Origin of the sequence: Actinoplanes sp. NPDC051470 (assembly GCF_040682035.1) — a bacterium.
In the GTDB taxonomy this organism is placed as follows: domain Bacteria; phylum Actinomycetota; class Actinomycetes; order Mycobacteriales; family Micromonosporaceae; genus Actinoplanes.
The window spans coordinates 169,157-284,499 of sequence record NZ_JBFBAA010000007.1 but is presented as its reverse complement, the minus strand read 5'-3'; the positions used below and the strand labels follow the sequence as shown (position 1 = coordinate 284,499).

At 70.4% G+C, this 115,343-nt stretch carries 93 protein-coding genes (2 of these 93 running past the window's edge); 35 read left to right on the top strand and 58 right to left on the bottom strand.

The genetic code is table 11. From position 1 onward, the window contains the following. Nucleotides 1-53 carry the 3' portion of a hypothetical protein gene (locus AB0M54_RS15815; protein ID WP_364471756.1) on the top strand. The gene continues 115 nt to the left of window position 1, outside the view, so 53 of the gene's 168 nt are visible here — the last part of the coding sequence; its start codon lies beyond the left edge, outside the window; it ends in the stop codon at nucleotides 51-53. Nucleotides 54-529: 476 nt separating this feature from the next. Next, the gene (locus AB0M54_RS15810) at nucleotides 530-4,546 is read left to right on the top strand and encodes a type IIL restriction-modification enzyme MmeI (RefSeq protein ID WP_364471753.1); all 4,017 of its coding nucleotides are present in this window, start codon (nucleotides 530-532) and stop codon (nucleotides 4,544-4,546) included. On the opposite strand, the gene AB0M54_RS15805 is transcribed toward AB0M54_RS15810, so the two are convergent. The 11 genes from AB0M54_RS15805 to AB0M54_RS15755 all read right to left on the bottom strand — a co-directional run bounded on the left by AB0M54_RS15805 (nucleotide 4,532) and on the right by AB0M54_RS15755 (nucleotide 27,168). Then, on the bottom strand, nucleotides 4,532-6,661 hold the full coding sequence (locus tag AB0M54_RS15805) for a DUF262 domain-containing HNH endonuclease family protein (RefSeq protein ID WP_364471750.1): 2,130 nt from the start codon (nucleotides 6,659-6,661) through the stop codon (nucleotides 4,532-4,534). The genes AB0M54_RS15810 and AB0M54_RS15805 overlap by 15 nt on opposite strands. A gap of 75 nt (nucleotides 6,662-6,736) precedes the next feature. Then, the gene (locus AB0M54_RS15800; protein WP_364471746.1) at nucleotides 6,737-7,114 is read right to left on the bottom strand and encodes a hypothetical protein; all 378 of its coding nucleotides are present in this window, start codon (nucleotides 7,112-7,114) and stop codon (nucleotides 6,737-6,739) included. Next, nucleotides 7,111-9,270 (bottom strand): UvrD-helicase domain-containing protein, encoded by a 2,160-nt coding sequence (locus tag AB0M54_RS15795; protein ID WP_364471743.1) that lies wholly within the window; start codon nucleotides 9,268-9,270, stop codon nucleotides 7,111-7,113. Before AB0M54_RS15795 ends, AB0M54_RS15800 begins: the two co-directional genes overlap by 4 nt. Continuing rightward, the gene (locus AB0M54_RS15790; RefSeq protein ID WP_364471740.1) at nucleotides 9,267-11,207 is read right to left on the bottom strand and encodes a serine/threonine-protein kinase; all 1,941 of its coding nucleotides are present in this window, start codon (nucleotides 11,205-11,207) and stop codon (nucleotides 9,267-9,269) included. The genes AB0M54_RS15795 and AB0M54_RS15790 overlap by 4 nt, the downstream gene beginning before the upstream one ends. 14 nt (nucleotides 11,208-11,221) lie before the next feature. Then, the gene (drmC, locus tag AB0M54_RS15785; RefSeq protein ID WP_364471737.1) at nucleotides 11,222-11,989 is read right to left on the bottom strand and encodes a DISARM system phospholipase D-like protein DrmC; all 768 of its coding nucleotides are present in this window, start codon (nucleotides 11,987-11,989) and stop codon (nucleotides 11,222-11,224) included. Next, nucleotides 11,986-13,878, bottom strand: coding sequence for a DUF1998 domain-containing protein (locus tag AB0M54_RS15780; RefSeq protein ID WP_364471734.1), 1,893 nt, complete (start codon nucleotides 13,876-13,878; stop codon nucleotides 11,986-11,988). Before AB0M54_RS15780 ends, drmC begins: the two co-directional genes overlap by 4 nt. After that, entirely contained in the window at nucleotides 13,878-17,738 is a 3,861-nt protein-coding gene (drmA, locus tag AB0M54_RS15775) for a DISARM system helicase DrmA (RefSeq protein ID WP_364471731.1), read from the bottom strand. The genes AB0M54_RS15780 and drmA overlap by 1 nt, the downstream gene beginning before the upstream one ends. Beyond that, nucleotides 17,735-18,088 carry a hypothetical protein gene (locus AB0M54_RS15770; protein WP_364471728.1) on the bottom strand — a complete coding sequence of 118 codons (354 nt, stop codon included), beginning with the start codon at nucleotides 18,086-18,088 and terminating at the stop codon, nucleotides 17,735-17,737. Before AB0M54_RS15770 ends, drmA begins: the two co-directional genes overlap by 4 nt. Next, nucleotides 18,088-21,627, bottom strand: a complete 3,540-nt coding sequence (locus AB0M54_RS15765; RefSeq protein ID WP_364471725.1) for a type IIL restriction-modification enzyme MmeI — start codon at nucleotides 21,625-21,627, stop codon at nucleotides 18,088-18,090. The genes AB0M54_RS15770 and AB0M54_RS15765 overlap by 1 nt, the downstream gene beginning before the upstream one ends. Nucleotides 21,628-22,088: 461 nt before the next feature. After that, a complete protein-coding gene (gene drmD, locus AB0M54_RS15760) occupies nucleotides 22,089-25,229 on the bottom strand; it encodes a DISARM system SNF2-like helicase DrmD (protein ID WP_364471722.1) in 3,141 nt (1,046 codons plus the stop codon). 82 nt (nucleotides 25,230-25,311) lie between these two features. Further along, nucleotides 25,312-27,168 (bottom strand): N-6 DNA methylase, encoded by a 1,857-nt coding sequence (locus tag AB0M54_RS15755; RefSeq protein WP_364471719.1) that lies wholly within the window; start codon nucleotides 27,166-27,168, stop codon nucleotides 25,312-25,314. Nucleotides 27,169-27,430: 262 nt separating this feature from the next. Here AB0M54_RS15755 and AB0M54_RS15750 point away from each other — a divergent pair, with 262 nt between their 5' ends. Genes AB0M54_RS15750 through AB0M54_RS15740 form a run of 3 tightly spaced genes read left to right on the top strand, consistent with a single transcriptional unit; the run spans nucleotide 27,431 to nucleotide 34,405 of the window. Then, complete coding sequence (locus AB0M54_RS15750) at nucleotides 27,431-28,495, top strand: hypothetical protein (RefSeq protein ID WP_364471716.1); 1,065 nt, start codon at nucleotides 27,431-27,433, stop codon at nucleotides 28,493-28,495. Beyond that, nucleotides 28,492-31,824 (top strand): transposase, encoded by a 3,333-nt coding sequence (locus AB0M54_RS15745; protein ID WP_364471713.1) that lies wholly within the window; start codon nucleotides 28,492-28,494, stop codon nucleotides 31,822-31,824. Before AB0M54_RS15750 ends, AB0M54_RS15745 begins: the two co-directional genes overlap by 4 nt. A 1-nt stretch (nucleotide 31,825) precedes the next feature. Continuing rightward, nucleotides 31,826-34,405: a DUF3962 domain-containing protein gene (locus tag AB0M54_RS15740; protein ID WP_364471710.1), complete on the top strand. Its 2,580-nt coding sequence runs from the start codon at nucleotides 31,826-31,828 to the stop codon at nucleotides 34,403-34,405. Nucleotides 34,406-34,437: 32 nt separating this feature from the next. Here the strand turns inward: AB0M54_RS15740 and AB0M54_RS15735 are convergent, their stop codons facing one another. From AB0M54_RS15735 to AB0M54_RS15720, 4 genes are all read right to left on the bottom strand, one after another. Next, nucleotides 34,438-35,259, bottom strand: a complete 822-nt coding sequence (locus AB0M54_RS15735) for a DUF2637 domain-containing protein (protein WP_364471707.1) — start codon at nucleotides 35,257-35,259, stop codon at nucleotides 34,438-34,440. Further along, nucleotides 35,145-35,582: a hypothetical protein gene (locus tag AB0M54_RS15730; protein WP_364471704.1), complete on the bottom strand. Its 438-nt coding sequence runs from the start codon at nucleotides 35,580-35,582 to the stop codon at nucleotides 35,145-35,147. Before AB0M54_RS15730 ends, AB0M54_RS15735 begins: the two co-directional genes overlap by 115 nt. A 335-nt stretch (nucleotides 35,583-35,917) precedes the next feature. Then, nucleotides 35,918-36,100 carry a hypothetical protein gene (locus AB0M54_RS15725; RefSeq protein ID WP_364471701.1) on the bottom strand — a complete coding sequence of 61 codons (183 nt, stop codon included), beginning with the start codon at nucleotides 36,098-36,100 and terminating at the stop codon, nucleotides 35,918-35,920. Between the two features lie 13 nt (nucleotides 36,101-36,113). Further along, entirely contained in the window at nucleotides 36,114-36,809 is a 696-nt protein-coding gene (locus AB0M54_RS15720) for a hypothetical protein (protein WP_364471698.1), read from the bottom strand. A 166-nt stretch (nucleotides 36,810-36,975) separates the two neighbouring features. Here AB0M54_RS15720 and AB0M54_RS15715 point away from each other — a divergent pair, with 166 nt between their 5' ends. From AB0M54_RS15715 to AB0M54_RS15705, 3 genes are all read left to right on the top strand, one after another. Next, complete coding sequence (locus AB0M54_RS15715; protein ID WP_364471696.1) at nucleotides 36,976-37,206, top strand: hypothetical protein; 231 nt, start codon at nucleotides 36,976-36,978, stop codon at nucleotides 37,204-37,206. A 509-nt stretch (nucleotides 37,207-37,715) separates the two neighbouring features. Next, the gene (locus AB0M54_RS15710; RefSeq protein ID WP_364471693.1) at nucleotides 37,716-37,883 is read left to right on the top strand and encodes a hypothetical protein; all 168 of its coding nucleotides are present in this window, start codon (nucleotides 37,716-37,718) and stop codon (nucleotides 37,881-37,883) included. 29 nt (nucleotides 37,884-37,912) lie between these two features. Beyond that, a complete protein-coding gene (locus AB0M54_RS15705) occupies nucleotides 37,913-38,074 on the top strand; it encodes a hypothetical protein (RefSeq protein ID WP_364471690.1) in 162 nt (53 codons plus the stop codon). Between the two features lie 133 nt (nucleotides 38,075-38,207). Here AB0M54_RS15705 and AB0M54_RS15700 read toward each other — a convergent pair whose 3' ends face one another. Beyond that, nucleotides 38,208-38,339: a hypothetical protein gene (locus tag AB0M54_RS15700; protein WP_364471687.1), complete on the bottom strand. Its 132-nt coding sequence runs from the start codon at nucleotides 38,337-38,339 to the stop codon at nucleotides 38,208-38,210. A gap of 158 nt (nucleotides 38,340-38,497) precedes the next feature. Between AB0M54_RS15700 and AB0M54_RS15695 the strand changes: the two genes are divergently transcribed. The 3 genes from AB0M54_RS15695 (at nucleotide 38,498) to AB0M54_RS15685 (ending at nucleotide 42,597) form a co-directional block, all read left to right on the top strand. After that, nucleotides 38,498-41,041: a tetratricopeptide repeat protein gene (locus AB0M54_RS15695; protein WP_364471684.1), complete on the top strand. Its 2,544-nt coding sequence runs from the start codon at nucleotides 38,498-38,500 to the stop codon at nucleotides 41,039-41,041. An 882-nt stretch (nucleotides 41,042-41,923) separates the two neighbouring features. Beyond that, nucleotides 41,924-42,208: a type II toxin-antitoxin system Phd/YefM family antitoxin gene (locus tag AB0M54_RS15690; RefSeq protein ID WP_364471681.1), complete on the top strand. Its 285-nt coding sequence runs from the start codon at nucleotides 41,924-41,926 to the stop codon at nucleotides 42,206-42,208. Beyond that, the gene (locus tag AB0M54_RS15685) at nucleotides 42,205-42,597 is read left to right on the top strand and encodes a type II toxin-antitoxin system VapC family toxin (RefSeq protein WP_364320797.1); all 393 of its coding nucleotides are present in this window, start codon (nucleotides 42,205-42,207) and stop codon (nucleotides 42,595-42,597) included. Before AB0M54_RS15690 ends, AB0M54_RS15685 begins: the two co-directional genes overlap by 4 nt. A gap of 151 nt (nucleotides 42,598-42,748) precedes the next feature. Here AB0M54_RS15685 and AB0M54_RS15680 read toward each other — a convergent pair whose 3' ends face one another. The 3 genes from AB0M54_RS15680 to AB0M54_RS15670 all read right to left on the bottom strand — a co-directional run bounded on the left by AB0M54_RS15680 (nucleotide 42,749) and on the right by AB0M54_RS15670 (nucleotide 45,376). After that, nucleotides 42,749-43,489 carry a VOC family protein gene (locus tag AB0M54_RS15680; protein WP_364471678.1) on the bottom strand — a complete coding sequence of 247 codons (741 nt, stop codon included), beginning with the start codon at nucleotides 43,487-43,489 and terminating at the stop codon, nucleotides 42,749-42,751. A 9-nt stretch (nucleotides 43,490-43,498) separates the two neighbouring features. Then, nucleotides 43,499-44,116 carry a response regulator transcription factor gene (locus AB0M54_RS15675; protein ID WP_364471831.1) on the bottom strand — a complete coding sequence of 206 codons (618 nt, stop codon included), beginning with the start codon at nucleotides 44,114-44,116 and terminating at the stop codon, nucleotides 43,499-43,501. 66 nt (nucleotides 44,117-44,182) lie between these two features. Next, entirely contained in the window at nucleotides 44,183-45,376 is a 1,194-nt protein-coding gene (locus AB0M54_RS15670; protein WP_364320806.1) for an ATP-binding protein, read from the bottom strand. 207 nt (nucleotides 45,377-45,583) lie between these two features. On the opposite strand from AB0M54_RS15670, the gene AB0M54_RS15665 reads away from it, so the two are divergent. Genes AB0M54_RS15665 through AB0M54_RS15655 form a run of 3 tightly spaced genes read left to right on the top strand, consistent with a single transcriptional unit; the run spans nucleotide 45,584 to nucleotide 47,933 of the window. Further along, a complete protein-coding gene (locus tag AB0M54_RS15665; protein WP_364471675.1) occupies nucleotides 45,584-45,919 on the top strand; it encodes a hypothetical protein in 336 nt (111 codons plus the stop codon). 35 nt (nucleotides 45,920-45,954) lie between these two features. Next, the gene (locus tag AB0M54_RS15660) at nucleotides 45,955-46,455 is read left to right on the top strand and encodes a hypothetical protein (RefSeq protein WP_364321291.1); all 501 of its coding nucleotides are present in this window, start codon (nucleotides 45,955-45,957) and stop codon (nucleotides 46,453-46,455) included. A 26-nt stretch (nucleotides 46,456-46,481) separates the two neighbouring features. Continuing rightward, complete coding sequence (locus tag AB0M54_RS15655) at nucleotides 46,482-47,933, top strand: SPFH domain-containing protein (RefSeq protein ID WP_364320812.1); 1,452 nt, start codon at nucleotides 46,482-46,484, stop codon at nucleotides 47,931-47,933. Between the two features lies 1 nt (nucleotide 47,934). On the opposite strand, the gene AB0M54_RS15650 is transcribed toward AB0M54_RS15655, so the two are convergent. Both AB0M54_RS15650 and AB0M54_RS15645 read right to left on the bottom strand, forming a co-directional pair. Next, entirely contained in the window at nucleotides 47,935-48,990 is a 1,056-nt protein-coding gene (locus AB0M54_RS15650; protein ID WP_364471672.1) for a DUF2293 domain-containing protein, read from the bottom strand. A 19-nt stretch (nucleotides 48,991-49,009) separates the two neighbouring features. Beyond that, entirely contained in the window at nucleotides 49,010-50,542 is a 1,533-nt protein-coding gene (locus AB0M54_RS15645; protein ID WP_364471669.1) for an amidohydrolase family protein, read from the bottom strand. Nucleotides 50,543-50,701: 159 nt separating this feature from the next. Here AB0M54_RS15645 and AB0M54_RS15640 point away from each other — a divergent pair, with 159 nt between their 5' ends. Beyond that, nucleotides 50,702-51,094, top strand: a complete 393-nt coding sequence (locus AB0M54_RS15640; RefSeq protein ID WP_364320821.1) for a DUF427 domain-containing protein — start codon at nucleotides 50,702-50,704, stop codon at nucleotides 51,092-51,094. A gap of 13 nt (nucleotides 51,095-51,107) precedes the next feature. Here the strand turns inward: AB0M54_RS15640 and AB0M54_RS15635 are convergent, their stop codons facing one another. Both AB0M54_RS15635 and AB0M54_RS15630 read right to left on the bottom strand, forming a co-directional pair. Then, nucleotides 51,108-52,328, bottom strand: coding sequence for a GAF domain-containing SpoIIE family protein phosphatase (locus tag AB0M54_RS15635; protein WP_364471667.1), 1,221 nt, complete (start codon nucleotides 52,326-52,328; stop codon nucleotides 51,108-51,110). A 101-nt stretch (nucleotides 52,329-52,429) separates the two neighbouring features. After that, entirely contained in the window at nucleotides 52,430-52,975 is a 546-nt protein-coding gene (locus tag AB0M54_RS15630; protein WP_364471664.1) for a YbhB/YbcL family Raf kinase inhibitor-like protein, read from the bottom strand. Between the two features lie 368 nt (nucleotides 52,976-53,343). Between AB0M54_RS15630 and AB0M54_RS15625 the strand changes: the two genes are divergently transcribed. Continuing rightward, a complete protein-coding gene (locus AB0M54_RS15625) occupies nucleotides 53,344-55,611 on the top strand; it encodes a catalase (protein WP_364471661.1) in 2,268 nt (755 codons plus the stop codon). A gap of 15 nt (nucleotides 55,612-55,626) precedes the next feature. Here the strand turns inward: AB0M54_RS15625 and AB0M54_RS15620 are convergent, their stop codons facing one another. Further along, a complete protein-coding gene (locus tag AB0M54_RS15620) occupies nucleotides 55,627-57,564 on the bottom strand; it encodes a serine/threonine-protein kinase (RefSeq protein WP_364471658.1) in 1,938 nt (645 codons plus the stop codon). An 82-nt stretch (nucleotides 57,565-57,646) separates the two neighbouring features. Here AB0M54_RS15620 and AB0M54_RS15615 point away from each other — a divergent pair, with 82 nt between their 5' ends. Next, entirely contained in the window at nucleotides 57,647-58,519 is an 873-nt protein-coding gene (locus AB0M54_RS15615) for an alpha/beta hydrolase (protein WP_364471655.1), read from the top strand. A 140-nt stretch (nucleotides 58,520-58,659) separates the two neighbouring features. Here the strand turns inward: AB0M54_RS15615 and AB0M54_RS15610 are convergent, their stop codons facing one another. Next, on the bottom strand, nucleotides 58,660-59,985 hold the full coding sequence (locus AB0M54_RS15610; protein WP_364320839.1) for a serine/threonine-protein kinase: 1,326 nt from the start codon (nucleotides 59,983-59,985) through the stop codon (nucleotides 58,660-58,662). Nucleotides 59,986-60,047: 62 nt separating this feature from the next. Here AB0M54_RS15610 and AB0M54_RS15605 point away from each other — a divergent pair, with 62 nt between their 5' ends. Continuing rightward, on the top strand, nucleotides 60,048-60,596 hold the full coding sequence (locus tag AB0M54_RS15605; protein WP_364320841.1) for an RNA polymerase sigma factor: 549 nt from the start codon (nucleotides 60,048-60,050) through the stop codon (nucleotides 60,594-60,596). 10 nt (nucleotides 60,597-60,606) lie between these two features. On the opposite strand, the gene AB0M54_RS15600 is transcribed toward AB0M54_RS15605, so the two are convergent. Continuing rightward, nucleotides 60,607-63,147 carry a glycosyltransferase gene (locus tag AB0M54_RS15600; protein ID WP_364471652.1) on the bottom strand — a complete coding sequence of 847 codons (2,541 nt, stop codon included), beginning with the start codon at nucleotides 63,145-63,147 and terminating at the stop codon, nucleotides 60,607-60,609. A gap of 128 nt (nucleotides 63,148-63,275) precedes the next feature. On the opposite strand from AB0M54_RS15600, the gene AB0M54_RS15595 reads away from it, so the two are divergent. Together AB0M54_RS15595 and AB0M54_RS15590 are read left to right on the top strand one after the other, a co-directional pair. After that, nucleotides 63,276-64,280 carry an alpha/beta hydrolase gene (locus AB0M54_RS15595; RefSeq protein ID WP_364471649.1) on the top strand — a complete coding sequence of 335 codons (1,005 nt, stop codon included), beginning with the start codon at nucleotides 63,276-63,278 and terminating at the stop codon, nucleotides 64,278-64,280. A gap of 14 nt (nucleotides 64,281-64,294) precedes the next feature. Further along, nucleotides 64,295-65,422 (top strand): Fic family protein, encoded by a 1,128-nt coding sequence (locus AB0M54_RS15590; protein ID WP_364471646.1) that lies wholly within the window; start codon nucleotides 64,295-64,297, stop codon nucleotides 65,420-65,422. A 76-nt stretch (nucleotides 65,423-65,498) separates the two neighbouring features. On the opposite strand, the gene AB0M54_RS15585 is transcribed toward AB0M54_RS15590, so the two are convergent. The 3 genes from AB0M54_RS15585 to AB0M54_RS15575 all read right to left on the bottom strand — a co-directional run bounded on the left by AB0M54_RS15585 (nucleotide 65,499) and on the right by AB0M54_RS15575 (nucleotide 70,005). Beyond that, on the bottom strand, nucleotides 65,499-66,554 hold the full coding sequence (locus tag AB0M54_RS15585) for a glycoside hydrolase family 43 protein (protein ID WP_364471643.1): 1,056 nt from the start codon (nucleotides 66,552-66,554) through the stop codon (nucleotides 65,499-65,501). 86 nt (nucleotides 66,555-66,640) lie between these two features. Continuing rightward, on the bottom strand, nucleotides 66,641-68,542 hold the full coding sequence (locus AB0M54_RS15580) for a GGDEF domain-containing protein (RefSeq protein ID WP_364471640.1): 1,902 nt from the start codon (nucleotides 68,540-68,542) through the stop codon (nucleotides 66,641-66,643). 41 nt (nucleotides 68,543-68,583) lie between these two features. Continuing rightward, on the bottom strand, nucleotides 68,584-70,005 hold the full coding sequence (locus AB0M54_RS15575) for an alpha/beta hydrolase (RefSeq protein WP_364471637.1): 1,422 nt from the start codon (nucleotides 70,003-70,005) through the stop codon (nucleotides 68,584-68,586). Between the two features lie 101 nt (nucleotides 70,006-70,106). Here AB0M54_RS15575 and AB0M54_RS15570 point away from each other — a divergent pair, with 101 nt between their 5' ends. Genes AB0M54_RS15570 through AB0M54_RS15550 form a run of 5 tightly spaced genes read left to right on the top strand, consistent with a single transcriptional unit; the run spans nucleotide 70,107 to nucleotide 76,481 of the window. Further along, nucleotides 70,107-71,126 carry an arabinan endo-1,5-alpha-L-arabinosidase gene (locus AB0M54_RS15570; protein ID WP_364471634.1) on the top strand — a complete coding sequence of 340 codons (1,020 nt, stop codon included), beginning with the start codon at nucleotides 70,107-70,109 and terminating at the stop codon, nucleotides 71,124-71,126. A 3-nt stretch (nucleotides 71,127-71,129) separates the two neighbouring features. Then, nucleotides 71,130-71,774: a 4a-hydroxytetrahydrobiopterin dehydratase gene (locus AB0M54_RS15565; RefSeq protein ID WP_364320866.1), complete on the top strand. Its 645-nt coding sequence runs from the start codon at nucleotides 71,130-71,132 to the stop codon at nucleotides 71,772-71,774. Nucleotides 71,775-71,831: 57 nt separating this feature from the next. Then, nucleotides 71,832-73,286 carry a D-glucuronyl C5-epimerase family protein gene (locus tag AB0M54_RS15560; RefSeq protein WP_364471631.1) on the top strand — a complete coding sequence of 485 codons (1,455 nt, stop codon included), beginning with the start codon at nucleotides 71,832-71,834 and terminating at the stop codon, nucleotides 73,284-73,286. Nucleotides 73,287-73,331: 45 nt separating this feature from the next. Beyond that, complete coding sequence (locus AB0M54_RS15555; protein WP_364320872.1) at nucleotides 73,332-74,957, top strand: glycosyltransferase family 4 protein; 1,626 nt, start codon at nucleotides 73,332-73,334, stop codon at nucleotides 74,955-74,957. Continuing rightward, nucleotides 74,958-76,481 (top strand): glycosyltransferase family 4 protein, encoded by a 1,524-nt coding sequence (locus AB0M54_RS15550; protein WP_364471628.1) that lies wholly within the window; start codon nucleotides 74,958-74,960, stop codon nucleotides 76,479-76,481. Between the two features lie 184 nt (nucleotides 76,482-76,665). On the opposite strand, the gene AB0M54_RS15545 is transcribed toward AB0M54_RS15550, so the two are convergent. From AB0M54_RS15545 to AB0M54_RS15535, 3 genes are all read right to left on the bottom strand, one after another. Continuing rightward, on the bottom strand, nucleotides 76,666-78,738 hold the full coding sequence (locus tag AB0M54_RS15545) for a glycosyltransferase family 1 protein (protein ID WP_364471625.1): 2,073 nt from the start codon (nucleotides 78,736-78,738) through the stop codon (nucleotides 76,666-76,668). After that, complete coding sequence (locus AB0M54_RS15540) at nucleotides 78,735-80,093, bottom strand: glycosyl transferase (protein ID WP_364320881.1); 1,359 nt, start codon at nucleotides 80,091-80,093, stop codon at nucleotides 78,735-78,737. The genes AB0M54_RS15545 and AB0M54_RS15540 overlap by 4 nt, the downstream gene beginning before the upstream one ends. A gap of 67 nt (nucleotides 80,094-80,160) precedes the next feature. Further along, nucleotides 80,161-80,604 (bottom strand): SRPBCC family protein, encoded by a 444-nt coding sequence (locus AB0M54_RS15535; protein ID WP_364320884.1) that lies wholly within the window; start codon nucleotides 80,602-80,604, stop codon nucleotides 80,161-80,163. 68 nt (nucleotides 80,605-80,672) lie between these two features. Here AB0M54_RS15535 and AB0M54_RS15530 point away from each other — a divergent pair, with 68 nt between their 5' ends. After that, nucleotides 80,673-82,718 (top strand): methyl-accepting chemotaxis protein, encoded by a 2,046-nt coding sequence (locus AB0M54_RS15530; RefSeq protein WP_364320887.1) that lies wholly within the window; start codon nucleotides 80,673-80,675, stop codon nucleotides 82,716-82,718. Here the strand turns inward: AB0M54_RS15530 and AB0M54_RS15525 are convergent. The 4 genes from AB0M54_RS15525 to AB0M54_RS15510 all read right to left on the bottom strand — a co-directional run bounded on the left by AB0M54_RS15525 (nucleotide 82,675) and on the right by AB0M54_RS15510 (nucleotide 84,662). After that, entirely contained in the window at nucleotides 82,675-82,824 is a 150-nt protein-coding gene (locus AB0M54_RS15525; protein WP_364320890.1) for a spore photoproduct lyase family protein, read from the bottom strand. The genes AB0M54_RS15530 and AB0M54_RS15525 overlap by 44 nt on opposite strands. Nucleotides 82,825-82,902: 78 nt before the next feature. Then, entirely contained in the window at nucleotides 82,903-83,262 is a 360-nt protein-coding gene (locus tag AB0M54_RS15520) for a hypothetical protein (RefSeq protein WP_364471623.1), read from the bottom strand. A gap of 573 nt (nucleotides 83,263-83,835) precedes the next feature. Continuing rightward, complete coding sequence (locus tag AB0M54_RS15515; RefSeq protein ID WP_364471620.1) at nucleotides 83,836-84,234, bottom strand: DUF2809 domain-containing protein; 399 nt, start codon at nucleotides 84,232-84,234, stop codon at nucleotides 83,836-83,838. Then, nucleotides 84,219-84,662, bottom strand: coding sequence for a protein phosphatase (locus AB0M54_RS15510; RefSeq protein ID WP_364471617.1), 444 nt, complete (start codon nucleotides 84,660-84,662; stop codon nucleotides 84,219-84,221). The genes AB0M54_RS15515 and AB0M54_RS15510 overlap by 16 nt, the downstream gene beginning before the upstream one ends. A gap of 181 nt (nucleotides 84,663-84,843) precedes the next feature. Between AB0M54_RS15510 and AB0M54_RS15505 the strand changes: the two genes are divergently transcribed. After that, on the top strand, nucleotides 84,844-85,164 hold the full coding sequence (locus tag AB0M54_RS15505; protein WP_364471828.1) for a nuclear transport factor 2 family protein: 321 nt from the start codon (nucleotides 84,844-84,846) through the stop codon (nucleotides 85,162-85,164). A gap of 4 nt (nucleotides 85,165-85,168) precedes the next feature. Here AB0M54_RS15505 and AB0M54_RS15500 read toward each other — a convergent pair whose 3' ends face one another. After that, nucleotides 85,169-86,164, bottom strand: coding sequence for a stage II sporulation protein M (locus AB0M54_RS15500; protein WP_364320907.1), 996 nt, complete (start codon nucleotides 86,162-86,164; stop codon nucleotides 85,169-85,171). Between the two features lie 36 nt (nucleotides 86,165-86,200). Between AB0M54_RS15500 and AB0M54_RS15495 the strand changes: the two genes are divergently transcribed. Further along, on the top strand, nucleotides 86,201-87,109 hold the full coding sequence (locus AB0M54_RS15495; RefSeq protein ID WP_364320910.1) for an RDD family protein: 909 nt from the start codon (nucleotides 86,201-86,203) through the stop codon (nucleotides 87,107-87,109). Here the strand turns inward: AB0M54_RS15495 and argS are convergent. After that, on the bottom strand, nucleotides 87,059-88,696 hold the full coding sequence (gene argS / locus AB0M54_RS15490; protein ID WP_364320913.1) for an arginine--tRNA ligase: 1,638 nt from the start codon (nucleotides 88,694-88,696) through the stop codon (nucleotides 87,059-87,061). The two genes, AB0M54_RS15495 and argS, sit on opposite strands and share 51 nt — an antisense overlap. Before the next feature lie 199 nt (nucleotides 88,697-88,895). On the opposite strand from argS, the gene AB0M54_RS15485 reads away from it, so the two are divergent. Beyond that, entirely contained in the window at nucleotides 88,896-89,774 is an 879-nt protein-coding gene (locus AB0M54_RS15485) for a thioredoxin domain-containing protein (protein WP_364320916.1), read from the top strand. Nucleotides 89,775-89,855: 81 nt separating this feature from the next. Here the strand turns inward: AB0M54_RS15485 and AB0M54_RS15480 are convergent, their stop codons facing one another. The 7 genes from AB0M54_RS15480 to AB0M54_RS15450 form a co-directional block, all read right to left on the bottom strand. Further along, on the bottom strand, nucleotides 89,856-90,059 hold the full coding sequence (locus tag AB0M54_RS15480; RefSeq protein WP_364320919.1) for a hypothetical protein: 204 nt from the start codon (nucleotides 90,057-90,059) through the stop codon (nucleotides 89,856-89,858). A gap of 141 nt (nucleotides 90,060-90,200) precedes the next feature. After that, nucleotides 90,201-92,174: a DUF4157 domain-containing protein gene (locus tag AB0M54_RS15475; protein WP_364471614.1), complete on the bottom strand. Its 1,974-nt coding sequence runs from the start codon at nucleotides 92,172-92,174 to the stop codon at nucleotides 90,201-90,203. Between the two features lie 78 nt (nucleotides 92,175-92,252). Further along, nucleotides 92,253-93,572, bottom strand: a complete 1,320-nt coding sequence (locus AB0M54_RS15470; RefSeq protein WP_364471611.1) for a DUF58 domain-containing protein — start codon at nucleotides 93,570-93,572, stop codon at nucleotides 92,253-92,255. Continuing rightward, nucleotides 93,572-94,522, bottom strand: coding sequence for a MoxR family ATPase (locus AB0M54_RS15465; protein WP_364320928.1), 951 nt, complete (start codon nucleotides 94,520-94,522; stop codon nucleotides 93,572-93,574). The genes AB0M54_RS15470 and AB0M54_RS15465 overlap by 1 nt, the downstream gene beginning before the upstream one ends. Next, entirely contained in the window at nucleotides 94,519-95,805 is a 1,287-nt protein-coding gene (locus tag AB0M54_RS15460) for a DUF4350 domain-containing protein (RefSeq protein WP_364320931.1), read from the bottom strand. Before AB0M54_RS15460 ends, AB0M54_RS15465 begins: the two co-directional genes overlap by 4 nt. Further along, nucleotides 95,802-96,362: a DUF4129 domain-containing protein gene (locus AB0M54_RS15455; RefSeq protein WP_364471608.1), complete on the bottom strand. Its 561-nt coding sequence runs from the start codon at nucleotides 96,360-96,362 to the stop codon at nucleotides 95,802-95,804. Before AB0M54_RS15455 ends, AB0M54_RS15460 begins: the two co-directional genes overlap by 4 nt. Beyond that, on the bottom strand, nucleotides 96,359-97,186 hold the full coding sequence (locus AB0M54_RS15450; protein WP_364320936.1) for a hypothetical protein: 828 nt from the start codon (nucleotides 97,184-97,186) through the stop codon (nucleotides 96,359-96,361). The genes AB0M54_RS15455 and AB0M54_RS15450 overlap by 4 nt, the downstream gene beginning before the upstream one ends. Nucleotides 97,187-97,292: 106 nt before the next feature. On the opposite strand from AB0M54_RS15450, the gene AB0M54_RS15445 reads away from it, so the two are divergent. Next, a complete protein-coding gene (locus AB0M54_RS15445) occupies nucleotides 97,293-99,035 on the top strand; it encodes a 5'-nucleotidase C-terminal domain-containing protein (protein ID WP_364471825.1) in 1,743 nt (580 codons plus the stop codon). A 74-nt stretch (nucleotides 99,036-99,109) separates the two neighbouring features. Here AB0M54_RS15445 and AB0M54_RS15440 read toward each other — a convergent pair whose 3' ends face one another. From AB0M54_RS15440 to AB0M54_RS15410, 7 genes are all read right to left on the bottom strand, one after another. Further along, a complete protein-coding gene (locus AB0M54_RS15440; RefSeq protein WP_364471605.1) occupies nucleotides 99,110-99,745 on the bottom strand; it encodes a hypothetical protein in 636 nt (211 codons plus the stop codon). Nucleotides 99,746-99,828: 83 nt separating this feature from the next. After that, nucleotides 99,829-101,109: a signal peptidase I gene (locus tag AB0M54_RS15435; RefSeq protein WP_364471602.1), complete on the bottom strand. Its 1,281-nt coding sequence runs from the start codon at nucleotides 101,107-101,109 to the stop codon at nucleotides 99,829-99,831. Between the two features lie 127 nt (nucleotides 101,110-101,236). Beyond that, nucleotides 101,237-101,710, bottom strand: a complete 474-nt coding sequence (locus tag AB0M54_RS15430; RefSeq protein WP_364471599.1) for a hypothetical protein — start codon at nucleotides 101,708-101,710, stop codon at nucleotides 101,237-101,239. Nucleotides 101,711-101,768: 58 nt separating this feature from the next. Further along, nucleotides 101,769-102,614 (bottom strand): MerR family transcriptional regulator, encoded by an 846-nt coding sequence (locus AB0M54_RS15425; RefSeq protein WP_364320948.1) that lies wholly within the window; start codon nucleotides 102,612-102,614, stop codon nucleotides 101,769-101,771. A 3-nt stretch (nucleotides 102,615-102,617) separates the two neighbouring features. Further along, nucleotides 102,618-104,039 (bottom strand): serine/threonine-protein kinase, encoded by a 1,422-nt coding sequence (locus tag AB0M54_RS15420; protein WP_364471596.1) that lies wholly within the window; start codon nucleotides 104,037-104,039, stop codon nucleotides 102,618-102,620. 70 nt (nucleotides 104,040-104,109) lie between these two features. Further along, nucleotides 104,110-104,688: a YdeI/OmpD-associated family protein gene (locus tag AB0M54_RS15415; protein ID WP_364320954.1), complete on the bottom strand. Its 579-nt coding sequence runs from the start codon at nucleotides 104,686-104,688 to the stop codon at nucleotides 104,110-104,112. Between the two features lie 54 nt (nucleotides 104,689-104,742). Then, nucleotides 104,743-105,327: a hypothetical protein gene (locus tag AB0M54_RS15410; protein WP_364320956.1), complete on the bottom strand. Its 585-nt coding sequence runs from the start codon at nucleotides 105,325-105,327 to the stop codon at nucleotides 104,743-104,745. Nucleotides 105,328-105,664: 337 nt separating this feature from the next. Between AB0M54_RS15410 and AB0M54_RS15405 the strand changes: the two genes are divergently transcribed. Both AB0M54_RS15405 and AB0M54_RS15400 read left to right on the top strand, forming a co-directional pair. Beyond that, nucleotides 105,665-106,021 carry an STAS domain-containing protein gene (locus tag AB0M54_RS15405; protein ID WP_364320959.1) on the top strand — a complete coding sequence of 119 codons (357 nt, stop codon included), beginning with the start codon at nucleotides 105,665-105,667 and terminating at the stop codon, nucleotides 106,019-106,021. 107 nt (nucleotides 106,022-106,128) lie between these two features. Then, on the top strand, nucleotides 106,129-106,899 hold the full coding sequence (locus AB0M54_RS15400; RefSeq protein WP_364320961.1) for a serine/threonine-protein kinase: 771 nt from the start codon (nucleotides 106,129-106,131) through the stop codon (nucleotides 106,897-106,899). Here AB0M54_RS15400 and AB0M54_RS15395 read toward each other — a convergent pair. Continuing rightward, the gene (locus AB0M54_RS15395) at nucleotides 106,896-107,648 is read right to left on the bottom strand and encodes a PIG-L deacetylase family protein (protein ID WP_364471593.1); all 753 of its coding nucleotides are present in this window, start codon (nucleotides 107,646-107,648) and stop codon (nucleotides 106,896-106,898) included. The two genes, AB0M54_RS15400 and AB0M54_RS15395, sit on opposite strands and share 4 nt — an antisense overlap. A 20-nt stretch (nucleotides 107,649-107,668) precedes the next feature. Here AB0M54_RS15395 and AB0M54_RS15390 point away from each other — a divergent pair, with 20 nt between their 5' ends. Then, nucleotides 107,669-108,544 (top strand): alpha/beta hydrolase, encoded by an 876-nt coding sequence (locus AB0M54_RS15390; protein WP_364320967.1) that lies wholly within the window; start codon nucleotides 107,669-107,671, stop codon nucleotides 108,542-108,544. On the opposite strand, the gene AB0M54_RS15385 is transcribed toward AB0M54_RS15390, so the two are convergent. From AB0M54_RS15385 to AB0M54_RS15375, 3 genes are all read right to left on the bottom strand, one after another. Then, nucleotides 108,519-109,358, bottom strand: a complete 840-nt coding sequence (locus AB0M54_RS15385; RefSeq protein ID WP_364471590.1) for a 5'/3'-nucleotidase SurE — start codon at nucleotides 109,356-109,358, stop codon at nucleotides 108,519-108,521. The two genes, AB0M54_RS15390 and AB0M54_RS15385, sit on opposite strands and share 26 nt — an antisense overlap. Nucleotides 109,359-109,424: 66 nt before the next feature. After that, on the bottom strand, nucleotides 109,425-109,733 hold the full coding sequence (locus AB0M54_RS15380) for a hypothetical protein (protein ID WP_364471588.1): 309 nt from the start codon (nucleotides 109,731-109,733) through the stop codon (nucleotides 109,425-109,427). Between the two features lie 62 nt (nucleotides 109,734-109,795). Next, nucleotides 109,796-110,713: a cation diffusion facilitator family transporter gene (locus AB0M54_RS15375; RefSeq protein WP_364471585.1), complete on the bottom strand. Its 918-nt coding sequence runs from the start codon at nucleotides 110,711-110,713 to the stop codon at nucleotides 109,796-109,798. A gap of 165 nt (nucleotides 110,714-110,878) precedes the next feature. On the opposite strand from AB0M54_RS15375, the gene AB0M54_RS15370 reads away from it, so the two are divergent. Next, nucleotides 110,879-111,769, top strand: a complete 891-nt coding sequence (locus AB0M54_RS15370) for a superoxide dismutase (RefSeq protein WP_364320978.1) — start codon at nucleotides 110,879-110,881, stop codon at nucleotides 111,767-111,769. Here AB0M54_RS15370 and AB0M54_RS15365 read toward each other — a convergent pair. Together AB0M54_RS15365 and AB0M54_RS15360 are read right to left on the bottom strand one after the other, a co-directional pair. Next, nucleotides 111,747-113,885 (bottom strand): AAA family ATPase, encoded by a 2,139-nt coding sequence (locus AB0M54_RS15365; protein WP_364471582.1) that lies wholly within the window; start codon nucleotides 113,883-113,885, stop codon nucleotides 111,747-111,749. The genes AB0M54_RS15370 and AB0M54_RS15365 overlap by 23 nt on opposite strands. 108 nt (nucleotides 113,886-113,993) lie before the next feature. Beyond that, nucleotides 113,994-114,935 (bottom strand): alpha/beta hydrolase, encoded by a 942-nt coding sequence (locus AB0M54_RS15360; RefSeq protein WP_364471579.1) that lies wholly within the window; start codon nucleotides 114,933-114,935, stop codon nucleotides 113,994-113,996. A gap of 148 nt (nucleotides 114,936-115,083) precedes the next feature. On the opposite strand from AB0M54_RS15360, the gene AB0M54_RS15355 reads away from it, so the two are divergent. Then, on the top strand, nucleotides 115,084-115,343 hold the 5' portion of the coding sequence (locus AB0M54_RS15355; RefSeq protein ID WP_364320987.1) for a carbonic anhydrase. 370 nt of this gene lie beyond the right edge of the window; only the first 260 of its 630 coding nucleotides appear in the window; it begins with the start codon at nucleotides 115,084-115,086; its stop codon lies beyond the right edge, outside the window.

Here is a 115,343-nt window from a genome sequence, read left to right as displayed (position 1 = left end):
GGGCCTGGCTGCCGTTTCTCGCCCGAACCGTCTATCCCGATGTCGTGGCGTAGAACCAGCCGCACAAATATGTGGCCGTACTCGCTGTGCATCCCGACGAGCAACACTGCTGCCTCGGCAGTGCCCTTCTTGTCCACCACCACGCTGACACCTTGATGCCGCCAGCACGCCGGCCCACCTCGAAGCCACCGGCCCGGAACCGGCGCCTGTACGCCCGGCATGGCTGTCGACCTCAGTGGATCTTCCATCTTGCCAGCGGGCCGTTTCTCTAGCCAATGTGGCGGCCACCGTCAGCCCGATTGGGGCCGTGCGTGCCGGATCGGACGGGCTGACTTGCGACTTGGCCTTGTGGATGGTGGTCGATCTAAGGCACTATCCCGTTAGCGACATCGCTAAGAGTCATCGTGGATGTGCAATTAGTAATGTCGATGTTCGGCGTGCGGTGTTGCCTGTTGTCTGATGACGGCCGCGAACCGTCGAAGGCATCTGCATCCCTCATGCCGGTTTTAATCAGGCGAGGGGTCCGCCCATGAGCCGCAACATGCGCACGCGTAAGGATTCCGGCGAGGATCACCAGGATTGGCTTGCGCTGGTCGGCATCTCGGGGCCGTTTCTCGCACTTCCGGTGCTGAACAGGGTGTGGCCGACTCTCGAAGCAGTCGATCCAGTGTGGTGGCCGAAGATGAAGGCCGCTCGGATAGGCGGCGACCACCACCCCGGCCCATGGGTCGAGTTCCTGTTGCGAGGGTTCTGCGGCTGGGGCGAGCAGCTCCGCACCAATGGACTCGACCATCTCCGCATCGACGTTCCCGAGCACGGTACGTCAGTCGAGCCGGACTTCGTGCTGGTTGAGCCGGGGACTGCCGCACCCCAGCTGCTGGGGATGATGCTGACTCCGGGCCAGCATCCAGGTACGCGGCCGAAGAACGATGCGTGGCCCGCGACGCCGGTGGATCGGATGGCTCGACTGTGCCGACAGCACCATGTGACGCTCGGTTTGGTTACCGACGGCCGCTGGTTTGCCCTGGTAGCAGCACCGCCACAGTCGGTCACTTCGACGGCGATCTTTGATACGGCGACCTGGCCGGAGGTTTCCGAACGCCCGGTAGTTCGGGCGTTCTACTCGCTCTTGGAACGTCGGCGATTCTTCGGGGTGCCCGACGGTGACCGGCTGCCGGAGCTGCTGCGGGAAAGCCTGCAACGGCAGGCCGAGGTCACGGGTGTCCTCGGTGCGCAGGTCCGTCGAGCGGTGGAAATGCTGGTCCGCGCCATGAGCTGGCACGACCTGCAGGCTCTCGAGCAGAATCGCCCCGGCCTCGCCGCTGCTCGAAGCCACGATGTGTACCGCGCGGCGGTCACGATGGTCATCCGGGTGGTTTTCCTCCTCTATGCCGAGGAACGCCGGCTACTCCCAGCGGACAACGATCTATACGCCGCCTCCTACTCGGTCCGGCACCTGGCTGAACGCTTGGAGCTCCGCAGTCAAGAGGCCAGCGAGCAGGACCTCGAACACTCCCGGAGCGCATGGCTGCAACTGCTTGCCCTCAGTGAGGCGATCCATTCGGGAGTGACTCATGACCGACTCGTGCTGCCGACGTACGACGGGCCGATGTTCGATCCGGCTACGCATCCGTGGCTGGCGGACGTTTGGATCGACGACCGCACCGTGCTTCATCTGCTGAAGGCAATCCGATACGTCATGCTCGGCCGCGAGCTGCGTCGGCTGTCCTTCCGGGCGCTCGGCGTCGAGCAGATCGGACACGTCTACGAGTCGCTGTTGGCGTACGACGCTCGACGTTCCGCCGAGATAATGCTTGGCATCGAGTGGGGCCAAGGAACGGCGACGGAGGTCCCCTTGGCCGACCTGGAGCGCCATGATCGATCGGGGGGTACCTCGCTGGAACGAGCTGAGACGCTCATCAGTCTGTTCGGCAAGAAGACCGATACATCGTCCAGGAGTCTTGCACGCCGGCTGACTGTGTCGGAGGAGGCCCGCGCTGAGTCGACCTCACTTCTCTACGCTGCGGCAGGCGGTGACCGCGAACTTACCGCCCGAATAATTCCTTACTTGGGCATTCTGCGCCGGGATCTACGCGGCCTACCGCTCGTCATTGCGCCCGGTGCCCTTTACATGACCGCGTCGCAAGATCGCGCGAACACCGGCGCGCACTACACTCCTCCGGGCTTTGCCAGCGAAGTGGTGGACGGTGCTCTGAGCGACTTGGCGTACCAGCCGGGTCCTCGGGAAACATCCGGCCGATCGCGCTGGCGGGTACGGCCCAGCGCGGAGCTGCTCGATCTACGCATCGCCGACATCGCGGTCGGTTCAGGAGCGTTCCTCGTCGCGGCGTGCCGCTATCTCGCGCAACGCTTGGTGGAAGCGTGGGCAGAGGAAGGCGACCGAACGGCAGTCAAACTAGTGGATGCCGCTCGCCGCGACGGGCCACCTGACGATGTGGAGGCAGACCCGCTGACCGTCCGGGCCCGCCGCATGATCATCGAGCGTTGCCTGTTCGGGGCCGACATCAACCCGATGGCTACCGAGATCGCCCGTTTGAGCCTGTGGTTGATCGCGATGGATCCGGCGAAGCCGTTCAATTTCCTGGACCACCACATCGTGGTGGGCGACTCGATGATCGGCATTCACGCGCTGGGTCAGCTCAGGGAACTGCACTTCGACGAATCCGCCGGTCGGCGACTGCGCGGGAGATGGCTGGGGGATCCCAGTCGTGGCGTTCGGGACATGGTCGCCGACCTGGTCAAAACACGCCGGGAGCTGGCAGCGCAACCTGACGACAGCCTGGCGAGCGTGATGGAGAAGTCTGGAAAGTGGCGGGGGGTTCTCTCCCGGACCAGCTCTGCCACTTTGATCGCTGACCTGATCTCCGGAGCCATGCTCAAGAACGCGGGTCGGCCGGAGCATGAGATGGACGAGGACGTGGTCGCTGTCGCGGAGCTGGCCCGCAGAATCACGGCGGACATTCCCGGCGCGGTCGACCAGGCCCGGGAGTTGGCGGATCGCTGGCTCTCGGTTGATCTACCGGACGGCGGGGCGCCGCGGGTGCCGCTGCACTGGCCGCTCGTCTTCGCCGACATCTTCGACAAGGGCGGCTTCGACGGTGTCGTCGGCAACCAGCCCTATCTCGGCGGCCAGGGACTGACCGGTGCGCTCGGTCGACGGTACCGCGAACTCCTGGTGCGCTGGTCGGGCGGCGGGGTACGGGGCAGCGCCGACCTGGTCGCCTATTTCGTGATGCGCAGCCATGACTTGGTGAACACCGACGGCGTCACTGGGCTGATCGCCACCAACACGCTGTGGCAGGGCGACAGCCGCCAGGTCAGTCTTGATCGCCTCACCGACCAGGGAGTCACCATCCGCCGGGCCACCAAGAGTCGCCAGTGGCCCACTTCGTCGGCGAGTCTCCAGGTCTGCATGGTGAACACCGATCGGCGCCTGCCTGCTTCGGACACCGTGATCGAGCTGGACGGATCCCGGGTACCCGGGATCACGCCGTCACTCGACGTCCGCTCGCGGGTGACTGGATCCGCACACCGTCTCGCCGCCAACTCCGGCCTGTCGTTCATCGGTTCCTACGTTTTGGGGCTGGGGTTCACGATGTCTCCGGAGGAGGGACTGGCGCTGATCGAGAAGGACGAGCGTAACCGCGAGGTGCTCTTTCCCTATCTCAACGGTCAGGACCTGAACAGCCGCCCGGACTGCTCCGGCAGCCGGTACGTCATAAACTTCCACGACTGGTCCGAAGACCGAGCCCGCACCTACCCCGACTGCTACGACCAGGTCGTCCGCCTGGTCAAACCCGAACGCGACCGCAACAACCGCAAGGTGCGCCGAGAACGTTGGTGGCAGTTCGCCGAACAGGCACCCAACCTCTACAGGACGATCGTAGGGCTGGACCGGGTGGTCGTGATCACGCGGGTCAGCAAGACGGTGATGCCGGTGATGGTGCCGACCGGGCAGGTCATCAGCGAGATGGTTGTTGTGTTCGCGTCGGAGGACACGGCCCTGCTGGCGTTGCTCTCCAGTTCGCCGCACTACTGGTGGGCCGTTACCCGTGCATCGTCGATGAGAGGGGATCTGCGTTATACCTCGTCCGATGTGTTCGAGACCCTCGCCCGGCCGGAGCTGACCGCCGAGCTGCGGCGGCTCGGCGATCGTCTGGATACGTTGCGGCGGGAGATGATGCTCGCTCGGCACGCGGGACTGACCGGGACGTACAACATGGTGCACGACAAGGGTTGTCACGACGAGGACGTTGCCGAACTCCGCGATATTCACGCGGACATCGACCGTGCGGTGATAAGTGCCTACGGCTGGGCTGACCTGGCGTTGGACCACGACTTCCACGACACCCGCCAAGGGATGCGATACACCGTCGGCCCGGCTGCGCGACAGGAGATTCTCGACCGGCTGTTGGAGCTCAACCAGGCCAGACACGCCGAAGACCGCCGTCGCGCGGCTGAGCGGCTTCCGCGCCAGCTCAGGCTGGGCGAAGGATCGGAGATACCAACCTCATCGACGCCGTAGAACAAGCCTTTCCGCAGTGAGGTTCACCCCAGTCGCCTTGAAGCCAGCGGCTGCAATGGACTTCCCCAGCGAGTTCGTAGGCGAGTACCAATACGGCGGGTGCCGACGTGCAGACGCCGTCAGCGGAGATCCGAGTACGTCTTCCAAGTCATCGAAGGTAATCGGAAGCTCGTCGACGGTCTGGGCGAGCAGCCACTGGGTGAGCGGCTGGTACTTGCCGTCCGCGGAGGGCTCGTCGCCGGACGGCATTGGGTCCTGCTGGGCTGGTACGAGCGCTGGTGCGAGGTCGCGCGGCGCAGGCCAAATCTCCAGCACCATCTGGGTGAGTTCAGCCGTACGAGCCCGCACGAGGTCATGATCCCATCCCGTCACGGCACCGTGGATCAGGTCGGCGTTGAGCTTCAGAGTGCTGTGCTTGGCCAGCTCGGTGCGTTTGCCGGTCGAGCCTAGGCCGCGCTCGACGGCCTGTTCATCAGTCCAGGGCCGGTTGGACAGCGCCGGGTTGAGCCGGTTGGTGACCAGCGTCAGATTCCCCAGCGTGTGCAGGAGACTGTCACGTTCGGCGGCATCGCTTTCCGTGGCGATGTCGGCCGACCAGTGCTCGCGCCACGCCTGCGGCAGGATGTGCTCCACGGTCAGTCCGCGTGGGCAGGAAGCCTCCTCGCTCTTGCTGGTCCGGCGGTGGTCTTCGACAGCCTCCAGCACCATGCGCAGCCGTGCCCGCAGCAGCGCCTTGTAAATCGGCTCGGTCTCCAGGGCCGCCCGGACGACTTCGTCGGCGGGCCACACCCGGGAATCGGCGGTCTGGGCGGCCAGGTACTCCTCGACCACGTCACCGGCATGGGCCGGTCCGGCGGCGCTCAGCTCCCGCAATAGGTCCAGCACCAGCCGGTTGATGTCCTTGGCGGTGAGCCGGCACAACACACGCCGCACCAGCCAACTCTCGAAGCTCGCCAGCGCCTTGTCCCGCTGCTGGGCCGGCAAGTCCTTTTCGGACCACTGCAGCAACCACAGCAGCAGGGGCGTGACAACCGCTGAGTCCAAAGCCTGCAGCGCCCGGTAGCGGAACCGGCCCACGGCTGAATCGGCCGGCCAGCTGTCGAGGGTGGCAAAGGTCTTCGCCCCCGCCGCGAGGTCGGCCAACAGCGGCTCGATCTCCAGCTTGCCGGTGAGCACCTCGTCCCGGAACGCGGTGAAGATGCGGTCGGCCTGTATCTCCTTGCGGAACCGGGCGACCATCCAGTGGTTGACGAAGATGTCGACGCGTGGCACGTACTGCCGGCCGCGGGCAACCCGCGCCCGCCAGTAGTCGCCGTCGAGCTCCTGCCAACGCGTTCGATATAGGGCGACGACGTCGGAGCCGTGTGCTCCGGCGAGCTGGAACACGAAATTCTTGATCAGGTCGGCGGCCAGCAGCGGCGCCCCGCGATGGTTGAGCGTCTCGAAGATGACCTGAGCGTTGTCGCCCGGCTCCAGATCGATCACGACGAGCTTGAGATGGTCGCGCAGGGTCTGCGCGAGCGTCCTGATTCTTGCCACCGAGTCAGCCGGACCGTCCGGCGCTGTCGCCCAGGTTTCGATCTCCCGGACGAAGAACGCGTGGGCCTGCGCGATCCGGCTGGCAATCAGCTCTGGTGGCACTTCTTGGTCGTCGTTCATCGCCGCTTCGAATGCGGCCTGGTCACGATCCGTCGGCCAGACCTTGAAGATCTCCCAGCTCAGTTGGGCTATCTCGGGGTTGTTCTGGACCAGTGCCCGCAAGGCCTGCGCGTCCCTCGGCGAGCCATGCTGCTGAGCGACCCATTGTGCGGCGTCGAGCAGCAGCTGAAGGGTGGTCAGGCGTTGCTGCCCGTCGATGACGTTCCGCACCGCGATATAGCCGGTCGGCACGAGTGGCTGATCGAGCACGATGGCGCCGAGGAAGTGCGGCGAGACCTGCGGGCCCAGGTAACCGACCGGAGCGGTCAGTATGTTCTCCACGACCGTGCGAACGTCGGCCCACAGCGGTGCCCACTGCAACTCCATGTCCCACACGTACGGACGCTGGAACAGCGGAATCACGTAGCGGATGTCATAGCCGAAGATCTCAGCGGGGCTCCGGGTGAACGCCTGCACGGAGGGTTCCTTTCCTATCTACGCTGGTGAGCCAAGAGTTCCATCGCGCGCGACCGACGTTCAACGTAGCGTCGGCTACCCGTCCTCCTCGACCCAGCCGGGTGGCGTTGCCGTCGCGGTCCGCAGCTTCGCGTCTACCGGAAATTCGTGCAGGATCAGCCGGGTCCGAGCCTTCTCGCGCTCGTCGGCCGTGAACAGCGGCTCGAACCACGGCAGAAGCGCAGCGAACTCGACACTGTCCACCAACCGCCCAAGCGTGTAAAGCCGCTGGAACCCGTACGAGGTGTGTCGCGGGCTGGCCAGTAGCCGCTTCGTGGCCTGCACCGCGTCGCCAGCAGTCTGGACCATCTCGAGGAACTGGGTAGGGTTGTAGCCCAGTTTCCGCAGCGGTGGGATTCCTTCGTGGATGTAGGCGTTGAAGTGGTTGGTGAGCTGCTTCATGTCGTGGCTCATGGGCGCTCCGGAGTTCCGGCCTGGATCTGGCGATCGGTGAGGAACGGGCTGGGTGAACCGTGCCAGAAGATCGCCAGCTCGTCACGGGCCCGGGTGGCAGCCACGAACAACAGAGACCGGTCCCGCTGCCGCTCGCGCTGGAATCTCTTCGGGTCGCTGTCCCGGTAGCGATTGATCATGTGACGCGGCACGAAGCCGTCCGTCACCCCAGCGATGATCACCTTTTGGTATTCGAGGCCCTTGAATCGGTGCATGGTGCCGACGTGCACACCGTCGGCCCGCTTCGGGCCGTCCGGACCGATCTCGACCGTGGCGATGCCGTCGGCGGTCAGCCGCGTGATCACCTCGTTGGCCAGCTCCCGGGTCGGCAGGCTGACCGCTACGGAGCCGTCCTGCGGCATACTCCAGTCGGCCAACTGCTCCGCGATGAGGTTAAGTTCCGCCGCCCAATCTGAGGCACCGTAGAAGCGAGGCCGCGCCCCGCGCAGCAGGGAGCGGTAGCCGGCCAGGTCCTCGGAACCGCCGTCGAGGTCGTCGTAAACCTCCCCGCTCATGATCTCCAGGGCAGCGGCGAGAATCTGCCGGGTGGTGCGGTAGCTCAGGGTCAGCCGTGACGACCGGCCCCGGATGTTGATGCCAAGGCTGCCCAGGGTGACCTGGTTGTCGTAGATGCGCTGGTGGGTGTCGCCGGTGAGGAACATGTCGTCGGAGCCGGCCGGGACCATGGCGCGCAGCATCCGCCAGTGCGCGGCGCTCAGGTCCTGAGCCTCGTCCACCACGACGTGCTGGTAACGGAACTCTCCGGCTGCGGCCTGCGCGCCTTGTAGGGCGGCGGCCCGCACCGCGACCTGCCGCCACGTGGTCAGGTCTTGGGCGGTGAGCCAGCGGGTGAACCGTTCGGCCAGCTCCCATACCTGGTTGCGTTCCACCCGGTTGAGGTTTCGCCCGCGGTAAGGCCGACGCGCCCGGGAGTAGTCGGCCCGGGTGGACAGCGCCTGCCCGAGGATGACCTGCTCCCACTCCGCGGCCAGGAAGTCGGCGTCCCATTCGGTCTCGGGGACCTCGGCGGCCAGAAATTTCCGCCACAGCTGCGGGGCCTGGTTGTCGTCGACCTTGCGTTTGGGTGCGGCCGGGTCGCCTTCTGCGACCACCCGGGCGGCTACCCGATCGATGTTGACCACGTCGACGCGGGCGAGGACCTTTTCGCCCGCCAGGGCCACCAGACGGGTACGCAGATCGGCCGCCAGATTGCGGTTGAAGGTGGTCAGCAGGACCGCCTTGTCGTCGCCCGGGGCCAGGTTCTCGACCAGATGAGCGACCCGGTGCAACGCCACGATCGTCTTGCCGGTACCAGGGCCGCCGCCGACTCGGGCCGGGCCGCTGTAGCGGCGTTCCACCAGTCGCCGCTGCGTCGGGTGCAGGAAGATCTGCCACCGTTCGAACGACTCGGCCAGCATGAAGTTGAGCGCCTCGTCATCGGTGGTCACCGGCGTCGCGGGTCGCCGTACCGCAGCTTCGAAGTCGTCGATGTCGACCACCTCGGTCGCCTGAACCGGCTGCGTCACCTGTTCCAGCACCTCCTGTTCGGACTTGCCGTCGAACAGGGCGAAGAGCACGTCAACCGTCAGCTGCGGTGCCCGATCGACCAATTCGAGTAGTTCGTCTTCGCTGGTCAGTTGCCGGATCAGGGGGAGGAGCGGCTCGGCGACGCCTAGCTCGACCAGTTGTGCGTCGGTGTGGGCGGCGAACAGCGCCGTCTGCTCCGGCTGATCGGCGAGTGCTCGGCCGACGATGCTGTCGCCGACCGGTTGCGTGTCGATCGGGTGCAGGTCCATCACCTCGATGCCGCCGGTGATTCGGTTGATCCGGTACGCGTACCGGTCCAGGTCGGCGTAGACGGCGCTGCGATGCTCCACGCCGACCAGCAGGTAGTCCCGTTCCCCGATGTGCAGCATCAGTGCCCGCAAGTCCCGCTTGACGCGGGCCGCCATCAATCGGGTGTCGCCTCGGAGTGATTTGAGGTCGAGTCCCGGTTGGTCGGGGTTGGCGCGGAACTTGTGCATGAACTCGTAGACCGCGCCGATGTCCGTCCGGGACAGCTTCATGATCTCTTTCTCGGCGCGTTCCAGGACCTGGAGCTTCACCACCGCAGTCATTCGGTGATCCGTTCCGCCAGGCCGTCCGCAGTCCAGCGGGCGGCGGTACGTGCGTCCCAGCCGCAAGCCGCGTATGCACGGTCTCGGCGGCTTGTTTCCGGATCGTCGGGCGGATCTGCCCACAGGATGGCGATTCGTGCGTCTGGCCAGGCGACCTCGGCCGGCCATCCCTCGTCACCCAGTTCGTAGCCGACCACCGGTACGGGCAGTCCGCGAGCTGCCAACGGCCGGAGCAACCGCCTGATCTCGGGATCGTCGGCGTGGTGCAGGACCACGGACCATGCGTCGTCGACCGGTGCGGCCAGGCCATACGCCGGGTCGGTTGACCCCGCATCATCGGCGATCAGGCCGACCGAGGTGAGCAGGCCGGCAACCTCCGAGGGGTCTGGCCCTGCCGTACCGGGCAACCGGCGCAGATCGTCGAGCAGGCTGGTCAGGGTCTGCTGGGCTTCGGCCCGGCGGCCGGCCCCAAGCAGCAGCAGGCCGATCTGCTTGCGGAGCTCAAGGGTCCGCGGATCGTCGTCGCCGGCCGCTGCCCGCTGGTCGGCGAGCAATTCACCCAGATGCCGCAACGCATCCGGGGTGCGGCCGATCAACGCGTAGCAGGTCGCCTCCTTGAGTCTGCAGTCGTAGCGCAGCTCGGCCCAGGCCGAGCCGGCGAGATCCGGGGCGAATGCCCGGTACAGCGGAGCAGCCTGCCGGTAGTCGCCGCCGTCGAACAAGGCCGCCGCGAGGTCGTGGCGGGCCCGGAGCACGTCCGCGTCGGTGGCGCCGAAAGTCGCTTCTGCGCGGCGGGTGACTTCGCCGAGCGCATCTGCCGCCTGCTTGAAGCGGGACTGCCGGACCAGTTTCTCCGCTTCTTCGTGTGCTTTGCGGAGTAGTGCGCGCAGCATCGCCGCCTGCGGGCCGGCCGCTGAGGCGGCCCGGTCCACCGGCGGAGGCTTCAGCCTTGCTGAGGGCTCGGTGGGCGGCGTGCTCGGCCCGGCGTCCCGAGCGGCTGCTTCGGCACGGTGGGTGAAGACCCGGCTGACCACGGAGGCGTACTGCCGGACCGGGCTGGTTTTCGCCGGGTCGTGCAGGACACCGGCGATCGGGCCGAGGTCTTGGGCGAGGGGCAGCAGGCGCTGGTAGACCGCCTCGGCGCTGCTCGGGCGGTCTTCCGGCCTCTTCGCCAGCAGTTCGAGGACGAGGGTTTCCAGCGCTTCGGGGATGTCCGCGCGCAGTGTGCGCAGCGCCGGCGGTGACTCCTTGACCTGCTTGAGCATCACGGAGATCGACGTGGATCCGCTGAACACGGGCTCGCCGGTGAGCATCTCGTGGATGGTGCAGCCCAGGGCGTACAGGTCGGTCGCCGGTTCGGCCAGGTTGGCCTCGACCTGCTCAGGTGCCATGTAGTGCGGGCTGCCGACCGGCTGGTTGGTCATGGTGATCCGGGAGAACGCGGCCAGGGTCGGGGCGACGGCGAGCCCGAAGTCGAGCACCTTGACGCAGCCGTCCGGCTCGAGCATGAGGTTGCTCGGCTTGAGGTCGCGGTGGATCAGCGACTCGCCATGTGCCGCGACCAGAACGGCGCAGACCTGCGCGGCGACGGCGGCCGTCCACCCGATCGGCAGCGGCCCCTGCTCGGAGATCAGGTGGGCGATGCTGATGCCGGGCACCCGCTGCATGACCAGGAACGGCCAGCCGTGCTCGTCGGTGCCACCGTCGTACACCGCGGGAACCCCGGGATGCTGGAGACGAGCAGTGATCCGGGACTCGCGGACGAAGCGCCGGATCTGCTCCGGCTCCGGGGCGCCGCCGCTGGGCGTCCGGATGAACTTCACCGCGATCTCCCGGTCCAGTTTGGTGTCGCGGCCCAGCCAGACTTCGCCCATCCCACCGCGGGCGAGTGGGCTGTCCAATTCGTAGCGTCCGTCGCCGAGCTTGCGGACCGGCACGACCCCTCCCCGCGTCAGCTTGCCAGCCGGGCGAGCACCCCACGGCTGCACAGCTCCGCGATGTGCTCGGCGGCGCGCTGCGGCGCGGTCCCGCCCCGGACCAGCAGTCCCGCCTCCATGTTCCGGTCGGCTCCGGACTGGGTGAGGTTCGCGCTGGACACGAACAGGACCGCACGGTCAGCGACCGCTGTCTTCGCGTGCATTCTTGCGTACTCTTCGGTGCGCTTGTCGATCGGCCAATGCCAGATTTGAAGGCCGATCAGGCCCGCGAACGCTGCCGCCGGCTCCTTTCCGGCGAGTGCGCCAGCAGCGCCTTGCAGAGTCTCCACCACCGCCGTGACGGCGACGCCACGGTCGAGCGCGGCCTGTAATGCCGCCGTGAGCGGCGGATGCTCCCGTGCCGAGTACGTCATCAGCAGTAGCTCGTGCTTCGCCGCGCCGACCAGTCCGACGAGTACCTGGGCGGTGGAACGCACCGGCACCGGATGGGTCTTCGGGCCACTCCACACGGATTCGACCTGCACCGAAGCCGCCCCCTGCTGCCGCCCGGCCGCGAGCCCGCGCAGATAGGCTGCTGCCTGCTCGGGCGGCACGCCGTCGGACTGGCGGGCCGCCAGCAGCGGTGTGGCCGCCTCGGTGAAACCCGGCAGCGGCACCGCCTGCACCGCGACCTCGTCAGGCGAGCTGGCCTCGAGGCGGTCGGCGAGTTGCCGCAGGTGCACCGGACTGATCCGGTGCGCCGCCGCCTCGGCTGCCGTTTCGAACCTCGGATACCAGGTCACGGCAGGGTGGGGAAGAGCGCCAGGTTGGGGTTGTCGATCGGCACGATGAAGCGCCGGTCGAGGAATCGGTTGCCGCGCTCGCACGTCGTCTCAGAGACGAAGAGGCAGACGTGGCAGGCCGCGCCGTGCAGGAACTCTTCCGGCTCGTGCGGCAGCCGCTCGGCGCAGAGCGGATCGGACGAGCAGTGCCGGGCGTCGACCAGCGCTCGCCGGGTGATCCGGACCAACTCGTCCGGCTCGGCCAGGGACACGAGTCCGCCGAGGGTGCCCTCGGCGTCGGGAACGGCCGTGTAGATCAGGATGCCGGCGCGCTGCGGGTCGTCTTCGGTGGTGGAATAGATGCGTTCCGACAGGCTCGCTGAGCTGTACCCGCATTCCAGGGCGATGGTGCGGATGAGCAGATGGGAAAGGGTGTGCAGGGCGTAGTAGCGGGCGCCGGGCCAGTTGCGCATCTCGTCGAAGGGCCCGGAGATCCGGCCCGAGTAGCGGCTCCGGCGGAACCTGGCGTACGCGTCTCGATGCTCCTCCATCGCCGCGGTGCCGTGTACGGCCCGCTCCCAATCGCTCAGCAGGCCCTCGGGCAGGCGCAGGAAGATGCCCTCACCGCGAACCTCGCTGGCCGGCACCCAGCTCGGCGTGCCCCGGGATAGCGGCGCGCGCTTCACCAGTTCGGGGTCGGTGGGGTCGGGGGCGTCCAGCCGGGTGAAGCCGACCAGGGCGCGCACCTCCCGCAACCGCTCGGCCTGGATGACGTCGGCGTAGATCTCCTTCAGCTGGCCGGGCACGCCGTTCGGGTCGCGGAACAGGGTGAAGTCGTCGTTCGGCCGGGGCAGATCGGCGCTGGCGAAGATTTGCCATTCGGCGGTGTACAGGTCCGGGTAGCTCTTGGTGTCGCCGGCCTCGGCGGGTTTGGCGCGGAAGCGCTCCACCGCCTTCCAGACCTGGTCGTCGGTCCACCTCTCGAAATCCCGCATGGCCGGGGCATTCTGTCGCGCCCACGGCAGCATGGCCTGACCCGGCAAGCCCTCGAAGGTCGACCAGTGCTGCTCCACCTTCGCGTGCAATTCGCCCTCCCCGGTGCGGGGCACGGCGAGCGCCGACAGGGTCTGCGCGAACCACTGGTTGGACGCGCCGACGATCAGCAGTTTCGGCTCCTCCGGGCATCCCTTCTGCTCGAAATCGCCGAGGTGTGCTCGGCGACCCCGGCAGCGGGGGAGCTTGTCCGCACCGCGGCCGAGCACCTCGCGCATGTTGCGCCGGGAGGTACACGCCACGCATTTGATCTCGACGTTGGCGCCTAGGTTGCCGCCCCGGTCGTCCATCCGCAGCTTCGGGTGGCTGGCGTTGGGACAGGCGCCGCCCTGGTGCACGTAGTGCACGTAGGGGAAGTCGTCGAGATGACCGGCCGTGCACGCGAGCACGAACCGGGCCGCGACCGCCATCGGCCGGCGCCCGGACTTCTTGCGCGGGCACGTGGTGTGGAAGAAGCGGGCCTCGTGCGGCTTGCGCGCCTTGGTGTTCTCGAAACCGAAGACCCCAGCCTCGATCGGCGCCAACTCGTCGCAGGCGGTGCATCGAAGCCACCCGGGGAACGGCGTGATCGGCACGCCCACTTTGGAGGCAGGGCTGTTGGGCACGTCCGCGCCCTCCATCCACGGTGCCGGTCGCAGCTCCTTGATCGAGTCATGGCCGAGCAGCTTGCGGGTCGCGGCGAGCAGACGTGGTTCGGCGATCGGCTCCCAGTCCGGCACCGCGCTGTAGTTCCAGTCGTCCAGACCCCGCACCAGCACCGACATGTTGGGCAGGTCGACGACGGCGCCGACGCCGGTGGTGTACATGAGGTGGCTGGGCCGCACCGAACCGACCCGCCGGAAGTGCTTGCCCGCCATCAGTTCGCCTTCCCGGCCAGCGTCGATTCGCCCATCTCGTCGCCGGCCGGCCGGTCGTCGTCGTTCGGCCCGCTGTCGTCCGGGCCGCTGTCGGGCGGCGGGCCGAAGGACCACTCCGGCGCGTTGTAGAGCGGATCGAAGAGCTTCTCACCGGCCGGAACGATCAGATTGACCTCGTTCTCGGTCTCCCGCATGGACATGCCGACGGTCAGATCGGTCCACCGCTCACTGCCGGCCATCGTGAGCAGACCGGTCAACTGCTGCTGCTTGTAGGTGCCGTCCTCATAGCCGAGCCGCACCGCTCCGGTCTTGCGCGCCTCCCACAGATCACGGATCACATTGATGCGTTCCACCAGGTAATCCCGGCCTCGGGTGCCGCCGACCGTCTCAGCGCGAGTCTTCATCCGGTCGATGACAGCGGCGACCTCCGGACCGTAGAGCGGAACGTCGTACGCGTCGGTGTTGCGAGAGAAACGTTCAACGATGTTGCGCACGGCCGCGACAAACGTCGCGGTGGTCCCTCGGTCCAGCGCCCGCCGGGTGTAAGGGGTGACCGACAGTGCTTCGACCTGCCGGTAGAACGTGGCGTGGTAGTACTCGAAGTCCTCGTAGTGGGCGAGGTCCCGTGGCCGCGTCCAGTTGTAGAGCGTGATCACCAAGCCGGGCCGGGCGGGGTCGCGGCCGACCCGCGACGATGCCTGGATGTACTCGGCCGTGTTCTTCGGCTGCCCGGTCACCACCATCAGCCCGAACCGCGACACGTCCACCCCGACCTGCAGCATCGAGGTGGCCAGCACCGTGTCGATCGGGATCTGCCCGTCGTTCTGACGCTGGTAGAAATGGCCGGTGACCGGGTGCAGGTTCAGTTTCGGATGGGAGCCGGTCCGGGCCTTCATGGCCTCCCTCATGTCATCGAGGACGGCGCGGTTGCGCGCCGACGTGTCGATTTCCGGGGCGAAGCCGATTTCCAGGCGTTTCAGCACTTCGCTGATGTCGCCGGACGAGATGCGCGAGGTCAGCTCCTGGACGTTGAGCATCTGCACACCGGTCAGCCGATCGGAGAGACCCTTGCGGCGGCCGTGTGACCGCACCCGGTTGGCGATCTGGTCGTCCAGGATGCGCCGCATTCCGGCCAGCTCACGGGTCGAGCTGAAGTAGCCGACGGTGGTCATGTAAGGGTCGGCCGGCTTGCCGCACCTGTCGAACAGCGTCTGCCCGCCGAGCAGCAGGATCTCCGCGACGCGGATCTGGGCGGACTTCATCCGTACGCCGTGAGCGCACACACCGAGGTAACGACGGCCCGGGTTATCCCGGCTGACCGGCACCTGCCTGCTGAAGAACGTGTCGGTGATGTCGAGCACCGGCGGGGGGAACACGGCCAGGTCCCGGCCGAAGACGCCGAGCACCTGCTCCCGGGCGCGCTTGGTGGTCGCGGTGGAGGCGACGATCTTCGGCCCGGCCTCGCCACCACCGGGCAGCGACCAAGTGCACAGCTGATCCACGGCCGACTCGAAGAGTCCGACCACGGTTCCGAGCGCACCGGAGATCAGATGCATCTCGTCCTGAATGATCAGGTCCGGTGGGCGCAGCCGGATGACGGGTTGGCTGACCACCGCCTCCAGGCTGCCCTTCATGTTGTGCCGGGATCCGCAGCCGACGCGACCGTCGAGGTCGTCGTGCCGGTAACCGTGCCGCGGGCAGCGCTCCCGGACCCGGCCGAAGAGCAGCCCGGCGAAGCCCCGCCAGGGCAACTGCGCGAACTTGTCGACGGTCGCGATGACCAGGCTGGGGGCGTACCGGTAGATCTCCTCGTCGACGGTGAGGATCGGCAGGCCCTCGCGGGAGACGGTCTTGGCGAACGGGCAGGCGTCCGCCCCTTCCGCCTCGGGGCAGTAGAGGTAGATCCGCCGCTCGTCCGCCTTCGGTTCGAGGTCACGCTGCGCCTGCAGCTTCGAGCCGCACCACGGGCAGCTCAACGTCTGCAAAACGTTGGTGCGCTTGCCGTCGCCGGCCTCGCGCGCCTCGGCGATCTGCTCGGCCGCCTGCTCGAACCAGTTCGGCGAGACACTACTGCCCACCCACAGCCCGATCCGGAACGGCTCGGCACCCCACGTCTGCTCGTCGCCGCGCCGCAGCACCTCGGCCGCGCACACCAGGGTGGCGGCCCGCTGGAACTGTTGCGCGGTGAGCAGCCGCAGCGTGTAGCGCATCAGCACGGCGACGCCGGCCGCACCGCTGCGAGCTTCCGTCCCGGAGCCGACGACACCCTGCAGCCGCCGGATCGCGAACGTGAACGCAGTCAACCCCAGGTACGCCTCCGTCTTGCCGCCACCGGTCGGGAAGAACAGTAGGTCGACCGTCGCGCTGGCGCTCGCGGACCGCTCGTCGTGGGCCGGATCAGTGATCGCCGGCAGGTTGAGCATGACGAACGCGAGCTGGAAGGGACGCCAGGAGGCTGCCGCGGCGCCCTTCTTCTGCACGGCTGCGCTGGCTTCCGCGTACGTGCATGACCGTTCCTCGCGGAGCCGGGCGATCTCGCTGTGCCGGCGCTGATCCGCCATGGCCTTGTTGGCGAAGCGGAACGCCCGCAGCGCCTCGCCGTGCCGTGCCTGGCGCGGGTCGGTGAGCAACGTAATGCCGGCCCGGATCCGCCCCGCGGCCTTCTTCGCCGTCTCGATCGCTTCCAGCGCCGCCGGGCGCAGTTCCTCCGGAAGCTCGGGGATCTTCTCCGCCTCGTCCGTCAGCCAGGCGGAGTAGCCGTCGGCAAGCGGAGCCAGACCTTCGGCGAGTGTGGCGATTCCGGCGGTGGCGAGGGCGTCCATGGACAGCTCGACGCCGGCGAGCCCGCTGCCCTCGCCTACCTCGGCCACGGTGGCCGGCACGTTGTACACCGGCAGCCACGTGGTCTCCAGCCGGTGCGCGCAGCGCTCCCCATCCCGGACCGACGGGTGCACGGCGACGTTGCGCCCGGACGCGTAGCGGCGCTGCGCCTGGTAGAGAAGCCGCAGGTGCGTCTCCTCCAGATCGGCAACCGAGCCGTGCGTACCATCGAGCGGGTCGTTGATCGGCAGAAAGACAGCGGCGTCGCCGTCCAGGGCCGTCACGGTCAACCCGGCCTGGAACAACCAGCTGGTGTCCTTGTTGCTCTCGGCGTCCACCTGCGCGTTGATCAGTGCGAGCTGGACGACCCGGCGTCCCGCACGCAGCCGCACATCCACGGCTAACTGCACGCCGGGGGCGTAGATGTCGGGCCCGGTCAGCGGAATCCGGTACGTGTCGTCCTCGTCGAGCCGCACCTCCCGGGCGAACAACACCGGCTTCCGGTACCAGACGCGCGACGGCTTGCCCTTGTCGTCCTCGGTCTCGCGTAGGTCGTATCGACCCCAATCAGCCCGCACCGTGAGGACGTCGACGTCGCCGGGCACCGCAAACGACAGACCCATCGACGAGGCCCACATCCGGCCCAGCTTCTGCGGTGACACGATCTCGGGGAGTTCCCCGTCGCTGCCATCGCCCTGCACGGGCGCGTCCACCTCGGCCACCTCGGCGGCATCACCGGTGCTTGTCATCTTGTCGCGCTGCTTCGGGCCGAGCATGCCGACGAGGTAACGCTCGCGCGGCCCCATCGCCCGCGGCGCGAACTCCTCCTCCTCGCCGTCCCACGGACCGAGCAAATCACGCCGGACCAGCGTCTCCAGCTCGTCACGCACCTGAAAGGACGAGGCGCCCGCGAAGTCCTGGGGCAGATCAAGATCTCCGACGGGTACGGCCGGCTGCTGCGTCGGGTCGCCGGTCAGTGCCAGCGCCTGCTGCTCGCCCTTGGGATGCGGAAACAGACCCTCCGCGTCCGGAGTCATCATCGAGTCTTCCCCCGTGGGCCGATGTGAGTGCGGCAGCAGTCGAGGGCGTCGGTGCGGAGTTGCTGCCAGGAACGGTTACTGCCATTCGGACGATCGACGCAGCCCAACGTCACCGCTTGAGCGAACACATCTGGGGCGTCGGACTCGCGATAGCGCCGGTTCGTCCCGCTGACCTTCTGCATCAGGATCTTCTTCGGGTCGCTCAGGGAACCGGTGTCTCTGAGCAGGGCGGCTCGCACCCGATCCCGGGCAACGTCGTATGCAGCCCCGGCCACCCGATCGAGCGGAACCGTGATCCGGCACAGCCTGAGGGAGTTCTCCACGCTCAGTTCGAGCAGTCGCCGATCCATCAGCTCATCCCCTCGAACAGGCTCGCCTGGGTCCCGCCTTTGGCCTTGCCTGCCTTCTTGCGGTGCAGTCCTTTCGCCGTTTCCTCGGCGTAGCGGGCCTGGTTGAGCTCCAGCAACCGATCCAGGATCTCCCGCTGCACGGCAGGTCCGACCGTATAGCGGGTGTACGCCCCAGCCGGATGAAATCCGTGATCCAGCCCCTGCTCCACCAGATCGTCCCACCCGTACGCGACGCACACCGCCTCGTCGATCTCCCTATGCAACTCCCGCAGCCCCACGATGTCCGCGTCACGGCAAGCCGGATCGAACATCAGCTTGCAGGTGGCCGTGAGCCCTGTGGCCCGGCTGAGCATCACGTCGCGTCGCTCCTGGTCAAGGCGGTTGCCCAGTCCCCGCATCCGCTCGGTTAGAGTCGGCATCGCGAACGTCTCGAACGCGTCTGACAGGGTGTAGCGAAGGTCAGCTTTCATCGACGACGCGCGTGTGACTGCCCACCAATAGTGTGGCGAGCTTGACAACAACGCCAGCATAGCTGTGTCACTTTTTGCAAAGACATTCAGATCGACTGAGAATACCTGCCCGGTAGGCACGAGCACTGGCATCACGGTTTTGCTGACCCGCGTGATCGCAATGACTCTCTTCAACCCTGCGATAGCAGCGTACAACTCAGGGCGCGAACGCTCGAAAAGCCACCACCTCTCGCGTGCAGTTTTACTGTATTTATTCGCTTCCCTCTCGGGTTTCACCAATCGGATAATCTGGTCGTAGCATTCAGGGTAGGTGCGCGCTCGGTTTTCGGGCCAGTCGTGGAAGTTGATTACCAAGCGGCTACCCGAGTGGTCTGGGCGACTGTTCAGGTCCTGGCCGTTGAGATATGGAAGGAGCACCTCGCGGTTGCGCTCGTCCTTCTCGATCAGGGGCAGCCCTTCCTCAGGCGACATCGTGAAACCGAGGCCGAGCACGATGGACCCCTGAAATGCGAGGCCGGTGTTGGCCGCGAGGCGGTGGGGATTTCCGGTCGCCCGCGAGGCCGGATCGAGGGCGGGGGTGATCGCCGCGACCAGCACGCCGTTCAGCAGGCGCGGCGCCGTCGGGTCGGCCGGGCCACGGCTGGTCCAGATGGCGCAGAACTCCAGTGCCGCCGAGCGGGACGGCCAGCGTTCGCTTTTGACCGCGCCGATCAGCGTCGCCCCGCCCGCGATCACCTGATCGAGGCCGACCTCCCGGGTGTCGCCTTGAGCGAGCGTGTTCGTGGCGATCAGGCCGGTCCGCCCGGCCGGGTTGAGTAACTGGTGTGCGCGGAGCACGAAGTAGGCGACCAGATCCGCGCTGCCGCGCACGCCACGCCCCAGCGAATGCACCAGGTGCTCCCGGTAGGCGGTACCCAGCGCGCCGGTCAGCTTCTGCCCGCCGAGGAACGGCGGATTGCCGATGATCGCGTCGAATCCACCCGCCTCGAAGACCTCGGGGAACTCCACCGCCCAGTGCAGAGGTCGGCGTTCGAACGCGCCCGCCGGCAGGTCGAGCGCCAGCCAGGATCGTGCCCGCGCGAGCAGTGGCTCGGCGTCGCCGGTCCGGCCGAATCGCTGTGCTTGCTCGGCCGTGCGTTCCGCGACGACCACCGAGTCCTGGCCGCGGGTCACTGAGGCCAGCCAGCTTCCGGCGATCAGGTCGGCGTAGTCGGCGGCCCGCCGGGTCAGGCTCCGCGACTGGTCGAGGAGTTCTCGTTTGTCCTGCACCCCTTGCGGGGTGTCGGGCAGTTCGCCGATCCGCACGCGGACACGTTTCGCCTCTTGCAGTTCGCGATCCAGCCGCAGATCGCGCCCGGCGTCGGCGGCCAGGGCCGCGACGTTGCCCACGCCGAGCAGCGAGTCGCCGGCCACCAGCCGGTCGTCGAGGAAGGTGAACGGGCGCTGCGGATCCATCGAGACCAGCCACAGTGACAGCTTCGCCATCTCGACGGCCATCGGGTTGATATCGACGCCGTACAGGCAGTGCTCGATGATCTGCCGGCGAGCCTCGATGACCACCGGGTCCTCGTCGGCGTCCGGCGCGCTGGCCTGGTCGGGCGTCCGATAGTCGCGCGTCCAGTCCAGTTTCTCTCGCAGGGCCGCTTCGAGCAGATTCTCGCCGAGGAAGCGGGCGGCGGCGACCAGGAACGCGGCCGACCCCATCGCGATGTCGGCGACCTTGAGAGCCAGGATCTCCGTCGTCGTCTTGGGTCGCCGCTGGACACTGCCGTCCGGCAGCGTCTCCGCCACCTGGACCAGCGGTTCCAGGGCGTAGTCCACGATCCGTTTGGCGAGCTTGCGGGGGGTGTAGTGGGTGCCGCTGTTGCGGCGTAGGGCCGACTCGGTGATGAACAGCGCGCCGGGCAGCACCACCACCGGCAGGTCCCGCAGATCGGTGCGAATCAGACCGCAGAAGGGCAGCAGCCGCTGCGCGAGTTCGTAGTCGCCGCCGGTCACCGCGAGCAGCTTCTTACGAGCCTCCGCCAACTCCATGCCTTGCAGCACATAGAGCCGTTTGGCCACGGCCGCCGGAGAGCCGATCTTCGAGTCCTTGTACTTCTCGGCGATCGCCGCCGCCAGATCGGATGTTTCGAGGTGCTGCGCGGCGAGAGTTTCGAGGTCGGTGAGGCGTACCTCGTCCTCCAGGCCGCCCTTGCCGATCAGGCCGACCGTGACCTCGTCGGCGCGGAAGCCTTCGAACGACAACAGACCCTCGTAGACGTAGCCGATCTGCTCGACGTCCAGGGTGCGGAAGCTGACCGTACGCCGCTCCGAGGTCTTCGCCCCGCGTCCGATCTGGACGAACTGCACGGCGCGCAGCATGTGCAGCACGGTGCGGTCGTCCACATTGAGCGGCAGCCACGGCATCCCGGCCGGGTCGAAGAGTGACCCGTCATGGCCGTGCATGGTCAGCCGTGGGTGGTCGACGCCGTAGTAGACCGCGTTGAACAATGCGATCAGTCGTTGCCAGGCGGCCGTGCTGTGTTCCAGGTCCTCCTCGCTGCCCTCGGTGACCCGTTGCTCCAGCTCGGCGCAGAGCCGTCCGGCCGAGTACGCCGTCGCGTACAGCTCGGTGTCGGCCGGCAGCAGCCGGCGCTCCTCTGCGAAGAGCAGGAAGACGATGCGCATCATCACCGAGACCGCACCGCGGTAGACCTCGTGCGCGTCGACATCCTGCAGGCCGCGCCCGCCCAGCGCCCGGTCCCGCACGTCGATCCGGCCGAACGCGGCGACCAGCAGCTCCACCGCCTGGCGGACCTGGACGCCGAGCGCCTCGGTGATCTCCTCCTGGTTGTCCAGGCTTCTGCGCAGCAGCGGCACCAGCTTCTCGTCGTCGGGGACGGCGAAGAAGCGGTGGCGGTGCAGCAGCGAGCGGAACGCCCGGACCACGTCACGTTCGGCGGCCTCCGGCCAGGCGACCGTGTCGAACGTCGCCATGGTGGTAGCGCCGCCGCGGGGCGCCCAGACCAGGGTCCAGAACCGGCCGTCGGTGGCCAGCCCCAGCTCGACCTCGTGGTGGCGGCACATCTGGGCCAGCCGGTCGGCCGGTGTCGCCGTCCAGGTGTTGTCCTTGACTCGGGCGGTGGGCCGGCTGCCGGCGGGGCAGATCACCCCGAGCACGCGTACGGTGTCGGGCTTGATCTCCTCGCCCGGCTGGACCAGCGCGAAGTCCGGGCTGAGGACGGTGTCGTGTTCGGCGACGGTGACCTTGAGGCCGTCCAGGCCGGTACGGTGCAGTGCGTCGCCCCAGCCGAGCAGGTCGCCGAGCACATAGTCGAGCCAGTCCTGCTGGCCGGTTATCTGGTCGACGAGCCAGTCGGCATGGCGGGTGCGCAGCCGTTCGCGCTCTGGCTTGTCCAGTGGGTCCAGGGTGGGCCAGGTCTGCCGCAGCACGGGGATGCTGAGGAACGGGCCGCTGACCTCGATCAGGCTGAGCCAGGTTCTGTGGTCGTAATCGGCGGCCGCCGCATGCCGGTGGTAGCTGCCTCTCATCGGGTGGCCTCCCGCTTGGGCACCACGAAGACCACGGCCACCGGGAAGCTGTGCGACTTGGGCTCGCGGTAACGGGAGTCGACCGCGTCGAGCTCGCTGTGACGTTCGGCGACCAGGCTGGACAAGCGTTCCTCCCGTCGGTGCCGGTCCCGGCGGTACTGAGCCAGCTCCTCCTTGCTCTTGGTCGCTTCCGCGCGGCTGAACAATGCTTCTTCCGCCTCCGGGTCGTCGACCGCGATGGCTTTGTGCAGACTTGCCGCGAACCGGTCGAAGTTGTGGTTGATCCGCTCCCGCTCGGCCTGCTGGCGCTGGTCGAGCTTGCGGGAAAGCGCCTCCTCGCGGATCGACGTGCGCCAGGTGATCGCGGCGTTGAGGCCGTCGGTGACGCGGGGCCAGCGCTCGGCGAGCCGGGCCTGGACGATCTCGGTGGCCGCGGTGCCGTGGGTGAGGGCCCGGTCGAGGACGCCGCCCAGGGTGGTGAGGTTCTCCAGGCGGCGGAACCGGCCCTGTTCGGGTGCCCAGCCACCGGCGTAGAGGACCTCCTCGTGCAGGCGCACCCCGTCCACACCGACCAGGACGAACCGCGAGTAGGCGCCGACCAGCACCTCCTCCAGCGCGGGGTCGTCGCTGACCACGGCGGCGATCCGGTGCAGTCCCAGGTCGGGGTTGGAGACGGCGGCCCGCAGCAGCCGGGTCGACATGGCCACCAGCGGGTGGTTGAGGTGGGCCAGCACGATCTCGTCGCGGTCTTTGACCAGACCGGCGTCGAAGGTGATCGGCAGCTGCCGCGGCAGCTCGTCCTTCTTGTGCAGCTTGGCGGTCAGGCCGACGGTGGCGCGCTGCCATGAACCGGTCAGTGGCGGCACCATGAACAGACCGTCGACCAGGTGCTTGTCGTCGGTGTGCGGGCGTAGCTTCTGCTGGCGGGCCAGCTCCAGGGCGGTGTCCACGACGCGTTTCACCGCGGGCGGGGTGATGCCGAGTTCGTCGACGGTCTTGTCGAGATCGGCGCGAAGCCGGCGGATCTGGTCTCGCAGATTGGTCTCGGCCGGCAACTGGTCCGCCGCCTTCGTACCGATCTTGTCGAAGTCGATGTCCACCCGCTCGCCGGTCATCTGGCGCTGCACCACGTCGGAGATGACGGCGTTGACCGAGCCGAGGTCGGCCTCGACCTGGGCGACCTTGGTGGCGACCCGGGAGAGGAACTCCAGGTCCGCCTCGAACGCGTCGACTGGCTCACCGAAGCCGGTGCCGACGAAGTGCCGGATGTCGGGTGCGACCTTCTGCCCGTACCGGTCGATGCGGCCGATGCGCTGCTCGAGCTTGTTGGGGTTGAACGGGATGTCGTAGTTGACCAGCCGGTGGCAGTGGTTCTGCAGGTCGATGCCCTCGCTGGCCGCGTCGGTGGCGAGCAGGATGCGCATCGGCTGCTCGGCGGGTTCGGCCTGGAACGCCAGCCGGAGCTGTTCCCGCTCGTCGGGAGGTGTGCCGCCGTGCAGCAGCGCGACCCGCGGGGCGCCGAGCCCTTCCTGGCGCAGCAGGTTGTCGAGCCAGATCTGGGTGTCGCGGTACTCGGTGAAGACCACGACGCGCTCGTTGGTCCAGGTCCGGCCGTCCGGCCGGCAGACGGCCTTCAGGTACGTGATCAGCTCGTGGGCCTTCGCGTCGGGCCGGGCCTCCTGCGCCTCGGCCCATTCCAGCATCCGTCTGAGTAGGGACTCCTCCTCTTCGGCGGGGTCCGGCTGCATCGGGGCCATCCGGTTCAGCGCGTCGTCCTCGGCCTCGGCAAGCTGTTCGTCGTCGTAGGTGGCGACGTCGTCGAGGAAGTCGTCCATCCACTCCGGAACGTCGTCGTCCGCGGTGACCGGCGGGTTCGTTCCCTTCCGCGACGTCAGTGTCCCGAGGTAGACGTCGACGGTGTGGGCGAAGGCTGCCGGGCTGGAGAACAACCGCTTCTTCAGCAGCAGCGTGACCAGATCGGTGGCCTTGCGGCCACGCTGGGTCTTGAGCCGCTTGCGGCGTAGCTCGGCGAAACGGGTGAGCAGCGCGTGGATCTCACGCTCCGCCGCCGGATACGCGACCGGGATGGCCGTCGCCTTGCGTTCGACGAAGCGGGCGCTGCCGTCGGCGTCGACGATGTGCCGCTTGAGCCGCCGCACCACGGTTTCCTTGACCGCGGCCGGGTCGGGCTCGGCGCCGCGCAGGAACCGCTGGTCGTCGATCAATTCCAGGAGCGCGCGAAACGACTCCGGGTAGCCGTTGTGCGGGGTGGCCGACAGAAAGAGCCGGTTGGTGAAATGCGGGGCGATCCGGCGGATCAGTTTGGTCTGCTGCGAGTCGACCGCATAGACCTGCTTGGGTGCGGCCGGGGCGACGTGGTGGGCCTCATCGAGGATCAGCATGTCGAAAGTACGTGGGTGGGCCGGTCCGTCAGCGGGCAGCACCTCGTCGAGCAGGCGCTGTGCCTTCGGCCCGCGCAGCCACGGCAGGCTGACCATGGTCAGCGGGAAGACCTGGAACGGGTTGGCGGCCGACCCGTGCGTGCGGCGTACCGCGGCGGCCCGCTCCGCGTCGACGATGATGAAGTCCAGGCCGAACTTCTCGGCCATCTCGTCGCGCCACTTGATGGTCAGGCCGGCCGGGCAGACGATCATGATGCGCCGAGCCCGGTGCCGCAGCAGCAGCTCCTGCGCGACCAGTCCGGCCTCGATGGTCTTGCCGAGGCCGACGTCGTCGGCGAGCAGCAGGTTGACGCGGGGAGCGTCGACCGCCCGCGCCACCGGTTCCAGTTGGTAGTCCTCGATCGCCACACCGGACCGGAACGGCGCCTGCAACGTCTTCACGTCCGCCGAGGTGACTGCCGACCAGCGGACCGCGTCGAGGAAGGCGGCAAGCCGCTGCGGCGGGTCGAACTTGCCGGCGGCGACCGGTGGCAGAGCGCCGGTGGGCAGCACCTGGGCGCCCGGCTCCACCTCCCAAATCACTTCGAGGGTGTCGCCGTACCGGCCGTCCTCGACGCTCTGCAGGCTGACCAGCGTGCTACGTCCGGCCGCGTCCACCTTGCCGACTACCCAGCGTTGTCCTCGTACCGAAACAAGGTTGCCGTCGGCCGGTGCCGCCGTCGTCATTGCGGGCATCGATCCCCCTTTGTGGCGTGTGCTGCGCGATGCCGTGCGAGCACCCTACGTGATTTGATCGCGACACTCGTCGCACAAATGGTCAAAGGTTCTCGGCTTCCGCGCGGATCATCCCGGCCGCGAGACCGTCGGCCGCCTGCCGGGTCAGCGCTCCGCTGAGCATGGCCGCGGCTCGGATCGCGTCATCAACCCCTTGCAGCCGACGGAAGACGGCACCATGTCGTACCTGCTCCTCGAGCGGGATCCGAGGGACCTGGGCGCGGCGCACGTCGAACCGCAGGGTGGCCGACGAACCACCCGCCTGGCGTTCGTTGGTGGAGGTGCGCAGGTGCCCGGCAATGAACCAGGGATCCAGTTCCGCCGGGTCGCATCGCAGCAGGTGCAGCCCTCGGCCAAGCGACGCGGTCTCAGCACCGATGACCCGGGCGGTCAGCTGCGGGGCGAGCACGGGCACAACGACGTCGCCGGGCCGCAGTGCGATGACGGGCGTGGGCCGCAGGTCGGCCCGGCCCGACGCGGGGCGCCCGTGCAGAACGTCATCGCTGGTCAGGACAGGGCCATCGGGGATCGGGTCGGTGTCTTCCGGACCCGTCCGGACGGGTCCGAGCGACTGGAGGCGGCCAGAGCGGATCAGATCGGCCACAGAGACCGCCGGTAGCGGACCAGCGGGTTCGACCGGGACGCCGAGGTCCGGCAACAGGTCGTGAATCGAGCCGACCAGGCCCGTTAGCCGCTCGTGGCTTTCTCGGGCGGCGACCGCGCTGTCGAATTCCGAACGGGCAGTCGTCCCCCGGCGGCCCGGAGTGATGTCGACGTCCTCATCGAGCAGATCGATCACCGGTACAGCATGGGCCAGGCCGGTGCCGGTCTCGACCGCTTTGACGATCTCTGCGGCGTAGCCGTCCGCACCGATCATCGTGGCATCGACGAGCAGTACGTCGGACACGGACGGGCTGGCTTCCCGGCGCAGGATCCACAGATGGAGACCGATCGCGTGTGGCGCCGCCACGCCGGCTGGAAGCGCGATGATCGCCTGGATCGCGCCGCGGCGGAGGAGCTCGGCACGGATGCGGCGGCCAGCACGCCGGCCCGTTGCCGATGGCGGCATCAGCAAAACGGCACGCCCGCCGGGCGCGAGGTGGGCGAGAGCATGCTGTACCCACGCCAGCTCCGGTTCGGTACGCGGCGGAACGCCGAACTCCCAGCGGCGGTCATAGGCGAGTTCCTCGTGACCCCAGTTGGTCAAGCCGAACGGCAGGTTCGCCACGACGGTGTCGAAGGTACGGCCCGGAAACCCGTCATGGCGCAGGGAGTCGCCCGTATGGATGCCGCCGGGCAGGTCGTGGATGGTGAGCCAGAGCGCGGCGAGTCGGGTGGCGGCGGGGTCGTTGTCCTGCCCGTACACGTCGGAGGCGCCTCGATCGGCGGCGGCGCGGAGCAGTCGGCCTGTACCGCAGGCCGGGTCGAGCACCGTGTGGCCGCGCACGCCGGCCAGAATGACCATGAGATCTGCGAGGGCGTCCGGCGTGGTGACAGCACGCTGGCCGGGCAGGTCGGCGAAACGCTGCCACAGTTGCGCGAAGACCGCGCGGTGACCGTGCTGGGCGGCGAGCGAGTTGAGGTCCGGCCGCAGGTTCTGGAACTTCAGAGTCCGCACGCCACGCAGGTGGTCGCCAGCGAGGGCAAGCGCATCTGACGGGTCACCAGCCGCGGCTAGCAGGCTGCGCCAGAGCCGGTCCTCAGCCGCGACAGCGGTGAGTTTCCCCTGCTCGGCTAGCCACTTCTCGATGTCGTCGAGGTCGAACTGCGGGCTTGCCGCGGTGCCGCCGACGGGGGCCGGGAACGAGTCGTAGCGCTTGCGCCAGTTGCTGACTGCGGCCCGCCCCACACCGGCCAGGCGGGCGATGTCGGCTGCGGTGACTCTCGCTCTCTGCTGCACGAAGGCAGTGTACATAACTTGGGCTCGATTAGTGTGTTGACATAGTTCACGGACGTTGCTTCTATTGGCGGAGCGGTGGAGCACGCTGCTCGGCGCGTCGCTGCGCTCCGAGTCAGCTATGTCAGCCCATCGAGGACTTCTCAAGCCGTCCGCCGTCGAGTCGGATTGACGTACATGACTTGGCCTCGGTCCCTCCTCACTAGAAGGTTCTTGTATGTCTCGTCCGTCCACCGTTCCGGCTTGGGTCCCGGACCCGCAGATCGTGCTGGCTCAGCTCGCCAGCGGAATTCTGGGATACGCGGAGCAGACTGCCGACGGGTCGGCGTTCCGGCTGCCGTACCCGGCGAATCTCCAACTCGCGTTGGACCGGCTCACCCTGCTGGCCTGGCACCAGGAGACCGAGCCTCCGGCAAGCGTCGTAGAGCTGCTGTCGTGGGCTGGTATTGCATTTGCTGAGTGGCCGATCGACCTGCCGGACGCCGACGTCGACCCGGAGGAGTCACTTCTGGCCTACGGACGTCCGACTGCGATCTGCGAGGAACTCGGCAGCCTCCGTGGTGACGTGGAAGGCGAGATGCGGGAGAACGCGCTGATCCGCGCTGTCATGGACCGAACACAGGCCGCGCAAGCTCCAGCCTCCTACGTGGCCTTCCGGCGACTGTTGGTAGAGCATCCGGTGCTCACCGCGCTGGAGCTGGACACCCGCCTGGCGGACCCGGAGCTGGCGCTGGTCGCAGACCAGGTGCGGCAGGCATACCCCGAGGCACCACCGGAGGCAGCCGCAGACGGCCTCGTTCGCACCTGCGGCGGATGTCACGGGTTGCTCCTCCCGCTGGACGACGACCGGACCTGGACCTGCGAGGACGACTCGTGTGCCGCTCCCGGGACGGCAGGGCCAACACATCTGGCTGCGGAGGGCGTGCGGTGGCTGCGGCGGGAGCTGCGGACATTCATCACCGCTCCGGGGCGGGCAGAGCTCAGGATCGCTCAGGCGGTGGCGGACATGGGCGTACCGGTGGAGTTGTGGCCGGACTTCGATGCGTGCGACCTGTCCGTGTTCGCCGACCGGCCGTGGGTCGCCGATGTCAAGGCGTGGCGGAACCCCACTCGGTTGGGGCGAGCCCTTCGCGCCCGGATGTTCACGGTGCCCGCTGATGCGGATCGCGCCTACATCGTCATCGGGCAGGAGCAGGTGCGGGCTCAGCAGCGCTACATCGAGCGACTCCGTCGGATCTGCCCCGCGGTGCGACCTGGGCAGCGAGTGGTCGCTGTGTCGGAGAAGCAGTTCGTGGAAGCGGTACGCCGACGGGTGGAGAACGAGTCGTGAGGCAGATCAGGTCGGTCGAGAACCGCTTCCGCAGGGCGTTGGAAGGCAGCTACACACCGGCCGACGGGCAACCGTCTGCGGCGGCGCTGATGCGCACGGAGCTGTGCCTCTACCTGCTGGTGGGTGTAGCGGAGGGCCAGGCGGCGGCCGGAGTGCCCGCGCTGCTCGACGGTTACCGGGCGCTGTGGGATGCCGTAGAGGACGTCCCCACCGACGCCGCCGTGCGGCTGGCGAACGCACGCACGATCCTCTGGCCCAGCCGACGGTCCTACGGATGGGACCGCGAACTACGCGCGTACCTCGATGTGCCCGAAGAAGTCCGCGGCTTTCGTCTGGACGAGCTGGGCCGCCCGGTCCGCCGGGAGTGCCGCATCGCTCTACAACGGTGGGACTGGTACGAGGAACTGCTCACCGCTCCACTGCCGTTCGCCGCAGCGCAGGCTCGATACGCCGATCCCGGCCGCTATCGGATGGCGTCGACGGCGCGCGGCGTCGGCATCGATATCCCGGAGGACCTGCCACCCCCACAACCGCCGGTGCGACATGACGGAACCGTGCGGGCTCGGGAAGCGATCGAGGTCGAGTGGTCCGCCCTCGTGGAAACGGCCCGCTGGATGGAGGAAGCGGACGCGAGCGCTGGCCGTCCGGAGAGTAGGTGGGCCGAGCGCCTGCAGGACATCATTGTTCAGGTCCGCCAAGACGACGACACCTTCGGCGTGACGACCGCACTGCGTATCGACCGGATGTTGCACCTGGTCGGCATGGTCAGCGTCGGTAAGACCACCCTCGTCATGATCTTGGCTGTGTGGATGGCTCGTCACGGACACCAGGTCACCATCGTGGTGGGAGACAATTCGGCGGCGTTGCGGGCGGCGCATGAGCTGTCCGCGTACGAGGGAGTGACGGCCGCCCCGATCATGGGACAGAACCGGACCCGGCACGCGGAACGGCTGCACCGGTTGCAGCCGCCGGCTCCCGGGCGCCTGCTTCCCAGGTCCCCGTACGGCTTCGATCTGGTGAGCACCGCCTGCGGGCTGGACGGCCTGCGGGACACCGCCACGCCGCTGGCGGTCCGGGAAGCCCCATGTCAGGATCTGATTCCGGCCGACGGCGACGAGCCCGTGGACGGGTGGCGCAGCGGGACGCGCCGGACCTGCCCGCTGTGGCACCGCTGCCAGCGGCACGAGGCGGCCAGGCGGCTGGTCACCGCAAATGTCTGGATCGCGACCCCCTGGAGTCTGGTCCACACCCGGGTGCCGGCCCCGCTCAGCGACGGCCAGCTGCGCTACCTCGAAGCCGCCTGGCGCCGCAGCGATCTCATCCTTGTCGACGAGGCCGACCAGGTGCAGGCCAACCTCGACTCGATGTTCGCCAACTCGCAGGTCCTGCTCGGACCAAGCGACGAGGCATGGATCGACGAGATCGGCACCCGCGTCAGCGACCGGCTCCGCGCGGCGGGCCGGGCCCAGGTGCGCTCCCGGCAGATCCGTCGGTTCACGCTCGCGCTCAATAACGCCCGGACCGCGGCGGACGTCATCTACCAGCTGTTGCACCGCGACCGGGTACGCCCCGGACAGCCTGTGTTGAGTTGGCTCGACCCCGACTACTTCACCGCGTGGTCGCTTTTCGACGGGCTGGCGCAGGACTGGGCCGGACTCGCTGGCAGCAAGGCCGCCGGGTGGGACGACGACCCCCTCTACCAGGCGCTCCGGCAGCAGTTCAACGCCTTCATCGACGCACCGACGGACATCGCCGAGGACGGCGTCGCAAGAGGCCTGGCGGATCTAACTGAACGCCTGCTCTCCGACACGGACGAGGACGTAAGGGAAGGCGACGTCCGAAGCTGGCTCACCGACCTGGCCGGCTCCGAACTGGTCGAGGGCACCAAGGTCGCGCCCAGCGACCTGGACCGCAACGTGTGGCGACTGGAGTTCGCCATCGCGGTAGCCGTGATGGCGCACCGGCTCAACCTGATGCTCGCCATGTGGCCGGAGGTCGCCGCGGAGCTCGAACTGTTCGAGACCCTGCCCACCGAGGTACGCCGGCCACCGGTCGATCTCGCGGTTGCCGTTCCCGAATCGCCCATGGGCAACGTGCTGGGCTTCCAGTACGTCGGGGACGAGGCGAGCCGCCGCGTTGGACAGCTGGGCGAGTTCCGGTTCTTCCGTTACACCGGCGTCGGCCGGGCGCTACTCGTGAACATGCCGAATCTGTTCCCGGCCGACGGCCCAGGCCCGAATGTGGTGCTGCTCTCCGGCACCAGCTGGGCCGGTACCTCACCGCGCTACCACATCGACGTGCCAGTTGGGGCGATCCTTTGCCCCACCGTCGAGAAGCTGGCCGAGATAGAACGGACCACGTTTGCCCTCGACATCCAGCACACAGGCGAGCGCAGCACGCCGATCTGGGTGTCTGGACGCTATGGCGCCGAGCGGACCGCAGCGCTGAGACAGATGGTGGCGGCCCTCACCAAACCCGGAGCCGGACCCAGGCAACCGAATCGTCTCGAACGGGAAAGGGCCGCTCTACCACTCGATCGGCAGAAGATCATGCTCCTGGTCGGCAGCTATGCCGAGGCACGGGCCGTGACCGCCGAGCTGCTCCGGCAGAAGTCGTCCTGGACTGGACAGGTCCGCTGCCTGATCGGCGACGACGAGCAGGAAACCGGATGGGACGACACCCATCTGCTGCGTCGCGGTGACGTCGCCGATTTCGGCACCGACGACGCCTGGCTGCTCGTCGCACCGATTCTCGCCGTGGAACGCGGACACAACATCCTGAACACCGAAGGCATCGCTGCGATCGGTGCGGCCTTCTTCCTGGTCCGCCCGCACCCGCGGCCCAAGGACCTCAGCTACGTCACCCAACGCATCAACCAGTACGCCCTCGAACAGCTCGCGCCGACACCGATCGGCGACGGCCCCGATCACGAGAGGCTCGCCACGGCCGGCCGGCTACGGCGGCGAGCCGCGCAACGGGAATGGCGCCGGCTGCTGCACGCACTCGTCGCCTACAGCCAGCTCGGCACCAGCGAACGTAACCGCGTCGCCTGGACCCAACTGGTCACGATCTGGCAGGTCGTCGGCCGCCTCCTCCGGGGCGGCCAAGCCGCCAAGATCTACTTCTGCGACGCCGCCTTCGCCCCGAACACCGCGCGCCGCGGAGAGGATGCCGCCGACCTCGACGACGCCAGCACCAGTCTGCTGCACGGCATGCGAGAGGTCCTCAGCCCGTACTTCGAGGCCGGCAGCGCACACCCCGACCGGCATCTGGTCCAAGCCCTGTACCAGCCCCTCTACCAGGCCCTCAGCGCAATGGGAGATCACTGACATGGCACCCCGCTACGACGAGCTCGCCGTTACCGTCCTCCGACTCGACCCGGCGCATCCGGTGCGGCGCGGCTACCACCTCATGCGCTTCCCGGGGCGCTGGAAGGAACCGCTACGCCGACTGGCACAGGCACGCCGAGGCGGTGAGGTCGCCAGCATCCCCATCGCCTCGCTCAACGAGGCCATCACCGCCCTGGTGCCCGACTGCGTCGTCACCCTGCCGTACGCGGGACGTGGCGACGCGGACCAGGACTGGCTGCTCGCGTACCGCGAGATCAACCCGGCGGCGATCTTCGCCCTGGTCGCCGCGTGGGTCCGGGCGCAGAAGGCCACACCGGAACAGATCAAGCTGACGTTGTCCCAGCTCCGTGCTGGCGACCTGGTTTGGTCGCCGGTGCACCTGGACCTGACCGTGCCCGACGATCGGCAGCGTGCTCTGCGGCTGCTGCCCATGGAGATCGCCGCGACCCTTTCCCGTCCGGACGCCTACTGCCCGCACAACAACCTGCGGTTCCTTCGATGCCCGAGCGCCGACGGAGCCGAGCTGATCTCCTGGCCGCCCGAGCGAGTCGAGGACCAGACCCCGTTCTCCGTCAAGGTCGGTATCTCTGCGCAGACGCTTCCCACGAGTGAGGAGGTGCTGATCTATCTCTCGTTCGGCGTGCGGCGCTGGATGCCGGTACGCGGCAAGCTCGCCTCCGACCACGGCCACTCGGTATACCTGGCACCGACCGTGCCGTACCTGACCGGACTGGAGAATTCCCGCCACTTAGGCACCGCCCGCATCCGGCGGACGAGAGTGACGGCAGCTGACGGAGCGAGCGCGTTCGAGGCTCGCTGGGACGACGCTGTCGCCCAGGTCCTGCGGGAGGCCGGCTGCCTCGACCGCCTACCCGACCCGGTGCAACTGGTCGACAAGCCGATGGACTACCTGCACCGTCACGGCGACGCCGCGGCCCTGGTCTACAGCACTGGGATGCTGTCGAGTGAAAAGGTCAGCGCCGGGCTGTCGGTCGCCGACCGCGAGCCGCTGATGACCTGGGTGGCCGGCGAGCTGAGCCCGCACTTTCAGCTCACCGCTCCGCTTCCTCGCGAGAAATGCACGGTGTACAAGGGCCTCGGCGGAATCAGTGACGGCCCCGTCTCCGCCGACTGCCTCCGCGAGATCGTTGGCCCGCGCCTCACCGTCGAGCTGCTCACCGACACCGAGCGTGCTACCCAGTACGCCCTCGAGCGACTGGCCAAACGTCTCGGTGTAAGTGTTCCCTCCGCGTCCGAATTCAACGGGTCCGAAGTGGTTCTCGACCTGGGAGACATGAAGGTTGGGATTCGGTGCCGGCCTGTGCCCACGATCCGCGCCGATCTCGACCGCGCCGGTGGCTCGATCCGTGACGCAGTACAGAGGCGAGTCGACCACGTCGTCGACACCCTCGGGCCGGCACCCCACCCCACCATCAGCCTTGTGGAGATCGGGCACCCCGACGACTACCAGGGACGACGCCGTGGAGACGATCCCAAGTTCGCCATTCGCCACGGACTGCTACAAACGGGTCGGCTCAGCCAGTTCGTCACCCCGGTCGCCGACCCGAAGCGCCCACCACGCGTACGTGAAGGCAAGGAACCCTCCGACGCCAACCGCGAACGGTTCGCCGCAGCTATCGACGACCTCTTCCGGCAACTCGGCATCCGGCCACAACCACTTCCTGAACCTGCGCGAGGCACGCTCACAAGCCGGCCCGCGCTGCTCGCCATCTGGATGATTCGGCAGAACAAGGGACAGGTCTGGGGCGTGGCCCGACAGGTGCCGGTCGCGGTGCTCGCCGATCCGACCGGCCGCGAAATCCAGATCAGTGCACCTGAAGTGCCCTGGCAGCCCCTGCACACCGGCCTGCTGGAAGTCGGCAAGCGTTACCTCAACGCCAACCTCAAGTGCGGGCCGGAGGACGTCGTCCGGTTCATCAAGGACGTCATCGAGCAGGCGGTCGACGCGTACCCCGACACGCTGTTGCTCACCCACGCGCAGAACCTGCGCTCGGTCTGGAACACCTTGACCAACGGCCGCATGCAGCTCGACGCTTTGGGTTTCGGCGCTAGCGAACCCCGGCCGATCGGCAAGCTCCGCGGTCTACGCCACGTACGAGTACGCACCGCGGAAGGCGGCGAGACGCCGGAATGCTACGGCGTCAGCGCCGAAGAAACCGGTCAGCCCAGGGGCTTGTGGCGATTCCTTCTGGCACGGGTCTATGGCAGCACCAGTACCAAACCCAGCACCAGTTCTGGAGCGCTCAAGGGCGTATCAAAACTGGTGCCCGGCGAACACAACGGGAAACTTCAGGCGCCGAAGGCGAAGGCGCAGGTCTGGAACCCTCAGTTCATCGAGCTGACCGTGGCAGGACTCCAGGACGGCGACAGCCCCGACCACTGGGCCGCCCTCGCCCACGACCTTCGTGACGCGGCACCCTACGTCCGGGACACCACCGTCCTGCCCTGGCCGTTGCATCTGGCAGAGCAGATTGAGGAGTACCTGCTGCCCTCGAAGATCAGTGCGACGCGGCTTGCTGAGCTACCCGGACCGGACTGAGTTTTCAGTAGGCGGCCGCGACTCCCACCGGATCAAGAGTCTCTGCCTGACGGGGACGTCGATGTTTTGCCCGGTGGATCCTTCCTGCCGGTCCCCAGGAGTCTGCGGACATGGCGTTCAGTTACTCCCAGGCGAGCGGCGATGTCCGCCGTGCTCGCGTCCGGACGTTCCGCCCTCACCTTCAACACGGCTTCGGACGTGTCGCCGCGACCTCTACGCCGATGCCCTGACCTCCCGGAGGTTCGAGACGTCTTCCCTGTCCGGACAGCAGGGGAGTCCGTGGCCGGTTCCGACCGAGGTCCCGAATCGGCTTGCGCCGCAGCACCGGCGACAGTATCGAGAGGGTCCGCGCTGACGTCCTCGGTCCGCACCGCTGGGGTCCGTCGGACGCGGGACAGCATCTCGACCACGAGTAGTAGCGCGATGGCGGGCCAGGCGGCCACGATGCGGGCGCCGAAGGTTGGCTGGGCTGCGGTGATGTTCGCGGCGACACTGGCGGTGACCCCGGCGAGGAACGCGACTCGGGCTGACCAGCGCACCGGACGTCCGGCGCGCTGGTCGTCGACCATCGCGGTGGACGCGACGACGAGCATCCCGTCGACGGAGATCGGCAGGACGTACGCGACCTCCGGACGTTCACCGAAGCGCAGGACGACGTGGACCATGTGACTCCACGACGACCAGGCCGCGATCGCCGCCACTGCCACAGTGCTCAGGTTTCGTGCGATGCGGGTCGGATTCACAGGTCCACCTCCGCGGCGATGCGGACACGGATGGCCCGGACCTCGTCCGGGTCGAGCAACCGATGTCCGGCCACAACGACGCCGGTCTGGACCTCGGCCCACTGATGCCATCGGCGGACTACCTCGTCGATGTCAAGCGCGGTCGCGGCGGAAATGTCCGCGAGGTCCGCGCCGGCCCGAAAGGCGGCATGGATCATCGCCGGTTGCCACCGGGCCCACCACGAGACCACCGCCGCGGCCAAGGTCAGCTCGGCGAGCGCATCGTCGCGCGTCGGCGGGAACGGACGTCCGATTGCGTGGTCGTGAAGGTCGACGAGGGCCTGGTATGGATTGATCTTCTCGGCTTCGGCGAACCGGGTTGGTAGAGAGACGGGCTCGGCCGCGACGGCCGAAGCCAAGGTGACCGGGTTGTCCCGGCGGCGGCTCAGCCTCATCGGGCACCGCCGCGAGCCTGTGACCTGGTCAAACCTTCCGGCAGCGGATTACCGGCCACCGTGATGTGCGGTTCGCGCAGCGACGCGTCCGGCCCACTCATGCCTGCTCCGGGGGCGACCCCCGGACCCCACGGTGCGGTGGTCGCGCCTGTTGGACAGGTGGCGGCCCGATGCCTTAGGTGCGCCTCGCTTCGCTCGGCGGCTGCCTTTCTGGACTTCCGGACCCATTACCTGGATGCGTCCCACTGATCGCCTCATCCAGCAGTCTTTACGTCATCGACGCGGGCCCCGGTCGAGCAGCCACGTAAGTGCTCTTGGGAAGCGAATGTGGTCATCTAAGCGATGGCTTCAGGGCAGCGTCGATGCCACCACGCATTGAAAAGCGTGGCGACCTGGTCCTTGACATCCTGGGAGATCAAGTTAAGTGCGTCCCCCATCAACGGCCTGACCGTGTACTTGTATACCGCCGGATGATGCTCAATGGATGGACAGGTGAAAACGGCCAGAATGCGCAGCACCCGCAAAGAATCCTCACCAAGCAACGGGAAGTGTGCCTTCCAGGAGTCTGGCCAGGATTGACCAGACCTTGTCGATGACTATCCCCACTACTATGCTAGCCAATGCTTTGGACAATCCTGTCAAGCTTTTGGTCAGCGCTTGTTCCAAGAGCCTTTTTCCTGCGTCGGCTACTACCTGCAGTGTGTCTTTGACCTGCTCAAGCCAGCGAATCAAGGTGACCAGCAGAGTGCACCAGGTGTGGTTAGCCAGTTGCTTTTTCACCTCGTTCGCAGTGCGCTTATCTCCTACTTGAGCCTCGATTTTGGGCTCGATCTCGCCCCAAGCTTCGGCCATCACCGTTCCGGCGAGGGTATTCAGTTTTCCGAAGTCAGATGAGAACGTTGTAGGGTTGGAAAGATCGACCTGTGGAAGGACTGGGCCGGCAGGGGGCGTCGGCGGACTGGATCTCGACAGGTAATCCGCGAGGTCCAAACGGGCAAGGTCGATGAAGGCTTGCCGGTTCCGCGTATTGAAACCCAGAAGGCCAGTGTGTCGGTCTCGTTCGACCTTGGCCTCGATCTCGACGCGGCGGTTGAGGCGGGCCTGATCGGTGTCAGCCGCAAGCTCGGTCCAACCGTGCCAGCCATGCAGGGCGCCGCCGCAGCCGGAGCATACACACCCCGGATTCTTGGCATTTGCGCAGTTGGCCCTGTGGTTGCTGCCCGTCATCGCCGATCTCCAACCAGCAGACATTGCTTAGGGTAAATATCAAGCTACCCTAAGTCAGGATCGGATCATTTGCCCACGCTGCTCCGAGGTGGCGCTGACGGCAAAATGGTCATATCGGTTATTGATCAAGAGTTCATGCCGCTAGGAGTCGCTCTTCTCTCACTCCGTGAGCGGTGATGTCGGGTTACTGGTGGACAAGCAGTCGACAAGCCTGGTACCTAAGCGTCGCCGCGACGATCGTGGGCACGCCGGTGTGGAGTTCTCGTGGGAAGGGGTCGACGAGGGTGACGAGGTGAGCGGCCGTGGCTGGGCCGCGCTGACCGAGACGGGCGAGGTCGAGGGGCGGATTTTCTTCCACAACGGTGATGATTCGGGGTTCCGGGCTGTGCGGGTCTGAGGTGCAGAAACGCATTGCAAGATGGAGTTGCGTCCAGGTGTCCCTCCCAGGAGTGTTCGCGCCGTTGGCCCGGGGCGGCCATTCGAATCGCAACATCGGCTAGGTCTGTCGTCGGCCGCAACCCACGTAAACACCTGAGGTCGGGCTCACGGAAGACCCACATGTAGTAGGCATAGCGAGTGGCGATGCGGGCGCCTTTAGTTACGTGCCGGAGGTTTGGCCCACCCGGCCCCCGGTCCGCAGCTTGAGTAGGTCGCGTTCGTCGAGTTGGGAAACGCGGGCGACTGCCGGACGGCAATCCTCCCGTAAACTCCCTAACTCACCACGTAAAACGGTCTTGTGCCGGGCCCGGGTGACTGGCATCTTGCGAAGCAAGGCGAAGCGGCACGGTGACTCTCCCGTTAGGGAGAGCTGTGCCTACCGGAAGGATCAACTTCGCCGTGTCCCAGACAGTCCCCTCGCAGACCCCGCCCTCGAGCCCTGACCGCGTCCTGCGATGGACGTTGCTGATGGTCATCGTCGTTGCATCAGCGTTTTCTGCCGTTGGAGCGGGGCTCCTCGCCCGCGCCGGCGGCGCGCCGACGCCCATCGCGATCCTTACCGGCGGCGGCGCGTTCGTCACGGTCACGGGGTTGCTGTTGAGAATCGGCAATTTCCTCGAAGGCGGGCGAGGGTGAGGGCCGGCATCCCGTGCCGATTTGACGACATGGTCGATCTGGACGGGCTGTTGTTCGACGCGCCGCTGCCGTTTTTCACCGCCGATGATCTGCTGGACGCGGTTGACGACAGGGGGTGCCGGGATGTCGAAAGCAGGGCTTTATTTGCTGATGTCGGTATCGCCGGACTCGGAGCGAGTTCGGGCCGGTAAGGAGCCGTATGCGCTCGTCTGGCTTGAGCCGTAAGGCGAAGTGTCGGCGCAACAGCTCCGTTCGGAGGTGACTCGCTGCCGTGAGGCTTGCAATGGTGGCGAACTCCGTCCTCGGTCTACCACCCACGGCTCGCTACCATTTCGGCCCGACGTGCTCCAAGAGCCAGGCGACCGTGGCTCGTGCCGCGCCGGCCGAGATGCCGGTGACAGCTGCGAGGACCAGCTTGCCCCGTTCAACGACGGTTCGTTGATCCTTGCTCGGCATGTGTGTCTCCTTAGGAATTTGTGATCCACAATCCGACCCGGTCCCGGGCCGCTCCTTCATGCTCACAACCGGTCGAGATCGTCGAACTGAGTCGCGATGAGTGGCTTCTGCAGCGAGAAGATGCTTGGCCGGCCTGGCGTGAGGGATGCTGTGCAGCGATGAGTCGCGACGAGAACCGAGCCGTGCGGCGCCGGCCCAGACCGATCCGACGTCCGCAGCTTCCGGCGGGTCCGCTGAAGGACCTCAAGGATGCGTTGTACGAGCTATATGCGGTGGCTGGGAAGCCCACCTTGGACGAGATGGCCTCCGAAGTGGCGCGGTTGGCCCAGGAGTTGGATCTGGCGGGGGTGCCCAAGCGGGACACGATAGGCCGGATCATCGGCGACGAAGAGGTTCCACCCAACCAGCACGACGTAGACACTCTCGCTGCGGCGCTGGCAAGCGTCGCAGGTCGAGAGGTAGCCGCCGTTGTAAGGCAGATTCGCTCGATGTGGGTGCGCGCCGGGACCAGCTCTCCGTCACCGCGGTTGGGTAGCCCCGTAAGCGAATTCACGGCATTTGCGCTGGAGGTGCATCGGTCGATTGAGGTGGCCGAATGCGTTGCGCGTTTACCCGCTCTACCGTCATATGTGTCACGTGCTCATGACGACCTACTAGCGCGCGAGGTCGACGCAGCTATGCGTGGCCATAGCAAAATGGTCACGCTGGTCGGAGGGCCATCAACAGGAAAGACCCGGGCATGCTGGGAGGCCGTGCAGCGACTACCGACGCGATGGCGGCTGTGGCATCCCATCAGCCCCAATCCGGCAGAAGCTCTCATCAACGGCATGGACTCGATTGGCCCATACACTGTGGTCTGGCTCAACGAAGCCCAGCGCTACCTCCTCACCGCTGATATTTCGCTGAGTGAGCGGATCGCGGCCGGATTGCGCGAACTGCTGCGCACACCACAACGTGGGCCTGTGTTGGTCCTGGCCACCGTTTGGCCACAATATTGGGCGGACTTAGCTATCCAGCCACCAACCGGGCAATGGGATTTCCGGCCGCAGTCCCGGACCCTGCTGTCTGGCACGGACATCTCGGTTGCCGACGCCTTCGCCGGCGCTGATCTCGAAGCGTTGCATGCTGCGGCCGACAGCGATCCGCGCTTGGCCGAAGCTCTTGACGCGGCCGAAGCTGGCCGGATAACTCAGTACCTGGCGGGTGCTGTTCGGCTGGTGCGCCAGTACCGCAACGCCCCACCGGCCGCTCGCGCTATCGTCCATGTTGCGATCGATGCCTGTCGTCTTTCGCAACTCACACACATTCCGCATGCCCTACTCGAACAAGCCGCACCCGGCTACCTTACCGATCACGAATGGAACCAAACCGGTGAGGACTGGCTGAAGCAAGCTCTGGCCTATACGTCGGCCGAATGCTATGGAATATCCGGCCCGCTCACGCATTTCCGGCCGCGCCCCGGCGACGATACCGCAGGCGTCAAGCCGCCCTGCTACCGCCTTGCTGATTACCTGGAGCAACTTGGCGACATTGAGCGTGCGGATATCTACCCCCCTTCGTCGTTTTGGCAAGCGGTCGCAAGCGTCATTACCGACACTGCGGTGCTGCAAGACCTCGGTGAGGAGGCGGAGAACGCAGGTCGGTACCACCGTGCGGCCACGATATATTGGAGAGCTGCCGACTACGGCGATCCAGCCGCGCTGCTCCGGCTGGCCGAACTGTGTGAGAGGCTCGGTGACCTTGCCGGTGCAGAGGAACTAGCGCAGCAAGCCGCCGATCGTGGTGATCCCATCGCGTTAATGTGGCGGGCCGAGGTCCGAGAGGAACTCGGTGATCATTCGGGCGCCGAGGCCCTCTACCGACTTGCCGCTGACCGCGGTGACCCGTTCGCCCTGACAAGGCTGGCCGAGATGCACGATGACGCAGGCGATTCGGCCGGGGCGGAAGCTCTCGTTCTCAGGGCTGTCGCCTGCGGAAATGGCCTTGCCTTCGGCCGGTTGGCCGAAAGGCGCAAACGGGCGGGTAACTTCGTCGGCGCTGAGGTCTTGTACCGACGGTCCGTCCAAAACGGTAACATCCGGGCGTTGTGCTGGTTGGCGGAGTTGCGGGAGCAGATTGGCGACGAATCCGGTGCCGAGGCCCTTTACCAGGAGGCCGCCGATGAAGGCGATCCCGATGCCATGTTGTGGCTGGTGAAGCAGTATGAGCAGGCCGCTGACTCGGCCAGCGGTCAAACCTTGGCCCTGGAAGCGGCTGTTCGCGGTGTTCCTAGAGTCTTGTGCGGCTTGGCTGAGTTACGGGACAACGCAGGCGACGCCAGCAGCGCTGAGACCCTCTATCGCCAGGCAGCCGAACTCGACGATCCCGATGCGATGTTCCGGCTTGCTGAGCTGCGGGAGCGTGAAGACGATCAACCCGGCGCGGAGGCCTTTGCGCTCCGGGCTGCCGAATTGGGCGATCGCCTTGCGTTGTCCCGGCTAGCTGGGCTGAGGGAGCAGAACGGTGATCCGATCGCTGCAGAAGCTCTGACGCGAAAGGCAGCCGACCGCAGCGATCCTGGCGCGCTTCACCGCCTTGCCGATTTGTGGGAATTAGCTGGAGACTCAGCTCGCGCCCTGCAGTTGCGACAGTTTGGCCTTGACGATGATGGCTCCCTTGCCACTGAATGGGAATTTCCGTTAGAGCGGCACTCCGCCGGCTGACCGCCTGCGGACTGCTTCGAACGGGTCGCGGCGGTGACCACAACGGCGGTTACGCGTCCGGTCCGCAGTTGTCGCCGCTGTACCTGGGAACACCGAGCGCAGGTCCGTGTCGCAGGCGCGGTCGCCGGCGGTCATGCGGGGATGGCTTGGCATCGGGCGCTGGCACTCACGGTGCCTACAGCGTCTCTGATCCAGCGGGTGACGGTGGCGGCGGTTACACCGGCGGCGCGGGCGATGTTCGCGGCCGGAACTGGGCGACGGGTGCGGCCGAGGCCGTAGCGTTGCAGGGCCATGTCGCGGGACTTGGGCTTGTCGTGGCGGCGCAGCGCCACGCGAAGGGCGGTGCGGAACTGCCGGGCGATTCAGAGGTGGCAGCCCCACGATGATCCCGACGCCTTCGAGGGCATCGCCAAGATCAAGCAGATCCGAGGCGCGATACGCCGAGGCGTGCGGCTTCCGGCCGTCGTTCTCGGCCACACGCCCGAGCGGGCCTCGTTCCGATGATGCCGACGACCCGCGTTACCTGGGCCTCTATCACCTACTCGAAGATATGCGCCGCTACAACGCCGCGTACCAGGAGCAAGAGCCGGCGATCTACGCCTGGGTCGCTCACATCGGCTGCTGCGGTGGCCCTGAGGCTGATTACGAGGCCGAGACAGGCGCTCGATAAGCCTGCGCCGGAGCCACCGCTCCGCGCGGGCTCGGCTCCGAGGACAATGCGTGCACGGCGGCCGGCCACGCTGTAAGGCCTCTGATGGCTCGGCTGGGTGGTCTGCCGCGAGGTGGTCCAGGACGCTCATCGCGACACGAGTTCTCGTGGGAAGGGTTCGATTTTGTAGGTACACTCCTCGCAAGTAGGGACTTCCGGAGAGGAGTTGCCCGATGAGTTCGGTTTCAGTCCGAGAGTTCTCTTACAACCCGAGTGCCATGTTCGCTCGCGTCGAGCACGGCGAGGCTATCGAGGTCACCCGCCACGGCAAGGTCATCGCCGTGCTGCTACCAGGAACCAGTGGTTTGGGCCGTTACTCACCCTTGGTGGCCAAGGGCCTGATCCGGCTCAAGGCAACCACAACCGCCGATCTCGACCGGCTACCGACGTACGAGATTCCGGTCGACGTGTCGCCGCTTGACCTGTTGCTCGCCGCGAGAGCCGAGGACGATCGGTGATCTACCTCGACTCGTCTGCCCTCGTCACGCTGCTCTCGAGGCGAACTTACGAGAAAGAACTGCGTGAGTTCCTGGCTGGTCGGCCGGCTATGCCGATGGCGACAAGCAGCCTTGGGTTCGTCGAGACGGTTCGTACGATGGATCGGATCGGTGACTACCCCGGCCTCATGCGCGACCTCGTCGCCGGGTTCACCGAAATTTTGCTCACCGAAGAGGTTCGCGACGCAGCGGCCCATCTGTCGGGCGGCCTTCGAACGCTCGACGCCGTCCACGTGGCCAGCGCCCAGATTCTCGGCGATTCCCTCGACACCTTGCTCACCTACGACAGGCGCATGTTGGAGGTCGCGGAGGCTGCGGGCCTACCGACCGAAGCGCCAGGTCTTGTCTGATTTGAGATCCTTGCCGGTGGTGACGAGAGCCGGGCGATTCCTCGGGAGATCGCGGCCATCGAGGCTAACCTCTCGATTGCCAACATGGACTTCTTCGACTTCGCCGAGAACGCGGGAACTGATGGAGTCTTTCGCGGCTTCCCGTGAAACGTCAGGGCGAGGCCAGGACGCAGAACTCGTGGCCGTCGGGATCGGTCAGGCAGGTCCAGGGGACGTTGCCCTGGCCGAGGTCGAGGTCGGTGGCGCCCAGGGAATGCAGGCGGGACACCTCGGTCGCCTTGTCGTCCGTGGGGTATGGCATCAGGTCGAGGTGGATGCGGTCGGGGGCGGTCTTCGGGATGGGGACGCGGAGGAACTCGAGATACGGGCCGGTGCCCTGGGGAGCGCGGAGCGTCGCGGTGTTGTCGGTTGTCTCATGCACGGGCCAGTCGATCGCCTCGCCCCAGAAGTGGGCCATGGACTGCGGGTCGGTGCAGTCGATCACCACTGCGGCGATCGGGCCGGTGTTCTGGTAGGTGTCGCGGGGCTCCAGGACGCAGAACTCGTTGCCCTCGGGGTCGGCCAGGACCGTCCATGGCACGTTCTTCTGGCCTACGTCGACCGGGACGGCGCCCAGGGACTGTAGGCGGGCGATCAGCTCTTTCTGGTGGGTTGCCGAGGTGGTGGCCAGGTCCAGGTGTACGCGGTTCTTGGCCGGCGTCTTGGCCGACGGGACGGGGACGACGTCGATGCCGACGGTTCGCGGGTCGGGCCAGATGAAATCGCCGGGGGGACCTACGTACGTGGTCACGCCCTCGTGCAGGATGCTCCAACCGAGCGCTGCGGCCCAGAAGCGGGCGACCACCGACTGGTTGACGGCCTTGATGTTCAGCTGGACGGGGCGCAGCGCCATGCGCCGATCCTAGATGTCACGGGGATACGGGCGGGGCTGGTATTCGGTTACCAGGGTGCGGACGTCGTCGACCGGTTCGTCGATGGCGGCCCACTTGGCTCGGATGCGGGTCAGGTAGGAGCGGACGCTGGGGATGGTGACGCCCATGCGGCGGGCGGTTGCGGCCAGGGTGCTGCCGGTTCCGTACAGGTAGAGGGCCCTGGCCTCCTGGGGGGAGAGCTCGGGCGGGTCGTCGTTGATGATGCTCATCAGCTCGGCGGTGAGGGCCGGCTGTCCGCTGTGGACGCTGCGGATGGCGTCGGCCAGTTTGGCGGCGTCGTCGTCCTTGACCAGGTAGCCGCTGGCGCCGGCGCGGACCGTGGCGCGTACGTGGCGGCGGTCGCCGTGGACCGAGAAGACCAGGACCCGGGCGCCGTGGCCGCGCAGTTCGGCCACGTTGGCGGCCGCCTCGGTGCCGTCCTCGAGGCGCAGGTCGAGCAGGACCACGTCGGCCTCGGGCGCGGCGGCCAGGTGTTCGCCGACCGTGGTGGCGGCGTGGACGACCTGGATGTCGCCGGTTCCGGCGAGCAGGGCGCGCAGGCCGGCCGGCACCAGCTTGTCGTTGTCGATGATCGCGACCCGGATCATGTCGGCCACCGCAGGATGATCTCGGCCCGGATCATGCCGGCCACCGCAGGATGATCGCGACCCGGATCATGCCGGCCACCGCAGGTCGACCCGGGTGCCCTGACCGGGGTGGCTGTCGATGGTGGCGAGGCCACCGACCTCGTGCATGCGGGCGATGATCGAGTGCTGCATTCCGTACCCCAGCGTGGTTTTGTCGGGCTCGAAGCCTTGACCCTGGTCGACGACGGCCACCGTGACCGTGGGTGTGGACCGGCGGTCGGTCAGGGCGGTCAGACGTACGCGGCTGATCCCGGCGTGCCGGGCGACGTTCTCGAGGGCCTCGCCGGTCGCGTGCCGGAACGCGTGCAACACCTCGGGCGGGAGCGTCTCGGGGAGGTTGGCGAAGTGGTACTCGACCCGCAGGCCCTGCGTGGCGCTCTCGTTGCCGGCCTCGATCAGGGCCAGGGAAAGCTCGGTGAGCGTGCCGTCGGGGTCGTCGGGGGTCGCGCCGCGCAGCACGTTGGCGCTGATCGCGGCCTGGCGCCGCACCCGCGCGTCGGGGTGGGCGGCAGGGCCCTGGCCGGCGATCGCGGTGAGCAGGCGCAGCGGGCCGTCGTGCAGGGCCCGGTGGCGGCGCAACTGCTCGTGGAAGTGCTGGATCTGGCTGCGCCGGGCGGCGACGCGTTCCCGGGCGGCGATCACCTGGTCGGTGGCGACGCCGACCGCGTCCGCGACCGCCCGCAGGCGGCGGATGAACAGGCAGCAGCAGGCGGCGGTGACCACCTGCCAGCCGATGATGTTGGCCGTGGACGCCAGCTCGGCGTAGTCGGGTGACGCGAACTGGGCCACGGTGAACGCCGCGGCCAGGGCCAGGCATCCGGCGATGGTGGCCCGCCAGGACGCGGTGGCCAGGGCCACGGCGACCGCGGTCGAGACGGCGACCGGCTCGAAGTCGGGCACCGCCACCGTCGCGAACGCCTCTTCGCTCAGGGTCCACGGCAGGATCGCCACGGCCACCGAGGTCACCGCGACGTCGATGGTCAGCACCGGCCGCGGGATCGGGTCGTGCCGGGCGACGACCGGCAGGTACACCACGCTCCACACCGCGACCGCGAGGTAGAGGATCGCGGCCACCGGCGGGTTGAGGTAGCCGTCGGCCCGGGCGATCGCGACGATGCTCAGCCCGACCATGCCCAGGGTGCCGAACCGGGACAGCAGGATCACGCCGGTGGTGATCGACCGGATCCGTTGATGCAGGTCGACCGCCTGCGGTAGGGACACGCCCGCAGTTTGACACGCGACCGGACCCCGGTCCATGCCGCACCTGTGCGGCATGGACCGGCCCGGAAAGGCGAATCACACTCATCGTGAGGGTCCACTAAGGAGGCGTTTCCGTTGTACGAAGCCGGCGTTCAGAGCAGTCCGGAACCCACCCCGCCCCAGCCCACCCGGCCACGCAAAGCGAAAACGCTGTCGATTCTGCTCATCGTGTTCGGCGGGCTGGGCATCCTGTTCGCCGCCGTGCTGATGTCGATCGTCAACGACTCGGCCAGCCACGGCCAGTCGGTCCCGGCCTATCTCTACGTCCTGGTCTTCCTCCAGGTCGCGCTGTCCGCGGCGCAGGCCGTGAGCGGTGTGTTCGTGTGGCAGGGCCGCAACTGGGCCCGGGTCCTGGCGATCGCGCTGTGCTCGCTCAACATCCTCGGCGCCCTGGTCTCGCTGTTCACCGGGGCGGTCCTCCAGTCGATCTGGGGCATCGCGATCAACGTCGCCCTGATCCGGCTGCTCAACGACTACGAGGTCCAGGTTTGGTGTGACCGGTAGTCTTGACCAGTGTGGACGGCGTGACGCTGGTCTTCATGTTGATCGGCGCGGTGGGCGCCGTGATCCTTCTGCTCGGCCTGATCGGCTCGGGTCTGCTCGGCCTGATCGGGTTCGGCGGGGTCGGCGGCGCCTCGGCGCAGACCATCGCCGCCTTCATCGGGGCGTTCGGGTTCGCCGCGGCCGTCGCCAGCGAGTTGCTCGGGGCTGATACCCCTGGTGGTGTGGCCGCCGCGGGCGCGATCGGCCTGTCGGCCGCGGTGCCTGTCGCCTACCTCGCGGTCCGTCTGTCCCGGTGGGCCCGCGACATCCCGACCGATGCCACACCCGGTCGCGCTGATCTGGTCGGCGCCATCGGGGTGGTGGTCACTCCGATTTCCGAGCAGGGGTACGGCGAGGTACGGGTACGCGTCGCCGGCTACCCGGTGAAGCTGACCGCCCGTGCCTCATCGCCGCTGCCCCTCGGCGCCGACGTCTTCGTGGTCGAGGCGACCAGCCACGCCAGCGTCGTCGTCGAACCACTCCCACCCGTGCGCTGACCACCGCATCGACCAAGGAGCGCGGAATGTCCCTGTTGATCGCCACCGCCGGCGGCGTACTCGTCGTCTTTCTGCTCGTGATGTTCGTCCTGTCCCGGATCAAGGTCGCCGGCCCGAACGAGGCCTTCATCATCACCGGCCGCCGGGGCCGATCGGTGACCGACTCGCAGGGTTCCCGCTCCACCGACAATTCCGGCCAGAAGGTCGTGATGGGCGCGTCGGTCTTCGTGCTCCCGGTCGTCCAGCGCAAGCAGTCGCTCGATCTGTCCAGCCGGCGGATCTCGGTCGACATCCAGGGCGCGGTCAGCAAGCAGGGCATCCGCGCCAACCTGCACGGGGTGGCGATCGTCAAGGTCGGCGGCACCGAGGACGCGGTCCGCGCGGCCGCCCAGCGCTTCCTGCACCAGCAGAAGGAGATCGACCAGTTCACCCGGGAGGTGCTGGCCGGCTCGCTCCGGGCGATCGTCGGACGGCTGACCATCGAGGAGATCATCGGTGACCGGGTGCGGTTCGCCAGCGCGGTCGCCGAGGAGGCCGAGCACTCGATGACCAACCAGGGCCTGGTCCTGGACACCTTCCAGGTGCAGGACATCCTCACCGAGGGCAGCTACCTGCAGGACCTGGGCCGGCCCGAGGCGGCCCGGATCCTCAAGGACGCGGCGATCGCCGAGGCCAAGGCGACGCAGGCCTCCCAGGAAGCCAGGCTGCTGGCCGACGAGGCGATCGCCACCGCGCAGCGCAACCTCGAGCTCAAGAAGGCCCAGATCCGCGCCGAGGTCGAGGCGGCGCAGGCGCGCTCGGCGGCGGCCGGCCCGCTGGCCAAGGCCGAGCAGGAGCAGGGGATCCTCAGCGAGCAGCAGAAGGTCGCCGAACGCCGGGCCGAACTCAAACAGCGAGAGCTCGACATCGAGGTACGCCGGCCGGCCGACGCCGACCGCTACCGGGTCGAGCAGGGCGCCGAGGCGGCGCGCAACGCCGAGGTGTTCGCCGCGGACGCCCGCCGGCAGGCGACCATCGCCCGGGCCCAGGCCGACGCCGAGCAGGCCCGGCTGAACGGTGAGGGCGAGCGGGCCCGCCGGTCCGCCCTGGCCGAGGCGGCCGAACGGGAAGGCGCCGCGGAAGGCGCGGCGACTCTGGCGCGTGGCCAGGGTGACGCCGAGGCGATGCGGCTGAAGGCCGACGCGTTCGCCCGGTACGGCGAGGCGGCCATCCTCGACTTGCTCGCCCAGGTCCTGCCCCAGGTGGTGGAGGCGGCGAGCCGGCCGATCGGGGCGATCGACAAACTGACGGTCATCTCCACCGACGGCGCGTCGTCCCTGACCCGCTCGGTGGCCAGCAACGTCGCCCAGGGCCTGCAACTCGGCACCGACCTCACCGGCGTCGACCTGTCCGGCCTGCTGACCCGCCTTGGGCGCAGCAACGGCCAGGCCACCCCGGCGGTGCCCACAGTGGACCCACCGCCGGAGAAGATCGCCTAGATCACTTCTGTCGCCACGCTTCGAGGACCCGGTCGATGTCGGATCGGATCCGCTCCCGGGCCTCGTCGCGCGGCACGCCGGCCATCAACATCTCGTCGTACGCGGTGTCCTCATGCCGCACCGAGGCGACCACCGCACGCGTCACGGCGTCGGGGTCGAGCGCCCGCCCCGCGGCGCTGCGGCCCACCCGGCCACTGCCGCGGGTGCCGGTGTGCCGGCTGATCGCGAGCGCGCGGGGCGGCGGGCAGCCGGGGAACAGCCGGCCGATGTGTTCGGCCAGGTCGTGCTGGAACGACTCGTCGGCGACCTCGCGCCGTTCCCGGTCCCGCTCGCGGCGGCGGGCGCGCGCGTCCTCGTCGGACAGGCACTGCTGCTCGGCCTGTTCGACCGCGGCCTGTTCCACCAGCAGGCCCTGCCGCTCGTTGCGTCTCCGGGACTTGTTGAACCGCACCACCACCGCCGAGAGCCGGCTGGCCTGTTCGGCGCGGCGGGTCAGCGCCGCGTCGCCGGCCGGCAGGAACACCAGGTGGTCGAGGTCGGCGCAGGTCAAGCAGATCGGTCCGTCGTCCTCCATCATCAGCATGTCGTCGGCCGTCTGCCCGCAGCCGGCGCACGTGAACGCCCGCGCCGGCAGCACCACGACCAGGTCCGGCGGTTTGCTCTGTCTGGTGGTCAGCCGCTCCCGCTGCTGGTCGGTCAGCTCGGCCGGCGTCCAGTGCACCCGGTACGCCTGCTCCAGCGCGTCGTCGCCGGCGGCGGTGAAACGCAGCGGCCGCCGGTCGCGGGTCGCCGCCACGTACTCGACCTCGCTGGGGCGCAGGCCGCCGCTCCGCACCCAGCGATGGAAGATCTCCAGCGCGTCGGCCAGCCGGTCGGACGACACCGCCGCGACCGCCTCCAGATGAGGCGCCCGGCCCTGCCGCCAGTCGGTCACCAGGCCGGCCGGCACCCAGCCCAGCCCGGTCAGCACGTCGAGCGGGCTGACGTGACGCTGGCGGGCCAGCGCCTGCTCGGCGGCGGTCACCACGCGACGTTCCAGCTTCGAGGCGGGCTGCATGGCGGGCAAGGCTACTTGGTCAGCAGGGGCAACCACGAGAGGCGACCGGGGCCGTGGCGACCGGGGCCGCGGCGGCCGGCTTGGGTCGCCCGGCCAGGGCCTCGATGTCGGCGAGCAGCCGGGCGCGCTCGGCCGGGCCGATGAGCCGGCCCTGGACGACGATGCTGTTGACGCGGGTCGTGTTGCGGATGTCGTGCAGCGGGTCGGCGTCGAGCAGGACCAGGTCGGCGACCGCGCCCCGGGCGACCACGCCGGAGTCACGCCGGCCCAGGTAGCGGGCCGGGTTCACGGTGGCGGCGGCGAGGGCCTGGATCGGTTCCAGGCCCGCCCGCACGAGCAGGGCGAGCTCGTCGTGCAGGCTGAAGCCGGGCATCAGGTAGGTGGTGCCGAGGTCGGTGCCGGTCATCAGCGGGACCCCGGCCGCGGCCAGGTCGGCGGTGAGCGCGAGACGACGCCGGAACAGCTCCTTCGAGCGGGAGATCTGGTTCGGCGTACGGCCGGGAAGGTATTGATTCTCCAAGGCCCAGTCCCAGTAGCCGATCACGTCGGCACTGAAGTACCGGTAACGCGGGTCGTGGCGGTCGATCTGTTCCGGCTTGTCGTTGGTCTCGTGCAGCGCCAGCGTCGGCGTGCAGAACGTCCCGTTGCGGGCGAGGCGACCGAACACCTTCTCGGCCTTGCGCCGGTCATGGCTGCGGGCCGCGGCGTACTCGATCGGGTGCATCCGGTTGAACCAGCCGTTGTACTCGCCCCGGCCGATCGGCACGGCGGCCACGGCGGCGCGCAGCCGGTCCTCGTCGGCCGACGTGTCGTACCAGATCTCGAAGAGGTGCTCGACGGTCCGCATCCCACGGTCGCTCGCCTCGGTGAGCTGGACGAAGTCCGGGACATGGCCGAGGAACGGCAGGCCGAGCCGGTTCGACTCGTCGGCCACGGCGAGGAAGGAAGCCCGGGTCAGGCGGGTGTACGTCTTGATGAACTCGGCGCCGGCGGCGTGCTCCTGCCGGACCGCCTCGCGGGCCTGCGCCGGGTTCTCGACGGCCAGGTGCACCGAGCCGTCGCCGTCGAGGTCGTCCCACAGCGAGGGCGACCCGTCGACGATCCGGCTGCCGATCGACCACCGCGGGCCGAGCCGGGCGCCGTCGGCCACCTGCTGCCGCCACTGCCGGGCCAGGGCGCCGCCGGACATCTGCCGCGTGGTCGTGACGCCGTTGAGCACGTACAGCTCGGGGTCGGTGTCGTCGATGCCGACGGCGTGGGTGTGCATGTCGGCGAGGCCGGGGATGAGATGTTTCCCGGCGCCGTCGACGATCCGCGCGCCGTGCGGCACCGGCACCCGTTGCGCCGGCCCGGCGTCGAGGATGCGCCCGCCCCGGATGAGCACGGTCTGACCGCGCCGGGCGCCACCGGACGCGTCGATCACGGTCACCCCGCGGATCGCCAGGACCTCACCGCCGGCCGACCCGGCCCGGGCGCCGGCCGGCCGGGCCAAACCCAGCGCGGCCCCGGCGACCCCGAGTGCCGTGCCGGTGAGAATGGTTCGCCTCCGCATGATGGCCTCCCTGACCGTGGGCGCTGTCGTCAGGGACAAGCCTGCGCAATCGCCCCGTACGGATCAGGAGTGCTGAGCCCCGGCCACGGGTGGACATAACACCACCACCGGCTCGCGGTACGGAAGAGCCGGTCAGAAGTGCGTCGTAGAGTGGATCGCATGGCCGACAAGCCCGTACTCGAACCAGGACCGGACCACCCGATCACGATCACGCCGAACCACAACCGGGTCGTGGTGATGGTCGCCGGCAAGGTGATCGCCGACACGCGCAACGCGCTGACGCTGCAGGAGGCGGACTACCCGCCGGTGCAGTACCTGCCGCTGACCGACGTCGACGAGGCCTCGCTCGAGCGCACCTCGACCGAGTCGTACTGCCCGTACAAGGGCGACGCCAGCTACTACTCCATCCCGGACGGCGGTGAGAAGGCGGTCGACGCGGTCTGGGAATACCAGAACCCCCGCGACGCGGTCGCCGCCATCAAGGGGCACATCGCGTTCTATCCCAACCGGGTCGACAGCATCGACATCGAGGCCGACGGCGACCGGGCCTGACCGAGGCCCCTGGTCACGACCCTGACCGGCACCGACGGATGACCAGCAGCGCGATGTCGTCCGTCGGCGCCTCGGTGTCGATGGCCGTCATCACGCCGGCACACACCTGCTCGGCGCTCGGGCCGGCCCGCACCGCGGCGACCAGCTCGTCAAGGCCCTCGTCGATGACCCGGTCGCGGCGTTCGACCAGGCCGTCGGTGTATCCGGCCAGCACCGCCCCGGGTGGCAGCGGCAGGGTCGTGTTGCGGCGCGGCCGGTGGCGGACCACCCCGGCCGGCGGGTCGACCGCGACGTCGGCCAGGGCGGACGAGCCGTCGAGCCGGGCCAGCACCGGCGGGAGGTGCCCGGCCAGCGAGATCACCACGCGGTCGCGGTCGGGCGCGATCATCGCGTAGAGGACGGTCGCCAGGCTGGCCGTCTCGAAATGCCGGACCTTGCGGTCCAGGAGCGTGAGCGCGGCGGCGGGATCGTCGCTGACCAGCGCGTACGCCCGCAGCGCGCTCCTGATCCGGCCCATCACGACGGCGGCCTGCAAGCCGTGTCCGGACACGTCGCCGACGACCACACCGACCCAGCCCGACGGCAGCGTGAACACGTCGTACCAGTCGCCGCCGACGCCGAACTCGTGACCCGGCACGAACCGCGCCGCCAGATCGAGGCCGGGCGGACGTGGCAGGCTGGCCGGCAACAGGCTGCGTTGCAGGGCCAGGGCCGCGGTCTGCTCGACCCGGTGGGCGCGGATCTCGCCGGCGGCGGCGGCCCGGTCGGCCACCAGCTGCAACAGGCGTACGTCGTCGTCGGTGAACACCCGGGGCGTGCAGCTGCCGACGTGAAGCACCCCGACCAACTCGCCGCCGGCCAGCATCGGGACACCCAGCAGCGACCGCACCCCGATCTCGATCAGCATCGGGCTGACCACATCGGTCGCACCCACCTCGACCAGCGCGATCGGCTGCCGGCTGGCGGCGACCCGCCCGGCGAAGCCGCGGCCCACGGCCAGCCGGAACCCGCGCCGCACCTCGTCCTCGAGGCCCTTGGCCGCGGTCGCCACCAGTTGTTGGGCGTGCGGATCGAGCAGGAGCACCGCGACGGTGTCGACCTCGAGCAGGTCACGGACCCGGTCGAGCAGCTCGTCGAGCAGGTCGCCGGCGTCCAGATGGCTCAGCGCAGCGTCGGTCACCGCCTCCAAGCGCCGCAACCGCTCATCGGCCGCCCTCACCTCGACGTCCGCCACAGGCTCACCCTATACAGATCGTCCCGCCGTGACGCCTATCGAGTGTCACCCACCTTGGAGGGGGCGCGCCGGCGGGCCGGCGCGCCCGATATCCATGGTGATCAGCTGTCGGCGGGGATCTCCGCGGTCGCCACCAGGACGGCGCGGGCGAGGATGTGGCTGCTGATCGTGAAGCCGAGGAACGCGGGCGTCCCCTCGGCCGGCACGCCGATGTCCTCGGTGTCGAGGGCGTGCACGGCGATGAAGTAGCGGTGCTGGCCGTGCCCGGCCGGCGGGGCGGCCCCGATGAAGTGGGCGGCGCCGGCGTCGTTGGCCAGCTGGTAGGCGCCGGCGGGCAGGCCGGAACCGGTTTCGTCGCCGGCGCCCTCGGGCAGCGAGGTGACGTCGGCGGGGATGTTGGCGACCGACCAGTGCCAGAAGCCGGACTGGGTCGGCGCGTCGGGGTCGTAGACGGTGACGGCGTAGCTCTTGGTGCCCTCGGGCGCACCGCTCCAGGAGAGCTGGGGCGAGGCGTCCTGGCCGCCGGGCACGCCGAACGCGCCGGACATCTGCGCCGCCGGGAAGGGCCCGCCGTCCTCGACCGTCGTGCTGGTCACCGTGAAGCTGGGCACCTCGGGGAGGCGCGCGAACGGGTTGTTCTGGCTCATGGATCCGACAGTAACGATCATCTCGCGCCTCGGAGCATCGCACCTCTCGTCCGGTTTGGCCGGGCCGTCCGAGGGAAGATCCTTGCTGGTAGGCAATTTTGCAGGGAGGCACCACGATGCCCAGCGCAGCACCAGCCGACGAGCAGACCCGCCGAGGCCGTCAACCGTCACACGGTGACATGCAGTCCGGAACGGCCTGGTACGGGACGACGCGCGAGCGCACCCGCGAACGCCCGGAGGACGAAACCCGCGGCGGCCGGCGGGAGACCGATTCCGGCGGGTAATCGGATCAAACGCGCGAAAGGCGTTTTCTGGATTGGTTCCGGGGTAGTCGGCGGCAGTCAGCCGAAGACTCTCCAGGAGGTCCGATGAACAGCCCCAACCCGGCGCGGAAGATCCAGGAAGTGGTCGAGGCGGCGGCGGAGAAGGTGACCGACGTCGCCCGCGCGGCGAGCGACCGCATCCCGGGGTCGCCGGGCAGCGCGACGCCGCCGCTCGAGGAGCCGACCACGCCGCACGAGCCGCTGCCGCCCAAGAGCGAGCAGGGAACCCCGGAGACGCGTACGCCCACCGGCGCGGAAACCGGCGTCCCGGCCCCGTCGCACTCGCAGCAGGGGTCCTACCTGACCACCGCCGGCGGCACGCGGTTGCGCGACACCGACCACTCGCTCAAGGCCGGCCCGCGCGGCCCGGTCCTGCTCCAGGACCACCACTTCCGCGAGAAGATCACCCACTTCGACCACGAGCGGATCCCGGAGCGGGTGGTGCACGCCCGCGGCGCCGGAGCGCACGGCGTCTTCACCGGGTACGGCAACGCGGAGGGCGTCACGCGCGCCGGGTTCCTGGCCAAGGGCAAGGAGACCGACGTCTTCGTACGCTTCTCGACCGTGCTCGGCTCGCGCGGATCGGCCGACACCGTCCGTGACACCCGCGGTTTCGCCACCAAGTTCTACACCGACGAGGGCACGTTCGACCTGGTCGGCAACAACATCCCGGTGTTCTTCATCCAGGACGCGATCAAGTTCCCGGACATCATCCACGCCGGCAAGCCGCACCCGGACCGGGAGATCCCGCAGGCCCAGAGCGCGCACGACACGTTCTGGGACTTCGTCTCGCTGCACACCGAGGCGCAGCACCACACCATCTGGAACATGTCCGACCGGGGCATCCCCCGCTCGTACCGGACGATGGAAGGTTTCGGGGTGCACACCTTCCGGCTGGTCAACGAGGCCGGCGAGACCGCCCTGGCCAAGTTCCACTGGAAGCCCAAGCTCGGCGTGCACTCGCTGACCTGGGAGGAGGCGCAGCTGGCCAGCGGCGTCGACCCGGACTTCCACCGGCGCGACCTGTACGACGCCATCGAGGCCGGCGCGTTCCCGGAGTGGGAGCTGGGCATCCAGGTGTTCCCGGACACGCCCGAGGAGACGTTCGCCGGCATCGACCTGCTCGACCCGACCAAGATCGTGCCGGAGGAGCTGGCGCCGGTGCAGCGGGTGGGCAAGCTGGTGCTGAACCGTACGCCGACCAACTTCTTCGCCGAGACCGAGCAGGTCGCCTTCCACCTCGGCAACCTCCCGCCCGGCATCGACGTGACGAACGACCCGCTGCTCCAGGGCCGGTTGTTCTCGTACGTGGACACCCAGATCACCCGGCTGGCCGGCCCGAACTTCCAGCAGATCCCGATCAACCGCCCGCACGCGCCGGTCAACGACATGCTCCGGGACGGCTTCCACCAGCAGGCGGTGCACGGCGGGGTCGCGCCGTACCATCCGAACTCGCTCGACGCCGGCAACCCGTTCCCGACCACCGAGAGGTCGTTCGAGGACAGCCCGGTGACCGTGGCCGAGGCGCCGAAGATCCGGGCCAACCCGGTGACCTTCGACGACCACTACAGCCAGGTACGGCTGTTCTGGGCCAGCATGACGCCGGTCGAGCAGGACCACATCGTGCAGGCGTACACGTTCGAGCTGGGCAAGTGCTACGAGCAGACGATCAAGGAACGTCAGCTGCTGTCCCTGGCCAACATCGACCCGGTGCTGTGCGAGCGGGTCGCGACCGGGCTCGGGCTGCCCGCGCCGGCGCCCTCGATCACCCTGCCCGAGGTGACGCCCAGCCCGGCGCTGTCGCAGCTCGGCGCCGAGTGGCCGCCGGACGGCCGGATCGTCGGCATCGTCGTGGACCCGGCCAACCTCGACGCCGGAGTCAACGACGTCCGCCAGGCCGCCTTCGCCGCCGGCCTGGTGCCGCTGCTGATCGCCCCGCACGGCGGCCTGATCGGCGACCTGCCGGTGCAGCGGACCTTCGCCACCGCGCGGTCGGTCGAGTTCGACGTGCTGCTGCTGGCCGGCGCGCCCGTACCGGCGCCGGACGCGCTGCCCGGGCTCGACGCCAAGGCCGGCGCCGACGGCCGGTCCTCGGTCGACCCGCGGGTCGCGCTGCTGGTCGAGGAGTGCTGGCGGCACGCCAAGGCGATCGGCGCGTGGGGCGCCGGCGCGACGGTGCTCCAGGAGGTCGGCGCGACCGGCCCGGGTGTGGTCACCGCGAAGTCCGGCGAGGAGGCGTTCGCGGCGGTGACGCGGCTGCTCGCCGCCCACCGCGTCTGGGAGCGGTTCCCGGCCGCCACCGCTGCCGTCTGAGGACCGACTCGCCGTCTAGGGACCGATGAAGTCTCTGGCGCCGGCCAGCCTCACCAGCTGGTCGGCGCCGCCGGTGGCGATCGTCCGGCCGTCCGGGCTGAAGCGGGCGATCATCGGCCACTCGTCGTTGAGGTTCACCTCGCGGGTGAGGCGACCGGTCTGGACCCGCCAGACGGGTACGCCGAGGTCGGACTCCGTGCCCGCGATCAGCCAGCCGTCGTCCGGGCTGAAGTCGAGCGTCTCGATCTGCGCGTCGGAGGTGGTCAGGCGCTGACCCGGGCGCCAGGTGGCCGTGTCCCAGAGCCGCGCCTGGCCGTCCGAACCGCCGGCGGCCAGCAGCGTGCCGCCGTGGCCGAACGCCACCGCGAGCATCGACGGCGGGCCGGGCAGCTCGGCCACCGGGCGCCCGGTGGCGGCGTCCCAGACCCGCGCCCGCTGGTCCGAGCCGCCGCTGGCCAGCAGCGTGCCGCCGGGGTCGAACGCGAGGTCGTAGGTGCCGCCGGTGTGCCCGGCGAGGCGCTTCCGCTCGGCCAGCGTCCGGGTGTCGAACAGGACGATCTTTCCGGACAGGCCGCCGGCCGCGAGGGTCCGGCCGTCCGGGCTGAACGCCAGCGCCTGCACCGACGCGACGCCCACGTTGAGGGTGCCCAGCGGCTTCCAGCCGTCCGTCGCCCACAACCGGATCGTCGGGTCGTCGGTGTGCCCGGCCGAGGCGAGCATCGTGCCGTCGGGGCTGAACGCGAGGTCGAGCACCACGTCGCGGTGCTGGGTGCGGACCTCGACGGGACGGCCGGTGGCGGTGTCCCAGATGCGGACCGTCCGGTCGCTGCCGCCGGTGGCCAGCGTTCGCCCGTCGGGGCTGAAGGCCAGGGCCAGAACGGTGTCGGAGTGGCCGGACAGCGCGCCGTGAAAGACCGCCGGCGGGGTGGACGAGGTCGTCGGCGTCGTCCGGCCTTCGTCCGGCGCGCCGGACCGGTCGGACGCGCCCGAGCGCACGACCACGACGATCGCCACGGCGGCCAGGACCACCAGCGCGGCGACGGCGGCCGGCCACCGCCGCCGCGGTGCCGCCGGGGCGTCCAGGGCGGTCCGGGTGATGTCGTCGAACCGGGACCGCCGTGGCCGGGGCGGTCCCGGCCGCGCCGGACCGGGCGACGCGACCGCGGCGAGCAACGGCCGCGCCTGTTCGGCGGTCAGCCGCTTGGCCGGATCCTTGTGCAGCAGCCCCTTGATCACCGGCCACAGCCGCCCGGCGTGCGCGGGCGGGGCGGGCTTGCTGGTCAGGATCGCGGCCAGGGTGGCGGGCGCGTGGTCGCGGTGGAACGGCGACTCCCCGGTCACCGCCGCGTACAGCGTCACGCCCAGCGCCCACAGGTCGGAGGCGGCCGTGGCGGGCCGGCCGTTGAGGCGCTCCGGCGCGATGTACGCCGGCGACCCCACCATCTGCCCGGTGCGGGTGAGCGCGGTGGCGTCGTCGATCGCGGCGATGCCGAAGTCGGTCAGCACGACGCGGTCCGATGAGGAGTCGAGCAGGATGTTCGCCGGCTTCACGTCGCGGTGCGTGATGCCGCCACGATGCGCGGCGTGCAGGGCATCGAGCACGGCCATCCCGATCTCGGCGGTGCGCTGCTCGGTGAGCAGGCCGTGGTCCCGGATGGCGCCGGCCAGCGAACCGCCCTCGACCAGCTCCATCACGATCCACGGCCGGTGATCGTCGACCACCACGTCGTGCACGGTGATGATGCCCGGGTGGTTGAGCCGGGCCGCCGCCTGCGCCTCGCGCAGCGCCCGCTTGACCGCCGGGTCGTCCTCGCCGGCGAACGGGAGCCGGATCTCCTTGACCGCGACGTCCCGGTCGAGCAACTCGTCATGCGCCAGCCAGACCGTGCCCATCCCGCCACTGCCCAGTCGCCGCAGCAACCGGTAGCGGCCGGTGACCGTCCGTGCCTCCACACCGGAAATCTACCGGTCGTCCGGACGGCGCGATCTGGGTAGGACTGGAGACGGGAGAGATCGCGCGTCTGGAGGTCAGCTGATGTTCGAGGGTTTTACCGACGAGCGGGTCGACGTCGGCGAGGTGGAACTTCGGGTCCGGTACGCCGGGCAGGGGCCGCCGGTGCTGCTGGTGCACGGGCATCCGCGTACCGGATCGACCTGGCATCGGGTTGCCCCGCAGCTGGTGGAACGGGGGTTCACGGTCGTCTGCCCCGACATGCGGGGGTACGGGCAGTCGGGCAAGGCGCCGATCCGCGCCGACCACTCGCAGCAGTCCAAGCGTGCCGTGGCCGGCGACCTGGTGCGGCTGATGTCGGCCCTCGGCCACCCGACGTTCTCGCTGGTCGGCCACGATCGGGGCTGCTACGTGGCGCTGCGGCTGGCGCTCGACCACCCGGGCACGGTCGACCGCCTCGTGGTGATGGACGGCGTACCCATCAGTGAAGCCCTGGCCCGCTGTGACGCGACCTTCGCCCGGGAGTGGTACCACTGGTTCTTCTTCGCGCAGCCGTCCACGCCGGAACGGGTCATCAACGCCGACCCCGACGCCTGGTACGCCAACGTGCGCCCCGACCGCATGGGCGCCGAGAACTACCGCGAGACGCACGCGGCCATCCACGACGAGAACACCGTGCGGGCCATGCTCGAGGACTACCGCGCCGGCCTGGGCGTCGACCGTGAGCACGAGGAGGCCGACCGCCGGGCCGGCCGCACCGTGCGGTGCCCCACGCTGTACCTGTGGTCGGCCCGCGACGACATGGAGCGGCTGTACGGCGACCCGGTCGCGGTCTGGCGCCCGTGGGTCGACGACCTGCGCGGCGAGCCGATCGACTCGGGCCACCACGTGGCCGAGGAGAACCCCGACGCCCTGACCGCGGCCCTGACCCGATTCCTCACGCCCGCCGGATCCTGACGACGTCCAGGCGGGCGATGCCGTCTTGGCCTGCCACTGTTCGTGGCAGTGGTAGGGCGTGACGGTATTCGGGGCCGCGATGCCGTGGTGCCCTACCACTGCTCGCGACGGTGGCGGGTCCTGGCCGTGTTATCGGTTCGTTATCGATGAGGGCGAACCAGGGCCGGGCCGGCGGCATCGGAGTAGAGGCCGCGGATCAGTTCGTCGGTGTGGTCGTCGGGGCCGGTCTGCTTGATCTGGATGTAGGCGCGGCCCAGGCGCACCTCGCTGTACGAGATGGACGTTCCGGCGCAGCCGGTCCAGCGGGTCACGGTGCCCGTGGCGGACGCGGTGGTGATCGGGCGGTCCGGCTGCCGGGCGCAACGGGGGTGTTGCGGCAGCCGGGCGCCGGTCAGGGTGTCGGCGGTCCCGGCGAAGACGCCGGGGCCGCCGCCGTACTCGGTGCGCCAGGTGGTCAGGTCGGCGGCCACGGCCAGGCCGGGGTGGCGGCCGGCGCGCAGGCCCACGTCGTCCGGGTTCCAGCCCTCGGTCTGGGCCTGGCCGGCCCACTCGGGCGGCACGGCGATCGACACGTTGCCGGTGGTGTCGGTCACCCGTACCCATGAGGGGTCGGCCGTAGCTCCGGTGAGCAGGCTCAGGCAGGCGGCGCCGGCCAGCACGCCGGGCAGCCGGGAGAAGCGGCGAGGGGTGTGACCGGCGGCCGCGTCGAGGGCGTCGGCCAGCGCGGCCGCGGTCGGCCAGCGACGGTCACGCTGGGTGGCCAGCGCGCGCAGCACGACGCGGTCGACCCGGCGCGGCACGCCCGCGCGGAGCCGGGAGGGTGCGGTGGGTCCGGCGCCGTCGGGGGCCGTCGAGGTGATCATCTGGTACGCCATCGCGCCGATCGCGTGGACGTCGGCCCGCACGTCCAGACCGCCGCCCGGGCGCGCCTGTTCGGGCGCCATGTAGCCGGGCGTGCCCGCGGCCACGGTGAAGCCGGACGCGAACGCGATGGTCTTGGCCAGACCCAGATCGGCGACCAGCACGCGGCCGCGGACCGGGTCGAGGAGCACATTGGACGGTTTCAGGTCGCGGTGCAGCACGCCGGCGTCGTGCAGGTCGGTGGTGGCGCGGGCGATCGCCGCGGCGGTTCGCAGGGCTTCGCGTACGCCCATCGGCCCGGCGGCCAGCCGGTCGGCCAGAGTGCCGCCGGAGACGTACGTCATCACCTGGTACGGCCGCCCGTCGGGCAGCTCGCCGTAGTCGTGGATCCGCACCAGCCGCTCCGAGTCGGCCCGCCGGAGGATCTGCGCCTCCTGCTCGAAGCGCGCGCGGACATCGGGGTGGTGCGACCAGTTGTCGGCCAGCACCTTGATCGCCACCTGCGACTCGAGCGCGTCGTCGGTAGCCAGCCAGACCGTGGCGAACGCGCCCGAGCCGAGCCGGCGCTCGACGCGGTATCGCCCGATCCGGGCAGGAATCGACACGGGCACATTGTGTCCGGTGGGCACAATGGCGATTTTGGCCGAGCTTGCCACGGGGGCAATCAATGGTTGACCAGGAAATACTCGCCCAACGGGCGGCTTCCGGCGACGCCGCGGCGTTGGACGCGCTGCTCGCCGCGATCCGCCCGCAGGTGCTGCGCCGGTGTGCCCGGTTCCTGCCCTGTTTCCAGGACGCCGAGGAGGCCTGCCAGGACGTGCTGTGGCAGGTGGCCCGCTCGATCCCCGGCTTCCAGGGCCGGTCGCGGTTCTCCACCTGGCTGCACGTGGTGGTGGCGAACAGCGCGCGGCAGACGTACCGATCGTTGCAGCGCCGGGCCCGCGAGCAGGCGCACGACGTGTTGCCGGTGGAGCCGTCCGACCCGCGGACGACCAGCGTGATCGCCGGGTCCCGGCTCGACCTGCTGGACGCGCTCGACCGGCTGGAGGAGCGCCGCCCGCTGCTCGTGGCGCCCCTGGTGCTGCGTGACGTCTGCCAGCTCGACTATCGCGAGATCGCCGGGCACCTCGACATCGCCGAGGGCACCGTGCGCTCGCGCATCCACCAGGCCCGCGTCGAGGTCCGCGCCTATCTGATGGCCGGCACCGCGAGCTAGCCGCGGCGGCCTACGACTCCAGGAAGCCGGCGAACGCCTGGGCGGTGCGGCGCCCGTCGTGGGTGTCGCGGGCGTACGCGGCCGATTCGAAACCGATCTTCGCCGTACGGGACGGATCGTCCAGCAGCGACTCCAGCGCCGCGCCCAGGGTGTCCGGCGTGGCGTTGACGATCGGCGGCTGCACGCCCGCGGCCGCGTGCACGCGCTCGTCGAGGTAGCCGACCACCGGGCGACCGGCGGCCATCGCCTCGACCGCGAGCGTGCCGTACGACCCGACCGCGAACTGGTCGACCACGATGTCGCAGGACTTGACCATCTCGCGGATCTCGTCCCAGCTGACCCGTTCGGCCAGCACCAGCTCGATGGCGCCCTTGTCGTGCAGGCGGTTCAGGGTCGGCAGGATCCGGTCGGTGCCCTTGGTCCAGCGCTGCGACGGCCCGTGCAACACCTTGGGGCGCGGCCGTTCCATCACCGGCACGTCGCTGGCCCAGGCGTCCACGTCGACCACCAGCGGCGCCCAGGTGGCGGTGGGCAGGTCGTCGAGCAGGTCGGGGGTGGTGACGAACAGCGGCAGCCCGCTCGACTCGGCGATCCGCTTGTTCCGGTCGGCGTTCGCGGTGAACTGCCGCATCCGCCCCTCCGGCACGTCGTGGAACAGCGAGAACTTGTGGATGCGCAGGTGCCGGGCCGGGTGCCGCAGCTCGCTGCCGTGCGCCAGCAGCGCCACCCGGATCCCGGCGCGCCGCACGGCCGGCAGGTCACCCTCGATCGTGTTGCCGTTGAGCAGGCCGAAGACCGGCAGGAAGGCGTCCGCGATCAGGTGCGTGTAGCGGCCGAGGATCCGCTGCATCTGCGCCACCTGGGTGGTGAGCTCGCCCTGCTGGTCGACGTCCAGGTAGACGTCGGCCGGGAAGGTGAACGAGCCGCTGTGCTGCCGCATCGACACCTCGGCGGTGACGTCGGCGTGGTCGCGGCAGATCGCCTGGGCGAACGCGGCGAGCTGGCCGGCGTAGTTGGCCACGCCCAGGCCCAGCCGGACCCGGGACGCCGCGTCGAGCGGGCGCCACCGGCGCGGCAGCTTGGCCACCTGGGCGGCGCCGGCCCGGCGGGTGTCCTCGCCGGCCGTCCACGGCAGATCCGGTCGCGGGGCCTCCGGGGCGCGCGGGGCGATCCGGCGGTACAGCTCGGTCAGGCCGGCCGCCTGGTGCTCCCACGACATCTCGGCCAGCAGCGGCTCGGTGATGTGGGCGGCCAGCTCGGCGCGCCGGGCCAGCGCGGACCGGACCGCCGCGGCGAAGGCGGCCGGGTCGTTCGCGGCGGACACCTCGCCCACGTCGTGCGTACGGACGAACTCGGCCGGCGTGGGCACGTCGCCGACCACCACCGGGAGGCGGGCGTGCAGGTAGTCGGCCAGCTCGGCCTCGCTGCGGCGGGAGCAGATCAGGCCCAGGTCGGCGGTGGAGAGATAGTCGGGCACGGCCTGCTGCGGCGCGTACGGGATGACGTGCACGCGGTCGGCCACCTCGAGCTGGCCGGCCTGGGCCAGCACGGCGGTCCCGTCGCCGGCGATGACGGCCAGGTGGACGCCGGTCAACTCGGTCAGCGCGGCCACGGCGACACCGAGGTCGTGACCGTGGGCGCAGACCAGCAGGGGCACGTCGTCGGGCAGGTCACACGTCGCGCGGACCGACGGGCTCGGGTCGGCGGCGCCGATCGTGTCCCGGATCGGCGCGTCCCGGACCACCAGCGGCGTCTCGCGCAGGTGGTAGTCGCGGCTGAGCAGGCCGGCGATCTCCGGTGACACCGCGACCACGGCGTCGGCGTGCCGGATGAAGCGCCGCTCGATCTCCCGATACGCCCGCCGCGCCGCCGGCTGCCACGACTCGACGCCCGGCACGTACTCGTGGGCGTCGTACAGCCAGGCCACCTTCTCACCGCGGCCGCGCATCCGGGCCGCGCTCAGCGCCGCGGTGTGGATCATCGTGATGTCGTTGGCGTGGATCAGGTCCGGCTTGAGCTCCTCGATCACCGGGCCGAAGACCAGGTCCAGGTCGACCAGCGACGGGCAGTCCCGCCGCCAGTCACCGGTCGGCTTGCCCGCCTGCCGCTCCTGCCAGCGGAACGCCTTCATCCGCATCCGATGCATCACCCGGCGGCTCCGGACGACGGCGCCGAGCGCCTTGCTGAGCGGCAGCCGCACCGCCACCGACGGGCCGCGGCCACCCGTACGCAGCGTGCCGATCCGCGCGGTGGCCTGCCGCAACCAGGCCTGATGCGCGGCGCGCACGCTCTCCCGGGTGTGCCGATGCGACTGGAGCAGCAGTGGGAGCACCCGGGGCCCGCGGGAGTGCGCCGCGTACGTCGTGGTCATCGGCAGCCGGATCATCCGTACGGCGCCCATCATCGACTCGACGCGCCGCCCGCGCCCACCCGCCCCGAGCAGCGTCACGTCCCACCCGGCCCGGGCCGCGGCGATCGCCGTCCGCTGCACCCGGGAGTCACCCGTGATGCCGTTGGCGACGATCACCAGGAGGCGTGGCGCGCTCGTCATAAGTAGTGCCTTTCGCATTTACCGGGCAAAACAACCGACGGGACTCTACCCGCCATAACGGACAACGAGTCAGCATTGCTCTCCGCTCCTCCCACCGGGGACCACGGATGGCGCTAGGGTTCGTTCTCGTGAAGCGGCTTCTGCGCGGCGTTGCGCTGGTGGCGGGTGCGGCGCTCGTGGCCGCCGGCGTGCGGACCGTGCTCGCGAAACGCCGGGCCATCGGCCCCGTCCCGGCCGACCTGCGCCACCCGGTCCTCTACGCCCCGTTCCAGATCACGTCCCGGACGATGGTGCGGGCGATGGCGCGCATCCCGCTCCCCGCCGGCCCGGTCGAGGCCGGCGTCACCGTCGACCGGCGCCCCGGCCCGCCCGAGGTCTTCGTCTACCAGCCCTCGGCCCGGGCCCTGCCGTCCGGCGCGGTGCTCTACATCCACGGCGGCGGCTTCGTCATCGGCCACCCGTCGACCTACCACCCGATCTGCAGCCGGATCGCCGCCGACCTGGGCGTCCTGGTGGTCAGCGTCAACTACCGCAAGGCCGTCGGTCACCCGTTCCCGGCCGGCCTGAACGACTGCTTCGACGCCCTGACCTGGATCCACGCCCAGGCCGAGGCGCTCGGCGTCGACCCGTCACGCATCGCCGTGGCCGGCGACAGCGCGGGCGGCGGCCTGGCCGCGGCGGTCGCCCAGATGGCCTGCGACCGCGACGTGCCGCTGGCCTTCCAGGCCCTGATCTACCCGATGCTCGACGACCGCACGGTGCTGCGCCAGGACCACATCGGCACCGGCGAGCTGGTCTGGACTCCCGCCTCGAACCGCTTCGGCTGGACCGCTTACCTGGGCCACCGCCCCGGCGCCGAGGAGCCCCGGCCGTACGCGGTCCCGGCGCGCCGCGAGAACCTGAAGGGCTTGGCCCCCGCCTGGATCGGCGTCGGCGACCTCGACCTGTTCCACGCCGAGAACGTCGAGTACGCCGGCCGCCTCTCCCTCTCCGGCGTCCCCACCGACCTGGTCGTGGTCCCCGGCATGTACCACGGAGCCGACAACTTCCTGGCCGACCGCGCCCCCTCCATGATCACCTTCCGGGACAGCATGCTGGCCGCCCTCCGCAAGGCCATCGCCACCCGCTCCTGAGCCGACATCACCGCGTGATCAACCAGGCCACCGCGCTGAGCGGAGACGACCAGCGGGTACTGACCGAGATCGACCACCTGTGGGACGTGGTTCGCCACCAGGTGGTCGACTCGCACCGCTCGATCGATCAGCTGCGGCGAAGCCTGATCGCGAGAGCCGTTCAAGGTTCGAACGCCATCGAGGGGTACCGGGTCGGGCTCGACGACGCCGTCGCGGCTGTGGCCGGCGAAGAGCCGATGGAGACGAACGCCGACACCTGGGACGTGATCACCGGCTACCGCGACGCCCTGACCTACGTGCGGCAGCTCGCCCGCTCGCGGGAGTTCGTCTGGCACCACATGCTGCTGAACGCGCTGCACTTCATGATGATGAAGCAGGATCTGAGCCGCTGGCCAGGTCGTTTCCGACCGGGTGACATCTTCGTGGACGAGGCGCGGACGGGCCGCCGGGTCTACACCGGACCGGAGGCCGACGATGTGCCGCGCCTGGTCGGCGAGTTGGTGGAGTGGCTCTCGACCGAGGCGGCCGGCCTGCCGGTCGTCGTGCAGGCCTCGATGGCCCACCTCAACCTGGTGAAGATCCATCCCTGGCGGGACGGCAACGGCCGGATGTCCCGCTGCCTGCATACCCTGGTGCTGGCGCGGAACGGCGTCCTCGCGCCGGAGTTCTCGTCGATCGAGGAGTGGCTCGGAACCGGCCGCAACACGTACGCCTACTACGACGCGCTCGGCACGGTCGGCGGGCCGGTGTGGGAACCGGAAGGCGAGACCGGCGCGTGGATCAGGTTCTGCCTGAGTTCGCATCACCAGCAGGCCCAGCTGGTCCGGCAGCGGATCGCTCAGGCCGGGAGGCTCTGGGACCTGCTCGAGACGTGGGCCGCCCGCAAAGGAATGGATGAGCGCGTCGTCAGCGCGTTGCAGCTCGCGGCGACCGGCGGACGCGTGCGTCGGACGGTTTACCAACACGACGAAGATCTGACCGACGATCAGGCGACACGCGACCTACGCGCGCTCGTCGGCGCCGGGATGCTGGAACAGCGTGGTCAGACTCGCGGCCGGTTCTACGTCGCTTCGCCGGCGTTGCGGGAACTGGCCGCGCCGGCGCTTCAGCCGCGGGAGATCCGCGATCCCTACGCGACCTGACGGCGGAGGGGTGAGGGAGGCCGTCCGCGAACGGGCGACCTCGATTTGGCCCGTGCCCTCGAGGGCGGGCGGCCGGTCACTCGAAGAACTTGAGACCGAACCCGGTGTCGGTGTTCGGGCCCGGCACGTTCGCCCGGCTGTAGGTGACGTTGCCCCACCAGCAGAACGTGCCCGTGTACCAGTAGCGGTTGGCCCACGAGTACGGCGTGCCCTTGGGGACCGCGTGGAACATCAGCGGGAACCGCGGCCCGGCCGGCGGGCTGGTCGCGATGTCGCCGTTGAGCAGCACGAACGTGTGGTGCCCGGGCCCGTTCACGTTCACCGTCGGGTCCCAGCCGGCCATCATCGTGCTGCGGTTCGAGCCGAACAGGCAGCCGTTCGACTTGTACCAGTCCCACACGTACGTCGGGTCGCCGCCGGCCCGCAGCCGCAGGTCGGCGATGCAGTACTGGTCGCTCCACGAGCCGTTCGCCGAGTACGTGATGTGCAACTGCCCGTTGGGGTCCCGGATCGGCTCGGGCCCCTCGTTGATGAACGGGTTGCCGACGACGCGTTCCCACGACTCCCGGGGCTGGCTGATCACGTAGCGCGCCCCGGTCGAGGCGCTCGGGCTGCTCATCCGGGCGATGTACAGGTTCTGCTCGACGTTGGTGTCGCCGGCCCAGCCGGACCAGACGAACCAGCGCTGCCCGTTGAACGTGAACATGCTGCCGTCGATGGCCCACCGGTCGTCCGGCAGCGCCACCTTCGTCTCGGCGCCGTAGCCGGCGGCCGCGCTGGTCGAGCTGATCACGTACATCCGATGGGCGGCGCTGCGGCCCCCCGAGAAGTGGATGTAGAACCGGCCGCCCTCCATGGAGAACTCCGGCGCCCAGATCTCGCCCAGGTTGCGGGTGTCCGACCAGACCTGCCGGGCGGTGGCACCGGCCAGGCCGTCGGGGGAGGAGGCCGAGCGGACGCTGATGCCCCCGCCGGTCGACTGCACCGAGTGGTAGGTGCTGCCCACCCGGAGCACGCTGGGATCGGCCGCGCGCATCACCTGCGCGGCCTCGGCGGATGGTGCGGTTCGCACGGCGGCGAGCGCCGCGACGGCGAGAAGAGCGATGACGATGGGTACGCGGGGAAGCCTCATTTGCACTCCACGGTGGCATGGGGGATCCGAGAGAGCGTTTCCACGAGCATCCGCGTTCAACGTTGTAAAAGTCAAGCCTGTCAATATTATGAGGTCAGGGCCTTTTCGCTGTACATCGCGGCGTCGGCGGCGGCCAGGAGCGAGTCGGATGTCGGGTTGGTGAGGGCGCCCGCGACGGCAACCCCGATGCTCACCTGGACGGTGACCGAGACCGGCTTACCGGGCGTGGCGGCGGGCGAGAGCGTGGCGGCGGGCGGGAGCGTGGCGACGCTGGCCGGCGCGGTGGCGTGGGGCGATGCGGTGGCGTGAGGCGGCGCGGTGGCGTGAGGCGGCGCGGTGGCGTGGGGCGGCGCGGCGGCGTGGGGCGGCGCGGCGGCGTTAGGTGGCGCGGCGGCGTTAGGTGGCGCGGCGGCGTGGGGCGATCCGGTGGCGTGCGGCGATGCGGCAGCGTGGGGCGACGCGGTGGCGGCGAGTGGGAACGCGATGGCGTTGGGTGTTGCGGCGACGAGTCGTGGCGCGGCCGCCTCGATGAGGTCGCGCGGGGGCAGGGTCGGGTCGCCCGGCCAGGATGGGTCGTGGGGCGAGGTTTTCAAGATCGACTTCGCGGGCGCGGGCCCCGCCGCCACCCCCACCCCGTTCACTGGGTGGGCGAGAATGTAGCTCGGAAGGGGAGGCTCGGCTTGTGGCTGTCCACAGAAGGTGGGTGCTGTGGACAAGACGATGGGCTCTTCGATCGCCTGGCGCAGGCGCTTCGTGAGGCCGGCCGCCCCGGCCGCCGTGGGGGAGACCACGACGAATTCGTCGCCGCCCAGGCGGGCCACCGTCTCGGTCGCCCGGACCGTCGCCTGCAGCCGGCGCGCCACCTCCACCAGGACCCGGTCGCCGGCGGCGTGCCCGTACCGGTCGTTGATGGGCTTGAAGCCGTTGAGGTCGAGGAAGTGCACCACGGGACCGCCGCCTGAGGCGCGACCTAACGCCGTGGTCAGCCGGTGGTGCAGCTCCTGGCGGTTGATCAGCCCGGTCAGCTGGTCGTGGGTGGCGCGGTGGGACAGGGCCGACCGGCCGCGTTCCTGGGCCCGGACGACGAGCATGAAGCGGGTCAGCACGATCGCGGTCAGCAGCACCATCGCGGTCATGATCTCGGCCCGGCCGAGGACGGTGTCGCTGATCTGCAGGTCGGTCAGGGACGGCAGGGCCAGCAGGGAGACGCCGAGGAAGACGACGCGGCCGGGGTGGAGGCGTTCGTCGGCGTCGAGGGTGGCGGGCTCGGCCAGGCGGGCCGCCGACGGGTGGCGCAGGGCGGCGGCGAGCAGGCTGTTGGCCAGCAGGAGCAGGCCGTCGAGGCGGGAGTCGTCGAAGCCGGGGAACCAGTACGGGGTGAGCGAGATCGTGACGTCGCCGAAGAACGTGATGGTCAGCGCGGCGACCAGGTACCGGGTGGGGCCGCTGCGGCCGCCGGGGGCGAGCACGAGGAGGGCGCCGGCGACGAAGAACAGCACGTCGCCGAAGGGGTAGAGGATGCCGAGGATCTGGGCCGGCCCGAAGTCGTCCGCCACGATGGCGGGGCTGATCAGGAACCGCCAGAACAGCGTGGACACCACGACGGTCATGGCCAGCCCGTCCAGCACGGCCTCGCGGAGGCGCCCGGGCGCCCGCAGCCGGACGAGCTGAATCAGGCCGGCGGTGAGCAGCGGATATCCGGCGATCCAGAGGGCGTCGGCCGGCGAGGCTTCGAACGCCTGGTCGAATCGCCAGCTCAGGAACGCGTCCAGCAGGTCGCCGGCCAGCCAGGCGGTCAGGGCGGAGGCGATCAGCGCGTACGGGAGGCGGGCGCGCCCGGTCTGCCGGCGCACGCCGAGCCACGCCAGCACCACGAACAGGGCGAACCCGACGGTGTAGGCCGTGCCGGCGAAGGACCAGCCCAGGAACGTCGGCAGGCCCGCGATCACGGCGATCGCGGGCACCGCGACGGTGGGCAGGCGCTTCACCCTCTCCCTATCGGCAGGCGGAGCCGTTACTCAAGTAGGCGTCAGGTGGGAGGCGGGCAGATCGACGATCGGGGCACGGACGACCCGAGCAGGTAGGACGTGACGAGATGGTCGAGGCAGGCGCTGCCGGCCACCTTGTAGACCGTGTGCCGGTAGACGCCCTGGACGGTGACCGACGACGAGCCGGTGAGCCGCTGGCGCATGGCGAGCTGCCCGGGGTACGGCGTGATCGGGTCGTGGTCGGCCCCGACCACCAGCACCGGCCGGTCGTTGCGCAGGTCGGTCGGCGGCTCGGTCCCGCGCACCGGCCAGAACGCGCACGGCGAGATGTTGCGGGTGAGCGGCCCGAAGAACGGTTCGGCCCGGCGGTGGGCGGCGATGTCCCGGTAGTAGCTGTCGGTGTCGCGGGACGCCGGTCGGTCGGCGCACAGGATCGGCGTCCCGTACCGGTCGGAGGGGTTGCCCACGCCGGTATAGAAGCCGCGCAGGAACGCCTCGAGCGACTCCGGCAGGGCGCCGGTCTTCCCGAAGAACGTCAGCTCGGTGGAGATCGTCTCGTAATCGGGCTGGGCCAGCCGGCTGAAGAAGTACGCCGGGAGCAGCGACTCGTCCACCCGGTAGGAGCCGACCTGCCGCACCTGGTGCAGCCGGTCGACCGTGGCCAGCACCGCCGGGACGGTGGCGCCCAGGTGGTAGGTGTCGTCCCGGGTGGCGGCGGAGGCGGCCCACCGGACCAGCGCGTCCCGCATGGCCGGGGCGTTGCGCGAGAACAGCGACGGACCGTAGACGGCCGGGTCGACCGCGCTGTCGAGCACGAACCGGCCGGCGTGCGCCCCGAACATCTGCAGGTAGACGGCGCCGAGATAGGTCCCGTACGAGAAGCCCAGGTAGTTGATCTTCGGTTCGCCCAGGGCGATCCGGAGGCGGTCGATGTCGCGGGCGGTGTTGCGGGTGGTGGCGTGCGGCAGCCGGCCGGTGTCCCCCGCGCAGCCGGCGGCGAGCGTCCGCATCAGGGCCACGCTCCGGTCGTACGAGCGCCGGTCCGGTCCGGCCGACCGCACGAAGGTGTCGGTCTTCCAGTCGCACTCGATGGCCTCGCTGCGACCGGTGAACCGCGGGTCCATCCCGATCACGTCGTACTGGGCCAGCAGCTCGGGGAAGAGTTGCGGGGCGAACGCGGCCAGCTCCAGCCCGCTGGCCCCGGGACCACCCGGGTTGACCAGCAGCGCGCCGCGCCGGTGGGCCGGATCGGTCGCTTTGATCTTGGTGATGGCCACCTTGACCGAACCGGCCGAGGGCCGCTGGTAGTCGACCGGCACGGTCAGCGTGGCGCAGGTGGCGCCGGCCTGGGTCAAGGCCTTACCGAGCTGGTCGTCGCCGCACGCGCCCCAGGAGAGCGACGACGACGATGCAGGCGGGGCCACCAGCGACACGAGGGTCAGCAGGAGTGCGAAGAATGGCATGACTGAGACGGTAGAAATCGGCGGGCTTCGACGCACTGGGGCTGAATATCGAGCTGAGGTAGGTCTAGCCCTACCTCGGGACGGAGGTCCACCCTGGATTGATGTTCGCGTTGAAGGCGGTCGCCGCGGCCCTGCTGAGTCTCACCATGCTCGGAACACCGGCCGGCGGCCCGGGAAGCGGTGAGGAACGTGGCAAGCTGCCGATGACCGGCGCCATCGGCGACTTCGTGCCCGGCGTGATCGACGACCCGGTGCACGACCCGACCGTCTTCGCCGACCGCGGCACCTACTACGTCTTCTCCACCGGCGTGCTCAACCCGGCCGACCCGGGCGGCATCTTCGCCCGCCGCTCCCGCGGCAAGCTGGCCGGCCCCTGGGAGTCGCTCGGCGCGATCGCGCTGCCCGGGTGGACCCGTGCGTACGGCGTGAACCATCTCTGGGCCCCGCATGTGGTCCAGCGCGGCAGCTGGTTCTACCTCTACTACGCCGCGTCGTCCTTCGGCACGAACACCTCGGCCATCGGCGCGGCCCGGACCCGTACCCCGGGCATCTTGAGCTCCTGGCACGACCTCGGCCCGATCCTGACGAGCGACGGGAGCAAGAACTACAACGCGATCGACCCGATGGTCTTCAACGACGGCCGGCAGTGGTGGATCACGTTCGGCTCGTTCTGGGACGGCATCAAGATGCAACGGCTCAAGGACATGACCACGCCGTACGGGCCGGTGCTGGACGTGGCCCGGCACCCGCAGAACCCGCCCGACCCGATCGAGAACCCGCAGATCTTCCAGCACGGCCGGTACTGGTACCTGCTGGCGTCGTGGGACTTCTGCTGCCAGGGCGTGAACAGCACGTACAAGACCGTGGCCGGGCGGGCGACCCGGCCGGACGGGCCCTACCTGGACCGGGACGGCAAGCCGCTGGCCCGGGGCGGCGGCACGATCGTGCTGGCGGGCCGGGGCAACCAGATCGGCACCGGCGCGCCCGACGTGATCTTCACCCACGGCCGCTGGTACATGGTCCACCACTACTACGACGCGAACGCCGGCGGCGTGATCCGGATGCAGATCCGCGAGATCGAATGGGACCGTGCGGGCTGGCCGCGGTTCTCCGAGAATTAGCGGATGACCAAGCTGACCGGTGACGAGATCGCCGACCAAGGGCTGACCGGCTGGACCACCATGCTCGGCGGCCTGCAGACCCGTATCGCCACCAAGGACTTCGCGGCCGGGCTGGCGCTGGTCGACGCGATCGGCGCCGCCGCCGAGGCGGCCGACCACCACCCCGACCTCGACCTGCGCTACACCCACGTCGCGGTCCGGCTGCGCAGCCACGACGTCGGCGCGATCACCGGCCGCGACATCCGGATGGCCCGGAAGATCACCGAGATCGCCGCGGCGGCCGGCCTGGCCACCGAGAACACCACCGTGTCGCGCCTCGAGTTCGCGCTGGACAGCCCGGCCAAGGGCCGGGTCATGCCGTTCTGGGCCGCGGTGATGGGGTACGAGACGGCCGAGGACGACATCACCGATCCGTACGACGCGCTGCCGGCGTTCTGGTTCCAGGACAGCGGCGACGAGGAGCCACGTCAGCGCTGGCACCCCGACCTGTGGCTCGACCCGGAGCAGGTGCGGCCGCGCATCGCCGCCGCCCTGGCCGCCGGCGGCACCCTGGTCAGCGACGCGGAGGCGCCGAGCTTCTGGGTGCTGGCCGACCCGGAGGGCAACAAGGTCTGTCTGTGCACGTGGCAGTCCCGCGGGTCCCTCTAACGGATTACCGCCCCGCGTTCGCCGGTCGGAAAAGCCCCGGTGCACGAGTTTGTACGGGTGAGACCAATCGTGGTTCTGCTGACCGTTTTGTCCACCCTGATCTTCCCGGGACGAGCAGAAGCAGCCACCACGTTCGGGCCCCGGGAAGCCGGCGTCAACGCCTGGCCCTACCACGACGGCGGCCAGCTGCCCAAGAAGTACACCGGGGTGGTCGACAACCAGGGCGTACGCATGTTCGTGCACCCCGGCATCACCGGCGGCCGGAAGATGAACCACCCGGTCGCCCAGGCCCAGTACGGCCTGGCCCTGGTCAACAACTACCGGCGTACGCACGACTCCTGGTACCTCGACCTGGCCCAGCGGCAGGCGCGGCGGCTGGCCGACACCCACGTCGACGCCCGGGGCGCCTGGTACTTCCCGTACCGCTTCGACTTCCCGCTGAGCTCGGGCATCGGCCTGACGATGAGGGCGCCCTGGTATTCGGCGATGGCCCAGGGCCAGGCCACGTCGCTGTTCATCCGGCTGGCCAAGGCGACCGGCTCGGCCGAGTGGCGCCGGGCGGCCGACCGGGCGTTCCGGTCGCTGCAGCTCGGCTACGCGGCCGGCGTCCCGTGGGCGACCCACCGGGACGCGGCCGGGCGGCTCTGGCTGGAGGAGTACCCGGGCCCGAACCCGGCGACCTCGGCCCGGGTGCTGAACGGGCACATCTTCGCGATCTACGGCGTCTGGGACTACTGGAACGTGACCCGCTCGCCGGCCGCCGCGGCGATCTTCAGCGAGGCGACCCGGACCGTCTACACGTACCTGCTCCGCGGCTTCCGCAACCCGTCCTGGGCCTCCAGCTACAGCCTGCGCGGCGACGTGCCGAGCGAGAAGTACCACAACATCCACGTGAACCAGTTGCTGCATCTGCACGCGCTCTCCGGGCAGCCGGTCTTCGCCGCGATGGCCGAGATCCTGCACGGCGACTTCACCATGGCCCGGGTGACCACGACCATCCGGTTCTCCCGCGGCACCCACGTCGGGGTCGCCTTCCGCAGCACCACCGACGGCCGAGTAAGGGCCCGGCGCGGCCTCACGCTGGGCCGGGCGTCCAGCGCGCCGGTCGACCAGCGCCGCCGGATCGGCGGGCAGCCCGGCTTCTGGTACCACGTGACCAAGGGCGCGCTGGCCGGCTTCTGGGTGCAGGAGTTCCCCGACCGGCGGTCGACGACCGGACCGATCGCCACCTTCCCGTACCTGACCAGGCGGACCGCCGTGCTGGCCAAGGGATCGCACCTGGTCTATCGGGCGTCCGGCCCGAGCGTGGCCCGGGTCAGCGCCACCTCGGAGGCCGGGATCGTGCGGCTGGGCTGGGTCGACGGCCGGCGTGCGGTGCTCGTGTCGGCCGGATCGCTGCGCGGGCTGTGGCTGGTCGTGACACCGCGGACCACGTTCCGGATCGCGGAGGGCGACGACCACGATGAGGTGATTTGCGGCGTTTCCTGTGAGCGGGTGGCCCCGTTGGGATGAGCATGCCTGCGGAACCGTGGGCCGCCGATCCGTGGGAGTGACGACATGACCGTGACGATGAACGAACCGCTCGGCGGGGTCTCCGATCCGCCCGGCGCGCCGCGCGGCACAGTGGTCATGCTGGTCGACAACGCCGTCGACGGTGACTCCCGGGTGCAGAAGGCGGCCCGCTCGGCGGCCGCCGCGGGCTGGGACGTCACGCTGATCGGGGTGTGCGCGCCGTCCGCGCGCAAGGTCGCCTGGAAGATCGGCGACGCCCAGGTCAAGCTGGTGCCGACCCGGCGACCGCTGTTCACCCACCACTCCAAGCTGCGCTGGTCGCCGCGCCGGCCGCTGGCGTACTCGAGCACCGCCCTGGCCGCGAACCGCCGGCAGACGGTCGCCGCGCGCGCCGGTGACGTGCGCTTCCGGCTGGCGTCGGTGGCCGCGAAGCGCCGCGGCGGAGGCGGGCGGGTGGCCGAGCTGGCCGGCCGGCTGCGGCTGCTGCCGCTCCGGGTCCTGATCAAGTTCCAGGACCTGTGGGTACGCCTCAGAGCACGCGAACTGAGGCGCCTGACCGCCGCCCGGGAGAACCCGAAGGCCCCGCTGACCCGGGCGTCGATCGTGCTCTGGCGCACCCTCCGCGGCCAGCGCTCGTGGCGCACGCTCGACCCGAGCCTGTGGGACATGGAACTGGCCGTCGGCCCGGTCCTGGACAAGATGCGCCCCGACATCATCCACGCCAACGACTACAAGATGCTCGGCGTCGCCGCCCGGGCCAAGGTGCGCGCCGCCGCCCGCGGCCGCACGGTCCAGCTGGTCTGGGACGCCCACGAGTACGTGCCCGGCCTGGCGCCGTTCCCCGGCTGGCCCGGCTGGCTGCCCGCACAGGTCGCCCACGAGCGTGAGTACGCGGTGCACGCCGACGCCGCGGTCACCGTCTCGCCGGCGCTGGCCGAACTCCTCCGCGTCGAGCACGGCCTGCCCGAGCTGCCCGCCGTCGTGATGAACTGCCCGACCACGCCGACCGGCCGCCCGGCCCGGAACCTGCGGGCCGACTGTGGCATCGACGCGACCACCCCGCTGATCGCGTACGGCGGCGGGCTGTCCGTCGCCCGGAACACCATCCTGCTGGTCGAGGCGCTGACCGACCTTCCCGGCGTACACCTCGCCCTGGTCTCGATCCCGCCGAACGGCCGCCGCGCCGCCGCCGACGAGCACCTGGCCCGCGCCCGCGAACTGGGCGTGGCCGACCGGGTGCACGCCCTGCCCTACGTCCCGCACGACGAGGTGGTCACCTACCTGGCCGCCGCCGACGTGGCCGTCAGCCCGCTGCTGCACCTGCCCAACCACGAGATCGCGCTGAGCAACAAGTTCTTCGAGTACGCGCAGGCCCGCCTGCCGATCGTGGTCAGCGACTGCCGCACGATGGCTGCCACGGTCCGGGAGACCGGGCAGGGCGAGGTCTACCCGGCCGGCGACCGCGACGGCTACCTGCGGGCGGTCCGCGCGGTGCTGGCCGACCCCGGGAAGTACCGCGCCGCGTACGCCCAGCCCGGCCTGCTCGACGGCTGGACCTGGGAGCGGCAGGCGATGGTCCTCGACGCGGTCTACGCCTCGCTGATGCCGGTGGCCGGCGCCGCCCCGCGCATCGTCGCGCAACCCCGGGGAGGTTCCGCAGTTGAGGTGTAGGTGACGTCTCGCGGCCGCGTGGTGATGCTCGTCGACAACGGCGTCGAGGGCGACTCCCGGGTGCAGAAGCAGGCCCGCTCGATGGCCGAGACCGGCTGGGACGTGACACTGATCGGCCTGACGGCGGTGGGCAGCGCCCGCGAGCGGTGGATGGTCGGCCGGGCCGAGGTGCGGCTGTACGGCATCCGCGCGCCGCTGCGGCACCACTGGTCGACGTTCCGGCGGTCGTGGCGGCGGCCGCTCGCGTACCCGCCGGGGCCGACCGCGGGCTACCGCCTCCAGCTGGTCCGCGCCCGCCGCGCGGACCTGGTCACCCGGTTCGGTGAGCTGGCCACGGGCCGCCCGACACTGATCCGCCGCGCCGGATTGTTACGAAGCCGGGTCGCGCTCAAGGTGCTCAAGCACTGGACCCGGTTCCGCCACCAGGAGCTGCGGCGGCTGGAGGCGGAGAGAGAGAACGAACTTTCTTTCTCGCACCGCGCCGCGATCGCCTGGTGGACCGCGACGCGCGGGGCGCGCAGCTGGCGGCGGCTCGACCCGGCGCTCTGGGACTACGAGCTGGCCCTCGGCCCGATCGTGGACGACCTGGCGCCGGACCTGATCCACGCCAACGACTACCGGATGATCGGCGTCGGCGCCCGGGCCAAGCTGCGCGCCGCCGCCCACGGCCGCACCGTGCGCCTGGTCTGGGACGCGCACGAGGACGTGGCCGGGATGCCCCGCCGCCCGGGCCAACCACGCTGGTTGCCCGCCCAGATCGCCCACGAGCGCGAGTACGCCCGGCACGCCGACGCCGTCGTCACGGTCTCGCCCGCCCTGGCCGACCTGCTCCAGCAGCGCCATGGCCTCGCACGGACGCCGGCCGTGGTGCTGAACTGCCCGGATGCTCCCGACGGCGAGCCCGACGGCAAGCTGCGGGCCGACTGCGGCATCGGGCCGGACACCCCGCTGATGGCCTACTGCGGCGGGATCACCGCGGTACGCGGGGTGGACCTGGTCGTCCAGGGGCTGCCGCGGCTTCCGGGCCTGCATCTGGCGCTGGTCTCGCTGCACCCCAACGGGAGCCGGGCCGGCACCGACCCGATCGCTTCGCTGGCGGCCGAACTCGGCGTGGCCGACCGGGTGCACCTTCTGCCGTACGTACCCCACGACCGGCTGGTCCCGTACCTGACCGCCGCCGACTGTGCCGTCAGCCCGCTGCGCCACCTGCCCAACCACGAGATCGCGCTGAGCAACAAGTTCTTCGAGTACTCGCAGGCGCGGCTGCCGCTGGTGGTCAGCGACGTGCGGGCGATGGCGGCCACGGTCCGCGAGACCGGCCAGGGCGAGGTGTACGACGCGGATGACGTGCACGACCTCGTCCGGGCGGTCCGCGCCGTGCTGGCCGACCCCGCTGGCTACCGGGCCGCGTACGAGAAACCGGGGTTGCTCGACGGCTGGACCTGGCGCGCGCAGGCCGGCGTCCTCGACGACGTCTACCGCGAGCTGCTCCCCGCGCCGAGTCGTCCCCCAGTTACCGACTAGTTGGTAGGTAGGACCGCGAGCTGCTGCCCGTGCCGGGGTCGCCCCCCAAGTTACCGACTAGTTGGTAGGTAGGTAGGCAGGACGGACCGTGAGCTGCTTCGCGCGTTAGGTCGCCCCTTGTTACCGACTAGTCGGTAGGTAGGACGGCGAGCTGCTCTTCGCGCCGGGCCGCCCCGGTTACCGACTAGTTGGTAGGTAAGCCCGACACCCCGAACAACCGGTCGTAGGCCGAGGCGGTCACCGACTGGTCCCAGGTGGCCATGGCGTGCGCCGCCGCCTCGGCGCCGGCCTTCCGCCACGCCTCCTCGGTCGCCGTGGCGGCCAGGATCCGGGCTGCCGCCGCGGCCGGGTCGGCCGCCACCCACTCGGGCGGGAACAGCTGGGCGGCGGCGCCCGGGAAGAACGGCCAGTCCCGGACCACCGGCACCGCGTGGCTGGCCGCGCCCTCGGCGAGTCCCCAGTGGAAGCTCTCCCGCACCGAGCTGCTCAGGACGGTGCCGACCTCGGTCAGCGCCCGGGGCACGTCGTCGGTCTGGCCCAGCCGCCGGACCGCGCCCACCGGCTCCAGTTCGGCCAGGTCCTCCTCGTAGGCCCGCCGGTAGCGCCGGGCCGCGGCGCTCGTGTCGCCGCGCAGGTCGGCCCCGATCAGCAGCAGGTGGTAGCGCTCGTCCTCGGCCCGGAGCCGCCGCAGCACGTCGATCGCCCAGCGTGGGTCCTTGGCGATCGCGCTCACCCCGATCAGGCCGAGCGCGAAGCGGGCCGACGGCGGCTTGGGCCGGGCGAAGCCATTCAGGTCGGCCGGGTGCGGCAGGACCCGGGTGCGCGGGCCGCCCGGCTCGTCCAGGCCGGGCAGGATCGACCGGGCGTAGCGGCGCAGGTGCTCGGAGACGAAGACCAGGTCGTCCACCCGGCTCAGGTCGGCCAGCTGGGGCCAGATGTCGAAGACCTCGAAGCTGTGCAGCCGTACGACCACCCGGGTGCTCCCCGGGTCGAGCAGCGTGAGCAGCCCGGCGGCGGGGGAGAACCAGTCCACGAAGACGGTGTCGGCCCAGTCCAGGTGGGGGCGGAGCGCCTCGGCGACCGGCGCCACGTAGTCCGGGGCGCCGCCCAGCACGTGCTCGGCGTACTGCTGCGGTTCGATCGCCGCGCTCTCCAGCCGCTCGTCGGCGTGCACGTTGACGCAGCGCACCTCGACGTCGTCCCGGGCGGCGTACCGGTCCCGCAGGACCTTCAGGAAGTTGTCGTTGATGCGGTAGAGGAACAGCAGCCGCGCCGGGCGGTTCTTGGGAACGGGGGCGGGCCGGCCGGTGCGACCTCTCGGCGCGGCCAGCGCGCGGCAGGTCGCGCTGCGGTGCCACGGGGCGAGGAACGCGGCCGGGTCCTCGGCCGCCGGTGAGGTCAGCGAGTCGTAGTGCAGGACCCGGTGGAAGAGCAGCTTCGCGGCCCGCTGCACGGCCGCGGCGGCCGGTCCGGGGGCCGGACCGGTCAGCAGGGCGTCGGCGTCGGCGAGCTCGGCCGCGGCGGCTTCGTGCAGGTACGTCGGGATGCGCCCGGCGGTCAGCTCGTTCAGGGCCGGCGTGCTGAGGAAGCGGGCGCGGCGCCGGGGCTGCGGCACCCGGCGGACGGCCGCGGTGAGCGTGGTGCCGGCCTGGTCGGCGTACCCGGCCCGGGCCATCCCGTCGGCCACCCGGCGGGCCAGCGGCAACCGGGCCCGGGCGGGCATCGGGAGGCTGGTCAGGGCGCTGCTCCAGGCCACCCGGCCGAGGCGGGTGCCCTGCACGGCCGAACCGGTGGCGTGGCGGGCGGCGGCCCGGCCGTACCCCTTGACCCGGCGCGCGACGGCTTCCCGTACGTACCCGACGGAAGGACCGCGGACCAGCAGCCGCCGCACCCGCAGGCCCATGCCGCCGGCCGCGCGGGCCTCGACGCGGCGCAGCGCGGGGGTGAGGCCGAGCACCGCGTCCGCGCCCCGATGCCGCCGGGCCAGCTGCCAGACCGTGTGCACCGCGACCGCGTCCAGGGCGACCAGCACGTCGGCCCGGGCCGCCGCCGTCCGCAGCTTGCCGTCGCCCATCGCCCGCCACCACAGCTTCTGGCCGTTCGTGCCGGGCATCGTGCGGTAGCGCCGGGAGTACGCGAGGTCGTCGCCCACGATGAGCGTGACCGCCGCGCCCGCCTCGGCCAGCCGGCGCATCGACTCGGCGAGGACGGCCGGGCGTCCCGGCGCGGCCGCGGCCACCACCAGCACGTTGATCATGCGGCTGCCCTCTCCCGCACGGCCTCGCTCAGCCGGGCCACGGCCGGGGCGATCTGCGCCGCGCGTTGGTAGCGGGCGGCCGTCCGCCGGGCCTCGGCGCGTTGTTCCGGGGTGGCGTCCAGGGCCAGGCGGGCGGCCCGCCGGATCCGCTCGGCGATCGGAGCGGCCACGCCCGTCCACAGCGGGTTGCCGCTGAGCACGGTGCAGGCGTCGTGGTCGGCGTCGTGCACGGAGAGCACCGGCAGCCCGCTCGCCGCCACCTCGTAGACCTTTCCCGAGGTGACGTAGCGTCCGCCGACCAGCACCAGGGCGAGCACGTCCCAGCCGCCGTACGTCTCGGCGACCCGCGTCTTGGGCACCGCGCCGCCGAACCGGACCCCGTCGCCCGCGGCCGCCCGCAGCAACTCGACGTGCGCGGTGTCCTCCCGGGTCGCGCCCGCGCCGATGTGCCCGCGGAAGTCCAGCGTCGCCCGCGCGATCAGCGGGTCGGCGGCGCGGGCGGCCCGCCAGGCGTCCAACATGGTGGCCAGGAAGTCCGCCTTGAAGTTGACCGAACCCAGATAACCGAAGATCAAATTCGCCGGGTCCGGGGTACGCGTCCGCGCCGGAACGCTGTCCGGATCGAATCCGTTGCGGACGACCTCGATCTTCGGGCCGAGCTCCGGATAGCGCGCGCGGTAGTGGTCGGCGATCGGCTCGTTCACGCACCAGAACTTCGTCGCGCCGCGCAGCAGCCGGGCCTCCCAGCGCCCGGCCTCCGAGTCCGGCGGGAACGCCTCGGCACCACCGATCACGTCGATCGACCAGCCGTCCCGGAAGTCCACCGCGTACGGCACGCCGGCCACCTCGTGCAGGCGCAGGGTGGCGGCGATGTTCACGTACGGGACGCAGGTCGTGACCAGCAGGTCGGCCGGGTCCTTCCGGTGCAGCTCGAGGATCGCCTCCTCGAGGACCGGGCGCCAGCCGCCGAACACCGGCTCGGGGAACACGGTCAGGTCCTTCGCGCGGCGCTCGCGGATCCAGCGGGCCGGGTCCAGCGACCGCTCCTTGGAGAACTGCCGGAGGTCGGTGAGCAGATCGTCGCGGACCAGCGGCAGCTCGACGATCCGGATCGCCGGGTGCACCGCCTCGGACAGCGTGTGGTCCAGCCCGAACTCCCGCTCCCACGACTCCTGCCGGATGGTGATGACGGTGACGTCCCAGCCGTACGCGTACAGCTGGTTGGCGGTCTCCCGCATCCGGTACGCGCAGCTCTTCGCCGCCGGTGGGAAACCGATCGCCAGGTAGTAGGCGTGCGGGCGGCCCTCGGCGCGCCGGCGGGGGCCGGTCAGCCGCCAGCCGGATCGGACTCTCATCGGGCGTGCCTCTCGGTCGCGGACTCTGCCGCATGGTCTAACTCCGCACGCCCCGGTCGGTAACTGCCTATGTCTCGAGGGCCGGTTGCAGCACCTCGGCCAGCCGGACCGCGCTCTGGTTGCCCAGCTTCTCGAACTCGGCCTTCACCACCGGGGTGGCCAGCTTCGCCACCCCGTGCATCTCCAGATCGAGGTGGTAGGTGATGTGGCTGCCCGGCGGGATCGGCACCACGGTGAAGGTGCCGGTCGCGGTGGCCGTCTCGTTGCGCCCGATGAAGACCAGCCGGTCTGTCTCGGCGTGACACAGCGTGTACGTCAGCTCCGAGGTCACGCCCAGCACCCGCGACTCGTTGCGCCACCGGCTGCCGACACCGATCGGGCCGGCATCGATCCGCTCGCTCCGCCGCGTGGCCGGGTCCCACTCCTCGGTATGCCGGAAATCTCGGAGGTACTCGAGCACCGCCTCAGCCGCCGCGTTAACGCCGAAGGACCGCACGACGACGATACTCATCGCCCAAGGGTAGAGGGCGGCTCCGGAGAACCGACTCGGATTCACGTCGAACGTGGTGGAATCGGGGCATGTCGGTCGCTGCTGCTCCGGTGCTGCTGCGTCCCGTGCTGCTCGCCGCGGACCGGATGCGGACCAGCATGCGTCTCGGGGTCCTGGTCCTGGTCCTGATGGTGCCCGGGATCGTGGCCACCTGGGCCTACACCTCCGAGGTCAACGCCAAGATCCAGTTCAGTGCGATGGAGGCCGAGGGGACCGACGTGGTCGAGACGGCGCTGGTCGCGCTGGCCGACACGATCGCCGGGCGTACGCCCGACCTGGGCCCCGTGCAGGCGGCCATGGCCGCTCATCCCGAGCTGAAGCTGACCACGACGCTGCCCGCCGCCACCGACCGGGCCGCCGTGGTGGCCGCGCTGGGCGCCCTGGTCACCGAGACCGGCAACAACTCCAACCTGATCCTCGACCCTGACCTCGACTCGTTCTACGTGATGGACGCCCAGATCGTGCAGCTGCCCAAGGTGCTGCTGGCGGCGTACGAGGCGGCCACCGCGGAACGGGCCGGCACCAGCGACGCGATGGCCGCGCAGGCCGTACGGGCGGGCACCCTGTCCGGGGCGGCGGACAGCCTGCGGACCGACATCAAGACCGCGGTGGACACCACCGCGCGCGGCTCCCTCGCCGACGAGCTGCGGACGCTGGGCGTGGCCGCGGACGCGGTCGGCGCGCTGGCCGACACGCTGACCGGGGCGCTGGAGAACCCCGGACCGGCGGATGTCACGGCGGCCGCCGACGCGGTCAAGGCCGCGGTGCCCGCGCTCGTGGACGCGCTGCGGGGGCTGTTGGAGACCCGGATCGGCGGCTTCACCTCCGGCCGGGTCGTCGTGCTGGTCGTGACGCTCGGCGGGTTCGTGCTGGCCGCCTGGCTCGCGGCCGGCGTGCTCTGGCGTACCCGGCACGATGTGGCCCTGGCCGTGATCGGCGTGACCGCGATCGCGGAGGGTGACTTCGCCGAACGGCCGCTGCCCGCCGGCCGCGACGAGCTCGGGGACATCGGTCAGGCGCTGACCACCGCGCGGTCCCGGCTGGTCCAGCAGGAGGAGGAACTGGGCACGTCCCGGTCGGTACGCGAGGAGCAGCTGCGGATCAGCTTCCTGCACCAGCGCCAGGCCGAGACGCGGCTCCGCGACCGCGCCCAGTCGATCATCGACGAGTCCACCACGGTGATCGCCGAGGAACTGCGCGAGGTGACCGCCCAGGTCGCCGACGTACGCCACGCCGCCGACACGATCGACTCGGAGATCTCGGCCACCGACGCCGCCACCAGCACCGTGGTCGAGCACGCCCGGCACGCCGAGGAGACCATCTCCACCCTGGAGCAGTCGCTGCGCCGGGTGGCGGCCACCGCGGCGCTGGTCAAGGGCATCGCCGGCCAGACCCGCCTGCTGGCCCTGAACGCCACCATCGAGGCGGCCCGGGCGGGCGAGCTGGGCCTCGGCTTCACCGTGGTCGCCGACGAGGTCAAGGAACTGGCGACCACGACCACCCAGTCGACCGAGCAGATCGCCGAGACGATCGAGGAGCTGGAACGGGCCACGGCCGAGATGTCCGGCACCATCTCGGCGATGGTCACCGGGATCGGCAGCGTCGGCGACGCGGCGACGTCCCTGCGGGCGACCGCGGCCGACCAGGGCGCCGTGGTCACCCGGCTGGCCGACCGGATGGGCACCACGATCGAGAAGGTCGAGGAGATGTCCGGCCTGGCCGCCCAGCTCGAACGCCGCCAGACCGACCGGGTCACCGCGACCGGCGCCATCGAGCTGCGAGTGACGGGCCGCGCCGACCCGGTGCCGGCCACGCTGATCAACGTCGGGGTCGGCGGCATGCGGATCCAGGTCGACCCGTCGATGACCGGCGGCCTGGTCACCGGCGACGTCGTCGAGACGACCGTCGGCGATCACCCCGTCCAGGCCCGGCTGGTCAACAAGGACGGCCACGAGCTCGGCCTGCAGTTCCTCTTCGCCGACGACAAGCAGGCCGAGCGGGTCGAGGACTACCTCGGCACCCTGACCGGCGTCATGTCCAGTACAGAACCCGACACGCTGGCAGGCGCTCGCTGATCGCGCCGGTGAACCAGGACCTCAGCTCGGCCATCCGGTCGGCCGGGTAGACGTACTTCACCGCCCCGAACTTGCCGGGCTTGCGGGTACGCGCGCTCTCGTCCATCTCCAGCTTCGTCCGCGGCGACTCGTGCCACCCTCGACCCGGGTGGTGACCGGCCGGCTGACCTGTGCGAATGATGTGTCATTCACCTCGCGTCCACCGCTCGGCCGGCCGGGAGGCCAGCGGTATGGCGATCCCCAGACCCACCACCAGTTCCAGCCAGGTCGAGTCCAGGCTGTAGATGTACAGGCCGAGCACGACCAGCGCGACGCCGGCCAGGAACCCGACGAACCGGGCGATCCGCCATCGCCGCAACAGCCCGATCGAGATCCCGGTCGCCACCGCCACCACGGCCGCGCTGGGAAGGAGCCCTCTTGTGCTGAAGTCGCCCCCGGCCAGTGCGGCCACCACGACCACCACGACGAAGACGACGATGGCACCGAATAGAAGGACAGGCACGACGATCTGCCACGGCGGCACGGTCCGCGTCGGTCTGGTCATCGCATCAGCCTAGAAATCGGCGGCGGTGGCAACGGCGCCTTGTCCGCTAGGTGCCAGCGATTCGACCGCGCATTCCGGTCGATGCGTTGTTTCGGCTCATTGCGCAGGCGTGCTAAATCTTTACTTCAGGCCGACTTTCTTGCGGCTTTCATGATCGATTAAATCGCGGCCTGCGCTCCATCGTGCCGGTGATCCTGCCCGGAGAGCCTCGACGGTCTCCCGACCTGGCTGCTGCCCGCCGGCGCCACGTATTACGAGCTGCGCGACCTCGCCCCGTCCGGTGTGGAGCGCGTGCTGCGGGTTTTGACCGACCAGCCCCTTCACGTCGAGCCGCCGCTGGGATCAGTGCCGACGCTGCCGCCTCGGTCCAACGACCCGTCGTCTGCCGCGCAGTCCTCGCCTGGTCGGCGGGTGGCGGACCTCGCCGCCGCGTTGCGTCCGGGCGACGAGGCGCGACTTGGAAGCGATCTCCGCGACGGTTGAGGAACTCAGCGACGACGTTTGAGCCACGACGGGGCTTTGGGCGAGCGCGAGATTCCTCGCGATGGCGGAGAAGACCTTCACTCTCCAGCGTCAGGAACGGCGTCGAAGGCGAAGCAGGGCACTGTGGATTGCCAGGAGGGGGAGGACACCTATGGCGTACCAGAGGAGGTCTTTGGGGTCGAAGGTGACGCCTAGGGCTAGGCGCGCCAGGAGGCTTCGCGCGGACAGGTCGGCCGGAATGCCGGTCAGTTGGAAGAGTTCGATCAGCCAGCAGAACGCGATCGCCAAGCCGGCCGCCACCGCCGGCCGCGATGACGGCGCCAGGACGAACACGCCCGCGTAGATCATTGACGCGTACAGCGCCGTCCCCGAATTTTGCGCCAGGGCGCCGGAACTGTCGACGACGTCGGAGCCGGTCAGCAGGCGGATCCCGAAGGCCAACCCCAGGCAGGCGCCGACCCCGGCCAGCGCGATCAGCCGTCGTCGCACGACCACGACCGGACGAACCGCTTCTGCCACGGTGTTTCGACGGCGCGCGGGTGGTAGTGCTCGCGGACCCAGGCGACCGCCGACCCGGGGGGAACGCCGTCGAGGATGGCCAGGCAGGCCAGCGCCGTGCCGGTTCGGCCCCGGCCGCCGCCGCAGGCCAGTTCGGCCCGGCCCGCCCGCGCGTGGGTCAAGACCTCCTTCAGGACCGCACGCAGGTATGCGGGGTCGCGCGGCAAGCGGAAGTCGGGCCAGGCCACCCAGCGGCTCTCCCACCCGAACTCCGGTGGCGGCTCGCCCAGCAGGTAGACCCCGAAGGTGGGGGCGTGGCCGCCGGGCATCGGGTCGCGCAGGCCCCGCCCGCGGATCAGCAGGCCGGACGGCAGAGCCACCACCCCGGTGGCCTGGGGTTCCCATTCATGATGCGTCATGTGAATTTCCCAGGTGATGGCGGAAGGTGTACATGGCGTCGGCGAGCGCCTCCAACTGGGCGGGTGTGAGAGCGGTCGTCTCGATGAGGCCGCGCCACGCACGCAACTCGAGGGAATTCACGGCCCGAACCTATCTGGAGGAAAGTGACATGGCGAGCATCGAGGAACTGATGCGGGCAACCTGCTGGACGTCTTCAACGAGCGTGACGGCGACCGGCGCCGGGCGGCGATCGCCCGGATCTACGCGCCCGAGGTGCGGTTCTCCGACCCGGACGAGACCGTGGTCGGCCACCAGGCGCTGGACGCCAAGGCGCAGCACATCCTCGACGGCGCACCGGGATTCGTCTTCCGCCCGGATGGTCCGATCCGCGTCAGCGATGACCTGGGCTACCTGGCCTGGCAGTTCGGGCCGGCCGGAGAAGCGGTGGTCCGTGGCGTCGACATCGCCACCGTCGCGGACGGGGTGATCACCCGCGTCTACACGTTCTTGATCACCGAATAGGGGATCAGCGAGTAGGAACGGCCGCCTCGCCCAGGTCTTCGTCGAGGTCGGCGGAGGACTGGTGGTGGTGGGCGAAATGGCCGAGGACCAGCGCGTACGCCAAGAAGCCGAGCCAGACGACCGCGCCGATGGCGATCCGCAGGGGGGCCGGCAGCGGCGACGGGGTCACGTACGCCTCGACCAGGCCCGAGACGAACAGGGCCAGCGCCAGGCCCAGCGCGACCAGCATGCCGCTGCGGGCCCGCTCGCCCAGCGCCTGCGCGCGGGTGCGGTGCGGGCCCGGCGCGATCCACGCCCAGCCGATCCGCAGGCCGACCCCGGAGCCGACGAAGACGCAGGTCAGCTCGAGCAGACCGTGCGGCGCGAGGTAGGTCAGGAAGGTGTCGCCGGAGCCGGAGCCGACCATCACCCCGCCGACCACGCCCAGGTTGAGCAGGTTGCTGCCGAGCAGGTAGAAGACCGGGACGATGAGTACGCCGGAAGCCAGGCACTGTGCCGTCAGCCAGGCGTTGTTCGTCCACACCAGGGCCGCGAAGTTCTGGGCCTGATATTCGCTGTAGTACGCCACGAAGTCGTTGCTGACCAGGCGGTTCATCTCGGCTTCGCTCATGAACAGGCCGGCCACCTCGGGGTTGCCGGCGACGTACTGCACCAGCGCGGTCCCGGCGACCACACACACCACGCTGACCGTGATCCACCACCAGCGGGTGCGGTACAGCTCACCGGGCAGTGTCGTGGTGAAGAAGCGGCCGATCGGCGCCCAGGAGAACCGGCGGGTGCCGGTGATCGCCGCGCGGGCCGCGAGCACCAGCCGGGACAGGCCGGCGACCAGCACCGGGTCGGGGGAGCGGCTGCGCACCACCGAGAGGTGGGTCGCCGCGCGCTGGTAGAGCAGCACCAGCTCGTCGGCCTCGTCGGGGCGGAGCTTGCGCTTGCGGGTCAACGCCTCAAGACGATTCCACTCGCCGCGGCGCTCAGCGACGTACGCATCGAGGTCCACCGCCGGAGGATAGCCCCCGTGGTGTTGACTTGGCGTGTGCCCGGCACCGAACAGAGCGCCCCGGACCGCCTCGTCAACGGTGAAGCCGTCGAGGTCGACATCCGCTATGCCCGGCTGGGCTCGCGCGCGCTCGCGCTGCTGATCGACATCATGATCCAGTTCGTGCTGGCGCTGGTGCTGTTCGTGCTGGTGTTGTCGTTCGCGCCCCTGGCCCTCGGTGACCTCGCGGACGAGGCGCTGGTCCAGGCCCTGGTCATCGTCATCATCGTGGTCGTCGTCCTGGCGTACCCGACGATCGTGGAGACCTTCACCAACGGCCGCAGCCCGGGCAAGCGGGCCCTGGGCCTGCGGGTCGTCCGCGCCGACGGCGGGCCGATCCGGCTGCGCCACGCGCTGACCCGCGCGCTGGTCGGGCTGACCCTGGAGTGGCCGGGGCTGATCATGCCGTTCGTCACCTGGGTGGTCAGCATGACCACGATGATCCTGTCGCCGCACGGCCGCCGGCTGGGTGACCTGGCCGCCGGCACGTTCGTGATCCACGAGCGGTCGGCCGCCGAGTGGGGCTGGATGCCCGCGATGCCCCTGCCCCTGGCCGGGTGGGCCGCCGCCGCCGACCTGAACGGCGTCGACGACGACCTCGCGCTGGCCGCGCGGCACTTCCTGGCGCGGTCGAGGGACATCAAGCCGCTGTACGCGCACCGCTTCGCCAACGGCCTGGCCGACGAGATGATCGCCCGCATCCCGCAGCCGGCGCCGCCCGGCACACCGCCGTGGATGTTGCTGGCGGCGGTGCTGGCCGAGCGTCGCCGGCGCGCGAGCGGTCAGCAGCTGGCCACCCGCGCGCTGACCGAGCGGATCTGGCCCGGCTTCGGCCGGCTCGAGCGCTTCACCCGCTCACAGGCGCTCGGGAGTGCGGATACCCAGGAGGTCCAGCCCCTCCCGTAGCGTCTCGGCCGTCCGCTCACAGAGCGACAACCTGCTCCTCCGTACGCCCGGAGCGCTCCGGAGCACCGGACACGCCTCGTAGAACGTGGAGAAGGCGCTGGCCAGCGCGTACAGATAAGCGGTCAGCCGGTGGAACTCCAGGGTCTCGGCGACCGTGGCCAGGGTGGCTTCGAAGGCGAGCAGTTCCAGCGCCAGCGCCCGCTCCTTCGGGTGCTCGATGATCACCGGTCCGGGCCGCGTCTCGCCGGCCTTCTCCAGGATCGATCGGATCCTGGCGTACGCCATCTGCAGGTAGGGGCCCGTGTTGCCGGTGAGCGCGAGCATCCGTTCGGGGTCGAAGACGTAGTCGGTGCGCCGGTCGGTGGACAGGTCGGCGTACTTGATCGCGCCCATGCCGACCGCCTCAGCGGTGGTCCCGTCGCCGGTCAGCTCGGCCGCCCGCCGCACCGCCTCGTCGATCAGCGCCGACAGCCGCACGGTCTCGCCGGACCGGCTCTTGAGCATCTTGCCGTCGGTGCCCAGGATCGACCCGAAGGCCAGATGTTCGACCGGCACGTCGTCCGGCAGCCAGCCCGCCGCCCGCGCCACCGCCCAGACCATCTGGAAATGGGTACGCTGCGGCGCCCCGACGACGTAGAGCAGCCGGTCGGCCCCGAGCGTTCCCACCCGGTACCGGACCGCGGCCAGATCCGTGGCCGCGTACCCGAAACCGCCGTCGCTCTTGCGCACGATCAACGGGACCGGCTCGCCGTCACGGCCGGTGAAGCCCTCGGGGAACGCGCACAACGCGCCCCCGCTGACCCGCAGCAGGCCCTTGGCGTGCAGTTCGTCGACCACGCGAGGCAGGTCGTCGTTGTAGAAGCTCTCGCCGACGAAGTCACCCTCGGTGAGGGTCACGCCCATGCGTGCGTACGCCGCCATGAAGTGTTTCTTCGACACACCGACCAGCCGGCGCCAGGTGGCGAGCGTCGGCTCGTCCCCGCTCTGCAGGGCCACGACCCGCAGCCGGGCCCGCCGCTTGAAGTCCTCGTCGGTGTCGAACCGGGCCCGCGCCGCCTGGTAGAAGCCGGTCAGGTCGTCGGTGCTGAGCTCGCCGCCGTCAAGGAGGTGCTCGACGAGCATGCCGAACGGCGTACCCCAGTCACCGAGGTGGTTGGCCCGCCGCACGTCATGGCCCAGCCGCACCAGCAGCCGGGCCACCGCGTCGCCGATCACGGTCGACCGCAGGTGGTGGACCTGCATCTCCTTGGCCACGTTGGGCGCCGAGTAGTCGATCACCACGGTCTGCGGCGTGGCGGCCTTCGGGAACTCGGGCCGTTCCCGGGCCAGCAGCTCGTCGGCCACGGTCAGGTTGACGAAGCCCGGCCCCGACACCTCGGCCGTCGCGATGCCGGCCAGGTCGGCTTTGCGGGCCACCTCGGCCGCCACGTCACGCGGGCTCGCGTTCAGCTCGCGGGCCAGCTGGAGGGCGGCGCCGCTGGCGTAGTCGGCGTGCGGCGAGCGGCGCACCGCCGGGTCCACCGGATGCCCGGCGACCGCGGCGAACGCGGCGGCCAGCCGATCGGCGAGCAGTGCTTCGAGATTCATCAGCGATCCTCGGTGTTGTGGCGGGATCGCTGCGCGGGGAAGGACCGGCGGAGACGAGCCCGCCGGCGGGAGACATGGGTCAGCGCGGACGGTCGGGCAGGGCCCGGCGTCGGTCACGGCGCACGCTGATCACGGGCCCAGAATAGCCACCGACGGGTACGCCCGCACCTGGCATCACCCGGCGACAATGGTGGGCGTGATGAATCCGGATCCGGATCAGCCGCCGTCCTACCCGCCGCCGCAGGATCCCTATCACACGGGCGAGGGTTTCCCGCCGCCGCTTTCCGGCCCGCCCACGGCCCCACAGGCGCCGCCGCTTTCCGGCGCGCCGACGGTTCAACAGCCGGCGCCGCTTTCCGGCGCGCCCACGATCCACCTGCCGCCGCCGGTCCCCGGCCCGGTCGCGCCGGCGCCGGCGCGATCCCGTTTCGCGACCTCGCACCTGGTCCTGCTGGCCGTGGCCGCGGTGGCCGTCGTAGGCATGCTGGTCGCCGGTGGTGTGGCCGTCTGGGTGGTCTCCCGGCCGGACCCGTCGGCGCCGGTCACGCCGTCCCTCCCGCCCGACGCGGTCGAGGGCCTGGCCGTCGGCGCCGGCCCGGTGCGGGTGGACGTCTACGTCGACTACCAGTGCGCGCCGTGCGCCAGGTTCGAGGAACTGACCGGCGATTCCCTGACCACCTACCTGGCCGCCGACCGGGTGACCCTGAACATCCACCCGGTGGCGTTCACCGACCGTCGCTCCACCAACGAGTACTCCACCCGCTCGGCCGCGGCCGTGGCCTGCGCCCACGAGCAGGGCAAGACCCTGGAGTTCCACAGCTACCTGCTGAGCCATCAGCCCGGCGAGAACACGGCCGGCCCGACCGACCGCGAGCTGGCCATCGCCGGCCACGCCCTGGGCCTGGGCGCCGACTGGGACTACTGCATCGCCGAAGGCCGGAAACGCGCCTGGGTGAACGACGCCACCGCCGCCGCCCACGCCAACGGGGTCGAGACCGTCCCCGCCGTCCTCGTCAACGATCACCCGGTCAAGGCCACCAAGTCCGACCTGGTCACCGCCATCGACCGGGCCCGGTGACTTCCTGCGTGCCGTTCGCACCGGCGACGAGCAGTGGCGCCGTCGCCGCCGATGGCAGCCGATGAGCTGGTGACCGGCCCGTCAGTCGGTGGCGTCACGGAAGCGGATGACCGAGATGTTGCTCCAGTTGACGAACAGCTTCTCGCCCGTGATGAGGTCGTCGTAGATGCCGACCTGCTGCATCAGCGCGTTGAACCCGTGCACGTCGTAGCTGTTCCCGAGGCGCAGCTTGACGCGGTAGGTCCGTGGCCCGACCTCGAACTCGACGTGCTTCTCCAATGCCATGTCACGTATCGTGGCGGGCCGATGCCCGCAGCGTAATCGTCCTCGATGGCCGGTCCGGTGCCCGACCGGGTGACCACGGTGGAGTGACGGGTGGAGCCGGCCGCGGGTCGGATGCGGGGGCTGACCGGAATGCCGGTGAGGTCAGTCGAAGTCGCCCGGATCGGGGCTCTCCTCGAGGAAACGCTTCAGCATGCGGTCCGCCTCGCGGGAGCCGGGCCGCAGGTGCGTGTGCTCCTCGCCGACCTGGTGGTTGCGTTTCAGCCAGTCCATGAACTCGCGGCGGCGCTCCACGTCGGGCAGCTTCTTCCGCAGCCAGCCGCTCTCCTGGAGCTCCTCCTTGTTCCCGTCGCTGATGCGCTTCTTCCTGGGCAGCTCGTTGCGCGGGTCGTCGCCGTACTCGTCCTCGAAGTCCTCTGAGGTCTTCGGTTTCTTCTTGGTCTTCTTGGGCTTGGGTTTGTCCGGCGCGGGTTCGGTGGCCGGCGTTTCCGCGGCCGGCTGCGGCTGCGGCTCGGGTTCGGGGGAGGGCTTGGCCGGCGTACGCGCGTCGTCGATCTTGTCGGCGTTGTCCAGCACCTCGTCGGCCTGCTGCTGCAGCTTCGCCGCGACCGTCCGTTCGTGCTCCTCCAGTTCCTGCTCGACCCGGCGGACGGTGTCGCGCCAGTTGCGGTAGCTGGTCCGGAAGCCGGTCATGATCTTGCCCATGCCGAGCGCCACCCGGCCGAAGCCGTAGATCGCGGTCGCGCTCTGCACGTAGTCGACGTACTTGAGGAACTCGCGGCCGGAGGCGCCGTACCGCGAGATGATCTCGCCGCGGTGCTCGTTGATCACGGTCGCGATGGTGCCGAGCACGAACGCCGCCCGGTCGGCCCAGAGCAGCACCCGGGCCGTCATGGTCGCCTCGACGCCCAGCCCGACCAGGGCGCCGGTGCCCAGGGTGAGGCCGATGCCGGCCACCTCGGCGATCTTGGTGAGGGTCTGGGTCTCGTTCTGGTTCGAGATCTGGATCAGGAACAGCGCCGGCCGGTAGACGATCTCGCCGCCGAGGTCGTAGATCTTCACGCCGACGATCTCGTTCTCGGGCAGCAGCGCGCCGCCGAGGAAGACGTCGTCGGGCAGGGTGGCCGTCTCGCCCTTGAACATGGCCGTGCCCTTGACCCGGACCGGTTGCTTGACCCAGATCTGGCCGCCCTCGCGCCGCTCGGCCATGATCGGCGCGTCGTCCCAGACGGTGATCCCGCCGGGCCGGAACGGGAACACCTTGCCGGTCAGCATCTGCTTCTGGGCCTGGGCCGGGTCGACGCGCTGGCCCTTGACCGCGATGATCCGGTCGGCCTGCTTCTGCTCGTCCCCGGCCAGGTTGCCGCCGGTCAGCTCGTCGTAGAGCCGGTCGAGCAGGCGCCGCCCGGACTCGGCGCCGGCCAGCGCGGCGAGCTGCTCGACCGACGCGGCCTCGCAGAACTCGAGCGCCACGTCGTCACGGTTGGTGCTGCCCAGCTCGTTCAGGACCGACACGACCAGCGCGTGCTGGCCTTTCCCGGCGCGGTCGAGGAGGGTACGCCCGAGCTGCGCCTCGTCCAGATCGAACCAGCTGGTGTTGTCGTCGATCAGGTCCTCGGCGGGCGAACGCTGGATCGCCAGTCGCGCCACGGCCGCGTTGCCCGCCACCCCGCCCAGAGAGGCGACCACGGCGGTGGGTACGGGCGACGACGCCACCGCCCGGCCGACCCGGTGAGCCTCCACCTCGGTCGGATCGCCCGGGTCGCTGATCCCACTCGGCACCGACCCCGACCGCTGCTGCACGACATGCGTCAGCTCGTGGGCCAGCAGCTCTCGACCGGACGACGAGGACGCGTCCATCCCGCCCGAGAAGTAGATGTCGTGCCCGGTGGTGAACGCTTCGGCCCGCACGGCCTGGCTGGCCGCGGCCGCCTGCGGTCCGGTGTGTACCCGTACCCCGGAGAAGTCTTCCCCGCCGAAGGCCGCCTCCATGTCGCCCTGGACGGCGCCGGGCAGCGAGGCCGACGGACCGGAGCGCAGCAGCCGCTCGAACCCGGCGTTGTCCTCGGGAAGCCGCGCAGGCGACTCCGGCGCAGCCGCCGGGGTGGCCGCGACCACGGGCTCCGGTGCGCGAGTTCGCTCGATCGGGCCACTATGGCAGCCGGGACGAAGCCGCACCATCGGCAAACCGACAGCTCAGAGCCGCCCGGCCGACTTCATCATCAGGTAGACGTCGGCGACCTTCGAGGCGAACTGGTCGCGGGTCTCGTCGATCACGGTCACGCCGAGCTGGGTGAGCACCGCACGAACCCGGTCGCGCTCGTCCAGGGCCAGTTCGGCGGCAGCCGCCACGTGCACGTCGTCGGCCGTCACGCCGGTCTCCGGCAGCCGGGCCAGGCGGGCCGTCTCGGGGTCGCGGACGCTGGCCACCACCACCCGGTGCCGGGTGGCCAGCTTGCCCATCACCGGCAGCAGACCCTCGATGATCGGGGCCGCGTCGAGCGCCGTGAAGATGACCACCAGGGCGCGCTTGTGGTCGCGGCGCAGCAGCTCGGCCACGGCCAGGCCGAAGTCGGTCTCGACCAGGGCCGGCTCCAGGGCGGCCAGGCCGGCGATCAGCCGGGCCAGCTTGGTGCGGTGCCCGCCACCCTCCACCCGGGCGCGGATCTCGGTGTCCACGGCCAGCAGGTCGACCCGGTCGTCGGCCCGGGTGGCGAGCACCGACAGCAGCAGGGCGGCGTCGATGCAGGCGTCCAGCCGGGGCTCGTCGCCGATCCGGGCGGCCGCGGTCCGGCCGGTGTCCAACAGGCACAGCACCCGGCGGTCACGTTCCGGGCGCCAGGTCCGCACGACCACGTCCTGGGCCCGGGCGCTGGCCCGCCAGTCGATCGAGCGGACGTCGTCGCCGACGACGTACTCGCGGAGGTTGTCGAACTCGGTGCCCTGACCCCGCCCGCGGGTGACCACGGCGCCGTCGAAGACCCGCAGCTTGGCCAGCTTCTCGGGCAGCAGGCGCCGGGACGGGAACCGGGGGAGGACCCGCAAGGTCCAGGTCGGCGTGTTGGCCGAGTTCCAGGAGGCACGGCGCTGGCGGTACGCGAGGTGCAGCGGCCCGTACGACCGCAGTGTCACGCGCACGGCCGGCCGGTCGCCGTGCCGGGTCGGCACCAACGAGGTCGCGACGCTCTCCTGCGTACCCGGGGGGAGAAGAAGCCGGTGCTCCGCGTTGGCCGCACCCGCCGACGGCACCCAACTGTCCCGCAGGGACAGGCGCAGCGCCTTGGCCGAAGCGTTGCCGACGACCAGCGTGACCGTCGCCGACTGGCCGAGCCACACCTGGCTGTCACCGTCGCGGCGCAGCTTGACCTCGGTGAGCGGCGCGGCCGCGAGCGCGTCCAGGCCGGCGACCACGGCCAGCAGCACCAGCACGCCGCCCAGCACCAGCCAGGGCGCCGGAAGCACCGCGACGAGGACCGCACCCGCGGCGACCAGCAGCGCGAACCGGCGGGTGACCATCAGCGCGGCGCGGGCACGGCGGACAGCACCGAGCGCAGCACCGCGTCCACGGTGATGCCGTCCAGTTCGGCCTCGGCCTTCAACCGGACCCGGTGCCGCAGGGTGGGCAGCGCGAACGCCTTCACGTCGTCCGGCATCACGTAGTCCCGGCCGCTCAGGAACGCGCGCGCCTTGGCCACCGCGAGCAGCGCCGTGGCCCCCCGCGGGGACGCGCCCAGCTCCAGCGACGGCGCCGACCGGGTGGCCCGGGTCAGGTCCACGATGTATTCCAGCACCTGGTCGGTGACCGCCACCCGGCGCACCGCGGCCCGGCCGGCGGCCAGATCTTCGGCCGTGGCCACCGCGGTCACCCCGGCCGCCTTCAGGTCACGCGGGTCGAAGCCGTGGTGGTGGGCCCGCAACACGTTCAGCTCGTCGTGGCGCTCGGGCAGCGGCACCGACAGCTTCAGCAGGAACCGGTCCAGCTGCGCCTCCGGCAGCGGGTACGTGCCCTCGTACTCGATCGGGTTCTGGGTGGCGGCCACGATGAACGGCTCGGGCAGCCGCCGCGACTCGCCGTCCACGCTGACGGTCCGCTCCTCCATCGCCTCCAGCAGCGCGGCCTGGGTCTTCGGCGGCGTCCGGTTGATCTCGTCGGCGAGCAGCAGGTTGGTGAAGATCGGGCCGGGCCGGAAGTTGAACGCGGCCGAACGGGCGTCGTACACCAGCGAGCCGGTCACGTCGCCGGGCATCAGGTCGGGGGTGAACTGCACCCGCTTGGTCTGCAGGTCGAGCCCGGCGGCCAGGGCCCGCACCAGCAGCGTCTTGGCCACCCCGGGCACACCCTCGAGCAGCACGTGGCCGCCGCAGAGCAGCGCGATCACCACCCCGCCGACCACGGCGTCCTGACCGACCACGGCCTTGCCCACCTCGGCCCGCAGCCGGCCGAGCGCCTCAACCGAAGACGTCACACGTTCCCCCTCTGATCACCCAGCACCGCTCGGACCAGCCTCTGCACCAGGGCGGCCCGCGCGGTCATGTCCTCGTCGGTCAGATCCTCGTCCGGGTCCACGTCCGGGCCGGTCAGCACCGCCCGAACCTCGTGCGCCGGCCGGTGCACCTGGGCCGCCACCCGCTCGACCACCGCGTCCAGGTCGTTGGCCGGCAGGTCGAAGTGCGCGGCCAGCCGGCGCACGGCCGCGGCCTGGACGGTGGTCAGCGAGGCTTCGCGCGCCCCGGACCGTCGATAGAGGCCGGCCAGCCCGCGTACGGTCTCCGCGGCCCGCACCCGCGCCGGCAGCGGCTCGCTCACCGGCGCGCCCAGCCGCCGGGCCGACGCCGCCGCGAACGCGATCATCGCCAGGATCACCAGCAGCGCCGCGGCCCAGAACGACGGCGGGAACGCGTCGAAGATCGTCTGCTCCTCGGGCCGCTGCTGCGCCGAGTCGCCGTCGCCCTGGTTGTCGCCCTCCTCGGGCCGGCCACCGTTGTCCCCGGACTCGTCGCCGTTGTCCACCTCGCCGCGGTCGCCCTGGTCGGGGTCGTCGGGCTCGCCCGTCACCGGGTCGGGCGGCGGCTCGGGCTCCCGCTGGTGCAGGTCGAGCCACACCACCTGGCGGCTCCGGCCGAGCAGCCCGGCGGCGAAACCGGCGTTGTCGTGCTCGCCCTGCCGGTCGTTGCGGAACGCGTCCGGCGCGCCGACCAGCGTGATCGCCGGGCCGCCCCGGTCCAGCTCGACCACCGCGCCGTCGTAGCAGCGCAGCAACTCGCCCTCGGACGGGGCGTACTGCCAGCGCAGCACCGCGGCCCGGCCCCGGGCGAACGGCGCGTCGCAGCCCGGCCCCGGCGCGGCGGCCGTCCAGCGTGGCCCGGCCTGCGGCAGGTAGGCGTCCAGCTTGGCCAGCACGGCCCGGTTCGGCGCGACCAGCACGATGCGTACCGACGGCGGCACGATCCGGAAGTCTTCCAGGTATTCCGGCCGGACCATCTCCGGCGCGGGCACGAACAGGGTGGCGTCCCGGGTGGTGGTGGCCGCGGCGATCGCCTCGGGGGTGCTGGTCCGCCGGACCACGGCGACACCCTGCTGGGTCAGGCGGTCGGCCAGGGTGGCGGCGCCGTCGCCGGTCCGGGCCACCGGCGAGAGGTACGTCGGTCGGCTCGGATCCGGCTGCTGGATCGCGTGCGTGATCAGCGTGGTGACGACGACGGCGATCGCGGCGGCGGGCGGGATCGCGGCCTTCAGCCAGCCCTTCATATCGCCTGCCTGATCTGCTCGGTCAGCGCGCGCATGTGCTGGTCGTGGGCCTGTGCGGCCGGGCGCCGGCCGTACCAGACCTCGGCGAACAGCTCGGTCGCCCCGCTCAGCGGGCCGGACACCGCCGGTCGCTGCCCGCCGGCCATCGCGGCCAGCTCGGCCGCCGTCCAGCCCGGTTGCGGCGGGACCAGGCGCGCGGCGACCAGCTCGCTCAACGTCACCCGGAGACGCTGGCGGAGCGCCTCGGCGAACCGCCCCTCGGCGGCCAGCCGATCGGCCAGCGTCAGGTCGGCGGCCACCGTCGCGGGCTCGGCCGGGGTGATCACCGGCTCGGTCGCGTCGTCGGCGATCCGCACCGGCTCCTTCTTCGCCTTCTTCTCCTTCTTGGGCCGCCGGCGCAGCCACGCCGGCCAGGCGAACCGGGTCGGCACCCAGCGCGGCCAGAAGTACCAGAGCGTTCCGGCCAGCGCGCCCGCGAAGAGCAGCAGCAGGATCGCCGTGCCGGCCGGCACGACGTCGAAGACGGCGGCGGCGGCCTCGTCCCAGGTCCGGCTCACGGCACGTGCACCAGCGACTGGTCGACGTCGCCGCCGCGGCTGCGGGTCCGGTTGATCAGAATGTCCAGCCCCTCGGTTCGCACCCGCACGTCCAGCAGCAGCACCGCGGAAACACAGGCCAGGGCCGAGTACGCGACCGCGTTGCCCAGCGTCCGCGCGGCCGGCACCACCCAGGCCTGCAGGTCGGGCTCGGCCCCGCTGACCAGCCCCACCAGCTCGGTCCAGCCGACACCCAGCGCCCCGCGCACGGCGGCCCAGGTCAGATAGGCCAGGATCAGGATCCAGAAGCCGCGCGCGGTCTGCCGCCCGGCCAGCCGCATCGCCCGCCCGAGCGGATTGCGGGCCCGATCGATCACCAGCGCCGGCGCGGTCATCACGAAGAACCCGTAGAAGACCGCCCACGGGATGACCACCAGCAGGGCGCCCACCGCGCCGACCAGCCCCAGCCACAGGGCCAGCCCCACCGCCGCGAGCGGACGGGCCCGCCGCCACAGGTCCCGGTGCCGCACCTGCCGCCCGAGCAGCGCCGGCCCCGCCGCCGCTCCGGCGTACGCCCCCAGCAGCGTGAGCACGAACAGCTCGGTCCCGAACCCCGCGGCGACCGTGATCCACCACGGGATGAGGTACTCCTCCGACGGCCCGTACCAGGGCGGCGTCAGATGGGCCCACGCCCGGAGCGGGGCCAGCGCCACCTGCTCGGCCGCCGCGAGCACCAGCCCGGCCGCGAACAGCGGCACCGCCCGACGCCGCAACAGCGCCATGGCCGCGTCGAGCAGCTCGCCGAGCGTCATCGGGCGCAACGGAAGCTCCGGCGGCCCAGACATGCGGCGAATCCTATTTCACCCCGTCATCCGGTTCCGGGCGAGTGGCCCAAACCGCCGGGTGGCCGGAGGATGCATCGATGGTTATCGTGCGCGGGTGACCTCTCGTATGACTCGACGTGGCGTGCTCGCGGCCGCGGCGGCCACCGCCGCCGCTCCTTTCACGCTGGGTGAGCCGGCCACCGCCGGCGCCCGCTCCTTCAAGCTTTCGGTGCTCGGGACCTCCGACACGCACGGCAACGTCTACAACTGGGACTACTACCGCGACGCCGAGTACGACGACAGCGCGCACAACGACGTCGGTGTGGCCAAGCTGGCCGCCCTGATCAACCAGATCCGGGGCGAGCGCGGCACCACCTCGCTGGTGCTCGACGCCGGGGACACGATCCAGGGGACGCCGCTCGCCACCTACTACGCCAAGCAGGAGCCGATCACCGAGACCGGCGAGAAGCATCCGATGGCCAAGGCCATGAACGTGCTGCACTACGACGCCGTGACGTTGGGGAACCACGAGTTCAACTACGGGCTGCCGCTGCTGAACCTGTGGATCAAGCAGCTGGGGTTCCCGGCCCTCGCCGCCAACGCGGTGAACGTGGCGACGGGGCGGCCGGCCTTCCGCCCGTACCTCATCAAGAAGTTGATCGTGGGGGGCAGCACCCTGCGGGTGGGGATCCTGGGCCTGACCAACCCGGGCGTGGCGATCTGGGACCGGGCCAACGTCGAGGGGCTGCTGCGCTTCGAGGACCTGGTCGCGACCGCGGCGAAGTATGTGCCGATCATGCGGCGCAACGGTGCCGACCTGGTGCTGATCTCGGCGCACGGCGGGGACAGCGGCACCTCCAGCTACGGGCCGGAGCTGCCCAACGAGAACCCGAGCGCGCTGATCGCCGAGCGGGTGCCGGGCATCGACGCGATCCTGTTCGGGCACGCGCACGCCGATGTGCCGCAGCGGTTCGTGACCAACGCCGAGACCGGCGACCAGGTGCTGCTCTCCGAGCCGTCCAAGTGGGGGCAGCGGCTGACCCGGATGGACTTCACGCTGACCCGGGAACGCGGCCGCTGGGCGGTCACCGCGAAGCAGGCGACCACGCTCAACACCAACACGGTCGCCGAGGACCCGTCCGTGCTCAAGGCGGTGCGCAAGCAGCACGCCAAGACCGTGGCGTACGTGAACCAGGTCGTCGCCACCTCGATCGTCGAGCTGAGCGCGGCCGAGTCGCGGTACCGGGACACGCCGATCCTCGACTACATCAACCGCGTGCAGACCGACACGGTGACCGCGGCGCTGGCCGGCACCGAGTACGCCGGCCTGCCGGTGCTGTCCATCGCGGCGCCGTTCAGCCGGACCGCCGTCTTCCCGCGCGGCGAGGTGAAGATCAAGGACGTGGCCGGGCTGTACATCTACGACAACACCCTGGAGGCGGTGGTTCTCACCGGCGCCGAGGTGAAGGCCTACCTCGAGTACTCGGCCAAGTACTTCGTCACGTCGGCCCCGGGCGCACCGGTCGACCCGGCCACGATCAGCGATCCCGCGGTGCCGGACTACAACTACGACGTGATCTCCGGCCTGGCCTACGACATCGACATCAGCGAACCGGTCGGCCGGCGGATCGTGTTCCGTGACCCGGTCGACCCGGCGGCCCGGTTCGTGGTGGCGGTCAACAACTACCGGCGCAGTGGTGGCGGAAACTTCCCGGGCATCGTGAAGACCCAGGTCTACAACGCCCAGCAGGAGATCCGGCAGCTGCTCATCGACTGGGCCCAGCGGCGCGGCACGATCGACCCGGCCGACTTCTTCGAGCCCAACTGGCGCCTGGTCCGGGCCGGCGAGCCGGTCTTCCCCGAGGCCTGACGAAACCCGAGACCTGACGAAAGAAGTACGCGGCGCACCCCTCCCCGCCGGAGGGTGCGCCGCGAGTCCATCGGTTACTTCTTCTTGCGGACGACGCTCCACTTGCTGTCCTTGTCGGCCTCGACCACCAGGGTGCCGGTGCGGCCGTCGTCCAGGGTGAGCGCGCAGTCGTACAACCGCAGGCCGGTCGCGTCCCGGGCGCTCAGCGGGTCGCAGTTCACCGCGGTGGCGTCGACGCCGATCAGGCCCTTCAGGGCGCCGTCGGTGCGGATGTTCTTCTCCACCTGGGTGGTCCGGCCGTCCTCCAACTGCTGGAGGACGACGGGCTGCACGGCGAACGCCGCGACGCCCCACAGGACGGCGCCGGCGGCCAGCGTGGCGGCCCAGGTGATCCAGTACGGCGCCGTGCTGTTGCCGCCGCGCCGGGCGATGTTGGCCCGGCGGGCGGCCGAGACCGCGCCGAGGATCCCGAAGAGGAACGTCCAGATCACCACCGGCCACCACCGCGGCGGGGTGGGACGCGCGGCGTTGCGCATCTCCTCCGGGTAGGGCACCAGGAGCTGCCCGGTCTGCGGGTACGGCGCCTCCCAGGGCGTCACCGTGCCGTAGGCGGGCGGCGCCGGCTTGACCGGCGGCGGCGCCGGGTTCGCCCAGGGCGGTGCGGTGGGGTACATCGGTTGTTGCGGTGGTTGCTGCTGCTGGGTCGTCATGGCGGGGGCCTTTCCGGTAGCGGCTCGGGTGCATCGCCGTGCCAGAGTGGCCTCATCATCGGCGGCCATCCCCGGAACATGAGCTACTTCTTGCCGATGTTCCACAGGTTCTGGATCTCGGCCGGGGTCAGCGCCCGCGACCAGACCGTCACCTCGTCGATGTCGCCGTCCATGGCGTTGGCGCCCGACTTCCACGTCCCGTCCTTCACCCAGTCGGACCGGCCCGGCGCCCCGGCCGTGGCCCGGGTCCCGCCCGGCGGCCCGGCCTGGTCGAACACGAAGCGCATGTAGGCGCCGTCGGAGGAGAAGGCCAGCAGGTAGTTGACGTCGCCGTTGGTCGACGTGCCCTTGAAGACCAGCCGGCCCAGGGCGATGCCGTTGGTGCTGGTCCAGCAGGCCACGGACATCGGTGCGGTCATCCGGTAGGCGGCGTTGGTGCTCTGCGCGTACGTGTTGGCGACGCGGGAGAAGCGCAGTGCCGGGTCCGGGTCGCCGCGCAGCCCGCTCGCGGCCAGCGCGCTGGTGCCGCTGACCGTGAGCGGGCTGACGTTCATCACGTCGGGGATCGAGGTGGTGTTGTTCATCCGCCAGTAGGAGACCGGCGTCGAGGCCACCACCGCCTGGTGGTAGAACGCCGACGTGGCCCAGGTCGGCGACGCGCTGGTCGAGCCGGTCCAGGCCGCCCGCGAGCTGCCCCAGGAGGTGCCGACCGCGCCGGTGCTGACGGCGAGCACGCAGACCACGGCGGCGGCGAGCGCGGGGTGGTTCCGGCTCCGGCTCTTCCTGAGTACGGGCAGAGCGAGGCTGAGCAGGATCAGCAGGAGTCCGGCGACCGGCGCCCCGCGCCCGAGGTAGAGCTTCACCAGCCCGGCGAGCGGCACCACGAGCCGGGCGGTGCCGATGATCTGCTGGGGGCGGATGAGCCGCGAGTCCGGTTGCGGGTTGGCGTCGCCCTTGGTCCGGTAGCGCCCGTCCGGCAACCGTTCGACAACACGGTGCGTGACCGGCTGCGCGTCGGCGCTGATCGGCTCCACGACGACGACGGTGCCGACCGGCACGACCGCCGTGCCGTGGTGGCCCGCGGCGACGACCACGTCACCGGGCCGGACCAGCGGCGTCATCGACCCGGAGGTGACGGTGTAGGCGTCCCAGCCCCACAGCAGCGGCACCACCACCCAGGCGCCGAGCGTCATCACGGTGACCACGGTCATCACCAGCACCACCTGGACGGCCTCGGCGACCAGCCGGGCGGGCTCGGTCGCCTGGTGGTGGTGGGTCCCGTGGCGGCGGCGGTCGGTGCCACGCCGGCCGTCGGCACGGCGATGCCGGCCGGACCGGATCCCGCGATCCGCGGTCCGGCGCACCGGCCCGCGTGATCGAGCGGGGATCAAACGGTCTGCGCCTCCCAGATGAACGTGGCCGACGCCGTCTTGTTCTGGGCGGCCGCCTGGTTCTGCACGGTCACCGTGAAGCGGTACGTCAGCTTCTCGTTCACGACGCTAGGCCCCAGACACCCACTCCGTTGGCGAACGCGTTCTTTGCGGCGAAGTCGGTCAGCGTCCCGGTGAACACCGTGCCGCCGGCCGACCGGCCGGCGCAGTTGCCGTTGGTGGAGGTGCTGCTGCCGGTCTCGACGGTCAGGTTCAGGTAGTCGGCCAGCCCGGTGCCGCCGACCGTGCTGCTGTACAGCTTGACCGAGGCGGGGACGGTGGCGCCCTTGTACGTGACGACGATGCACTTGGTCAGCGTCTGCCCGTTCACCAGGGCCCCGTCCGAGCCGCTGTTGAAGACCGCGCTGCCGGTGCCGTCGCTGGTGATCTCGGCGCCGCCGGAGGACCAGGTGTTGGTGGTCGAGGTGTTCCCGGTGAACACGGCCTGGGTGGTCCGCACCACCATGGTGGACGTCAGCGAGGCGCCGAGCAGCACACCCAACAGCGTTGCCACGCGCGTTCGGCTCAGCGCCATGTGCCTCTCCTTCGTACCCGCCGGTAGCTGGTCGAGGCTTCATTTCGGTTACGCAGCGTCACACTTGAGGGAAAGTCACCTGGACCTGCATCTCGGTGACCCAGCGGTCGAAGTCGCCGGGCGGGCAGTCGAGGTAGACCTCCCGGGCGTACCCCTCGCCGACGGCGCGGTAGCCGTTGGCCTCGATCCAGGCGCCGATCGTCTGCCCGGTCCGGAAGGCCAGGTCCATGTGCCCGTGGTGGATCAGCGTGGCCGCCCGATCGAGCGCCGGCAGCTCATACACCTCGAATCCGGGGTCGGCCGGTGGCTCGCCCTCGATCGGGAAGGCCGCGTTCACCGTGACGGCGTCCTCCCCGGCCACCGTGTGGTCCCGCTCGTACCAGGCCAGCGGCGGGCCGGCCATCCGTACCCCGGCCTGCTCCATCCGCTCGATCAGCTCGGGGTAGAGCGGCTGGAGGGCGGGACCGATGTCGGCCGCGAGGTAGTTCGCGCAGGGCGCGCTGAGCCGGGCGACCCGCTGCGCGGCGACCGGCTTGAGGACGACCTCGGCGGTGTCCAGCACCCCGGCCGTCTCGATCATCCGAAGCCGGGCGTCCACCCGGGCCAGCCGGGCGTTGTCGGCGGCCACCTGCTCGGCCAGCTGGGCCCGCCGCAGCCGGAGCATCCCGCGCAGCTCGGCCGGATCGATCTTCTCGCCGACCATGGTCTGCACCTGTTCCAGGGTGAAACCGAGGTCTTTGAGCGCGACGATGCGGTTGATCTGGGTGAGCTGGGCCGCGGTGTAGTAGCGGTAGCCGCTGGACGGGTCGACCCGGGCCGGCCGGAGCAGCCCGATCGCGTCGTAGTGCCGCAGCATGCGCACCGACACGCGGCCCAGGGTGGCGAACTCGCCGATCCCGAACAAGGGTCAGTTCTGGCCGTTGCCGAGGCCGACGCCCACGCCGGTGCCCTGGCCCTCTTCGCCGCCGCCGCCGTCGGCCGGCGTGGTGGCCCCGCCGGTCGGCGGGGTCGTCTCGTCGTCGGTCGGGTCGTCGGTCGGGTCGTCCGGCGGCTGGCTGTTCTGCGGCGGCGGGGTCGTCTTGGACGGTGTGGGCGACGCGGACTTGCTGGGGGAGGGCTTCTTGGTGGGCGTGATGTCCGGGATGTTCGGCCGGCTGTCACCCTCGGTCGGCTCGTCCTCGATCGTGGTCGTCGGCACCTGGGGCTCGCCGCTCTCGGTGGCCTCGGCGGACGGGGTAGTCGTCGGCTCGACCACGGCGCCGTCGCTGTTGGTGGTCCGCATGGCCAGGGCGAGCGCGAGGCCGGCCGCGGCGAGTCCCAGAGCGATGACCATGACGAGTACGGCCACCTGGCTCCGCGAGCCCCGCCTGCGCCGCGGCGGAGGCGCCGACGGCGGGACGTTGCGCGGCAACGGCACCGCCCGGGTCGGGGACGCCGGGCTCATCGGCGCGGTCAGGGCCGTGCCGGTCAGGGCCGTGCCGGTCAGGGTGCGGTAGTCGAGCGGCTTGGTCGCGGCGAGGGCCGCCTCGGCGAACTCGGCGGCGCTGTGGAAGCGGTCGTCCGGGTGCTTGGCCATGGCCCGGCTGATCAGCTCACGGACGGCCGGCGGCACCTCGTCGGGCAGCGGGGCCGGCTCGTCCTCGAGGTGCATGAGGGCGACCTGGAGCGCGTTGTCGCCGTCGAACGGCGGGCGGCCGGCGATGCAGTGGTAGGCCACGGCGCCCAGCGCGTAGATGTCGGTGGCCGGCGTGACCTTGCCCTTGGCGACCTGTTCCGGGGCCATGTAGAGGGCGGTGCCGACGATCGAGTTGACCCCGGTGACGCTGGTCACGGCGTTGGAGCGGGCCACCCCGAAGTCGACCAGGATGACCGCGCCGGTCGGCCGGATCATCAGGTTGCCCGGCTTCACGTCGCGGTGGACCGTGCCGTTCTGGTGGGCGGCGTGCAGGGCGTCGGCCGCCTGGGACACGATCGACATGGTCTCGGTGACGTCGAGCCGGCCCTGCTCCTTGAGGCGGGAGGACAGGGGCTCGCCCTCCACGTACGCCATGACCAGGTAGGCGCACTGGTTGTCGCCGTCGCCGGTGGAGCTGGCGTAGTCGAAGACCTCGACCACGCCCGGGTGCCGGAAGGCCGCCATCATCCGGGCCTCGCCGTAGAACCGCGCGGCGAATTCCGGGTCGGACATCATGTTGTCGCGCAGCACCTTGACCGCGATCGTGCGGCCGAGCACCACGTCGGTGCCCTTCCAGACATCGCCCATCCCGCCCGTGGCGATGCGCTCGTCCAACCGGTAACGGTTGTCGAGGAGATGACCGACATCGAGCACCAGACGAACCCTTATCTGTGTGGGGGGTGGATCAGTGCGGACGACGGACCATGCTACCCACGCGGGGCGTTCAGCGCCGGACCAGCGGTGGCACACGGCGCCCGGCCGCCGAGTCGGTGATGAGCTGGGCGAGGCGGCGTGACCTGGTTTCGTCGCGTTTGGCGCTGACCACCCAGTGGATCGCCGAGCGCTGATAGCCGGGGGACTGTGCCGAGAACCACTCCCAGGCGTGCGGGTCGGCCTTCAGCTCGGCAAGTTGCTCCGGCGTGAGCTGGGCGTCGGCCGGCTGCTCGTACGAGTACACCGCGACCCGGTCGGGCTTGCGCTCGTCGAACGCCTTCTGCCCGGCCGGGCGCATCAACCCCTGCTCGGCCAGCCGGGCGACGGTCGCGATGTTCACCGCGCTCCATACGCTGCCCTTCCGGCGCGGGGTGAACCGCACCTGATGGCGTTCGTCGTCGATGCGCCGGCCGATGCTGTCGATCCAGCCGAAGCACAGCGCCTGCTCGATCGCCTCGGTGTGGGTGATGCCCGGCTTCTTGACGTGCTTCTTGTAGTAGCCGACGAAGAGCTCCGGCGCCGAATCGTGGTGCTTTTCGAACCATTCGCGCAGTTCAGCGGCGTCGGTGAAGAACACGGCGTCGGTCATCGGCACAGCCTAGGACCGCCGGGCGGCAAGTCGCGCCGCCCGGCGGTGCGCATGTCAGGACTCGTGGTAGCCGCGACTCTCGGGAGTGACGATGACCGCCGACTCGGCCAGCTCGAGCTCTTCCTCCTGAGCCTGGCGCTCGGCCGCCGCCTGGGCCGCGTTCGCCGCCGCCCAGCCCACGGCCACGCCGATCAGGCCGACCCCGATCAGCAGGCCCCAGGGCAGGCCACGCCGGCGCCCGGCCAGCGCGTCGGCGGCCAGGGCCGCCCGCGTCCACGCCTCGTCCTTGGCCGCGGCCACCCGGTCGCCGGCGTTGCCCGCCAGCTTGAGCCCGGACTGTTGCGCCTGAGCCGCGAAGCCGGCCGCCTGGTCGGCGAACTGGGCCGACTTCCGGGCCGCCCGGTCGGCGACCTTGGACGACGTGCCGGCCGCCCGGTCGGCGAACTTCGACGACCGCTTGGCGGCCCGGTCGGCCAGCTTCGACGACCGCTTGGCCGCCCGGTTGGCCAGCTTGTTGGCCTTCGAGCTGGTCACGTCGACCGCGTGCACGCCCGCCTCACCGGCCGAGGCGACCGCAGACGACAGATAATCCCACGCCTGAGCGGCCGTCCGCTCGGCCTTGTTCTTCCTCGAGGACATAGTTTCGCCTTCCGCTCTGCAAGGGTCGGTCTCACCGTGCCCAACCGTCGCGGTGAGCAAACACGCGCGCAAACGTGCCACGTCTTCGCAACCGTAGTTGTCCGCGGCGGAAGACCTGAGTACCCTCCGCAACCGGGTCGTGGGTGGAGCGTCACCATGGGAAATCCGGTGGACCGGTGTGAGTAGGGTGGAGCGCGTTTGCAGGGTCGGCACTCAGGTGGTTAACAGGTTCGGTGCATAGCCTGGCGAGGCAGTTTCACCGGACTCTTCGGGGGTAGTCGACCCCGGTTTTTGAGCAGACGCTCGGGCGCGTCCCGGGTGGGTGGAGGTTGAGGGCGTGACGCTGTCGATAACACGGACGGCCGCCGACCAGACGGTCGAGGTGGCACCCGCGGGGGAGATCGACGTAGAGAACGCGTACCTGATCAAGGATGCGGTGGTGGCCGCGATGGCGGAGGGGACGCCGAGCCGCATCGAGCTCAACATGCAGGACGTGACCTTCATCGACTCGGTGGGGATCAGTGCTCTGGTGAGCGCACATCAGATGGCCGGGATCTCCGGGGTCAAGGTCGTCGTGACGAAGCCCAGCCGGTTCGCCCATCGACAACTGTGGGTGACGGGGCTGCTGGGTCTGTTCGGTAATCCCGACCCGCACGGCGAGGGCCGGAACCAGCCGGCGGTGTCCGGCACCTGACCGTGAGTAGCGGCAAGTGTCCGACATCCGACCGTGAAACGCTCTCTCCTTAAAGCTTTCTTTCATACCGTGGTCGCGCCACAGGAGTTGCGGAATAGTGCGCTCCCGTGGCGCGACTTCTGTTGGGTACGAGCATCAGCCGGCGGTACGTGCTGATCCGCGCCATCGGTCAGGGCGGCGTCTCCACGGTCTACGCCGCGGTCGACGCCGTGCACGGCCGCAAGCTTGCGGTGAAGGTGCTGGCCCCCGCGGTCGGCTCGAACGCCCGGCGCGAGGCGATGATCACCGACCGGCTGCGCCACCCGAGCGTGCCGCGGGTCTTCGAGTGTGGCGAGGCGCCGCTGCCCGACGGCACCGTCGTCCCGTACGTGGCGATGGAACTGCTCGACGGCCGGCCGCTGACCGCCCGCCTGGCCCGTGGCCCGCTGCCCTGGCGCGAGGCCGCCCGGATCGCCGCCACCGCCGCCGACGTGCTGGCCGTGGCCCACCGCCGCGGCGTGGTGCACCGCGACCTCTCCGCCCGCAACGTGATGCTCACCCCGACCGGCCCCAAGATCATCGACTTCGGCCTGGCCCGCGAGTTCGACGCCGCCGGGCCGGAGAAGGACGACGTCTACCCGCTGGGTGTGCTGCTGTACGAGATGGTGATGGGCCGGTCGCCGTACCCGGCCGCCGTCGCCGCCACCATCCGGGCCGCCGGTCGGACCGCCTGCCTGGCGCCGACCCCGGTCCTGCCCGTTCCGGGCCTGCCGTCCCGCCTGCGTGACCTGGTCCGCGCCTGCATGGCCAAGAGCCCCGGGCTGCGCCCCGCCGCGCGGGACGCCGCCCTCAACCTCTGGGGCCTGCTCGACACGCCCCAGGGCGCGACCATCACCTAGCCGGTGACCCAGGGCGGCGGGCCGTCGAAGCCCAGCGACATGACCTCGAAGAGCGCGCCCGCGCCGGCGCCGATCGCCGGCCCGCTCTGGCGAGCCATCCAGCTCAGCATCGCCCGCGCGTCCGGTCCGCCGGGACCCAGGCCCTTGGTGTACTCGGCGTGCGCCTCGAGCGAGGCGATGCCCCGCTCGAGCGGGTCGCCGGTGATGTCGACGCCGTGCGTCGGGTTGGCCGAGCCGCCGTACGCGACGAAGCGCACGCCGCCCCACGCGGGCAGGTCGAGCTCCGGGAAGATCCACCGGTTGCCGGCGTCGCGGGCGGCGTCCAGCGCGGCCAGCCCGACCGCGCGATGGTCGGCCTGGTTGACCATGCCCCCGATCATGCGGACGTTGAAGTCGCCGCTGACGATGATGTCCGGGCGGTGCCGGCGGATCGCCGAGGTGATGTCCCGGCGCAGCGCCGGCCCGTACTCGACGATCCCGTCCTGATGGGTGAGGAACTCGACCACCTCGACGCCCACCTCGCGGGCCCCGGCCCGTTCCTCGTCGCGGCGCATCGGCCCGGCCTGGTCCGGATGTATCGAGTCGATGCCCGCCTCGCCGCTGGTGGCGAGCAGGTAGGTGACGGTTTTGCCCTGGGCGGTCCAGCGTGCCACGGCGGACGCGGCGCCGTACTCGATGTCATCGGGGTGAGCCGCCACGCACAGGCAGCGTTCCCAGTCCTCCGGCAGCGCCGGTAGCAGGTCGTTCATAACTGGTTATTGTTCTGCTTGTGGACCTCAAGCGCCTCCACCCTCAGGCTCGTTCGGCCATTAGTGCGCAGCAGCGTGCTCCGCTGACCTTGGACAATCTCGCCGAGGTACGCCGGAGCATGGCCGACGCCGCGCCCGTCGAGATGGGCCCCGGCCCGGCGGTCCGCGATGTCGCCGAGGTGGACGCCGGTGGGGTGCCCGCCCGGTTCTATCGCGACATCGACGACGCGCCGGTGCTGGTCTACGCCCACGGTGGCGGCTGGGTGCTGGGCGACCTGGAAACCCACGACGGGCTGTGCCGGCGGATCGTGCACGACTCCGGCTGGTCGGTGCTGGCCGTGGACTACCGGCGGGCGCCGGAACACCCGTACCCGGCGCCGGTGGACGATGTGGAGCGCGCGCTGCGCTGGCTTCCGCCGGATCGGACGGTCGCGGTGGGCGGCGACTCGGCCGGCGGGCATCTCGCCGTGGTGGCGGCCCGGCACGCGGCCCGCCCGATCGCCGCGCAGGTGCTGATCTGCCCGGCCCTCGACCCGGCGATGAGCTACCCGCCCCTGGACGACTACGGGCTGCACCGGGAGGAGATGGCGTTCTTCTGGGCCGCGTTCGCCCCGGACGGGTTGCCCGAGCAGGCCGACCCGACGCGGATGGACCTGGCCGGGATGCCGCCCGCGCTGATCGTCGCGGCCGAACTGGACGTGCTGGTCAGCGACGCGCAGCGGTACGCGGCCCGGCTCCAGGACGCCGGCGTGCCCGTGATCGCCTCGGTCTACCAGGGCCTGAACCACAACTTCCCGCGCAAGCTGGCGATCTTCGACGCCGCCGCGATCGTGGTCGCCCAGATCGGGGCGTTCCTGCGCAGCCGGGCGATCACAACGCCGGGGTCTGCACCCTGATCGACTCGAGGTTCAGCCGCACGTCGCGGTTCTCGGACGGCGACCGTAGCGGCGTCACCGAGGCGTAGCCCTCGGCCAGCGCGGCCAGGTCGGTGCCGGGCTCCAGGTTCTCCTGCGCGGCCTGCACCGCCGTGCGGACAAAACCCTCGGACCGCTCGGCGATGCTCACCTGCACCTGGCCGAACCGGGCCAGCGACGCCCGGCGCAGTCCCCGGATCCCGTCCACGTGCAGGTCGGGCACGTTCAGGTTGAGGATCGTGCCGACCGGCGTGTGCGCGAGCACCGGCAGCAGCTTGACGGCCAGGCCGGCCGCGCTGCCCCAGTGCCGCTTCTCGTCGGTCTCGTCGAGCTGATCGATCGCGGCGCCGCCACTGGCCACCGACCCCTGCACCGGGGTGAGCACGTCCAGCGACACGGCCAGCCCGCGGAGTCCGGCGTGGGCCGCGGTGAGCGTGGCGCCGACCGTACCCGAATGGATCACCGCCGCCCCCGCGTTGGCCCCGCGGTTGATCCCGGAGAGCACCACCGCCGGGGCCTCGCCGAAGGCCTCCCGCAGCGCGAGCAGCACGATGAACGCGGGCGACGCGGCCACCCCGTACGCGGGCACGTTCCGGGCCCCGGCCAGCTCCCGCGGCTCTACGACGATCTTGCCGTCCTCCTCGATCGCGGTCATCGACGCGCTGCTGCCGCTCGCCTCGGTCATCGGCGCCGCCACCACGACGTCGTGCCCGGCCCGCAGCACGGCCTTGGCCAGCCACCGGATCCCCGGCGTGTCGATGCCGTCGTCGTTGGTGATCAGGATGCGCTCGCTCACGCGAACACCATGCCGCTGCTCATGCCCCAATTGTCACGGATGGCGGCGACGGGTGCCCGGCAAACGTCAGTAGCGCAGCACCATGGAGTTCAGTTCCATGACCACGTCGGTGAGATCGGGGCGGGCCCGCAACAGCTCTTCCACGCGTACGCGCCAAGCACCGCGCTCGATGTCGGCGACCCGCCGGTCGCCCCCGGTGCGCCGCAGGTTGTCGGCCAGCCGGGCCCGGGTGTCGGTCAGCGCGTCGTGGATGTCCGGACCGAGCCGCCGCCACACCTGGTCGGCGAAGTCCTCGAAGTAGGGCGCCTCGGCCATGATGACGAAGGCCCGGGCGGCGTCCCAGGCGACGCGAGGCATGTGCGTGACCATGGTCATGGCCTCATGATGACCTCAGAACGTGATGATCGCCACACCCTTCATCGAGTGCGCTACCACTCTCACCAGCCCGCGGGGGTGCACCGGCCGCCGGCCCCGACCGGCTCCACCTGGAGCGTGGCGTGGTCGATCGAGAAGTCGTCGTGCAGCGCCTCCCGCGCCCCGGCGAGCACCGCGGCCAGCTCGGCCGCCGGTTCGAGGCTGAGGTGGGCCGAGGCCACGTCCATGCCCGAGGTGAGCGTCCAGACGTGCAGGTCGTGGACGTCGCAGACGCCGGGCACGGCGGCCAGGCGGGTGCGCACGACGGCCACGTCCAGGTGTTTCGGCGCGGCCTGGACCAGGATGCGGACGGCCGACCGGGCCAGCGCCAGCGTCCGGGGAAGGATCATCAGCGCCACCACGACGGCGACGATCGGGTCGGCGTACGACCACCCGGTGAACGCGATCACCACGGCGGCGACGATGACCCCGGCCGAGCCGATCAGGTCGCCGACCACCTCGAGATAGGCCCCGCGGACGTTGATGCTCTCTTCCGCGCCCTCGCGGAGCAGCAGGAACGCCACGATGTTGATGATCAGGCCGCCGGTGGCCACCAGCAGCATCCAGCCGGCCGGGACGTCAGGCGGGTCGGTGAACCGGCGGACCGCCTCGATCAGCACGTAGATCGAGACGCCGGTCAGCAGCAGCGCGTTGGCCAGCGCGGCGAGCACCTCGAGCCGGTAGAGACCGAACGTCCGCTGGGAGTCGGGGCCCTGGGTCCGGCCGGCGGCGGTGATCGCGGCCAGCGCCATCGCGATGCCGAGCACGTCGGTGAACATGTGGCCGGCGTCGGACAGCAGCGCCAGGGAACCGGTGGCCCAGGCCGCGCCCGCCTCGACCAGCATGAACGCCGCCAGCAGACCGCCCGCCCACCACAACCGGCGGCGGTGCCGGGCGCCACCGTGCCGGGCCGCGCCCCCGTGGTCGTGACCTGCTCCCATGACACAACCCTCCGACGCGGCGCCCAGCCTTGGCCAATGTATGTTCACATCGCTATGTATGCAAGTTGAACTCGATTGCCATTGCCGGGGTACTCCTTGAGTGACAACCGCTTCCGAAGGGAAGGACCGTAGTCAGTGCTCAAGCGAACTCTTGCGATCGCGGCCATGGCGGCGTTGGCCGTCACCGCGGGTGCGACGCCCGCCACGGCGTCGTCGCACGAACACCTCGAGACCACCTTCGACCTGCCCGCCGGGTTCCAGCCCGAAGGCATCGCGATCGGTAAGGCCCCGTACGCCTACTTCGGCTCCCGGGCCGACGGCGACATCTACCGGGTCAGCCTGAAGTCGGGCCGGGGCGAGGTCATCTCGCAGGGCCCCGGCACACCGTCGCTGGGCCTGAAGCTCGACCGGGACGGCCGGCTCTTCGTGGCCGGCGGCACCGGCGGCGACGCCCGGGTCGTCGACGTCCGCAGCGGCCGGGTGCTCAAGTCGTACCCGCTCCAGACCGGCGCCGCGTTCATCAACGACGTGGCCTTCGCCGGCGGCTCGGCCTGGTTCACCGACTCGGCCAACCCGAACCTGCACCGGGTCAAGTACGGCCGGCACGGCGCGCTGCCCGCCGCGGCCAAGGCGGTGCCGCTGACCGGCGACATCGTCTACCAGCCCGGCAACAACGCCAACGGCATCGTGCCCTCGCCGGACGGCAACGGCCTGATCATCGTGCAGTCCAACACCGGCCTGCTGTTCCGCAGCACGTTCACCGGCGTCACCCGGAAAATCGACACCGGCGGCGTCCTGGTGCCGAACGGCGACGGGCTGTGGCTGCGCGGCCGTTCGCTCTACGTCGTGCAGAACCGGGACAACAAGATCACCGAGATCAAGCTGGACGGCTCGGGCACCCACGGCCGGGTCGTCTCGACGACCACCTCGGCGGGCTTCGACGTGCCCACCACGATCGCCGAGTACGCCGGCCGCTTCTACCTGCCCAACGCGCGGTTCACCACGCCGCCGACCCCGGCCACGCCGTACAACGTCACCTCGGTGCGGATTCCCTGACCGGGTCCGGCAGCCAGCCGGGATCGGTGCCCACCGTGGTGAGGCGCTGAGTGGCCCGGGAGAGCGCGACATAGAGCGTCCGTACGCCGGACGGGTCGACCGCGATCTCTCCCGGGCCGACCAGCACCACCGCGTCGTACTCCATGCCCTTGGCCTCGATGGCGGTCACCACCTGCACCCGCTCGGGCAACCCGGTCAGCCAGGACGCCACCTCGTCGCGGCGCGGCACCGGGGCGATCACGCCGATCGTGCCGTCCACGTCGGCGAGCTGCTTCTCGGCCACCTCACGCACCGCGTCGGGCAGCTGGCCCGCCGCCACCACCAGGTCGACCGGCTCCACGCCGGTGCTGCGGACCGCGGTCGGCAGCGGCAGGTCGGGCATGATCGTGCGGATCACCGAGGCGGCCACCGCGAAGATCTCCGACGAGTTGCGATAGTTCGTGGTCAGCGCGTACGTGTTGCGCTTGCGGGTGCCGAGCGCCCGCTCACGTGCCCGGTCGAGTTCGCCCGGGTCGCCCGACCACGCGGTCTGGGCCGGGTCGCCGACGATCGTCCAGGACGCGTACTGCCCGCGCCGGCCGATCATCCGCCACTGCATCGGCGACACGTCCTGCGCCTCGTCGACCACCACGTGCGCGTAGTCGCGGTAGTCGTCGTCCCGCTCGACCGCCTGCGCCCGGGCCGCGGCCATCCGGTCGGACTGCGTGGTGACCTCCTGGATCCCGTCGCGGACGTGGAACGGGTTGACCTTCTTCTTCTGCGCCCGCCGGGGCCGGCCCAGCAGCTCGTCCAGCTCGTCCAGCAGCGCCACGTCGGCGATCGTCGGCTCGGGGCCGAACCGCCCCTCCAGCGCCGCGATCTCGGTGCGGCTCAAGATCCCCGTCGCGTACGACCGCAGCCGCGCCGGCTCGCGCAGCCACTCCAGCACCCGGGCCGGGGTGAGCCGCGGCCACCACGCCTTGAGGAAGTCCCGGAAATCGCCGCGGTCGGCCAGCTCGGCCTCGAAGTCGCGTTTCTCGGGCAGACCGGCCACCCGGTGCTGCCGGGCCTGGGACCAGAGGGCATCGAAGACCCGGTCGAAGCCGGCCCCGCGCACCTCGTTGCGCCGCGCGCCCCGGGGCAGCGCGGCCCGCCGGATCTTGTCCAGGTCGGCCCGGCCCAGCCGCAGCAGCGTGCCCCGGTAGAGCAGCCGCAACTCGTCGGGCGCCCCGGGCACCGCGTCGTGCGAGGCCCGTTCGAGCACCTTGCGCATCCGCAGCGAGCCCTTGACCGCGGCCACGTCGGTCGGGTCGGTGCGCGTGGCGGAATAGCCCACCACCAGCGACCCGAGCGACCGCAGGGTGGCCGTCTCCTCGCCCAGCGACGGAAGCACCGTGGCGATGTAGGTGACGAACACCCCCGACGGCCCGACGACCAGGATGCCGCCGCCGGCGAACCGGCTCCGGTCCGAATACAGCAGGTACGCCGCCCGGTGCAGGGCCACGGCGGTCTTGCCGGTGCCCGGCCCGCCGGTCACGATCGTCACGCCGGACGCGGGGGAGCGGATCGCGTCGTCCTGCTCCCGCTGGATGGTGGCGACGATGTCGCGCATGCCGGTCCCGGTCGCCTTGGACAGGCTGGCCAGCAGGGCGCCGTCGCCGACCACCCGCATGCCGTCCGGCGCCGCGTCCGGGTCGAGCAGGTCGTCCTCGATGCCGGTGACCTTCTCGCGGCTGGACTGGATCATCCGGCGCCGGACCACGCCCATCGGGTCGGCCGGGGTGGCCCGGTAGAACGCGGCCGCGGCCGGCGCCCGCCAGTCGACCACCAGCGGCTGCGAGTCCTGGTCGCGGATGCCCATCCGGCCGACGTAGTGCACGGCCTCGGTGGTCAGGTCGAGGCGGCCGAAGACCAGCCCCTCGTACTCGGTGTCGAGCGCGTGCCGGCGCCGGGCCGCGTGGAACACCATGGCGTCGCGCTCGACCAGCGCGCCGTACGTGCCGACGCCGGCCATGCGGTAGCCGTCCCGTTCGGCCCGGGAGGCGTCCTGGCGCAGTTCCGCGAGCCGGGCGTAGACCCGGTCGACGTGCTCCTGCTCGACGGCGATCTCCTGCTGAAGGATGGTGGCGTCGCTCAAGTTCGATCTGCTCCCTCGTGGTTCGCCCCCGCCCGGGCCGCGTGCGGCCGCGAAAAGGGGGACATACGAACCTACTCCTGAGCAGTGCCCCGCGTCGATCGCGGCGCGCTATGCGGCCTCATCGAAACCTTCCGCCGCCCGCCGCCCGCGCCCCTGCCTGATCGGCGTCGCGCCGGCCGCGCGGCGCACCACGTCGCGGATCGTGGTGGTCACCTCTTCCGGGCGCTCCAGCATCAGCATGTGCCCGCCGCCGGCCAGCACGGTCGCCTCGGCACCCGGCAGGGCCCCGGCGATGGACTCCGCGCAGGCCGGGGGAGTGAGCCGGTCACGGTCACCCACCAGGACCGCGGCGGGTACGCCGGTCCACGCGGCCAGCGTCTCCAGGCGCTGCTGGGCCCCGATCGAAGGCCGGAAGCCACCGATCGACCGCAGCGAGGCGCGGCCCACCCCGCGCATGGTCACGGTCAGCGAGGTGTCGTCGCAGTCGTCGCCGAACAGCAGCCACCGGACCGTGGGCCGCAGCACCGGCGTCATCATCCGGTGTGGCCGCCACGTGCCGCAGCGGGCCAGCACGCCGGCGCCGATCGTCTCGTAGTAGCGGAACAGCGTGGCCAGCTGGGCCGGCATCCCGTAGCGGGTGTGCGTGTGCCCCTCGGCCGTGGTGGAGACGAGGACCAGCCCGGCCACCCGCTCGGCGAACTCCTCGGGGTGGTCGGCCGCGTACTCCATGATCGTCATGCCGCCCAGTGAGTGACCCACGAGCACCACCGGCCCGGTCGGCGCCGTCGCCCGGATCACCTCGGCCAGGTCGGCGCCGAGCTGGGGCAGCGTGGCCGCCTTGAGCAGGGTGGCGTCGGAGCGGCCGTGGCCGCGGGCGTCGTACGCCACGACCCGCACGTCACCGAGCGCCTTGACCTGGTGGTGCCAGATGTGGCGGTCGAGGCACCAGCCGTGCAGCAGGATCACGGTCACCGGGGCGTCGGCCGGTCCCGACGTCTCGACCTGCAACCGCACGCCGTCCGGAAGGGTCACTTCCGAGCGTTCGGGCATGGGCACCTCCGCGAGTCGCACGCCCCCGCTATACCCGCGGGTAATAAGCATCACGCGTGTAGATGCAAATTGCAAAGGTCATTCACGGTACGACGTGAGCTGCGTCGCAGTGGGTGCCCGAGCCGTTCCGCTCGGCAAGAATGACCTCATGACGGCCCCCTCGCCCTCCACGACGCCCGCCGCCACCGACCTGGCCCGCAGCCCCGCGAACGCGCTGGCCGCCCTGGTCGCGGGCAACCGCCGCTTCGTCAGCGGCCGGCCGCAGAACGGCCACGACGTCTCCGCCGCGGCCGCCGTCTCCGGTGGCCAGCAGCCGCACGCCGTCGTGCTCGGCTGCATCGACTCCCGCGTGCCGCTGGAGGCGATCTTCGACCAGACCTTCGGCTCGATCTGCGTGGTGCGCTCCGG

What these genes read in the sequence shown, in the direction of transcription:
- AB0M54_RS15810 (WP_364471753.1), top strand. Translation starts at nt 530, where the DNA reads ATGAGCCGCAACATGCGCACGCGTAAGGATTCCGGCGAGGATCACCAG.
- AB0M54_RS15800 (WP_364471746.1), bottom strand. Translation starts at nt 7,114, where the DNA reads ATGAGCCACGACATGAAGCAGCTCACCAACCACTTCAACGCCTACATC.
- AB0M54_RS15795 (WP_364471743.1), bottom strand. Translation starts at nt 9,270, where the DNA reads ATGACTGCGGTGGTGAAGCTCCAGGTCCTGGAACGCGCCGAGAAAGAG.
- AB0M54_RS15780 (WP_364471734.1), bottom strand. Translation starts at nt 13,878, where the DNA reads ATGGCGGGCAAGCACTTCCGGCGGGTCGGTTCGGTGCGGCCCAGCCAC.
- drmA (WP_364471731.1), bottom strand. Translation starts at nt 17,738, where the DNA reads ATGATGACTCCGGACGCGGAGGGTCTGTTTCCGCATCCCAAGGGCGAG.
- AB0M54_RS15770 (WP_364471728.1), bottom strand. Translation starts at nt 18,088, where the DNA reads ATGGATCGGCGACTGCTCGAACTGAGCGTGGAGAACTCCCTCAGGCTG.
- AB0M54_RS15765 (WP_364471725.1), bottom strand. Translation starts at nt 21,627, where the DNA reads ATGTGCCGCCACCACGAGGTCGAGCTGGGGCTGGCCACCGACGGCCGG.
- drmD (WP_364471722.1), bottom strand. Translation starts at nt 25,229, where the DNA reads ATGCCCGCAATGACGACGGCGGCACCGGCCGACGGCAACCTTGTTTCG.
- AB0M54_RS15740 (WP_364471710.1), top strand. Translation starts at nt 31,826, where the DNA reads ATGGCACCCCGCTACGACGAGCTCGCCGTTACCGTCCTCCGACTCGAC.
- AB0M54_RS15735 (WP_364471707.1), bottom strand. Translation starts at nt 35,259, where the DNA reads ATGGCATCAGTGGGCCGAGGTCCAGACCGGCGTCGTTGTGGCCGGACA.
- AB0M54_RS15730 (WP_364471704.1), bottom strand. Translation starts at nt 35,582, where the DNA reads ATGAGGCTGAGCCGCCGCCGGGACAACCCGGTCACCTTGGCTTCGGCC.
- AB0M54_RS15720 (WP_364471698.1), bottom strand. Translation starts at nt 36,809, where the DNA reads ATGACGGGCAGCAACCACAGGGCCAACTGCGCAAATGCCAAGAATCCG.
- AB0M54_RS15710 (WP_364471693.1), top strand. Translation starts at nt 37,716, where the DNA reads ATGGTCATCGTCGTTGCATCAGCGTTTTCTGCCGTTGGAGCGGGGCTC.
- AB0M54_RS15705 (WP_364471690.1), top strand. Translation starts at nt 37,913, where the DNA reads ATGGTCGATCTGGACGGGCTGTTGTTCGACGCGCCGCTGCCGTTTTTC.
- AB0M54_RS15700 (WP_364471687.1), bottom strand. Translation starts at nt 38,339, where the DNA reads ATGCCGAGCAAGGATCAACGAACCGTCGTTGAACGGGGCAAGCTGGTC.
- AB0M54_RS15695 (WP_364471684.1), top strand. Translation starts at nt 38,498, where the DNA reads ATGAGTCGCGACGAGAACCGAGCCGTGCGGCGCCGGCCCAGACCGATC.
- AB0M54_RS15690 (WP_364471681.1), top strand. Translation starts at nt 41,924, where the DNA reads ATGAGTTCGGTTTCAGTCCGAGAGTTCTCTTACAACCCGAGTGCCATG.
- AB0M54_RS15680 (WP_364471678.1), bottom strand. Translation starts at nt 43,489, where the DNA reads ATGGCGCTGCGCCCCGTCCAGCTGAACATCAAGGCCGTCAACCAGTCG.
- AB0M54_RS15675 (WP_364471831.1), bottom strand. Translation starts at nt 44,116, where the DNA reads ATGATCCGGGTCGCGATCATCGACAACGACAAGCTGGTGCCGGCCGGC.
- AB0M54_RS15660 (WP_364321291.1), top strand. Translation starts at nt 45,955, where the DNA reads ATGTTGATCGGCGCGGTGGGCGCCGTGATCCTTCTGCTCGGCCTGATC.
- AB0M54_RS15655 (WP_364320812.1), top strand. Translation starts at nt 46,482, where the DNA reads ATGTCCCTGTTGATCGCCACCGCCGGCGGCGTACTCGTCGTCTTTCTG.
- AB0M54_RS15650 (WP_364471672.1), bottom strand. Translation starts at nt 48,990, where the DNA reads ATGCAGCCCGCCTCGAAGCTGGAACGTCGCGTGGTGACCGCCGCCGAG.
- AB0M54_RS15645 (WP_364471669.1), bottom strand. Translation starts at nt 50,542, where the DNA reads ATGCGGAGGCGAACCATTCTCACCGGCACGGCACTCGGGGTCGCCGGG.
- AB0M54_RS15640 (WP_364320821.1), top strand. Translation starts at nt 50,702, where the DNA reads ATGGCCGACAAGCCCGTACTCGAACCAGGACCGGACCACCCGATCACG.
- AB0M54_RS15630 (WP_364471664.1), bottom strand. Translation starts at nt 52,975, where the DNA reads ATGAGCCAGAACAACCCGTTCGCGCGCCTCCCCGAGGTGCCCAGCTTC.
- AB0M54_RS15625 (WP_364471661.1), top strand. Translation starts at nt 53,344, where the DNA reads ATGAACAGCCCCAACCCGGCGCGGAAGATCCAGGAAGTGGTCGAGGCG.
- AB0M54_RS15615 (WP_364471655.1), top strand. Translation starts at nt 57,647, where the DNA reads ATGTTCGAGGGTTTTACCGACGAGCGGGTCGACGTCGGCGAGGTGGAA.
- AB0M54_RS15605 (WP_364320841.1), top strand. Translation starts at nt 60,048, where the DNA reads ATGGTTGACCAGGAAATACTCGCCCAACGGGCGGCTTCCGGCGACGCC.
- AB0M54_RS15600 (WP_364471652.1), bottom strand. Translation starts at nt 63,147, where the DNA reads ATGACGAGCGCGCCACGCCTCCTGGTGATCGTCGCCAACGGCATCACG.
- AB0M54_RS15585 (WP_364471643.1), bottom strand. Translation starts at nt 66,554, where the DNA reads ATGAGGCTTCCCCGCGTACCCATCGTCATCGCTCTTCTCGCCGTCGCG.
- AB0M54_RS15575 (WP_364471637.1), bottom strand. Translation starts at nt 70,005, where the DNA reads ATGCCATTCTTCGCACTCCTGCTGACCCTCGTGTCGCTGGTGGCCCCG.
- AB0M54_RS15570 (WP_364471634.1), top strand. Translation starts at nt 70,107, where the DNA reads ATGTTCGCGTTGAAGGCGGTCGCCGCGGCCCTGCTGAGTCTCACCATG.
- AB0M54_RS15565 (WP_364320866.1), top strand. Translation starts at nt 71,130, where the DNA reads ATGACCAAGCTGACCGGTGACGAGATCGCCGACCAAGGGCTGACCGGC.
- AB0M54_RS15555 (WP_364320872.1), top strand. Translation starts at nt 73,332, where the DNA reads ATGACCGTGACGATGAACGAACCGCTCGGCGGGGTCTCCGATCCGCCC.
- AB0M54_RS15545 (WP_364471625.1), bottom strand. Translation starts at nt 78,738, where the DNA reads ATGATCAACGTGCTGGTGGTGGCCGCGGCCGCGCCGGGACGCCCGGCC.
- AB0M54_RS15540 (WP_364320881.1), bottom strand. Translation starts at nt 80,093, where the DNA reads ATGAGAGTCCGATCCGGCTGGCGGCTGACCGGCCCCCGCCGGCGCGCC.
- AB0M54_RS15535 (WP_364320884.1), bottom strand. Translation starts at nt 80,604, where the DNA reads ATGAGTATCGTCGTCGTGCGGTCCTTCGGCGTTAACGCGGCGGCTGAG.
- AB0M54_RS15530 (WP_364320887.1), top strand. Translation starts at nt 80,673, where the DNA reads ATGTCGGTCGCTGCTGCTCCGGTGCTGCTGCGTCCCGTGCTGCTCGCC.
- AB0M54_RS15525 (WP_364320890.1), bottom strand. Translation starts at nt 82,824, where the DNA reads ATGGACGAGAGCGCGCGTACCCGCAAGCCCGGCAAGTTCGGGGCGGTG.
- AB0M54_RS15520 (WP_364471623.1), bottom strand. Translation starts at nt 83,262, where the DNA reads ATGACCAGACCGACGCGGACCGTGCCGCCGTGGCAGATCGTCGTGCCT.
- AB0M54_RS15510 (WP_364471617.1), bottom strand. Translation starts at nt 84,662, where the DNA reads ATGACGCATCATGAATGGGAACCCCAGGCCACCGGGGTGGTGGCTCTG.
- argS (WP_364320913.1), bottom strand. Translation starts at nt 88,696, where the DNA reads ATGAATCTCGAAGCACTGCTCGCCGATCGGCTGGCCGCCGCGTTCGCC.
- AB0M54_RS15485 (WP_364320916.1), top strand. Translation starts at nt 88,896, where the DNA reads ATGAATCCGGATCCGGATCAGCCGCCGTCCTACCCGCCGCCGCAGGAT.
- AB0M54_RS15480 (WP_364320919.1), bottom strand. Translation starts at nt 90,059, where the DNA reads ATGGCATTGGAGAAGCACGTCGAGTTCGAGGTCGGGCCACGGACCTAC.
- AB0M54_RS15470 (WP_364471611.1), bottom strand. Translation starts at nt 93,572, where the DNA reads ATGGTCACCCGCCGGTTCGCGCTGCTGGTCGCCGCGGGTGCGGTCCTC.
- AB0M54_RS15460 (WP_364320931.1), bottom strand. Translation starts at nt 95,805, where the DNA reads ATGAAGGGCTGGCTGAAGGCCGCGATCCCGCCCGCCGCCGCGATCGCC.
- AB0M54_RS15450 (WP_364320936.1), bottom strand. Translation starts at nt 97,186, where the DNA reads ATGTCTGGGCCGCCGGAGCTTCCGTTGCGCCCGATGACGCTCGGCGAG.
- AB0M54_RS15445 (WP_364471825.1), top strand. Translation starts at nt 97,293, where the DNA reads ATGACTCGACGTGGCGTGCTCGCGGCCGCGGCGGCCACCGCCGCCGCT.
- AB0M54_RS15440 (WP_364471605.1), bottom strand. Translation starts at nt 99,745, where the DNA reads ATGACGACCCAGCAGCAGCAACCACCGCAACAACCGATGTACCCCACC.
- AB0M54_RS15430 (WP_364471599.1), bottom strand. Translation starts at nt 101,710, where the DNA reads ATGGCGCTGAGCCGAACGCGCGTGGCAACGCTGTTGGGTGTGCTGCTC.
- AB0M54_RS15415 (WP_364320954.1), bottom strand. Translation starts at nt 104,688, where the DNA reads ATGACCGACGCCGTGTTCTTCACCGACGCCGCTGAACTGCGCGAATGG.
- AB0M54_RS15410 (WP_364320956.1), bottom strand. Translation starts at nt 105,327, where the DNA reads ATGTCCTCGAGGAAGAACAAGGCCGAGCGGACGGCCGCTCAGGCGTGG.
- AB0M54_RS15395 (WP_364471593.1), bottom strand. Translation starts at nt 107,648, where the DNA reads ATGAACGACCTGCTACCGGCGCTGCCGGAGGACTGGGAACGCTGCCTG.
- AB0M54_RS15380 (WP_364471588.1), bottom strand. Translation starts at nt 109,733, where the DNA reads ATGACCATGGTCACGCACATGCCTCGCGTCGCCTGGGACGCCGCCCGG.
- AB0M54_RS15375 (WP_364471585.1), bottom strand. Translation starts at nt 110,713, where the DNA reads ATGGGAGCAGGTCACGACCACGGGGGCGCGGCCCGGCACGGTGGCGCC.
- AB0M54_RS15370 (WP_364320978.1), top strand. Translation starts at nt 110,879, where the DNA reads ATGGCGGCGTTGGCCGTCACCGCGGGTGCGACGCCCGCCACGGCGTCG.
- AB0M54_RS15360 (WP_364471579.1), bottom strand. Translation starts at nt 114,935, where the DNA reads ATGCCCGAACGCTCGGAAGTGACCCTTCCGGACGGCGTGCGGTTGCAG.